Origin of the sequence: Collinsella sp. AM33-4BH, assembly GCF_003469205.1 — a bacterium.
Classification (GTDB): domain Bacteria; phylum Actinomycetota; class Coriobacteriia; order Coriobacteriales; family Coriobacteriaceae; genus Collinsella.
On the sequence record NZ_QSIN01000002.1, the window covers coordinates 1 to 115,343 of the forward strand.

Genomic DNA, 115,343 nt, shown 5'->3' on the forward strand with positions numbered 1-115,343 from the left:
GCGCTGCATGAGCATGCCCTTCTGGCGCGAGGACCTCTAAGTCTTTCCGTTTCCGGTGCGGTCTCCCTACAACCGCACCGGTTTCGCCCGTCAAACGGGCACCACTAGTATTTGCGTAATTCATTTCTTCGAAAGGATTCGAACCATGGGTGTTAACCTCTCCGGCCGTAGCTTCCTCAAGCTCCTCGACCTCACCACCGAGGAGATCGAGTACCTGCTCAAGCTCTCCAAGAACTTCAAGGACATGAAGCGCGCTGGCGTTCCGCACCGCTATCTCGAGGGCAAGAACATCGTCCTGCTCTTCCAGAAGACTTCCACCCGTACCCGCTGCGCCTTCGAGGTCGGCGGCATGGATTTGGGCATGGGCGTCACCTACCTCGATCCGGGTTCGTCGCAGATGGGCAAGAAGGAGTCCATCGAGGACACCGCCCGCGTTCTCGGCCGCATGTATGACGGCATCGAGTTCCGTGGCTTTGCCCAGGACGACGTCGAGGAGCTTGCCGCTAAGTCCGGCGTGCCCGTCTGGAACGGTCTGACCACCGAGTGGCACCCCACTCAGATGCTCGCCGACATCCTGACCGTCCAGGAGAACTTCAACTACGACATCAAGGGCAAGACCCTCGTCTTCATGGGCGACTGCAAGAACAACGTCGCTCGCTCCCTCATGGTCGTCTGCTCCAAGCTCGGCATGAACTTCGTGGCCTGCGGCCCCGAGGAGTGCATGCCCGCTGACGACGTCATCGAGGCCTGCAAGCCCATCGCTGAGGCCAACGGCTGCACCATCAAGCTGACCACCGACGTCAAGGACGGCGTCACCGGTGCCGACGTTATCTACACCGACGTGTGGGTCTCCATGGGCGAGCCTGACGAGGTCTGGGCCGAGCGCATCGCTCAGCTCACCCCGTATCGTGTCACCTCCGAGGTCATGGCTATGGCCAACCCGGGTGCCATCTTCCTGCACTGCCTGCCCAGCTTCCACGACACCAACACCACCATTGGCGCCGAGAAGTGCGAGCAGTTCGGCATCACCGAGCAGGAGGTCACCGACGAGGTCTTCGAGAGCCCCGCTTCCAAGGTCTTCGACGAGGCCGAGAACCGCATGCACACCATCAAGGCTGTCATGTACGCCACGCTCAAGTAAGAGCATCTAGCATCTCGCTCGGGGTGCATTCCTGCGCACCCCGAGCGCTTTTGTCTGGTAAAAATCTCGCACCGAGCGACATGCACGGCACGGAAGAGCCGCTTCGGGCGAGATCAGTAAATGATTTATGAAGGGGGGATGAGAACTATGACTGAGACCGCTAAGAAAAAGCGCGGTATGCCTTCATCGTTCACCATTCTTCTTGCTCTGCTGGCAATCGTCGCGGTTGTTACCGTTATCGTCTCCGGTACGTCCGGTGGCGCGGTTACCGCTGCCCGCCTGAGCGATTTCTGCACCGCCCCGGTCAAGGGCTTCGCTGACGCTCTGCCCGTCTGCCTCTTCGTTATGATCCTCGGTGGCTTCCTCGGCATGATGACCGAGACCGGCGCCCTGGACAACGGCATTGCCGTTCTGGTGCAGAAGCTTAAGGGCAATGAGATCATGCTCATTCCCGTGCTAATGTTCATCTTCTCCCTCGGTGGTACCACCTATGGTATGTGCGAGGAGACCGTTCCCTTCTACGCCCTGCTCGCCGCCACCATGATGGCTGCTGGCTTCGACCCTATGGTCGGCGCTGCCACCGTCCTGCTCGGCGCTGGCTGCGGCTGCCTCGGCTCCACGGTTAACCCGTTCGCCGTCGGTGCTGCCGTCGACGCTCTGACCGGCGTTGGCATTGAGGTCAACCAGTCCATCATCATCGGCCTCGGTGCCGTCCTGTGGATTGTTACCACTGTTATGTCCATCCTCTTCGTCATGAGCTATGCCAAGAAGGTCAAGGCTGACAAGGGTTCCACCATCCTTTCGATGCAGGAGCTCAAGGACGCCGAAGAGGCTCACGGCAAGGCTGCTTCCGAGGTTCACAAAGAGGTCAAGCTCACCGGTCGTCAGAAGGGTGTTCTGATCGCCTTTGCCTTCACCTTCGTCGTCATGATCGTCGGCTTCATCCCGCTGGCCGACCTCAACGAGGGCGTCGCCAACTTCTTCGATGCTGGCGCTGTCTATGACGCCGACGGTAACGCCATCGTTCAGGGCTGGTCTGCCCTGATCACCGGCCTGCCCATTGGCCAGTGGTACTTCGACGAGGCTTCCACCTGGTTCTTCCTCATGGCTGTCCTGATCGGTATCATCGGTGGCCTCTCCGAGAAGCAGATCGTCAACACCTTCATCACCGGCGCTGCCGACATGATGTCCGTTGTCCTCGTTATCGCCCTCGCCCGTGGTATTTCCGTCCTCATGGCTAGCACCGGCCTCGACGTCTACGTCCTCGACGCTGCCGCCAATGCTCTGGCTGGCCTGTCCGGCGTGATCTTCGCTCCCATGAGCTTCCTGGTCTACTTCGGCCTGTCCTTCCTGATCCCCTCGACCTCCGGTATGGCTACTGTCTCCATGCCCATCATGGGACCGCTGGCTGTTAAGCTCGGCTTCTCGCCCGAGGTCATGGTTATGATCTTCTCCGCCGCCATCGGCGTCGTGAACCTGTTCACCCCGACCTCTGGCGCCATCATGGGCGGTCTTGCCCTGGCCAAGATCGAGTGGACGACCTGGCTCAAGTTTGCCCTTAAGCTTATCGTCGCTCTCTCCGTCGTCTGCGCCATCATCCTGACCGTCGCTTGCGTGATGCTCTAAGTACCCAACGGGTACCCCACGGAAACCTTGACGATCCTGTAGAGGATCATCTGGTCATCGTCTGTCCGGTGGGGTCAACCCACCGGTAGACTCCTACCTTTAGCCTCCTCCCGTTCCGTGCGCGGGAGGGGGCGCTCTTATGTTGCGCGGTTCTACGAACCGCGCAACCAGTTGACGCTGCGCGCCGCCCAGGACGACAATTTGTCATTCAAAAGGTAAAGCATGACCAAAAGGTCTATGCCTTGCCTTTTTCATGCCAACTTGTACGTCCTGGACGGCGCTCGCTGTCCGTCCTCTGCCTGCGGCGCTTTCCATTGTTGGTGCGGGGGCACCTTGCCTACTCTGGCGGGCTTTCGCTGACTTATGCTCAACCTGCGGCGTTGCCATTGTTGGTGCAGGGGGCTGCTTGCTCGTTCTGGCGGGTGCTCGTTGGGTTTGGCTCTGCCTGCGACGTATTCATCGTTGGTGCCGAGTGACTTCTTTCCCGTCCCAAATGAGCTACCCCGGGTCCCCGGTGGTTGCGGTAGGCGTGTTTGGTTGGTGCCTGTTGATGGTTTGGGTATCGGGGAGGGCGGGCTCCGTTATAATCGCCTAGAACATTAAATGGAAACGGGACGGGAGCCATATATGCGCCAGGGTTTCGACAATGCGAAGTATATCGAGCTGCAGGCTGCTCACATTAAGGAGCGCATCTCGCAGTTTGGCGGCAAGCTGTATTTGGAGTTTGGCGGCAAGCTGTTTGACGACTATCACGCGAGCCGCGTGCTGCCGGGTTTTGAGCCGGATAGCAAGTTTCGCATGCTCAAGAGCATAGCCGACGACGTCGAGGTCATCATCGCCATTAACGCGAACCACATCGAGAAGAACAAGGCTCGCGGTGACCTGGGCATTACCTATGACGAGGACGTTTTGCGCCTGGTTGACCTGTTCCGCGGCAACGGCTTTGCCGTCGCGGCTGTGGTTATCACCCAGTACGCCGGCCAGCCTGCTGCCGATGTGTTCCGCAACCGCCTGAACGCGCTCGGTATTCCCGCCAAGCTGCACTATCCCATCGAGGGGTATCCGCACGATGTCGATCTGATCGTGTCCGACGATGGCTACGGCAAGAACGAGTTCGTCGAGACCACGCGTCCGCTCGTTGTCGTGACGGCACCCGGCCCCGGCTCGGGCAAGCTCGCCACTTGCCTCTCGCAGCTGTATCACGAGCATAAGCACGGTACCGCCGCCGGCTATGCCAAGTTTGAGACCTTCCCGGTCTGGAATCTTCCTCTGACGCATCCGGTCAATATTGCCTACGAGGCCGCCACGGCTGACCTCGACGACGCCAATATCATCGATTCGTTCCACCTTGAGGCCTACAACAAGACCACGGTCAACTACAACCGCGACGTCGAGGCCTTCCCGGTAGTCCGTGCCCTGATGGAAAAGATCCTGGGCAAGAGCCCCTACCAGAGCCCTACGGACATGGGCGTCAATATGGTCGGCTTTGCCATCACCGATGACGATGCCTGCCGCGACGCTTCCAAGATGGAGATCGTCCGCCGCTACTTTACCGCGGTCGAAAATGTGCGCCGTACCGGCGTGGGCGATGAGCAAGTCGACCGTCTCAAGATTATTATGAAGAAAGCCGGCATCGATAAGAACTACTCACCGGCGCGCTCGGCGGCCCTCACCAGGGAGCAGCTGACGGGTGGTCCCGTGGGTGCCATGGTCATGCCGGACGGTTCTGTGGTGACCGGTAAGACCTCAACGCGCCTGGGTGCCGCGAGCTCGCTGATCATGAACGCTCTCAAGCATGTCTCGGGCGTGGACCTAGAGCTCGAAGTCATCAGCGACGAGGCGATTGAGCCCATCAGCAAGCTCAAGACGCATTTCCTGGGTAGCAAAAACCCTCGCCTCCATACCGACGAGACGCTTATGGCGCTGTCGATCACCTCGGCCACGAGTGAGACGGCCGCTCGCGTCCTTTCGGGCCTGGAGCAGCTGCGCGGTTGCGATGCCTTCTTTAGCGTGATTATCTCGCCGACGGACGAGACGGTACTGCGCAAACTGGGTATCAACGTGTGCTGCGAGCCCAAGTTTGAGCGCCGCGGTTTCTTCCACCGCTAAACCTGGATAAATTGGTCTGAAAGGGGCGCATCGGATATACATTCGGTGTGCCCCTTTTATCAACAAAGCCACCGTTTAACCTAAAATTAGCCCGTTTACCTGCCTATAAGCGATTTGCGCGGTATACAATAACGCTAACTGTTTCATCCTTTGCGGGGGATGCCGCATGATGGATGTTGCCGGCCATCGTGGGGTGTGCCGGTCGTGCACGGTGCAGGCGATGCCCGTGCTCGGTTTGAGGAGGCTGCTATGGCGGGCAAGGGTCGTGCGAGTGTCAACGATATGAAGCGTGTCGAGGTGCTGGTGTTGATGGAGATCGACCAGCAAACCGAAGACAATGGCGGGCCGTATGGTTTCTCGCGCAAAACGCTTGCCGAGCGCGTGGGGGTTTCGCCGTATCGTGCCCGCGCCGCAATCGATCGCTTGGATTCCGAAGGCATGATTGTTGTTGTCTCGCGTTATAGTGACGACGGCGGTCAGCTTGCAAATGGCATTTGCCTCACCGAACATGGCAAGTGGTATCTTGAGGGTGTCCGTACCGGCATGCTCGTTCAAGAAATGCTCGAGGGCGAGGTTGCTGATCGATAGCAGCATGTAACCCTTGCCATAGCGACGCCGCTTGGGAAACTGGGCGGCGTTTTGTTTCAAGATTGAGAAATGCAATCGCATGCGAGAAAAATTGCGAACGGTCCGCGGCGCGAGTATTACAATGAAGACCCGTAAGATGTGGATAAACAACTTCTACGGGAAGTGCAGGTAACTCAATATGACCAAGCATGTGTTCGTAACCGGTGGCGTGGTTTCGTCCCTGGGCAAGGGTATCACCGCGGCCTCGCTGGGCCGTCTGCTCAAGTCGCGTGGCTACAAAGTAACGATGCAGAAGGCCGACCCGTATCTGAACGTCGACCCCGGTACCATGAGCCCGTTCCAGCATGGTGAGGTCTTTGTAACCGAGGACGGTTACGAGTCCGACCTGGACCTGGGTCATTACGAGCGCTTTATTGATGAGAACCTGACCCGCGATTCCAACTTTACGACCGGTGCCATCTACAAAAGCCTAATCGCCCGCGAGCGTCGCGGCGACTTTTTGGGCGGTACCGTGCAGGTGATTCCTCACGTCACCAATGCCATTAAGGACAAGTTCCGTCGCATCGAGGAGCAGACCGGCTCCGATGTAGTCATCACCGAGCTGGGCGGCACGATCGGCGACATCGAGTCGCAGCCGTTTGTTGAGGCCATCCGCCAGTACCGCAAGGAGGCCGGCCCCGAGAACGTCTGCTACATCCATGTGTCGCTCGTTCCCTATATCGCCGCCGCCCACGAGGTCAAGACCAAGCCCACGCAGCATTCTGTCAAGGAGCTCCGCAGCTTTGGCATCCAACCCGACATTATCGTGCTGCGCTCCGATCACCATATCGATGACGCTATCCGCGGAAAGATCGCAAGCTTCTGCGATGTCGACACCGATTGCGTCTTTACCAACGAGGACTGCGCGAGCATTTACGATGTTCCGCAGCTGCTTGCCGAGCAGGACTTTGACCTGCGCATTTGCGAGCGCCTGGGTCTGGACCCGCGTGAGCGCGACATGACCGAGTGGAACGAGTTCCTGCGCAAACAGAATCACGCCAACCATCACGCCGACAAGGTGAAGATCGCCGTCGTGGGTAAGTACACGCAGCTGCCCGATGCGTACCTGTCGGTTATCGAGGCCCTGCACCATGCGGGCGTCTTCTACGATCGCCATGTGGACGTCCAGCTCGTCGACGGCGAGAGCCTCGACGAGCAGGATGTCTCCGTGGTTCTGGGCGACGCCTCGGGCATCCTGGTTCCCGGCGGCTTTGGCAAGCGCGCCCTGGAGGGCAAAATCCTCGCGGCCGAGTTTGCCCGTGAGCACAAGATTCCGTATCTGGGCATTTGCCTGGGTATGCAGGTGGCCGTGTGCGAGTTCGCCCGCAATGTCGTTGGCCTTGCCGGTGCCAGCTCCTCCGAGTTTGATCCGGACGGTCCGTATAGCGTCATCGATCTGATGAGCTCGCAGGAGGACGTGACCGAGAAGGGCGGCACCATGCGCCTGGGCGCCTATCCGTGCAAGCTCGCCGCCGATACCCTTGCTCGCGAGGCATATGGCGAGGAACTCGTCTACGAGCGTCACCGTCACCGCTTTGAGTTCAACAACGCTTTCCGTGACCAGCTCGAGGACGCCGGCTTGGTTATCTCGGGTCTGTCGCCCGACGAGCGCCTGGTCGAGATGGTCGAGCTGCCGCGCGACGTGCATCCGTGGTATGTGGCAACCCAGGCTCACCCCGAGTTCAAGAGCCGCCCGACCAACCCGCAGCCGCTGTTCCGAGAGTTCGTGCGTGCCTCGATCGGTCAGCACGAGGGTGTCGATCGCCTGCAGGTGACGCCCATGAACCTCGCTACGGACTAAGGGTGCCGGCGAACAAAGAACATACCGAAGCTACTCCCTCGTCGCTCGCCGTGGCGGCGGGGGAGTATCTCGATTACCTCGCGGTCGAGCGGGGTTTGGCGCGCAACACGATTGCGGCCTATCGTCGTGACCTGACGACGTACTGCGCCTATCTGGAGCGGGCGGGTATTGTGTCTTTTGAAGAGGTGACCCGTCAGGTCGTGGAGGGCTTTGTCGCCGACCGTCGCGATGGGGGCTATTCCGATGCCTCGGTGGAGCGTGCGCTTGCGGCAGTGAAGGGCCTGCATGCCTTTTTGGTGCGCGATGGGGCTGTGGCCCAAAATCCAACGGCGGCGTTGCGCCTGCCTAAAAAGGCTGAGCGTTTGCCGGAGTATCTATCGGTGGAGGATGTCTCGGCGCTGCTCGATCAAGACTTCCCCGAGGGCGAGATGGGCTTGCGCGACCATGCCATCTTGGAAGTGCTCTACGGATGCGGTTTGCGTGTGAGCGAGTTGGTGGGGCTCGATGTGGGCGATATCCATATCGACGATGGCTTTGTGCTCGTTCGCGGTAAGGGCTCAAAGGAACGCCTGTCCCCGCTGGTGGGAAGCGCGGCGCGAGCTCTGACGCTCTATGTAACTGAGGGGCGTTCTCGCTTGGCGGCCCATTCCCGCGGAACCGAGACCTCGGCGGTCTTTTTAAATAAGAACGGCCGCCGTCTGTCGCGCCAGGGCATCCATGCCATCTGTGAGCGCTACGGGCACCAGGTGGGACTGGTGGGACTCCATCCCCATACGCTGCGTCACTCCTTTGCCACCCATATGCTTGCGGGCGGCGCAGACCTCCGTGTGCTGCAGGAGATCTTGGGACATGCCGATATATCGACCACGCAGGTCTACACGCATGTCGATCGTACGCAACTGACCGAGGTCTATCTGGCGGCGCACCCGCTGGCGCATCGTTAACACATCGCTGACCTGCATATTTATAAATACTAAAGGGGACGGGCCCCAGATTGCCGAGACGCACTTTTGCGCGCATGGGCAATCTGGGGCCCGTCCCATTTTTCGTTAGACACCGATGCGGCGGTGGGCCGTGTGTACCGTGGGTGGGGGAGTTTGGGGGCGATGTGAACGGCGTGTAAAGGGACGTAAAAATCGCCTCAAGGTCAACTTGAAGGTTGAGGTTCGCGGGTGTGGTTCTACAGGTGGCATCCCGCCTTTGCTGCAAACACAACATATTGTGTTTTCGAACATATGCTCGGGGGTGTTTTACAACATATTGGGGGTGGAATGGTGGGGAGGGGTGGGGGAAGGGGTGGGGAAAGGTGTTGAAAAATGGGGCGGTTCCCCATATTATTGATGACGTCGACAGGCGGGGTGGTTCCCCGCGTACGTGCCATCTGAGTAACCGAGGGGAGGGCGCACATGGGAATGACTGGTGCATACGAGCGCAATCTCGATGCAAAAGGTCGTCTGTCCCTGCCTGCACCCCTTCGCGAGGAGCTTGGAGAGCACGTTCGCGTGTTCAAAGCCCTGGATGTCGATGCTCTGTACGTGTTCTCTGCCGAGGCCTTCGATAAGTGGGTCGAAGGACTCTTCGCGGGTCGTGAGGGCCACGAGGGTTTTAACCCGCGTGACATTAACGACCAGAAGCTCATGAGGGCGATCAACAAGCGCACCACGTCGATGGATGTGGACAGCGCCGGTCGTATCGGTCTTTCCGAGTCTCTCCGCAAGCAGGCGAACCTCGACCGCGAGGTCACGGTTGTGGGCAACTACGACCACCTTGAGGTTTGGGATCGCGCCGCGGCCGATGAGGACGATGACGATGAGGCCCTGCTGGACCTCTTCTTCTCGTAAGGGCAAGGCACGGGTAACGGATGGAGCGTGGGATCTTGACACAAGAATATCGGCATGAACCTGTCATGCTCGGCGAAGTGCTTGAGTCGCTGCAGCTAAAGAGCGGCTCCGTTGTCTGCGATTGCACCCTTGGCGGTGCCGGCCATTCGGTAAAGATGGCCGCACAGGTGGGGGAGACGGGCCTTTTGCTCGGCGTCGATCAGGACGACATGGCCCTCGAGGCCGCTGGCGCCCGTCTGGACCGCGAGGTTCCCGGCGTTCCGCACCAGCTGCTGAAGGGCAACTTCGGCGACTTGGACGAGCTGCTTTGCTCGGCCGAGGTGCCCGGGGTCGATGGCTTCCTGTTCGATTTGGGCGTTTCGTCACCGCAACTCGATATCCCTGGCAGGGGCTTTTCGTATAACGAGGACGCCCCATTGGACATGCGGATGGATCCGGGCAATAACACCTTAAACGCAGCTGAGGTCATCAACACCTATAACGAACACGACCTCGCCCGGATTCTACGCGTCTACGGCGAAGAGAAGTTCGCCTCGCAGATCGCGCGCGAGATCGTGCGCCGCCGCGAGCAAGAACCGATCGAAACCACCGGCCAATTTGTCGAGATCATCAAGGCGGGTATCCCGGCTGCCGCTCGTCGGCATGGTGGACACCCGGCCAAGAAAAGTTTCCAGGCCATTCGCATCGAGGTCAATCACGAGCTCGATGTGCTCGAACGAGGGCTTGATGCCGCCACCAGGTGGCTCAACCCGGGCGGACGTATCTGCGTCATTTCGTATCACTCGCTCGAGGACCGTATCGTAAAGAACCACTTTAAGGAGATGAGCCAGGGGTGCACGTGTCCGCCGGAGATTCCGGTGTGCGTGTGCGGCAACGTGCCGATACTCAAGGTCATCACCCGCAAACCCCTGGTTGCCCAGCCTGATGAGGTTGAGCGCAACCCTCGGGCGAGATCAGCCAAAATCCGCGTGGCGCAGCGTCTGTAGGCGCGACCGCGCGATATTGGACCTCCCGCTCGCACCATAAACGAAGCTTAAACACACTACCAACGTACTCGGGATGGGAGGCGGCATATCATGGGCTACAACACTTCAAACGCAGCACTCGCCTATGATATGAACGCCATGCCCGCCTATCGTGAGACGCCGCAGGCCCCCGTTGCTCCCCGTGAGCAGCGCACGCCGCGCTTTGATGTCTACACGGGCGCGGGCCGTCAGGCAAACCAGGCGGTAAGCCCGGTTTTCATGAGCGTTCTTAAAACGTTTTGCATCATTGCGGCTATCTTCATGACGATCGGCGTCGCCCGCGTGGCGCTCGCCGGCGTTACGGCCCAGGTGCTCAACAGCAACGCCGAGCTTACCAACACGCTCGAAAAGGCGACCGATGAGAGCTCCGACCTGGAGGTCATGCATTCGGTCTATGGCGCCGACACGCGCATTCGCGACCTTGCGGGCGCTTATGGCATGGTGGAGCCCAGCGAGAGCGTTACACTTGACTTTTCGCAGGATGCAGCCGCGGGCGCCAACGCGACCGCGACCGCTCAGTAGCAAGACGGTAGCTGAGTATGACAAATGACTATCGCCGCGGTTCCGATGGGGGCCGCGGTTCTGGACGTCCCTCGTCGCGGGGACGTTCTGGTTATCAAGGAACGGGTCGGCAATCTTACAACGCCGGGCGGTCCCGTGGCAACGACCCGGCGTCGCGACTTCGCGGCTCGGGTGGCCCTCAAGTGCATAACACCAGGTCGCGCAAGAGTTCGTCGACCGAATGGCTCACGGGCACGCCGCTGCCTCGCCGCAAAGCCGTCATGGGATTCATCGGGCTTGGCTTGGGCTTGGGCGTCTTTCGCCTTGCCGACTATCAAATTGTCGAAGCCGATAAACTGCGCGAGCGTGCCGATGCGCGTCGCCTGCTTGCGCAGACCCTCTATGCCAAACGTGGCACCATCTACGACCGCAACGGTAACGTGCTGGCGTCGTCGGTCGAATGTCGCAACATCGCCGTGAACCCGCAGCTTGTCGAGGACGTTGACAAGACGGTGTCGGCGCTGGTCAAGGCAACTGGAATCGATAAAAAGACCTGCCGCAAGCTCGTCGAGTCCGATGGAACCTGGGTGTATATCAAGCGCCAGGTGGACGAAGACGATGCTGTGGCGCTGGAGAAGAAGAACCTGCCCGGCGTGCTTTTTGAGCAGGCCATGAAGCGCGTATATCCATACGGCAATCTGGCATCGCAGGTGCTGGGTGTAGTGAATGTAGACAACGACGGCTTGACTGGTCTCGAAAAGCAATACAACAAGCTTCTGACCGGCACGAACGGTTCTCTCGTACGCGAGCGCGCGAGGGACGGCAGCTATATCGCGGGCGGTGCCTATAAAAAGGTGGCTGCGGTCGACGGCGTTGATATCGTGACGACGCTCGACGTCAATATCCAGCGTGCGGCCGAGGATGCCCTGGCAGAGGCAGTTGAGAAGACTAAGGCCAAGAACGGCTCGGCGCTGGTCACCGATCCTACGACAGGAGAGATCTTGGCAGCCTGCTCGTATCCGACCTACGACCAGACCGATTTGGAAAACGCCAAGACCGAGGATATGAACCTGCGCCTGGTTACCGACGCCTACGAGCCCGGCTCGGTCTTTAAGACGCTCGTGGCGGGCGCCGGCTTCGACTTGGGCGTCGTGCGATCGAGTACGTCGTTTGAGGTGCCGGCGAGCATCAAGGTGGGCGACGATACCGTCACCGATGTCGACAAGCGCGACTATGCCATGACCATGGATGTGCGCGAGATGATGCGCCGTTCGTCCAACGTGGGCTTTGTCCTGGTGGGGCGCAAGATCGGTGCCGACGACTTTGCCGCCTATGTGGACAAGTGGGGCATCGGTCACAGCTCTGGTGTAGATTTTCCGGGCGAGAGCCTGGGCATCGTCAAGGAGCGTGACCAGTATGACGGCGCCACGCTGGGCTCAATGAGCTTTGGACAGGCGCTGTCTGTCTCGCCGATTGAGATCGCACGTGCCGTGGGCGGCATCGCTAACGGCGGCGTGATGATGACCCCGCACTTCTATAAGTCCAGCAAAGGCGACGAGAAGGACTGGGGCGAAGGCGAGCGTGCGATTTCTGAGGATGCAGCATCCCAGGTGACATCGTGCATGCAGACGGTCGTGTCTGAAGGCACGGGCGTTGGCGGCGCAGTTGACGGCTATGACGTGGCGGGCAAGACCGGCACGGCCGAACGTGCCGACGAGAACGGCGGCTACCTCAAGGAGAACTACATGTCGTCCTTTATGGGCTTTGCGCCGGCACAATCACCCAAGGTGCTGTGCTATATCACGCTCGACGGAACGCCGAGCGGCTCAGATGCCGCTGCGGTGCCGTTCCAGTCCATTATGGCCAACGCGCTCGACGTGCTGGGCATCCCGCGCACGAAGTAGGGGGTTACAATCTTTGGGGCATGGTTTGTTGTCCCATATGAGGGGTGTTCACATGCCCTGCACCACGCATGCGCGGCGCTGGGATACAATACGCCGATAGCATTATTAGGTTTACAGGGGAGCTGCAATGATAGAGATCGCCGTCAACAACCTCGCGGCCGCAACAGGGGCCCGAACCGTGACGGGAGAAGTCGATCGGGTATGCCGCGGGTGCGTTATCGACTCGCGCCAGGTCGAGGAAGGGACGATTTTCGTCGCCTTTCCCGGTGAAAACGTCGACGGCAATGATTTTGCTTCCCGTGCCGTCCAGTCGGGTGCCGGCGCCGTCGTGATGACGCGTGAGCCCGATGCCGAGTTGGTCTCGCTGGCGCAGGACAAGGGATGCGCCATCCTGCTGACCGATGATCCCGAGGAGTTTCTGCTGCGTTTGGCGCACGCGTATCGCCTGGAGCTTGGCTGCCTGGTCGTTGGCATTACCGGTTCCATCGGCAAGACGACGACCAAGGACGTGCTCGCCGCTGTACTCGCCAAGCGCTATCGTGTCTGGGCCACCAAGGGCAATTTCAATAACCTGATCGGCATGCCGCTCACGGTGCTTTCCGCCCCGGCCGGTACCGAGGTCCTGGTGCTCGAGATGGGCATGAACCATTTCCACGAGATCGAGCGCCTGTCCCAGTCCGCCAATCCCAACCTTGCCATCGTGAGCAAGATCGGCACCTCTCACATCGGCATTTTGGGCAGCCGCGAGAACATCGCCCGCGCTAAGGCCGAGATTGTCCAGGGTATGTGCGCCGCCGGCGACTTCTTGCCGCTGCTGGTTTTGGGCGGTGAGGACGACTTTACGCCGTTCATTCGCGATACGTTCGCCCAGCCTGCTGGTATCGATGTGATGCTGGCCGGCGTCTCGGACGATGATGAGGTCCGCGCCCGCGAAGTTCGTGTTGATGACGAGGGCCGTCCGGTCTTTACGCTCGATTTTGGTCAGGGCGAGACAATCGATACCATGCTTGCTATCCCCGGCGTGCAGTCCGTTCCAAATGCCGTTAAGGCCGCCGCGGTTGCCTATCGCCTGGGCGTGACGCCCGAGCAGATCGATGCTGCCTTTAGGGGCCTCACAATCACCGGTCACCGCCAGGAGATCAAGCGCGCCAAGAGCGGTGCACGCATCATCGATGACTCCTATAACGCCAGCGCCGAATCGATGGCAGCCGGTCTCGATCTGCTGTGCTCGCTTTCGTGCACGGGGTCTCGCATGGCGATCCTGGGCGAGATGGGCGAGATGGGCGATGAGGCTCCTCGCATGCATGAGCTCGTGGGCGCCTATGCCGCCGCCAAGAAGCTCGACATGCTGGCGTGCGTGGGTGGTGAGCTGGCCCAGCTTATGGCCGATGCCGCGCGCATGATGGGCATGGACGAGGACCGCATCCAGGTGTTCTCCGATTATCAGCAGGTGCTCGACCGCATGGGCGGCGCGCTTGAAAAACATGATGTTGTACTGGTCAAGGGTTCCCGCTTTGTTGAGCTCGACCGCTTTGTGGAAGGTGTGTGCTAGCCCATGTTCGGCAATCCCTCGTATCCAACGTATCAGGCTTTTTTGGGGCTTGGCATCGCCGCCGCCATTGCGCTGCTGCTCATGCCGTGGTGGATCAAGCTGCTCAAGGTCGAGGGTATCGGCCAGCAGGTTCGTGCCGACGGCCCCAAGCGTCATTTGGTTAAGCAGGGAACGCCCACCATGGGTGGCGTTGTCATCCTCATCGCGATCTCGCTGACCTGCCTGCTGATGGGCAAGCTCACCACCGAGCTCGTGCTCGTGCTGCTCGCCACGCTGGCGACCGGCGTGCTGGGTCTGATCGACGACCTGACCTCCGTTACGCATGGGCGCTCGCTCGGTCTGACGCCTCATGCCAAGATGATCGGCCTAACCATTATCTGTGTCACCTTTACGGTACTTGCCGTCAACTGGTGCGGCGTCGCCCCCGAGATTCGTTTTCCCGGTGGGTTGACGATCGACCTTGGCGTGCTTTCGACCACCATCTGCGGCTATTCGTTCCCGTGGCTCTATATTGTCTTTTGCTGGCTGATGATTGCCGGTCTTTCTAATGCCGTGAACCTGACCGATGGCCTTGACGGTCTTGCTGGCGGCACCTCCATGATCGCCATGCTCGCCATGGCTGCCATGGCGTTTTTGCACGGAGACGTGAACCTGTCCATCTTCTGTACCGCGTGTGCCGGTGCCTGCTTGGGCTTTCTGTGGTTCAACTGCTATCCGGCGAGCATCTTTATGGGCGATACCGGCTCGCTTGCTCTGGGCGCCGCGTTTGCCTGCACGTCCATCATGACCAACACCGAGGTCGTCTCCCTCATCATCGGCGGCCTGTTTATCGTTGAGACCCTGTCGGTCATGATTCAGGTTGTCTACTTCCATTTTACGCACAAGCGCGTCTTCCTTATGGCGCCCATCCATCATCATTTCGAAAAGAAGGGCTGGGCCGAGACCAAGGTCGTCATCCGTTTTTGGATTATCGCTGCGGCCTTTGGTGCCGTTGGCCTTGCTCTGTTCTTCCAGTTGGGATAGTGGTCTTTCATGCCTCTTGCTGATGTCTTTAGCCTGCTCGTTTTGGGTCAGGGCAAATCCGGTCTCGATGTCGCCCGCTGGGCGCTGGCACATCCCGAGCGCGTAAGCGCCGTTACCGTGTATGGCGGCGGCACCTCTGAGCCCAATGACGCCACGCGTGCGCTCGAGGCTGCTGGTGCGTCGTTTGTCTATGGGACCGAACAGGTCGAGGGCGTCTATGACGTATGCGTGACGTGCCCGGGCATCTCGGAGTTCTCGGGCTTCTTTAAGGCCGGGCGCGAACATGCCGCTCAGATTATGGGTGAGCCAGAGTTTGCCTATCGCCTGTCGCCCGATAACTGGATTGCCATCACGGGCACCAACGGTAAGACGACCACCACGTCGCTGACTGATTATCTGCTCAAGGCTGCCGGCGAGGCCAGCGTAGCTGTCGGCAACATCGGCGAGCCGCCGGTCAACGAGATTGACGGCCGAGCCCACAACGAGTGGTTTGTGGCTGAGCTCTCGAGCTATCAGATTGCTACGACCACCGAGCTCCACCCTCGCGTGGCAGTGCTGCTCAACATCACTCCCGACCACTTGGGCTGGCATAAGAGCCATAAGAACTATGCGCTTGCCAAGATCAAGCTGTTTGACAATATGGGCGATGACGATCTGGTGGTTGTCGACGTCGAAGACGCTGGCATTCACGAGTTCGATGAGTACATCTATACGCCGGGTCGCCGCATCTGCAAGGTCGCTTTTGACGAGCCCGAGGGTGCAGACGCCGCCTTTGTGCGCGACGGCAAAATGGTCGTGCGCCTGAAGGGCGTCGAGACCCAGCTTGTCGCCACGTCCGAGCTCAAGATCTCGGGCCATCACAATGTCATCAATGCCTTATGTGCCGCCACGGCTGCTCTGGCCGTCGGTGCCGATGTCGATGGTGTCCGCCGCGGTCTGGCCTCGTTCCAGCCGCTCGAGCATCGCGTGGAGCCGTGCGGCGAGATTGACGGTGTGCGCTACGTCAACGATTCCAAGGCGACCAACACCGACGCGGTCGAGAAGGCGCTGACGGCATTTCCCGATGACGACGTGATCTTGCTGCTCGGCGGCCACGATAAGGGCACGCCGCTCACGGACTTCGCGCGCGTTGTTATGGATAACGTGCGCTCGGTCGTCTGCTTTGGCGATGCGCGCGAGCGCTTCACCGCCGCTATGGACGAGGCCGATGTCGATGGCGATGTGGATATCGCCCAGGCGGATGACCTACGCGATGCCGTGGACGTTGCCCGTTCGCTGTCGAGCCGTGGCGACGTGATCTTACTTTCTCCTGCCTGCTCTTCGTTCGATGAGTTCTCGGGCTATGAGGAGCGCGGCCGCGTGTTTAAGGACTACGTGGCTCAGCTTGCCGCTGCAGCGAAATCGCAAATGGAATAGGGGTTGCCGGTGAGAGAGGAGAGCCCCCGACAAGGTATGAGGAGGCCCGACTCGGACCGTGCTTCCTCGCGGCGCAGCACACCGCGTTCCGGTCGTGGCAGGCAGTCGTTTAGCGAACGCTATATTGCCGGCGTTCCCGCCCGCATCATGCGCCCCCGTCTGATATTTATGGCCTGCCTGTTTACTTTGGTGTGCTTTGGTCTGCTGATGGTGTACTCGGCGTCTTCGGTCGAGGCGCTGCACGAGAATGGCTCGGCGACGTTTTTCCTGGGTCGACAGGCCGCGTTTGCCGTGGTTGGTGTTCTGGCGCTGATTGCCATCGTGCGCGTTTTGCCGGACAGCTGGTTTGGGGAGGATGTGCTTAGGATCTTCCTTATCGGCATGATAGGGCTACTGTTTCTGGTGTTCTTGGTGGGCAGCGGCAGCCGTGGCGCCACGCGCTGGCTCAACATCGCCGGTATTCAGTTCCAGCCTTCCGAGTTTTTAAAGCCATTTGCCATTGCGTATTCGGCCATCATGCTTGATCGCTTCTTTTCGCCCGGTGGCAACATCAACGAATTCCTTCGCAAGATGGGCATCTACCTGGGTATTTCGCTCTTTCTGATCTTTATCCAGCCCGATTTCGGTACTGTCCTGATCATCCTGTTGACCCTCATGTGCATGGCGTTGTTTGCGGGTCTCGACCCCAGATTTATCATCGGCGTGCTAATCTTCGGCATTCTCGTGATCGTGATTGCACTTGTCGCAGAGCCGTACCGTATGGTGCGTATTCAGGTTGCCTTGAACCCTTGGGCTGACGAGTATGGTGACGGCTATCAGGCCACGCTTGCCATCATGGCCTTTGCCTCGGGCGGTCTGTTCGGCCGTGGCATCGGCAACTCAACCATGAAGTACTCGTATCTGCCCGAGGCGCACAATGACTACATCCTGGCCATCATTGGCGAGGAAGTCGGCTTTGTCGGAACCGTGCTGTTCTTCTTGGTGTTTGCGATGCTGATCTACTCGGCGTTTCGCATTGCCGAGCAGGCGACCGATCGTCGGGGCGCGCTTATGGCGTCTGGCTCCGCGGTCATTCTCGCGGTGCAGTTTTTGATTAACGCGCTGGGCATCCTCAACGTGTTTCCCATGACGGGCAAACCGTTGCCGTTTATTAGCTACGGCGGTTCATCGATTATTGTGTCGCTTATGCTTGCCGGTCTGATCCTGCGCGTTTCGTACGAGAGCGCCCGTCGCGATGAGTACGACCGTCGCCGCGAGAGCTTTGCCGTTATGGATGAGAGTACCGCCGGCGTAGCCCATGTGCGCGGTGAACGACCTTCGCGTAGCGGCTTTACCGTTCTGGATGGTTCTACATCCGAGCCGGCAGCTCGTCCACGTCCGCGGACGGCTCCGCAAGGTCGTCCTCAGCGCCCCAGCCCTCGCAGCGCGGGCGGCGGATATAATCGAATCGATTTGAACTCGGACCCGTCGGCTCGTCTACGCACCGACGACCAGGGACCGCGTGTACGAAGGGACTACCATGACCGATAAGATGACCGTTGCTATTGCAGCCGGCGGCACGGCGGGACACATCAACCCCGCGCTCGCCTTGGCCGAAGAGCTGCGTGATCGTGGCCACCACGTTGTGTTCGTGGGCCAGTCACGCAAGCTCGAGGGTCGTCTGGTCCCCGAGGCTGGGTTTGATTTTGTGCCCATTACGGTCACGGGCTTCGACCGCTCCCGTCCTTGGACGGCGCTGACCTCCCTGTGGCGTGTCAACAAGGCCAAGCGTGCGCTCACCAGTCATTTCTCAAAGGTCGGCAAGCCCGATGCCGCCATCGGTTTTGGTGCCTATGTCGAGGTTCCGCTGCTGGGGTGGTGCAAGGGCGCAGGCGTTCCGTATCTGCTACATGAGCAGAACTCTGTTCCGGGCCTGGCCAACAAGATGATGAACTCCCACGCCGCTCGCGTGTGCATCTCGGTGCCGGCAGCGCGCTCGGTCTTTGAGCGCGAAGGTGACCCTGACCACGTGCTCATGACCGGCAACCCCGTACGTCGCTCGGTGATCGAGGGCGATCGCGCTCGTGGCCGCAAGGCACTTGGCGTTCCCGAGGACGCTACGCTGCTGCTCGTCTTTGGCGGTTCACTTGGCGCCCAGCACCTCAACGAGCGCGTGACTTCGCTCAAAAACGAGCTGCTTTCGCGCAAGAACCTCTATGTGTTGCATTCGACGGGTGCCGACGGCTTTGAGGAGACCGAGCGCGCTTTGGCGCTGACGCCCGAGGAGGCGAAGCGTTACCGCGTCCAGCCTTACATCGACAACATGGGCGATATGCTGGCTGCTGCCGATTTGGTGCTCTCGCGTTCGGGTGCATCGAGCGTGGCCGAGATCGCTGCGCTCGCCGTGCCCTCGATACTCGTGCCGTATCCGCATGCGACGGCCGACCACCAAACCACCAATGCCCGTTATCTGGTCGACGCCGGGGCCGGCGTGCTCTGTGCCGATGCCGATATCGACGGTTCTGCCTTTGCCGATGAGCTGCTGCACCTGGTCGATGACGCGGCAGAGCGCGACGTCATGCGTCAGGCGGCGCGTGGTCTGGCTCAGGATAGGGCCGCCGCTCTTCTGGCCGATGCGGTAGAGGGTTTGCGTTAGTTAGACGGGATATCGTCGGTCGCCCTCGCGCTGATGCGGTAGGTGCGGTACAGTTAACGGGTTACAGGCAGTGTTTACGCAAGGAGTACACGAGCACATGGCTGATTCCCAGACTGCAACCTCCGCGCCCGAGTTTAAGAGCGCCCACTTTATCGGTATCGGCGGCGCCGGCATGAGCGGCATCGCCCTCGTTCTGCACGAGCGCGGTTATGCCGTTACCGGCTCCGACCTTAAGACGTCACGTTATATCCGCCAGCTTACACGCGCTGGTGTGAAGGTGCATGTGGGCCATGAGGCAGCCACGATCGACGAGGTCAAGCCCGACGTGGTTGTTGTCTCCACCGCTATTCCGGAGTCCAACCCTGAACTCGTGCGCGCTCGCGAGCTTGGTATTCCCGTGTGGCCCCGTGCCAAGATGCTCTCTGCTTTGGGCCACGGCTACACTACCGTCGCTGTTGCCGGCACGCATGGCAAGACCACCACGTCTTCGATGTGCGCCACCATGCTCGACCGCATGGGTCTGGATCCGAGCTTCTTGATCGGCGGCATCGTCGAGGGCTATGACACGAACGGCAAGAACGGCTCGGGAGACTACTTTGTCGCCGAGGCCGACGAGTCCGACAGCTCCTTCCTGTTCCTGAACCCCAACGTGGTCATTGTGACCAACGTCGAGGCCGACCACCTCGATCACTACTCGGGTATCGAGGAGATCGAGGCAACTTTCGCCAAATTCATGAGCCTGGTGGGCGAGGACGGCACCGTCATCGTCTGCGGCGAGGACCCGCATCTGGTCGAGCTCGCCAAGTCGACGGGCCGTCACGTGCTTTCCTACGGCTTTGCCGAGAGCAACGACATCGTCTGCGTGCACCCGGATGTCAAGGGCATCCAGAGTGACTTTATCGTTCGCTTTGAGGACGGCACTGAGCACGCTGTGGAGATCAAGAGCAATCCCGGTCGCCACAACATGCTCAACGCCACGGCCGTGCTCACCGTCGCCCATGTCCTGGGCCTTGACATCGACGCCGCCGCCAAGGCGCTCTCGAGCTTTGAGGGCGTCCGCCGTCGCTTTACCCACGTGGGCGATATCGATGGCATCACCGTGGTCGATGATTACGGCCATCACCCCACCGAGATCAAGGCGACGCTTGCCGCCGCTTCGTCGCTGGGCTACAAGCACGTCGACGTCGTGTTCCAGCCGCACCGCTATTCGCGTCTGCAGGCCCTGTGCGACGACTTTGCCGATGCATTTGCCAATGCCGATAAACTGCTGCTGATTGATGTGTTCTCGGCTGGCGAGATGCCCATTCCGGGTGTCACCTCTAAGATGCTCGCCGATACCGTGCGCGCCAAGCATCCTGGCAAGGAGGTCGTGTACTGCTCCAGCCGTCTTGAGCTCAATCAGGAGCTCGAGCAGATGGTGGGCGAGGGCGACCTGCTGCTCACCATGGGTGCCGGCGACGTTACGACCGTCGGTCCCGAGTTCATTGAGTATCTGACTGCCAAGAAAGACGCTTAAGTCTAATGGGTCTGTTTAACGCCGTCATGGCGCTCTCGGGCATGATCGACACGGATGTGATCGAGGACGAGCGCCTTGCGCGTCATACGAGCTATCGTATCGGCGGCAAGGCCGACCTCTTTGTGACGTGCCATAGCTATCATGCCCTCCGCCGCGCCGTGGCGGTGCTCGATCGCGAGCAGGTGCCGTGGGTCATCATCGGCAAGGGCTCCAATCTGCTGGTTGCCGATGGCGGTTATCGCGGTGCCGTCATTTCGCTCGGACGTGAGTTTCAGCGCACGGTTGTTGCCGATGACGGTTGTACGCTGACGGTCGGTGCGGGCGTGATGTTTGCGCGCCTGGTCAACGATGCCCTGTCGCGTAGCCTCTCGGGCCTTGAGTTTGCCGTTGGCATTCCTGGTTCGGTCGGCGGTGCGATATCTATGAATGCCGGCACACGGACCGAGTGGATTGGCTCGCTGGTTGAGGATGTCGTAACGTTTGACCCGGCATCCGGTATCAAGCATTATGCGGGGTCCGAGATCACTTGGGGCTACCGCGAATGTAGCCTTCCCCGCAATGAGATCATCCTCGAGTGCGTGTTCAAGCTTAAACCGGCGCCCAAGGCCGACATTCGCGAGCGCATGGAGCGGTACCTGACGAGGCGCAAGCGTACGCAGCCCATGGGTCGCGCATCCTGCGGGTCTGTCTTTCGCAACCCGCCCGATGCGAGTGTGGGCAAGCTTATCGAGGATTGTGGATTAAAGGGTTTTTCGATTGGCGGCGCGGAAGTTTCGCCCGTTCACGCTAATTTTATCGTTAATAACGGAACTGCCTCGGCCGATGACGTTGCCGCGGTTATTAGACATGTGCACGGAAAGGTGAGGGAGGCGTATGGCATCGAGCTCAGACCGGAAGTTAAATTCCTCGGCTTCTAGAGCATCGAAACCCACCTTCCGCCGCGCCGGAGGGCGTTCCGGCGCGCCTGCCAAACCTCAACGCAATACCGTCGCGCACTCTAAGTCTGTCGGGCATGCTCGACAGACCAGTCGTCCGGTCGTCGGCTCGCAGCTCGGTAATCGTCCGGCCGCAAAAAAGTCCTCGCGTCCCTCGACGACGTCAAAGCCTGTTATGGGCGCCAAGCCTGCCCGTCCCATGGCAGCTCCCAAGCCCTCGACGGGAACTAAAGCGGCGCGTCCAGGTCGCACGCTGGGCGCATCGAAACCGCGCTCGCTGACATCGGTGCCGGCTACCGCCAAGAAGCCTTCGAGTAAAAAAGGTTTCAACCCGTTATCTTCACTTGGAGCGATGGCAAATAAAACATCAGACGCCGCTTCTGTCGTTACAGGCAAAGGCAAAATCGTGGGCGGCGTTCTGGCCGTCTTGGCCGTGCTCGTCGTCGTTGCCATCGTGGTGATCAACTCTGGACTGTTTACTGCCACTGATATTCAGATTCAAGGCAGCGAGCATGTGACGAAGCACGATGCTATCCAGCTGATCGACTTGCCCGAGGGAACGTCGCTTTTTAACGTCGATCCCGACCAGATTACCGAGGATCTCAAGCAGAACCCGTGGGTTTCGGGCGTGGATGTCCAACGCCAGTTTCCCCATACGCTTATCATCACGCCGACGGAGCGTAAAGTTATCGCCATTGCGTATATCAGCTCCGACGACCTTGCCTGGGCTATCGGAGACGATGACACCTGGATCGCCCCGCTGTCGACGTCGGTCGAAGTGGACGACCAGGGCAACGTCATCACGACAGGGCAGGGCTCAAATACCTTGACCGGAATCGATGCCGCGCTGGCGCTCGCCAAGCATTATGGCGCGGTGTTGTTGACTGATGTCTCGGCGGATGTCGCTCCGGTTTCCGGCCAGGCGGTGAACTCCAAAGCCGTTAAGGCCGGCCTGGATTATGTGCGTGGTTTTTCGAGCGAGTTCTTGGGACAAGTCAAGGATATTTCCACGCCTTCGGTCGAAGCCATCTCGGCAAACCTCAATAACGGCATTGAGGTGTCGCTGGGCGATTCGGACGATATCGCCAAGAAGGAACGCGTAGTCACCAAGTTGCTTTCGCAGGTAGAGGGCGTAACGTATATCAATGTGCGCTCTCCGGGCAACTACACATTTAGGAATGCTCCGACCTCGTAGCGCTGGTTGATGCTTTGTTGAGGGGCCATACCACGCCGTTTATCTGGTTTGTTTGGTTTTCACGGTCAATTATTTGACTGATACGTTCATAATGTGCAAACATAATACAGTTTACCTTTGCATTTACTTTCAACCTGAAGGTTAATGTGCGCAGGGGTCGACCCATGCTATGGCTATAACCTTTGTTCGGAGGACCGACATGCACGAGACAGAGATCAACAACTACCTTGCCGTCATTAAGGTGGTCGGCGTCGGCGGCGGCGGTACCAACGCGGTCAATCGAATGATCGAAGAGGGCATCCGCGGCGTCGAGTTTGTTGCCATCAACACCGATGCTCAGGCACTCGCGATCTCTGATGCCGATATCAAGGTGCACATCGGCACCGACCTTACCCGCGGCCTGGGCGCCGGCGCCAATCCCGAGGTTGGCCGCAAGGCTGCCGATGAGTCCCGCGACGACATCGCCGAGGCGCTCGCTGGCGCCGACATGGTGTTTATCACCTGCGGCGAGGGCGGCGGCACCGGTACCGGCGCTGCTCCCATCGTTGCCGATATCGCGATGAACGAGGTCGGCGCACTGACCGTCGCCGTCGTGACCAAGCCCTTCACCTTCGAGGGCCGCAAGCGTAAGAAGAGCGCCGAGGAGGGCATCAAGACCCTCTCCGATTGCGTCGACACCATGATCGTCATTCCTAACGATAAGCTGCTCGACATCGCCGAGAAGAAGACCACCATGCTCGAGGCCTTCGCGATTGCCGATGGCGTCCTTTCCCAGGGCACCCAGGGCATCACCGACCTCATCACCGTCCCCGGTATCATCAACCTGGACTTCGCCGATGTTAAGACCATCATGAAGCAGGCCGGTACCGCCATGATGGGTATCGGTACCTCTTCTGGGGATACTCGTGCCGTCGACGCTGCCCAGCAGGCCATCTCCAGCCCGCTGCTCGAGAGCTCCATCGATGGTGCCACGCGCGTGCTGCTCTCCATCGCCGGTTCCAAGGACCTGGGCATCCAGGAGATCAGCGACGCCGCCGACGTTGTCGCCAACGCCGTCGACCCCGAGGCCAACATCATCTTCGGTACCGTTGTCGACGAGTCCCTGGGCGATCAGGTGCGTATCACCGTCATCGCTACGGGCTTCTCCGACTCCAACGTCAACCGTCAGGATGAGCTCTTTGCTGCTCAGCAGTCTCAGAGCAAGGCCGCTGCCTCCGCTGAGCCGCAGCGCACCGCTCCGGCTGCCAGCCCGGCTCAGGCCGCTCCGACCCGCAACGTCGGTGGTACCGAGCTGCCCAACTTTGGCAACGACCAGTTCGAGCTTCCCGACTTCCTGAAGCGCGGTAGCTTCTAGTTCGTTTTTCTCAACGACCTGCACGGGGTGTGTCCATTTGGATGCGCCCCGTTTTGTTTCTCGTTTGTAAACGAAAGCCTCCAATCTCCTTACGTTCCCTTTACGTTTGGTCCCTACCGCTGCGGGTATCCTTTTAAGGAAGTATGACAGCCGTATAAACGCGGACTGCGCGGCGACGCCGCGGTACTTGTGTTATTAGGAGGCTTTAGTATGGCAGCACGTGCGGACAGGGTTTCGCGTGTCGACCATGATGGAGTTACGTTGGTGGAGGGCGCGACATCCGATGTCCGCTTTGCCTTTACCGAGCGCACCGGTGGTGTTTCCGAAGATGCGTACTCCTCGCTCAACCTGGGCTCGCATGTAGGCGATGACCCCTTTGCAGTTCAAGAAAATCGTCGTCGAGCGCTCGAAGCTATGGGCGCCACTGAGTGCGAGCATAATCTGCTCGTGCCCAATCAGGTACATGGTGACCATATCGTTACGGTGACTTCGAACGGCGCCGACGATCTTGAGGCTGTTCGCGAGCAGATTGCCGAGGGCTGCGATGCCATCGTCTGTACGGCGTATAACGTGCCCGTGCTGCTCTGCTTTGCCGACTGCGTTCCCGTGGTGCTGGTGGCCCCCGGCGGATTTGCCGTGGTGCACTCCGGTTGGAAGGGCACGATTGCACGTATTTCTGCCAAGGCGTGCCAGGCGCTTTGCGATGCTGCCGGCTGCGATGCGAGCGACGTTTCCGCCTATATCGGGCCCCATATCCTGGGTGACGAGTACGAGGTTTCCCAGGAGCTCATGGATCGCTTTGCCGCCGAGTTCTCTTGCATCGATGCGAGTACCTCTCGCATGCTCGATCTTTCCGCTGCCATTTGCGAGGCGCTGGTAGATGTCGGTGTCGACGCGGATAATATCGTGGATACCCAGCTTTCGACCGTGCGTCAGAACGACCGCTTTTATTCCTACCGTAACGAGGACGGCACCTGTGGGCGCTATGCCGCGATCGGCGTGATGCTATGAGAAAGATCGTATCGGTCCTGAGCGCCGCTGTGCTTACGCTTACGCTGTGCGCCTGTTCTTCGGGATCTTCTACCTCTTCCATTACCGTGGCCGGCTCCACGACCTGCCTTCCTATCGCCGAAATTGCGGCAGAGGGCTTTAAGGAGGAGACCGGCATCGACGTGCTCGTTTCCGGTTTGGGCTCTTCCGCTGGCATCGAAGCCGTCAGCGCTGGCACGGCCGATATCGCCAGCTCCTCCCGTGGACTCAATGCCGACGAACAGGATCTGGGCCTGACTCCCATCGTCATTGCCCACGACGGTATCGCGGTCATCGTGAACGAAGACAACCCCGTCGATAACCTCTCGACCGAGCAGCTCCGCGATATCTATGCCGGCAAGATCACCAACTGGAAAGAAGTCGGTGGCGAGGACCTGAGGATTCAGGTTATCAACCGAGATGAGGCGTCTGGCACGCGTGAAGCCTTCCGCACCATCGTGATGGACGGCACCCCGTTCGATCGCCGCTCCGCCGTTCTTTCGGGCACGGGCCAGGTGCGCGACGTGGTATCTCGTTCGCGCGGGGCTATCGGCTACATTTCGCTGGGCTTCGTCGATAGCCTCAACGCCAAGACCTCGGTCAAGGCCGTCTCGGTCAATCATGTTGAGGCGTCCGAGAAGACGGTCGCGAGCGGCGGCTATCCCATCTCACGCGACCTTTACTTCTTTGTGAAGGGTGCGCCTTCGCAGCAGGCGCAGGATTACATCGACTATGTGACGTCCGAAAAGATGGACAAGCAGATTCGCGAGGCGGGCTTTATCCCCGTCACCAACGACGAGAAGGGGAGTGAGTAGCATGGAAGCACAGGAAAACTCCCAGACCGAGCAGAATGGTCAGGCGCCCAAGAAGCGCGAGCTGGCGCTCGTATCGCGCAGCACCTATATCAAGGAGAAGGCGCTGCAGTGGATCTTCTTTGCCTGCGCGTTCTTGGCGGTTGTTACCGTCATCCTGATTTTTGTCTTTACCACGTACTCGGCGCTGCCCGTCTTTACCGACATCGGTCTGGCGGACTTCTTTAGCTTTACGTGGGCGCCCTCTGAGGGTCACTACGGCATCGTGTCGCTGCTTGCCGGCTCGGGTCTGGTGACCGTCGGTGCGCTCGCCATGGGCGTGCCCCTAGGCGTGGGCACGGCCGTGTATCTGGTCGAGATCGCCAGCAAGCGCGTGCGCAAGCTCATCAGCCCTGCCGTTGACCTGTTGGCCGGCATCCCTTCTATCATCTATGGCTTCTTTGGCATGATCATCATCCGCCCGTTTATCGCACAACTGACCGGCGGTCTTGGTTTTGGCGCGCTGACGGCGTGGTTCGTGCTCGCCATTATGATCGTGCCCACCATCACGACGCTTACCATCGATGCTCTCAATTCCATTCCCATGGGCATTCGCGAGGCATCGTATGCCATGGGCGCCACCAAGTGGCAGACTATCTATAAGGTCGTGTTACCTGCCGCCAAGCTGGGTATCGTGGATGCCATCGTGCTGGGTATGGGCCGTGCCATCGGCGAGACCATGGCCGTGCTCATGGTCGTGGGTAACGCCCCGGTTATTCCCGACAGCATTGCGAGCCCCATCTCGACGCTCACGAGCCAGATTGCGCTCGACATGAGCTATTCCTCGGGTCTGCATCGCTCGGCGCTGTTCGGCATGGGCGTGGTCCTGTTTATCATTTCCGCCACGCTGGTGGGCATCGTCCGCCTGGTTTCCAAGAAGAAGAGGGGGTAGGCTATGTCCGATTCCGTTGACACGACGGTCGATACGACCTCGTCGCGCGAGCGCATCAAGCGTGCCCTTTCCCACGGCAAGAAGGGCCGCATCAACAAGGACCTGTCCAACAAGATCATGCTTGGCGTGTTCCGTGCCGCGGCATACATCACCACGCTGGTGCTGGTCGCTATCATCGCCTACGTGGTCATCAACGGCCTGCCACACATCTCGCTCGACTTTATCTTCGGTTGGCCCCAGGGCGTCAACGCCGAGGGCGGTATTTGGCCCACGATCGTCTCGACCGTCTATGTGACGGCGCTCGCCATGCTTATCTGCACGCCGATCGCTGTGCTGGCAGCCGTCTATCTGGCCGAGTACGCCAAGCAGGGCAAGGTCGTCGAGCTCATTCGCTACGCTGCTGACGCTTTGGCCTCGGTGCCCTCCATCGTTATGGGCCTGTTTGGCTACGCCTTGTTTGTCGAGGCCATGGGCCTGGGCCTTTCGATGGTCTCGGCCGCTCTGGCGCTCGCGCTCTTGATGCTTCCCATCGTCATGCGCACCACCGAAGAGGCCATTCGCGCCGTCCCGCGCTATATCCGTTGGGGCGCGTACGGCCTGGGCGCCACCAAGTGGCAGGTTGTCTCCAAGATTGTGCTTCCTTCTGCCTTTGGCCGTATTGCCACGGGCATCGTCCTCGCCATCGGCCGCGCCATTGGCGAGACCGCGGTGGTGCTCTACACCATGGGCCAGGCCATCAATCTACCTATTTCGCCGCTCGATTCCGGCCGCCCCATGACGGTTCACCTGTACCTGCTTGCCAACGACGGCATCAACATGAACGCAGCCTACGGCACCGCGCTCTTGCTGATGGTGATCATTCTGGCCTTCAACCTGTTTGCGCGCTTCCTGTCGCGCAAGCGTCGCTAGTTAAGGAGTCCCATGTCCGTTTATCAGTCCGCTCCCACGCTGGAGCAAGCGGCCATTACGGCCAAGGATTTCAACTTTTGGTACGGTGACTTTCATGCGCTGACGGGGCTTGACCTCAACATCGCCAAAAACGCCATCACCGCCTTCATTGGCCCTTCGGGCTGCGGCAAGTCGACGTTTTTGCGCTGCATCAACCGCATGAATGATCTGATCGAGGGTACGCGCGTCGAGGGCACCATGACGCTCGACGGCAATGATATCTATGCCGAGGGCGTCGACCCGGTCGACCTCCGTCGTCGCGTGGGCATGATCTTTCAGCAGCCCAACCCGTTTCCCAAATCCATCTACGAGAATGTCGCCTTTGGCCCTCGTCTGCAGGGCGTGACTAGCAAAAGCGACCTCGATGACATCGTGGAAGAATCGCTCAAGCGCGCCAACCTCTGGAAAGAGGTATCCAATCAGCTCAACAAGGATGGTTTGGCGCTCTCGGGCGGTCAGCAGCAGCGTCTGTGCATCGCGCGCGTGCTTGCGGTGCAACCCGATGTCCTCCTGATGGACGAGCCCTGCTCCGCCATCGATCCCACATCCGTCTCTAAGGTCGAGGATCTGATGGCCGAGCTGGCGCCCGAGATGACGATCATCATCGTCACGCATTCAATGCAGCAGGCAGCTCGTATCAGCGACTGCACCGCATTCTTCTTGCAGGAAGTTGCCGGCGAGCCCGCCACGCTCATCGAGTATGGTCAAACCGACGCAATCTTCACCAGCCCGGTGGACTCGCGGACGGAAGACTATATCACCGGCCGCTTTGGCTAATCGGTGCGACTAGTCCCAAGCCGATCGGACCTGGTCCGGTGCGTATTCACTGTGCGGGCGGCATGACCGCACCCAACTGATTGGAGTGAACCATGCGCAAACTGTTTTCCCGTCAGCTCATCGAGGCCCGTCACGAGATGCTGAGCATCTACGAGGCCGTCGATCTGGCCCTCCACGATGCCGTGAAGGCCTATGTGACCGACGACCGCAAGCTCGCCACCAAGACCAAGAAGCGCACGCTTTCGATTGACGCACGCTGCGCCAACCTGGAGGCCGTCTGCTACAACCTGATCGCCACGCAGTCACCGGTCGCCTCCGACTTCCGCCTGCTTCAGACGATCATCTACGTCGACTTTAACCTGCAGCGCATGACCGATAAAGTCCGTCAGATCTGCCGTGCCACGCGTCATATGATCAAGGCCGACATCTCGCTGCCCAAGGAGCTTGTCGGCACGGTCGAGGCCGAGGCTGAGGCCGTCTACCAGGTGCTGGGCTCTTCGCTTTCTGCGCTCGTCACCAATGACATGTCCATCATCTGCAACCTGGCCGTCGAGGACGAGCCAGTGCACGCCGCCTACGAGAAGTTCTTTCGCACCTTTAACCGTATGGATACGGGCGACTTTATGGACGACGACAGCAACTATGACGACCTGCGCCGCGCCATCATGGTTTCGCGCTACCTCGATCGCATTGCTTCGATTTCCATCGATGCCGCTTGCCGTCTGACTTTCCTGTTGACTGGTCAGCGTATGAACGCCGGCGATATCGCCCGTGTGGACGAGGATGAGCTCGAGAGCATGCGCGTGCCTTCGGGCGAGGGTGTTATCATGAGGCCCGCCGTCGACGCGCGCTACGTTGCCAAGGTGCCCGCCAACGAGGTCAGCGAGGGTCTTCGCTACCTGCTCGATCATCTTGAGGACGAGGACGATGGCGAGGACGACGAGGAGTAAGTAGCCCCGTTCGTCGAAAGATTGTAAATACCTAAGTGAGCGCGGCCTTGCACATGCGGGGCCGCGCTCTTGCGTTAGCATGGGACTACTTGTTTGGCTGTCAGCGGAGGCGATTGGCAATGGATAACTATTTGGATTTGATGCGCGCTCGCCGCGAGCAGATTCTGGAACGTTTTTATGCGGCGCTCGATCGCGCGGGCCGCCCCCACGACGCCGCGCGCCTCATTGCCGTGTCCAAGACCGTTGGTGTCGATGAGACTGTTGCTGCCATCCAGGCGGGGTATCGCCATTTTGCCGAGAACCGCCCGCAGGAGCTGGTTCGCAAGCTCACGGGTCTGGCGGAGCATCCGGAGCTGCCCGAGGTGCGCTTCGATATGATCGGCAACCTGCAGACCAATAAGATCAATGCGGTGCTGGGCTCAGCCGAGCTGATTCACTCGGTGGGTTCGCTGCATCTGGCACAGGCGATCTCGAGCCGTGCTGTCCGCAAGATTGAGGCAGGCGAGCTCGCCGGCCCCCAGCGTGTGCTCATCGAGGTCAATGTGAGTGGTGAGGAGTCGAAGGGAGGCTTTTCGCCCGATGAGATTCGCGCCGCCGCGGGTGAGCTTGCGGAACTTGAGGGAATTTGCGTACAGGGGCTTATGACTATGGCGCCCCGGGGGAATAAGGATGTGGCACGCCGCACCTTTGCGGGGCTTCGTGAGCTGAGGGATGAGCTGGAGGCTGCGCATCCCGATTTGAACCTGCCTGAGCTTTCCTGCGGCATGAGCGAGGACTTTGAGCCTGCCCTTGAGGAGGGCTCTACGCTCGTTCGCCTGGGCAGGGTAGTATTTAGCCCGGAGTTTGCAGTAAAATAAGGCTCTGAAGTGCGCACTGATTATCGGGGCGCCTGCACTAAACCGCGAGAGGACACAACCATGGGCTTCCTTGACGAGATTAAAAATAAGATGCACCTGGGCGGCCAGCAGGGTTACGACCAGGGTTATGGCCAGGACGACGACTACGGCTACGATGACGGCTATGACGATAGTTATCAGGGCAACGGCTACGGCGGTGCTTCGGGCGAGGGCTTCTACACCCAAGACGAGCCGAGCAACGGCCTGCTTGGTCAGACGCGCCGCGGTGAAGCTGAGTCGGTTGCCGTGTATACGCGCTCCGGTCAGCTGGTCGGCGATGACTCCCGCCATGCCACGACGTATAACCCGCCTTCGCGCTCGCAGGACAGTGTTGCGAGCGGTTATCGTCCTGGTGCCTATGACACGCCGTCGAGCTACGCCGAGAACACCCGCGCCCGTGCCGCCGCTGCGCCCGCGCCTGCACCGAGTGATGCCTCGGCCTATGCGAGCAATATCATCAACGCCACGCCGCAGCTGCCGGCCTATGTCCTGCGCCCCGAGAGCTATGACGACGTGGAGACCGTGGTGCGCCGCGTTCGCACCAAGCAGCCTGTCGCACTGATTTTTGTGGGCGTACGCACCGAAGTTGCTAAGCGCGTCTTGGACTTCTCTTACGGCTTTGCCTGCGGTCTGGGTGCCACGGTCAAGGAGGTGGGCGACCGCGTGTTCATGGTGCTGCCCGCCGGTTGCGAGGTCAAAGATTCCGATCTCAAGAAGCTTCGTGCGGACGGCTACCTTAAGTAAAGACAAGACGAGGAGATTCCCATCAACATCTACACTATCGTCCAGCTGGTCAACACGCTGTTCAACTTCTATTCCACGCTTATTGTCGTCTACTGCTTTATGACGTGGATTCCCATGAAGCAGGGTGGTTTGCTTCAGGATATTGCTGCGGTGCTCGATAGCGTGTGCGGTCCGTGGCTCAACCTGTTCCGTCGTTTCATCCCGCCGATGGGCGGTATCGATTTTTCGCCGGTCGTTGCGATTATTGCGTTGCAGTTGGTGCAGAGGCTGGTTCTGCAGCTTCTTATAGGTATACTCGTATAGAACTGACTTAGTAACTTACGTCGGGCGTGTAGCGCCGAGGCGATGAAAAAGGAGACTTGTTATGGCTATTACCCCTGCAGACATCCAGGCTCAGACTTTCTCTGAGGCCAAGCGTGGCTACGATCCTGCTGAGGTCGACGTCTTCTTGGAGACGCTGTCCTCCGAGGTTGACGCTATGCTCGCTAAGATCGTCGACCTTAAGGGTCGTCTGACTGCTACCGAGCAGCAGCTTGCCGATGCACAGGCTCAGCTTGCCCAGGCTCAGGATGCCACCGCCCAGGCCGTTCCTGCCGCCCCTGTGGCTGCTCCCGCCCCTGACTTCTCCGCTCAGGAGCGCCAGATTTCCGCTGCCCTGATCGCTGCCCAGCAGACCGCTGAGACCATCGTCAACGATGCCAACGAGAACGCTGAGCGTATCCGCAACGAGGCTGACGCTAAGGCCCGCGAGGTTATCCGCCAGGCTCTGACCGAAAAGCAGGCCGAGCTCGAGGAAATCGATCGTCTCAAGGCTTCCCGTGAGGAGTTCAAGGCAGAGTATCTCAAGCTCATCCAGCACTTCATGGACGATGCCCAGAACTCCTTCCCGGCCGACCTCATGGCCTCCACGCCGGTCGGTTCTGCCGCTTCTCCTGCAGTGACTGTTCCCGCCGAGCCGCTGCCCGTCGCTGACCCGGTTGTCCCCGTGGCCGATCCCTTTGCCCCGATCGACAACTTTGCTGCCGACGACCTGGACTAACATTCGGCCTACAATTTAGTGCCTAGAAAGGACCCGCAGCTTGCGGGTCCTTTTTTATGACTGTGCCGGGGTGCGTAACATAAAAAAACCGAGCCCTGCACATAGTGGCGCAGAACTCGGCGAACGGGTGAGCGGTCAAGGGTAGATTTTAAGGTATGTCCAAAAACTACTTGAGGAGGAAGTTGGAGAGGGGAATAGTGCGGGCCTCGCGATGCTCGGGATCGGCGATGTGGTCGGCGGGATAGCCACAGACGAGCATGTGATAGGGATAGACGCCCTTGGGCAGATTGAACTGCTCCTGTGCCACCTCAGGCTTAAAATGGCATACCCAGCACGTTCCTAGGCCCTGCTCGGTGGCCTCCATCATCATCTGATCACACACGATGGACGTATCGATTTCACTGGAATTCATCTGGTCATACGGGCGTACCCAAGCATCATCGGTAACGCAGCAAATAAGGAAGATGAGCGGAGCGCCAAAGATAGACCCATCACGAGCAAACCGAGGCTGACAAGCAGCAGCCTTCTCCAACAGCTCAGGCGTATCCAGCACCATCACACGGGCTGGATGATTATTACAAGCAGAAGGAGCAATACGCCCAGCCTCAACAATGGCATCCACCACAGCCTGCTCAACAGAACGGTCCTCAAAAGAACGACAAGAATACCGACCACGAGCCAGATCCAAATAAGACATACAAGCCCTCCTAAAATTAAAAATCGAACAAACCAAAAGTAACCCAAAGAGTACCCAAAGCAGCAATCAGCCAAACGCTCATCAAGGGCCAAAGTGTCCGAACGGGTACCATAGGTCCCTTCAGCCAAACCCCCATCGCGCTACAACTATCAGCCAAAGTTCCCAATGGTGGTACGTAAGGCGAAGGGCCGGCCACGGTTTACTTTCGAACGACTCTGCAAAGCAGCCGGAGTGAGAAAGCAAACCGTGGCCGGCCCTTCGCCGCCGGGACACGTACCCCCAATTAACTGTTCTTCATGACAATCGAATCCACGACATCGGCCACATTCTCGCAGCAGTCGGCGCAGTACTCCAGGAAGGCGTACACGTCACGCCAAGCGATGACCTCGAGCGGGTCCTTGCCGTTAACGTGCAGGTTACGCATGGCGTTGATATAGAGCTCGTCGGCCTCGGACTCGATGGTGTTGATCTGGATGACGAGCTCGCGCAGCGTCTTGGACTTGCGGTAGTTAGGCAGCTCGACCATCAGGTCCTTCATGGCGCGGCAGGCGTCGGTCACCTTGTGGGCGATGACGATGGCGTCGGGATGGATGCTCTGGATGTTGGTGAAGTAGACGCGCTGCACGACGCCCTCGATACGGTCGAGCACGGTGTCGAGCGAGCAGCTCATCAGATCCAGGTCCTCGCGCTCAAGCGGGGTGATAAAGGCCGTGAGCAGGGCGTCCTCAAGCTCATGGTGCTTCTTGTCGGCCGCATGCTCGATCGCGTGCATCTTGTCGAGCATATCGTGAATCTTCGCGGGATCGAAGTTCTCGAAAATCTTGGTAAGCAGCTCGGCGGCCTGGACGGCAAGATCGGCGCAGGCGACGTAGTTGTCAAAGTAGAACGAATCGGGTTTCTTTGCCATGAGTGGGTCCTTTCGAGGCGAAGACGGGTGGGCGAAGTTTTGCGGTCCGGATGGACGCTCGGTGTGGCTAGAGGAACATCATGAACAGCTTGGCCATGACAAAGCTGATGAGTCCGCAGGCGGGGAAGGTGAAGAACCAGGTGAACATCATGTCCTTGACGACGCCGAAGTTGATGGCCGAGAGGCGTTTGACGGCACCGACGCCCATGATGGCGCAGGTCTTGATGTGCGTGGAGGACACGGGGATGCCGGTAAGGGTGGCAAGCAGCAGGTTCGCGGCGCCCGCCAGGTCGGCGGAGAAGCCCTGGTACTTTTCGAGCTTGACCATGCTCTGGCCAACGGACTTGATGATGCGCTCGCCGCCCACGCTGGTGCCGATGCCCATGGTGGCCGAGCATAGCAGCATAATCCAGATGGGGATGCCGGCATCGCCGACGCTCGTCTGGCCGCTGGCAAAGGCCACGCCTAAAAAGAGCACGCCGATGAACTTCTGTCCATCCTGCGCGCCGTGCATAAAGCTCATGGCCGCAGCGCTCGCGATCTGAGCGTATTTAAAGAAGACATTGGCACGTCGCCTGTTGGCGGCGGCGAAAAGAATCGAGACGAGCTTGCACAGGACCCAGCCCATGACAAAGCCCAGGCCGATGGAGAGCGCCAGGCCGTAGATGACCTTCATCCACTCGTGGACGTTGACGCTGCTCGCACCGCCGAGGGCGATGGCGGCACCGGTCAGGCCGGCGATAAGGCTGTGGCTTTGCGAGGTGGGGATGCCAAAACGCGACGCTGTGGCGCCGTAGACGACGATGGAGAACAGCGCCGCGCACAGGCAGGCGAGCGCCATGGTACTGTTTCCGCCAAAGTCGACAATATGGGAGATGGTGTTGGCGACGCTCGCGTTAAAGTGCGTCATGATGAGCACGCCGAGGAAGTTGAATGCGGCACTCATGAGAATGGCGGCGCGGGCGGGCATGCAACGCGTAGTGACGCAGGTCGCGATGGCGTTGGGTGCGTCGGTCCATCCATTGACGAAGATGGCGCCGAGCGCGAGGATCACGGTGACGGCAAGGACTGGGTTCGACACAAGTTGGCCGAGGAAGGTTGAGAACGTTACGTCCATATATGGGCTTTCTCGAAGTTTGCAGGCACGTTACAGAAACATGATAAATCGTATCACCTCCTGCGGGTTTCTTTACCGAGTTCTGATGGGAGCAGTGAATTTTTTGGCACTAAAATTGAATATTATCCCTGTTGACCGCGGGTGTTCTTTTTGCTAACACGCCATGCGGACACATGCGATCGCTCCGGCACCCCAAAACCACAGCCTGTTCGCTTTACAACATGCAAACATGCGTTCGATAATAGGAGGCATGGAATATCGACAGACAGACGGCAAAACTCGGCGCGTGCACAAGCAGTATGTGGACGTCGTGGCTCGCATTCTCGCGGGCGGACAGGTTGTGCCGGTTACCGTCTGCTGGGTTGACGGTCGCTGCTTTACGATTGACGAGATTGTCTCGTCCACCGGTTTTGGCCTGACGGTTCACGGCATTCGTACGGCGACTTATAAGGTTCGTTTTGGCGGACATGCGACCGAACTGTATCTGGAAGAACAGGCACGCGAGCGACCGGATGGCTCGCAGACTCATCTGATGCGTTGGTGGGTGTGGGCGTTCGACCGAACACTCGAGAGCGAGCGCCGCAGGTAAGAACGCGTGGCGTTCGGGTACAATGGCAGGAAACTTGTCAGCTACGGCGCCGTCGCGGTGCTTTTTGAAAGGACGAAATTATGAACGATATCCAGGGCTATCAGAATGGCCCCATCGAGACCGGCGCAAGCCGTGCCAAGGAGATGTCGCCGCGCGCGTACAACCTTGTCATGTCTGCTCTGATCTTTTTGGGCTTTTGCGCCATGGGCGCCGGTGCTTACTTTACGAGCACCATGTCGTTTGCGCGCATGATGATGAGCGGCGCCGCTTTGCCGCTGGTCTTTGGCTCATTTATTTTGACCATCGTCGGCATGGTCATGATGTCGGCTGCTGCCAGCAAACAGTCCGTGGGCCTGTCACTCGTGGGCTACGTGGTCTTTGCGAGCACCTTTGGCCTGACGGCGTCGTTTGGTCTTGCCAACTACGACCTGCCTACCATTAACACCGCCTTTATCGCCACGGCCGCCATTACCTTTGTCTTTGGTGCGCTGGGCGTGACCTTCCCCAAGTTCTTCCAGCGTGTGTATGGCATTGGTTTTGGCATCCTGCTTGCCACGATTCTGGTCGAGATCGTGCTGATGTTCATGGGCGTTTCGCAGTCCATCACCGACCTGATCGTGATCGTGGTGTTCGCCGGCTTCATCGGCTACGACACCTATGTGGCAACGACGGTGCCGCCCACGCTGCCCAACGCCGTGCTCATGGCATCCAACCTGTTCGTGGACATCATCAACGTGTTCCTGCGCATTCTGAACATCCTCGGCCGTCGCGATTAAAGCGCGGCATTGCGATGCTTCCTGCCGGACACGGTAAAACGATGCGAAAGGCGGTCCTTCGGGGCCGTCTTTTTTGTGCGCGGCGGGGTATCATGGATGGGAAAAGCCGATAGCGGCAGCGACAGGAAAGGTGACCACGTATGGCAGACGTCGACAACAGGAACCGTAACCGCAGGTCCAACCGAGCGGGTCAGCCCAATCCCAAGCGCGAGGCTCGTGCCAAGGCCGCCGAGCGCCATGTGATGACTGTGTCCGAGGCCTGCGCCAAGGATATCGAGCGTTCGCTTGCTGGTGCTCGCGAGTTTGACGGCATGCCTGCCGGCTTTGTCGCGGCGATGAAGGCCAAGGCCCAAGCGGCTGCGGCTGCCGAGGAGCCGGTTGCCGAGGAGTCTGAGTCCGCCGAGGTCGAGGCCGCTGAGGTTGCGTCCGTCGAGACCGAGGTCACGGACGAGTCTGCGCCTGCCGAGGAACCCGCAGAGACCGAGTCCGCGCCTGCCGAGGAGCCCGCTCCGACCCTGCCCGAGGTCACCGTGCTTGATGCCTCCGCCACGCAGGCCATTCTGGACAACGGCCGTGGCTATGCGCAGTTCTGCGACATGGCAGTGCTCGCCTTTGCCTCGTTTACCAATCCGGGCGGTGGATATATTCAGGGTTATCTGGGCCAGGAGGCCACGCTGTGCGCCGATTCGTATCTGTACAACGTTCTCGATAAGCAGCGTAAGTGGTACGGCGAGAACCGTCGCCGCAACATCAACTGCGAGCTCTATCGTAACCGCGCCCTGGTGGTGCCTGCGGTGCGCTTCGACCGCAACCACGTGCATGCATACGCCGACGTGATCGTGGCCGCCGCGCCCAACGTTAGGCGCGCCCGCCAGGAGTATCGCGTGAGCGACGATGCTCTGCTGGATGCCCTGCGCGACCGCATTCGCTTTGTGCTCGCCATCTGCGATGAGCTTGGTCGCGAGAAGCTCGTGCTGGGTGCTTGGGGCTGCGACAACAACGGCTTTGATGCCGAGGCCGTGGCCGAGCTCTTCCGCAAGGAGCTCGCGTCGGGCGACTTCAAGGTCAAGCAGGTCTTCTTTGCCGTGCCCTCTACGCGCTGGGACGAGGACTTCGCCAAGTTCGAGCACGTGCTGGCAAACTTCCCCGAGCGCAACGAGGAGTCCTATGCTCAGGTTGCCGCCCGCACCGCAGCCGCCCGTGCCGCCGAGCAGGCTCAGGCCGCTGCCGAGGATGACGAGGATGACGACGACTGGCGCAAGTACCTGTAAACGGTGCGCGTGATGCGATATACCGAGCCGACGGGGGCTGCTCCCGTCGGCTTTTTATTGAGTGGGGAGCTTACGATGAAAAACGTTCTATGCTTTGGTGACAGCAACACCTATGGTTACGATCCGGCGGGCATGCGCGACGGTACCGCGGTGCGCTATGCGCAGGATGTGCGCTGGTGTGGCGTGGTCCAACGTGACTTAGGCGAGGGCTGGCATGTAATTGAAGAAGGCCTCAACGGCCGCACGACGGTACGCGACGACATGTGCCATCTGGACACTAACCTCAACGGTATTCGCGCGCTTCCGATGCTGCTCGAGGCCCATAAGCCGCTGGACGCCATTGTGATCATGCTGGGCACCAACGACTGTAAGACGGTCTTTAACGTGACAGCTTCCGATATCGCCCGTGGCGCCATGGCGCTGATTCGCGCCGTCCGCGCGTTTCCGTGGACCGACGCTGCGCCTTGCCCGCGCATCCTGCTGATGGCTCCTATCAAGATCAAGCCGCAGATCGCCGATGTGTATATGACCGACTTTGACGAGCATTCCGTTGAGGCATCTGAGCTTTTTGGCGAGTACTATGCGCACGTGGCCGAGCAGTTTGGCTGCGACTTTTTGAATGCCGCCGAGTTTGCCGAGCCGGGCGATATCGACTATCTGCATATGATGCCCGAAAGCCACGAGAGCTTGGGACATGCCGTGGCAGCCAAGCTCCAAGAGATGCTCGGTGAGTAGCGCGACCCCAAGCCACCGCAAAGGGGACAGGCACCTTTGCGGTGGTTTTGCCCGGGTAAACGAACGGATTGGCTGCCATATGGGCATGGACGAGCTCATCGACCTCTTTGCCGAGGGCGATGAGCTCGTCTCCAATACCGCTTTTGAGGATTTGGATCTTGCCTACGACGTGGCGAACGGCGCGACCTTCGATGGCGTTGTGTTCCGATCTTGCGAGTTCGATAGCGTTGACTGGAGCGGCTCGACGTTTCGCGACGTGGTGTTTCGCGGTTGCCGCTTTATCCGCTGCAACATGGAAGGCTGCTGGCTCAGCCGCTGCGACTTCGTTGACTGCTCGGCACCGGGACTCAACTTGCTCAAGGCGCGCCTGTCGAGCGTGTCGTTTGGATCGTGCGATTTGAGCTATGCGAACCTTTCGGAGGGACGCATTGGCCCTATGACAGCATGCGATACACGTCTGAGAGAGGCTGCGTTTCAGGGTGCCAAGCTGGGTCAGATACGCCTGGATGGCTGTGACCTGACGCGTGTTGATGTGTTCAAGACGTCGCTTTCCGGCGTTGATGTGTCGCGCTGTACATTTGCAGCGCCCGTTGTTTCGGGCGATTACCATGAGTTGCGTGGCTTGACGGTCAATGCCGAGCAGGCGCTGGCACTCTCGGGTTTGTTGGGAATTCAACTCGCCGACGAATAGGCGCTCTGGTCCTTTGCTCGACCGCTATCTAAAATCAAACCGTCGCAACATTTAATGATTTTTCGCGTTTGCACGATTTTCATCGAATGTTGCGACGGTTTTTGGTGCAAGGTAGCCTGTCTCTTTTTGGCAGGTTACTGGCTATTTAGTACTGCCACATGTGGTTGACAGGGCCGGAGCCTTTGCCCATGTTCAGGCCGGCGGCGAGAGCGCCGGTCAGGTAGGCCTTGCCGGCGTTGATGGCGTCGGCAAGTTCCATGCCCTGGGCCAGCGCGCAAGCGATGGCGGATGAGAGCGTACAGCCGGTGCCGTGCGTGTTGCTGGTCTCAATGCGCTTGTGGCGAAACCACGTAGTGAGCGGATCGCCCAGGTGGTTGCCCTCGTCATCGAGGGGCGCAGGCTCGGCCAGTACGTCGTTGGCCTCGTTGACAAAATGACCGCCCTTAACCAAGGCTGCGCAGCCAAAGCGGCGGGTGAGGAGCATAGCGGCATTTTGTTGCGTGCGCTCGGAATCGACCTCGTAGTCGAGCAGCGTCATGGCCTCGGGAATGTTGGGCGTGATGACCGTTGCCAACGGGAACAGGCGGCGGGTGAGTGCCTCGGAGGCATCCTCGGCAATCAAGCGCGCGCCCGAGGTGGCGACCATGACGGGGTCGACGACCACGTTGGTTGCGTTCCAAGCGCTCAAGCGGTCTGCGATGACTTCGATAATCTCGGCAGAGGAGACCATGCCAATCTTGACGGAACTCGGGCGGATATCGTCAAAGACAGCGTCAATTTGCGCGGCTACGATATCTGGCGAGATATCCTGCACGGCGGTGACGCCCAGTGTGTTTTGCGCTGTGATGGCGGTGATGGCCGTCTCGGCATACAGGCGGTGCGCCGTGATGGTCTTGATGTCGGCCTGAATGCCGGCACCGCCGCTGGAATCGGATCCCGCGATGGATAGAACGGCGGGTACCTTGCTGCGATCCATGTTCGCTCCCTCGTTCGGTCGGATTCAAATGGGTCTTCAATCCGCATTATAAAGATGCCCGGGCCGGCTGTATGCCGATCCCGGGCGGGCGGTGCAATCTTTACGTAAATATAAACAAATGTTCACATGTCAACAATTGACGAGCACCTTGTTGCCGATTGTGGCTCCAATGACGCGTTAATCCTCCATGCCAAGATCGATCGTCGTGCCCTCGAACACCTTGTTGACGGTACGGACGGCGCACATCTTGCCACACATGGTGCAGGTGCCCTCGGTGGCGGCGGGGGATTCCTCGTAGCGCTTCTTACCGGTGACCGGATCGAGAGCACACTTCCACATGGCATCCCAGTCGAGCTTGCGACGTGCCTGGCCCATCTTGTCATCCATGTCGCGGGCGTGCGGCACCTTCTTGGCGATATCGGCGGCGTGCGCGGCAATCTTGGTGGCCATGAGGCCATCGAGCACGTCCTGGGCGTTGGGCAGGCACAGGTGCTCGGCCGGCGTCACGTAGCACAGGAAGTCGGCACCGGAGCTGGCGGAGATGGCGCCGCCGATGGCAGCGGTGATGTGGTCGTAACCCACGCCGATATCGGTCACCAGCGGCCCGAGCACATAGAACGGGGCATTGTGGCACAGGCGCTTCTGCAGTTTCATGTTGGCGGCGATCTCGTCGAGCGCCATGTGACCCGGACCCTCGACCATGACCTGGACGCCGGCAGCCCAAGCGCGCTTGCACAGCTTGCCCAGCTCGATCATCTCAGCGGTCTCGGTGGCGTCGTTGGAGTCGTAGAGGCAGCCCGGGCGGCAGGAGTCGCCGAGCGAAATCGTCACGTCGTACTCGTGGCAGATCTCGAGCAGCTCGTCAAAGTACTCGTAGAAGGGGTTTTCGTTGCCGGTGACCTCCATCCAGCCAAACAGCAGCGAGCCGCCGCGGCTCACGATGTTCATCAAGCGGCCGGTCTCCTTAAAGGTCTTGGTGACCGACTTGTTGATGCCGCAGTGGATGGTCATAAAGTCCACGCCGTCCTCGGCGTGCGCGCGCACGACCTCGAACAGGTCATCCTTGGTAAGCTTGACCAGCGGCTTTTCCATGTAGCCGATGGCGTCGTACATGGGGACGGTGCCCACCATGAGCGGCGTCTCGTCGATGAGCTGCTGGCGGAACTGGCGCGTCTTGCCCGAGTTGGAAAGGTCCATGATGGCGTCGGCGCCAAAGTCCTCGGCGATCTTGACCTTCTTCCATTCCTCGGCGGCATCGGCTTTATCGCCCGAGATGCCCAGGTTGACGTTGACCTTAGTAGACAGGCCCTCGCCGACACCAAAGGCGCGCATGCCTTTTTTGATGTGCACGATGTTGGCGGGAATGGCGATGCGGCCGTCGGCCACGCGCTCGCGGATGTACTCGGGGTCGCGATGCTCTCGCTCGGCGACTTCCTTCATCTGCGGCGTGATCTGCCCGGCGCGGGCGAAGTCGATTTGCGTGACGAGCTTGGGCTCGGTCTGTGTGCTCATTGGCACGGCTCCCTTCGTTGGCATTACCCATATCAGGTTTGCGGGTCAGGGCGGGCGCGCCCAGTCTCAGCCTGCCGTCTTGTCCTGCAAGCTCCCCGTTTATGTAATGGGCTCAAGTATAGCTCGAATGGGTACGATTGGCCTAACGAGCGTGCCTGTGGGGAGGCGAACATGGAAGACAAGCATCTATATCGAGAGACGCAATGGGATGTATCGGCCGAGGAAAGCCGTGCGCACCATGGCCTTGTCGCGATTGGTTTTGCGGTGCTTGCCGTGCTGGTGATTGCCTTTTGTATCTGGACGTTTGGCGGTCACGGCGGCGCTGCATGGGAGTTCGAGGCCGACGATGCCCTGCCGATCATGACAGTGAAGGTTACGGGCGGCAATACCGTTGCCGCGCCGGGCGACTATTGGTATCCGCGCGACGAGTTTGTGCAGCTGCAGTTGAGCGGCGGGTCTATTCCGGGCGAAGAAATCGAACGCGTGACGTATGATGCGGCGCTCAAAACGCTGACGGTGAAGCTCAAGAATCAGGGCGACGTGCCTACGACTATGGATATCGCGCTGACGGAATGGCGCTTGGAGCCCCCATCGGGTGTTGCGGTGTCCGAGGTAGAGCACGTTAAGATTACCTACCAAAATGGCTCGACAAACGAAGTTGCCAAAGCCGACGGCTTGGCGGAATAGACGCCGTGCCTAGGCAGCACATTCAAAAGTAGCGGTGGTCCTACAAGGTCTGTTCGTTCAGGAAGACCAAAGTGTTCTTATTTGAAAGCTCGGGAAAGTGACGATAACCAACGTCAAACGCGGTGAGCCCGCTTACATCCTCGAGCTTGTTTTCTGCCATCCAGCGCACCATGGAACCACGTGCCTTTTTGCTGGCGGTCGACCGTTGGATGGGCTTCCCGTTGCGGATACCCTCGCCAAAGAGGCATGTGACGGCCGTGGCGTCGCCCGCGAGGTGGGGCAGAACGGTTTTGGCATACTCTACGCTGGCGAGGTTGACGATCGTAGCGTTGGAGCCCGCCGGAGCGATGGCCCGCGCGAGCTTGTCGTTCCAAAACGCGTAGAGGTCTCGGGCATCGTCAACGGCGAGCTTCGCGCCCATCTCCAGCCGATACGGTTCGACGGCATGAAAGGGACGAACGCACCCGTAGAGGCCGGAGAGGATCCACAGATGGTCTTGCAGCCAGGCAAGCTGCGCGGAATCCATCACCTCGGGTGCCATGCTCTGGTATTGAATCCCGTGATAGGACATGACGGCAGGGGAGAGGTGACGGGCGAGTACGGGATTGTCGAGATCGCCGCTTTTCAGGATGGGCCCGAACTCATGCAGGGTGTTGAGGCAAGGTCCCAGCAGTTTGTCACTCACGTTCCACAGCGCCTGCAGGCCGCCGCTGCCTTCATTCCGCTCGATATCTAGCAGTGCGCGGTGGAGGCGAGCCGTCTCGCGCACAAAGGGTGGGATGCCCAGGACTTCAAAAGCATCTTGGGCCGCGCGCATCTGCTTGGCGGGCGAAATGATGACCTGCAGCATGGACTCTCCTCTGCCAAAAAGGAAGTTGCGGTGGAATACGGTCTGTTTTGGCCGTTTATGGGCCAGTTTAGTCCGTATTTCACCGCAACTGACGAAGGGTTGGTTAGGCGCGCTCGATGAAGGCCTTGTAGCCGCGATAGGCCTCGTAGATGTCGGCCTTGTTGGCGACCTCCCACAGGGCGTGCATGGACAGGACGGCAACACCGGAGTCGATGACGTTCATGCCGTACTTGGCCATGATGTAGGCGATGGTGCCACCGCCGCCCGCGTTGACGCGGCCGAGCTCACAGGTCTGGAAGTCCACGCCGGCCTCGTCCATGATGTCGCGGATGAGGGCCACATACTCGGCGTCGGCGTCGTTAGAGCCGCCCTTGCCGCGGCTGCCCGTGTACTTGTTAAAGCACAGGCCGCGACCCATAAAGGCTGCGTTCTTGGTTTCGAACTTGCCGGCGTAGCCCGGGTCGAAGCCGGCGGACACGTCAGAGGAGAGCATACGGCTGTGGGCGAGTGCGCGGCGCAGGGCCAGCGGGCTGCTCTCGCCGGCGAGCGTCATGATCTCGGCGACGGTGTTCTCGAAGAAACGGCTCGTCATGCCGGTGGCGCCCACGGAGCCGATCTCCTCCTTGTCGACGATGAGCGTGATACTCGTACGCTCGACGTCTGCCACGTTGATCTGGGCGAGCATGGAGGGGTAAGCGCAGACGCGGTCGTCGTGGCCATAGCCCAAAATCATGGAGCGGTCGAGACCCATGTCGCGGGCGGGGCCGGCGGGCACGACCTCGATCTCGGCGGAGAGGAAGTCCTCCTCCTCGACATCGTACTGTTCCTTGAGGATATCCAAGAACATCTGCTTGACGGGCTCCTTGGGGGCGTCCTTGTCGTCCTCATCGAACTTGACGGGGCGGCCGCCCACGATCACGTCGAGGATCTCGGCGTCGACGGCGTCCTTGGCCGGCTTGGACATCTGCTCGCTCGAGAGGTGGATCAGCAGGTCGGAGATGGTAAAGACCGGGTCGTCAGCCTTGTCGCCGATGTTGATGTCGACGGTGGTGCCGTCCTTTTTGCAGATGACGCCCACAAGCGCGAGCGGGGAGGCCACCCAGTGGTAGCTCTTGACGCCGCCGTAGTAGTGCGTGTCGAGGTAGGCCATGTCGCCGGCCTCGAAGGCGGGATTTTGCTTGAGGTCCAGGCGAGGCGAGTCCACGTGGGCGCCCAGGATGTTAAAGCCCTGCTCGAGCGGGGCGGTTCCAAGGTTGACGAGCATAAGGTCCTTGCCGTGGTTGGCGGCGTACACCTTGTCGCCTGCCTTGAGCTCGCGGCCTTCGGCGATCACGGTCTCCAGGTCGACGTAGCCCGCCTCCTCGGCCATCTTGATGCCGGCCTTGACACACAGGCGCTCGGTCTTGTTCTCACTCAAAAACTGCTTATAGCCGCGGCAAAGCTCCTCGAGCTCCTCGATCTGCTGTGGCGTGTACTTTTTCCATGCGCAGGGACGCTCCATGACGCAGGCTCCTTTCGGATCGATCGTGCTGGTTAATGTACCGTGAGCCATCGTATCACGCGCGGGCGCGCGGTGGCGGAGGAGCTTGATGTGCGGTGGCCGCGAGGCGGGGAGCGTGTAAACTGGTGGGAGCAAATCGTGCCCAGCCCAAAGCGAGGTATTCAATATGTCTGACAAGCGCCGCACCTTTGCCGTTATCGACGGCAACTCGCTCATGCACCGCGCCTTCCACGCCGTGCCGCCCACCATGAACGCGCCGGACGGTCGCCCCACCAACGCGATCTTTGGCTTTTTAAACATGTTTCTCAAGATGATCGACGCCTTTAACCCCGACGGTGTGGTCGTGGCGTTTGATAAGGGCAAGCCGCGCGTGCGCATGGAGATGCTGCCGCAGTATAAGGCGCAGCGCCCGCCCATGGACCCCGACCTGCACGCGCAGTTCCCCATGATTAAGGAGCTGCTCGCTGCGCTCAATGTGCCGATTTTGCAGTCCGAGGGCTGGGAAGGTGACGATATCCTGGGCACCATGGCGCGCCTGGGCGAGGAAGCCGGCTGCGACATGCTGCTGGTGACCGGCGACCGCGACATGTATCAGCTCGTGACCGAGCACGTCAACGTGGTCTCGACCCGCAAAGGCCTGTCCGACGTGGCGATTATGACGCCCGAGAGCGTGGACGACCTGTATCACGGCATCACGCCGGCGCTCGTGCCCGATTTTTACGGTCTGAAGGGCGATACGTCGGACAACATTCCCGGCGTACCGGGCATCGGCCCCAAAAAGGCGAGCGCGCTCATCGCGCAGTACGGCAGCCTTGACGAGGTCATCGCACATGCCGACGAGGTCAAGGGCAAGATGGGCGAGAACCTGCGCGCGCATATCGACGACGCGCTGCTGAGCCGCAAGGTCGCAACCATTCGTACCGATGCGCCTGTCGAGCTCGACTTTGATGCGACGTCCTTCCCGGCGTTTTCTGCCGACGAGGTGTCCGCTACGCTGGGCACGCTCGGCATTACGGCCATGCAGAACCGTTTTCTCTCGCTGATTGGCGGCGAGGGTGGGGCTGCGGCCGCTGCCAGCACGTTTGAGCTGCCTGCCGTTTCGCGCGCCACTGCCGGCGATGCCGAGGCGCTTGCTGCCGCTGTCGCCGAGATCGCTCGCGCGATTGATGCGGGCGAGTGGATTGCCGCCGTGGTGGACGATGACAAGGAGGAGGGCGCGCTTTTTGGCCTGACGCGTACGCTGTGGCTGGCGACGTCCAAGGGGCTGTTTGCGCTCGAGGAGGGCGACGGCGCATCGCCTGGCGAGGTCGATGGCTTTAACGTTGCCCACGGCGTGATCGCCGGTGTGCTCGCGCGCCTGTTTATGGAGGGCCGCGTTGCGAGCCCGGATATGAAGGCGCTGCTGCATGAGCTTTCGCCCATCGATTCTTCTGAGCCCGAGCTCATGGATCCGCTGGCCGCCGATTCCACGCGCATCTTCGATACCGTGGTCGCCGCCTACCTGCTGGATTCCGACCGCTCCGAGTTTGATGAGGCGTATCTGGCCGATACCTATCTGCAGATGACGCTGCCTGCGGCGCGCGGCGCGGAGGGTGCCGGTGAGGACGCTCCTGCCCCTGCTGCCCGCACTGCGGCCCTGACGCTGGCGCTCGTGGCGCCGCTGCGCGACCGCATGGCCCGCGAGAACGCCGCCAACGTGTTCGATGGCATCGAGATGCCGCTCGTGCCGGTGCTTGCCAAGATGGAGCGCGCGGGCATGCTCGTGGACCCCGACCGCCTGCATAGTCTGTCCGAGGGTCTGGCGACCCAGATTGCCGAGGTCGAGCGGAGCATTCGCGATCTGGCCGGCGACGAGACCTTTAACATCGGCAGTCCCATGCAGCTCTCGCACGTGCTCTTTGACGTGATTGGCCTTCCGACCAAGGGCCTCAAAAAGACCAAGCGCGGCTATTATTCGACCAACGCCAAGGTTCTGAGCGACCTTGCCCGTGACCACGAAATCGTGCGTCTGATCTTGGACTGGCGTGAGAAGTCCAAGATCAAGTCCACCTATCTGGACACGCTGGGCCCGTTGCGTCGTGGTGACGGTCGCGTGCACACCACGTACAACCAGACCATCACGGCGACGGGTCGTCTGTCCTCGAGTGACCCGAACCTTCAGAACATCCCGACGCGCTCGGAGCTGGGCCGTACTGTCAAGACGGCGTTTTCGGCAGGCGAGGGAAGCGTCTTTTTGGCGGTGGACTACTCGCAGATCGAGCTGCGTCTGCTGGCGCATCTCTCGGGTGACGAGCATCTGGTGCGCGCCTTTAACGAGGGCGAGGACTTCCATGCCGAGACGGCCGCGCGCGTGTTTGGCGTGCCGGTGTCCGAGGTGACGCCCGACCTGCGCAGCCGCGCCAAGACCGTGAACTTTGGCATCGTGTATGGTCAGCAGGCTTACGGCCTATCGCAGTCGCTGCATATCTCGATGGCCGAGGCACGCGACATGATCGACCGCTACTACGAGGCCTACCCGGGCGTGCGTACGTTCCTCGACAACGTGGTGGCGCGTGCCAAGCAGACGGGCTATGCCGAGACCATGTACGGCCGCCGTCGCCATATTCCTGAGCTCAAGGCCAAAAACCCGCAGCTCCGCGGCTTTGGTGAGCGCACGGCCATGAACCACCCCATGCAGGGCACCGCCGCCGACATCATCAAGATCGCCATGGCCCGCGTAAGCCGCCGCCTGGAAGAAGAGGGCTTTGCTGCCCACATGATTCTGCAGGTACACGACGAACTGGACTTTGAGTGCCCCGTCGACGAAGTCGAGCGCCTCACCGCCATGGTCCGCGACGTCATGGAACACGTAGTAGACCTCCGCGTCCCCCTAATCGCCGAAGCCAGCACCGGCATAACCTGGGCCGACGCCAAGTAGCGAGCGACGAGCTTGCGGGCGATGACCATGGGTGCGACGCTTCTGGCCGCCCGATGGTCGCAGGTCGCCAATGCCGACGCCGCGGAACGTTTTCAGGCTTGGATGCGTCCCGCGGCGTCTTTCTGTGCGGTTAGCAGCTCCTGCGGCGCACGAGCTCTACGGGGGCCACGGTCTCCATGGCGGGGGTGCGGCCTGCGATGAGGTCGAGGAGCGCCTTGCAACCCTCTTGTGCCATGAGCTCGGGGTGGCGCTGAACCGTGGTGATCTGCGGCGTGGTGAGCTTGGAGTAGATGGAGTCATCGTAGCCTACGATCTTGATGTCTCCGGGCACGTTGAGACCTGCTGCCTGCACGGCGCGCAGCGCTCCTGCGGCCGAATGGTCGCTTGTGGCAAAGATGCCGTCGAGCGGCATGCCCGCATCGATCATTCCGGCAACGATATCCTGAGCCTCGTCCATGCTAGGACGCTGGCCGGTGACGTAGGCCATGTACTCGCGGCGAAGCGGCAGGCCATGATCGGCGAGCGCATGCATATAGCCCGTGAGGCGGTCGTTGCGGTCGTAGTCTGCGGTAAAGCTCGAGATGGTGAGGATGTTTTTGCAGTCGCGGTCAATGAGTGCGCTCGTTGCCAGGTAGGCGCCGCGTTCGTCATCGGTCCCCACGTGGGGGATGGCGAGGTCCGACTGCGGCATGCGGTCGATGCAGACCACGGGGATACCGCGCGTGACGATGTCGTCCGTGAGCTCACGCAGGCCCGAGATGCATATGATGCCGTCGGCCTGCTTGCTGGCAAGGCTATGGAAGTAATCGCGCTCGCGCTGCGGATCGTTGCCGCTGTTGCAGACAAAGACAGAGTACCCCTGCGCCGCAAGCGTGCGCTCTACGTGGTAGGCGATCTTGGAAAAGAAGTCGTTGGATATATCGGGCACGATCATGCCTATGGAGCGCGACTGCGCTTGGCGAAGCGTCTTGGCGGACTGGTTGGTAACGTAACCGTACTGGTCGATAACATCCTGCACGCGTTTGCGCGTGTCCTCGGAGAAACGGCCAACGTTGTTGACCACATGGCTCACGGTGGCTACGGAGACCCCGGCAAGTTGGGCGATTTCTTTCATTGAGAGCTGTTTTTGCGCCATGGGACCTCCAGCTTGGTTAACGCCTGCTGGTTAACAATTATAACGTCCTATTTGGTTAACACTTGATTATACGATTAACCATGAATTAGGTACCGTTCACGGAGTGAATAACTACCGCTTACCGATTCATACACTGGAATTTGGTAGATTCGCAGCTGGTTATACGATTAACCAAATGACGCTCTTGGACGAATTTGTGAGGGATCATCTATGCTTCTCTGCCCCAGTATGATGTGCGCCGATTACGGCGAGCTTGCCAACACGGTGCGCGAGCTCGACTCCGCGGGTGCCGATGTCTTTCACTGCGATGTGATGGACGGTAGCTTTGTACCTAACTTTGCGATGGGCCTCGAGGACATCAAGGCCGTGCGCGCTGCCACGCAAAAGCTCGTCGACGTGCATCTGATGATCGAGAACCCGGCGGCCAAGATCGACCTCTTTGCCGATGCGGGCGCTGATATCATCTACATTCATCCCGAGTCCGAGCGCTATGTGGTCAAGACGCTCGCCGCCATCAAAGCGCTCGGTTGCGCTGCGGGCATCGCCGTCAACCCTGATACCGCGGTGACCCTGCTCGAGGAGATTCTCAACCTATGCGACTACGTGATGGTCATGACGGTCAATCCCGGTTTTGCCGGGCAGGCGTTTATCGAATTCACTAAAAAGAAGATTGAACAGCTTGCGGCTCTCAAGGATGAGTACGGCTTCAAGATCATGATCGACGGCGCCTGCTCGCCCGCGCGTGTCAAGGAACTCTCGGCCATCGGTGCCGACGGCTTCATCTTGGGCACGAGCGCATTGTTTGGCAAGGACATGACCTATGCGGAAGCGCTTGAGAAGCTGCGTCAGGGAGAGGAGTACTAACCGCGGCAGGCCAGAGGATGTCAGTTAATAGCAAAGAGCCATGTGGCTCGATCGAAAGGAACCTGTAAATGAAGATCGCAATCGGTAACGACCACGTGGCCGTCGAGCTCAAGAACATCATCAAGGAGCACCTGGAGGAGCGCGGCTACGAGGTCGTGGACTTTGGCACCAACTCCACCGAGCGTTTTGACTATCCCATCAGCGGCTACAAGGTCGGCTGCGCCGTGGCGGCAGGGGAGTGCGATCTGGGCGTTCTTATCTGTGGCACAGGCGTGGGCATCAGTCTGGCAGCCAACGCGGTTGAGGGCGTGCGCGCCGTGGTATGCTCCGAGCCCTATTCGGCCAAACTCAGCCGCGAGCACAACAACACCAACATCGTGGCCTTTGGTGCCCGCGTGGTGGGCTCCGAGCTCGCAAAGATGATCGTGGACGAATGGCTCGACGCCAAGTTCGAAGGCGGCCGCCACCAGCGCCGCATCGACATGATCGCCGAGATCAAAGAGACGCAGCATCTTGAAGCGGCTGAAGCCTAGCCATATAGACCACACAGAAAAAGGGCCCGTATCAACAACGAGCCCTTTTCAATTCAAATAAATTCAGCCAAGTATCTAGACGCCAAGACGCCATCTAGGCGGCAAGCAAGTAACCCATGCGCCCGGCCAGGTCCGACGAGCAGCGTTAACGAGCCGCCACGATAGCGTCGATGAGCGTCAGTACGCCCCCGTCGTTGTTGCTCGGAATGCGCCGCTCAGCATGCGCGTTCATATGCTCCTCGGCATTGTCCACGATAAAGCTGTGACCGACGCGCTCAAGCATGGGGATGTCGTTGTAGGTATCGCCCACGGCGGCGGCATCGGCGATATCGATGCCCAGGCACTCGCAAAGATGCGCCACGCCCGAACCCTTGTCGACGCCCAGGTTCATAAAGTCGATCCACTCGCGGCCCGCATTGGTGACGTAGAGCCGATCCGAGAACGTGGGGCTATAGGTCTCGCGGAATGCAGGCTCGGCATCGTAGCCGGGGAAGAAGATCGAAATCTTGTTAGACTCGACGTCAAGGCCCTCAAAGGTATCGACGTAGTTGATCGTGTTGTAGTAAACGCTGAGCTCGTCGTGGTATTGATGGTCGCGAGCAAGCACGTAAAACTCGTCGAAGCAGCATAGCACGGGGACGGCGCGCGAATCCTCCGAGGCGCGCGCAAGCACCTGCTGATACAGCGCCACATCGATAGTGCTCTTATAGATATAGTTGCCGCGATAGATTACGCACGCGCCGTTATCGGGGCAAAAAGCGATGCGGCCCTTAATGTCCTCGAACATCTCCTCGAGCTTGGGAGCGGGACGTCCGCTGGCGGGGCAGAACACGATGCCGGCCTCGGCGAGCTTTTCCAAGCGCTCATCGAGGCCCTGGGGTAGCACGCGCTCGTCGGTCAGCAACGTCTTGTCCATATCGACGGCGAGAAGCTTAATGTTGCCGATAGCGGCGTCAGATTCAAAAGTTTGCATAAAACGCGCCTTTCCGTTTCTAATTTGTTTCGGGCGGAATAACCCTCCAGTTGCTAATCTGGCGTATTTTCGCAGGATTGGCGCGTATTTGCACCACACTTCACAAAGTAATGAAAAAAAATTTCAGAAATTTGAATTTGTCGCTTGCGCTGTAGGCACTTTAGCGTAATATAGCGACCATCGAAAACGGAGACGGAAAAACAACCGCTTACCGAGGAAAAGGTACCGTTTACGATATTAGAATTGCGCCCGGCGGTAGGTGAAAGGAGAGGCAGATGCAGTTCGTAAAGATCATCACTACTGCAGACAATGCCATCCGACGCCAGCGCGCAATTTCCCGACGACGATAACAATCGTCTCTGTCCGTATGGGGCTAAATGCCCCAACAGAGTCATTTTGAGGTCGTTGGGTTTTAGCACGACATAGACGCATGTTTCTAGGGCATGTTGTGCTGCTTTTTGCTATTTAACCTGATATTGCACGGTTTTTGACCTCGAAATGACTTGCAACTGACCGATGTTCTAACTAGCTACCAAGGGCGAAAGGAAACAGCCATGAGCAAGGAAAAAGTCGTTCTCGCATATTCCGGTGGTCTTGATACATCCGTATGTGTCAAGTGGCTTCAGGACGAGAAGAATCTTGATGTCGTTTGCGTCTGCGGTAACGTGGGCCAGGAGGAGACCGGCCTGGATGCCAAGAAGCAGAAGGCGCTCGACCTGGGCGTTCTGGATTGTCAGGTGCTCGACTTGCGCGACGAGTTCTCCGATGAGTTCCTGACCAAGGCCATCGCGGCCAACTCCATGTACGAGAACAAGTACCCGCTGCTCTCCGCCCTGTCCCGCCCGCTGCTCGCCAAGAAGCTCGTCGAGGTTGCTCACGAGTTTGGCGCGACCTACGTCGCCCACGGCTGCACCGGCAAAGGTAACGACCAGGTCCGTTTTGAGGCTGCCGTCAAGGCGCTCGACCCCGAGCTCAAGGTTATCGCCCCGGTTCGCGAGTGGGATCTGAAGTGCCGTCCGGACGAGGTCGCCTACGCCCACGCCCACAACGTGCCGGTTCCCGAGGGTGCCAACGACAACCCCTATTCCATCGACGACAACCTGTGGGGTCGCGCCATTGAGTGCGGTCACCTGGAGGATCCCTGGAACGAGCCGCTCGACGACGCCTGGGTTATGACCAAGAACCCCGAGGATACGCCCGACGCCCCGACCTACACCGAGATTGAGTTTGAGGCGGGCAAGCCCGTCGCCGTCGACGGCAAGAAGATGAAGCTCTCCGAGATCGTCATCGCTCTCAACAAGATTTCCGGCGACAATGGCTTTGGTCGCCTGGACCTGGTCGAGGACCGTCTGGTGGGCCTCAAGAGCCGCGAGTGCTATGAGGTCCCCGGCGCCCTGACGCTTATCACCGCCCACAAGGCGCTCGAGGACATTTGCGTTGAGGGCGACCTGCTCAAGGAGAAGATTAAGCTTGAGCAGGATTGGGCCACCGCCGTGTATAACGGCCAGTGGTACAGCCCGCTCAAAAACGCGCTCGATGCCTTTATGGCCGACACCCAGAAGTTCGTGACCGGCACCGTCCGTCTGAAGTTCTTTAAGGGCAACTGCCATGTCGTCGGCCGCAAGAGCCCCTTCAGCCTCTACGATTACGGCCTGGCCACCTACGACCGCGACACCACGTTTGATGAGAAGGCCAGCGCCGGCTTTATCGAGATCGATACGCTGTCGCTCAAGACGTGGGCTAAGGTCCAGGGTCCCAGCTCCGCTGCAGCCCAGGCCTAAGGCTTCTCTTCCTTGGTATCCGCGCGGCCCATCCGCGTGATACATAACGGGCGCACGGGGTCCCTACCTTTCGTTATGCTTGCTGACACTTCTTAACATCGGTGGCCCCTACGTTCCGCCCGCATATATGATGCCGCATCTGCGGCTGAGTCCGAGCCCCGCCGGGGTTGTCCGGCGGGGCTCTTTCTATCAATTTGGCGGCTCTGTGCCTATATATATGAGGAGTATCCATTATGCTCAATGCTATCGCGCATGCTTTACTTGCCCTTGCGCCCGAGTTCGATGCTGCAAAGGTCGAGGACGTTCCCATGAGCCTGAAGGCCTGGATCGATGGTTCGCAGGGCAACATCCGGAGGGAGACGTTGGGCGCCAAGTGCATGGCGCGTCACTTCTTTGCAAATTAGCTACATGGCCCCGCGCACGGTGGGGAATGTGTAAAACTAGCGGTTGATAAATCGCTTTAGCGACAGGGCGCATTGCTTTGGGCGCTTGTTTTGGTATTTGGAGAAAGGGGACGGTTCCATGGCTCTTTGGGGCGGTCGTTTTGAGGCGGGCGTGGCCGAGGTCACGCAGGAGTTTGGCGCGTCGCTGCCGGTCGACAAACATCTCTATAAGCAGGATATCGCCGGCTCTAAGGCGCATGCCAAGATGCTGGCGGCTCAGGGCATCATCAGTGCCGAGGATGAGCAGGCGATTGCCAAGGGCCTGACCGGAATCGAACAGGATATCGATGCCGGTAACTTCACCTTCGATATCAACGACGAGGACATTCATATGTCCATCGAGAGCGAGCTGACGCGTCGCATCGGCGAGGCCGGTAAGCGCTTGCATACCGGGCGTTCGCGCAACGACCAGGTGGCGACCGACACACGCCTGGGCGTCAAGGCGCTGGCCAAGGAGCTCATGGAGGCCAATCTTGAGCTGCGTCATGTGCTGGTGGATGCGGCCAAGAAGTACGACAAGGTGATTCTGCCGGGCTACACGCACATGCAGCACGCTCAGCCCGTGCTGCTGTCGCATCATCTGCTGGCGTATTCCTGGATGTTCGCGCGCGACTTTACGCGCCTGAAGGCCGCCTTTGATGCCGCCGACAACTGCCCGTTGGGTGCTGCCGCGCTTGCCGGTACGAGCTATCCGCTCGATCGTCAGATGACGGCTGCCGAGCTTGGCTTTGCGGGTGTGATTCCCAACTCGCTCGATGCGGTTTCCGACCGTGATTTCCTGCTCGATCTGCATTACGCCGGCTCCGTCATGGCCATGCACCTGTCGCGTCTTTCCGAGGAGATCGTGCTGTGGTCGAGCTCCGAATTCGGCTTTATCACGCTTTCCGACTCGTATTCCACCGGCTCGTCTATCATGCCGCAGAAGAAGAACCCCGACTTTGCTGAGCTTATCCGCGGCAAGAGCGGTCGCGTGTACGGCAACCTGGTGCAGCTGCTCGTGACCATGAAGGGCCTGCCGCTTGCTTATAACAAGGACTTGCAGGAGGACAAGGAGGGTGCGCTCGATACCGCCCATACGCTCATGCAGTGCCTGTCGGTTATGGCCGGCATGATCTCGACCTGGACTGTCAACGAGGACGCCATGGCGCGCGAGTGTGGTGTGGGCCACTTGGCAGCCACTGATGTTGCCGATTACCTGGCAAAGCGCGGCCTGCCGTTCCGCGAGGCACATGCCGTGGTGGGTCATCTTGTCCTGATGTGTGAGAAGCGCGGCTGCAATCTTGAGGACCTGCCGTTTGAGGTGTTTCAGGAGGCAAGTCCGCTCTTTGAGCGCGACATTACCGAGGCACTCGACATCCCGTCGATTGTCGCCGCGCGCACGACCGAGGGTGGTACCGCCCCTGCTGCCGTTGCCGTGCAGTTGGGAAGCGCCGAGGCGCAGCTCGCGGCCGATGAGGGTGTGTTTGGCTCGTTATCCAAGGTCGTCGAGATGGGCCACGGAGCTAATTAGCTTATTGGATGCGTCTGTCTGGTGTGTTCATCATATTTTGCCTTTACGGGTGCCCGCTACGGTGGGCACCCGTTTTGTTATAGAGAAGAAAGGAGCTTGTCGAGAACTTCTGTAGGACATTTGCGCAGGTTGTGAAGGGGGTGCGTTCACGGGCGACAATCGACCGCCCGTTCTGTTCGTTGCAGTTGAAAGTGGGACGGATGGTACTCTAGTCGGGCTTCGAAACAGAAGTGACACATATGGAGCGCTTTAATAAATAATAACGCTTCAATAAACGGCTTTTTGTTTAACTGCAGCTAGAACTCTGTTACGATGCAGTCCAGGCGGGTGCCGGAATGGGACTTGGGCACGCGCGAACCTACTTGAAAGGCTACCTTATGGCTATCGAGAAGACCTTCATCATGATTAAGCCCGACGCCGTGCGCGATCGCAAGATCGGCGAGATCGTTGCTCGCATTGAGCGCAGCGGCCTTGTTATCGAGCGCATGGAGATGACCACGCTCGAGCGCGCTACCGTCGAGGAGCACTACGCCCATCTGGCCGACAAGCCCTTCTTTGGCGGTCTCTGCGACTTTATGACGAGCGGTCCGGTCGTCAAGATGGTCGTTTCCGGCCTCTCCGCTGTCTCCAAGATGCGCACCCTTATGGGCGCCACCAACCCGCTTGATGCTGCCCCCGGCACCATTCGCGGCGACTTTGCTGTCGATGTCAACGCCAACGTGATCCACGGCTCCGACTGCCTGGAGAACGCCGAGATCGAGATCAAGCGCTTTTTTGGCTAAACCAGCTTTGACTCCTTAAAGCTGTTAGCGTGTGGCTTGGGCGCCGCGGAACTTCATCCGCGGCGCCCTTTTTATTCCAGTAGACTTTTGGTAAACCCCCACAAATCTACTAAAGAGCCCCCGTCCGGATGTTTCTTCCGGGCGGGGGCTGGCGTTAGCGTCGTATGGCTTTGTGAATCTTTAGGCCTCGTCGACGATCTTAAGGCCGCGCGTGTGGTCGATCTCGTTGAGGAGGTTAACGCGACGCTCGTGACGGCCGCCCTCAAACTCGGCGTCGAGCCACTCGTCGACGATCATCTTGGCGAGCTCGGAGCCCACGACGCGGGCGCCAAAGGCGAGCACGTTGGTGTTGTTGTGCATGCGCGAGAGCTTGGCGCTGAAGGGCTCGGAGCACACGACGGCACGAACGCCCTCGACCTTGTTGGCGGCCAGGCTGATTCCGACGCCGGTGCCGCAGATCAGGATGCCCAGGTCGACGTCGCCGTTGGCAACTGCCTTGCCCACCTTGTAGCCGGCGATGGGGTAATCAAAGCTCTCGGAGGTGTCGGTGCCAAAGTTCACGACCTCGCATCCGCGCTCCTTCAGGTGCTCGGAAATGATGTTCTTGAGCTCGACGGCGGCGTGGTCGTTACCGATACCAATCTTCATGAGTGGTTCCTCTCTGGTCCGTGCGGCGGAATTGCTAAAGGTTTTACCGCGTTCGACTGCATGATAGCGCGACTTTTGTGTAAACGCTCGGGCGTTTTTTGATCAAACGCTTTAGCAGGCAACAAGACCCGCATTTCATGAATGAATGCCGCCAGTTTGTGCTTGAGCGCCGTCCGCCGGAACCATGGTTGCGGTTTTTGATGCATTGTTATCAAATAAAGGAGCCAACTTTTTTGAGAGTCCAGCCCGTTATGCAAGCAGGAGATACCTATGCCTACCGATTCCATCCGTGATGCCGCGTTTTGCGATGTTTTGAACCGCGAGCTTGTCTGTGCACTCGGCTGCACCGAGCCCATTGCCGTTGCCTATGCAGCGGCGCTGGCGAGCCAGACGCTCGGTTGCGAACCCGATCATATGGATGTTGCCTGCTCGGGCAACATTATCAAGAACGTTAAGAGCGTGACCGTGCCCAACTCGGGCGGTATGCACGGTATTGAAGCCGCGGCCGTGCTGGGTGCCGTGGGCGGCGACGCTAAGAGCGCGCTCGAGGTGCTCGAGAGCGTTAACGATGAAGACCGCGCTCGCGTGGCCGAGCTCCTCGCCGACGCTGGCTACTGCGATGTGTCGCTTGTCGAGGGTGTGCCCAACCTCTACATCAAGGTGACTGCGACGGCCGGGGGCCATACCGCGGTCGTCGAGATTACCGATCACCACACTAATGTCACGTGCCATACGCTCGATGGTATTCCGGTATGCGGCAAGTCGGCGGGGGAGTGCGCCGCCTGCGCCGAGCGCGTGGTGGCCGAGCGTGCGGCAGATAACGCCGATACGCCCATGTCCATTGATTCCATCATCGACTTTATCGAGGACGGTGACATTGAGGGCGCCCGCGCTGCCGTTGAGCGTCAGATTGAGCTGAATGGCGCAATCAGTGCCGAGGGCCTTGCGCACGCTTGGGGCGCCGAGGTGGGTCGTACGCTGCTGGGTGCTCGTGCCGATGACGTCGCCTGCCGTGCCCGTGCCCGTGCGGCCGCCGGGTCCGACGCCCGCATGAACGGTTGCGCGCTGCCGGTCGCCATTGTGTGCGGCTCGGGCAATCAGGGCATTACCTGCGCACTGCCCGTCATGGAGTATGCCGAGTACCTGCGCTGCGACCACGAGCGTCTGGTGCGCGCCGTGATGCTGTCCGATCTTATCGCCGTGCATATCAAGAGCTATATTGGTGCGCTTTCGGCGTTTTGCGGTGCTATTTGCGCCGCGTGCGGCGCCGGCGCTGCGATTACCTGGCTGTGCGGTGGCACGCGCGAGCAGATTGGCGCGACGGTCTCGAATACGCTCGGTAACGTGGGCGGCATCGTGTGCGACGGCGCCAAGGCGAGCTGTGCCGCCAAGATCTCGGCTGCCGTCGATGCAGCGATTCTGGGCCATGATATGGCCATGCAGGGTCGCGGCTTCCGCGCCGGCGAGGGCCTGATCCAAGATACCGTTGAGCAGACAATCGCCAGTATGGGCTACGTAGGCCGTGTGGGCATGAAAGATACCGACGTCGAGATCCTCAACATCATGATCGGCAAGACTCGAGTGTGCTAGTTCGTTAGTTACGCGGGTTTACCAACCCGCGTAACGGCTCGACGCTGCAAACCCGCCAGAGCGGCAATCTGCCTTTCAACTTCGGCGGCATGATCAAAAGATCAATGCCGCTTCGTTTCAAGGCACCTTGCTCGCTCTGGCGGGTTTTCGCTGACTTTGCCTAAACATCGGGGTAGTCATTGGGGACGTTCTTAAATGACTAGTCGTTGGGGACGTTCTTGTTTGACTAGTCATTTAAGAACGTCCCCAACGACTATTAAGTCTGAACGTTAGCTCAGTTCGTCGGCTACTTGGTGTTCGTAGAAGGCTTCGATTACGGCGTTGAAGTCGCGGGCGAAGTCTTCCATGGTTCCACGCCAGGTGGCTCGGCCGGGCTTTCCTTGGCCCACATAGGCGGTTTGAATACCGCAGTCGGGGCTGGGGAAATCGCGCTTGGGGTCGTTGCCCACCATGAGGACCTCATGTGGCTCGAGCCCCATGACCTGCAGCTGCTCTAGATAATATGTGGCATCGGGCTTGCAGCGCGTGGCGTTGCCCATGTGCGTTACGAGCTCGAAGGGCGCGTCTGTCAGCTCGCCCCAGCCCATGCGGCATTCGATGGCCCCCTGCGGAAAGCTGGGGTTGGTAAAGAGCGCGCAGCGCAGTCCTGCATCCTGTACGGCCTGGAGCGCGGCATGTGCGCCTGGCATGGCTCTCGCATTGATCATGTCATCGTTCTTGTGTGGCAGGACTTCGCGGTCGTAGTAGGTAGACGCCTCGTAGATGAGGGGGTCGGAGAGGCAGATTCCACACCGGCGCTCAACCTCTTTCTGGTAGAACTCAAGATTGGTGCGATTGTCCGTGCTGCTGCGGCGATTGGCGTTGAGATCGACCAGAATTGTGCCTAGGCGTGCCATCGTGCCGCCTCGGCTGCGTCGCCCGATATCCGCGAGCATCGACGAGACATCCTTAAAATAGCGAAGGATGAATGCGTTGAGGTTGATGCTAAGAAGCGTCTCGTCCATATCGAAAACGACTGCTTTGAGCACGCGGGCACCTTTCTCGTAAATTTGATCTAGAGTCGTTGGCTCCGGATACTTTACCCCAAAGCCAAATGCCTGGCTGGTTATCGTCAAGTTGTGGAGACGTGTGTTCATAAGATTGCGAAAAAGTCTCCATACGAGTAAAAAATCGCAGTTCACGCTTGAAATCGAAGTGATTTCCCCGTAATCTATACGGACGTGATTGCATAAGCGTCACATCAGTATCTGTCGGCTCCCGAGTGTTCCTAAACGTTGTGTGCTTGTCGCACCCTTCTGTAGGTCCTAGCAATCGGGGCCCCGTAGTTCGAAAGGGGTCCACCTTTGAGTGAGATTCAGAACTCGTCCATTTTCTCTCTTGACGATGTCAACGAGGAGGAGATGAACAACCTCATCGACGGTACGATTACCGACTTTGATGAGGGCGATCTCGTTAACGGCACTGTCGTTAAGATCGAGCATGACGAGGTGCTCGTTGACATCGGATTTAAGTCCGAGGGCGTTATCCCGGTCCGCGAGCTGTCCATCCGCAAGGACGCTAACCCTGCAGACATCGTTGCACTCGGTGATCCCATCGAGGCCCTCGTTCTCCAGAAGGAGGACAAGGACGGTCGTCTGGTCCTGTCCAAGAAGCGTGCCGAGTACGAGCGTGCTTGGAACCGCATCGAGGAGAAGTTCAACTCCGGCGAGAACGTCGAGGGCGAGGTTATCGAGGTTGTCAAGGGCGGCCTGATCCTCGACATCGGCCTGCGTGGCTTCCTGCCCGCTTCCCTCGTCGACCTCCGTCGCGTCAAGGACCTCACCTCCTACATGGGCACCCGCATCGAGGCTCGCGTCATCGAGATGGACCGCAACCGCAACAACGTCGTCCTCTCCCGTCGCGTCGTGCTCGAGGAGTCCCGTAAGGCCGAGCGTTCCGAGATCCTGTCCAAGCTCAAGTCTGGCATGCGTCTCCAGGGCACCGTTTCCTCCATCGTCGACTTCGGCGCCTTCGTCGACCTCGGCGGTATCGACGGCCTCATCCACATCTCCGAGCTCTCCTGGAACCACGTCAACCATCCTTCCGAGGTTGTCAAGGTCGGCCAGGAGGTCGAGGTCGAGGTTCTCGACGTCGATCTCAACCGCGAGCGCATCTCCCTGGGTCTCAAGCAGACCACCGAGGATCCGTGGCGCGCACTGGTCAAGAAGTATCCCGTCGGCGCTATCGTCGAGGGCACTGTGACCAAGCTTGTCCCGTTCGGCGCTTTCGTCGATCTGGGCGAGGGCATCGAGGGCCTGGTGCACATCTCCGAGATGGCCAACAAGCACGTCGATCAGCCTTCTCAGGTCACCCACGTGGGCGACAAGGTTCAGGTCAAGGTCATGGAGATCGACCTCGACCGTCGTCGTATCTCCCTGTCCATGAAGTCCGCTGCTGAGACTCTGGGCGTCGAGATCGAGGTTACCCCGCTGCCTTCCGAGAAGAAGGACGAGGAGACTGACGCCGAGTAAATCGGTTTGACGATCACTTGTTTTAAGGGATCCGTCCGTAATGGACGGGTCCCTTTTTGCATTTGGCACCGAGATGCGCAATGCTGCCGGGCTGTCCACAGGCTATTGAATTGTCGGTGCATGAAAAAAGCCGACATCCCGCCTCGGGGAGGAGGCGGGAACGCACCGAGTAGACGGAGGGGTGCGGAGCGCGGTCGCGTCTCGACTGACAACGTTGCCCATCGACGGGATTATTGTAGCGCATGGGCGCTTCTTGGTTTATCGTGTCGAGCGCTTGTGTTGTGCCGTTGCCTGTGGCGGCGGTGTGCTACACTCTTGCACTGCTGAGTGGGCCAGACGGTCGCGCGATGTACTGCTTGCGGTACGCGTGAGGAAAGTCCGGGCTCCAGAGGGCGGGATGCCGGCTAACGGCCGGGCGGAGTGATCCGACGGAAAGCGCCGCAGAAAAGAAGACTCCCACCTGCGTCGCAAGGCGTAAAGGGAAAAGCTGAAACGGTGGTGTAAGAGACCACCAGCGTCGTGGCAACACGGCGGCTTGGCAAGCCCCATCCGGAGCAAGCGCGAATAGGAACGCTATGGGCCGGCCCGGTCCGCGTTCGGGTAGCGTGCGTGGAGCTGCACGGTAACGTGCAGACAAGATAAATGACCGTTCACGACAGAACCCGGCTTACAGGCCCACTTGGCATTTTTGTTACCCTGACAATCGGTACGGCCTTTGCCGTATTATTGAGGCTGTTTGTTGCTGCGCTTTATTTTGTTGAGGGGCTTTGTTGGACAGCTATTTTACTCTGCAATCGAATATTGAGGTTTCGGGCGAGTTTGTGGACCGCAAGAGCCGGTTTATTGCCCAGCTGGTCCATATTGAGTCCGAGGACGAGGCGAATGCCTTTATCGAGATGGTTCGCAAGCGTCATTATGACGCTCGACACAATGTTCCCGCGTGGATTTTGGTCGATGGACGCGAGCGCCAGAGCGATGATGGTGAACCGAGCCGCACGAGTGGTATGCCGACGCTCGAGGTGCTGCGCGGTGCGGGGCTCAAAAATGTTTGCTGCGTAGTGACACGCTATTTTGGTGGTACGTTGTTGGGACCTGGTGGCTTGGTACGCGCCTATACCGCGGCGACGCAGACGGCGGTGGCTGCGGCTCAGGAAGCCGGGCAGATCGTTGAGATGACGAGCGTCGTGCCGGTTGATGTGCGTGTGGCCTATCCGCAGTATGAGCAAGTGCTTCGTTTGGCCCAGGATTCGGATGCCAAGGTTTCGGATACCGATTACGCGGATGCCGTGACGATTCATTTGGTGTTTAAGGCGGGGGAGCAGGAGCCGTTTTGCGTTAAGATGCGCGAGCTTATGGCGGGGCGTGAGGAGATTGAGGTCAGCGCTCCCGAGTTTGCTGAGTTCTAACGACGACGGCCGGCGTGCTTTTGGATGAATCCCAAGCGCGCCGGCCGTCGTTTTATGTTGTCGCCGTTTACTCGGCGAGCTGCTTTAGCACATCGCAGGCGATGTCGACGGCGTCGTCGATGCAGCCGGGGCAGCTGCGGAGCGGACCCTGGTCCGATCCGACGCCTTTGAGCGTGCCGCAGACGGTCGTGGTGTTCTTCTCGCCAAAGCGCTTGGCAATCTCGCGCGACAGCTTGTAGGTCTGGCCCTTGGTCTTGGGGTTCTCCATACCATCGCTCATCACAAAGCCCATGATGGCCACGGCGCCCGAGATGGCGCCGCAGGTCTCGGTCATGCCGCCCATGCCGGCGCCAAAGCCCTCGGTGAGGGTAAAGGCGATCTGGGGGTCGAGCCCCACAGCGGGCGCGAGCGTGCAAGCGACAGCCTGGGCGCAGTTAAAGCCGCGGGCGTGGTACTCGGCAGCCTGAGCCTGGCAGGCGGCAGTGTTGAGCTGGGTGGTATCGATCTGCTTCATCGTTGTCTCCTTGTTCATGGTGTACCCGCCTATGGTACCCTTGCCGGCGCATTCGCTTATCGAGACCGCAGTGCATATCTCATTGTTTTTCGCCATCGAACACTTTCTTAAGATTTGGGACAAATAAACCTGATTAATTTGTCCCATAACCTATCGGCGGGGTGGGTTGAGAGGGGTGCGGGGTAGCGGTATCGTGAACCGAATAAAAACAAAACCCAAGTAAGGGAGTTGGATATGAGCGAGCAGACCATCGGTACTACATGTGTTCAGGGCGGCTATCACCCGGGCGACGCGGAGCCGCGCCAGGTGCCCATCTACCAGTCCACCACGTGGAAGTACGACACGTCCGAGCACATGGGCAAGCTGTTTGACCTGGAGGAGTCTGGTTACTTCTACAGTCGTCTGCAGAACCCCACATGCGATCTCGTTGCCGCCAAGATCTGTGAGATGGAGGGCGGCACCGCTGCGATGCTCACGAGTTCGGGCATGGCCGCGAACTTCCTCGCGATCTTTAACGTGGCCGGTGCCGGCGATCATGTGGTCGCTAGCTCTGCTATTTATGGCGGTACGTATAACCTGCTCGCCCACACCATGGGCCGCATGGGCGTGACTTGCACGTTTGTCGCCCCCGACTGCACCGATGAGGAGCTGGAGGCAGCCTTCCGGCCCAACACCAAGCTCGTCTTTGGCGAGACGATCGCCAACCCCGCCCTTGCCGTGCTCGATATTGAGCGCTTTGCCAAGGCCGCACATGACCACGGCGTGCCGCTGATGGTCGACAACACCTTCCCGACGCCCGTGATGTGCCGTCCCTTTGAGTGGGGCGCCGACATCGTTACGCACTCCACCACCAAGTACATGGATGGACATGCTGCCTACCTGGGTGGCGTGATCGTCGACCACGGCCAGTTTGACTGGATGGCCCATGCAGACAAGTTCCCGGGTCTCACCACGCCCGACGAGAGCTATCACGGCGTGACCTATGCCGAGAAGTTCGGTCGCGAGGGTGCCTTCATTACCAAGGCAACCGCTCAGCTCATGCGCGACCTCGGCCCCATGCAGAACCCGCAGGCGGCGTTTTTCCTGAATAGCTCGCTCGAGAGCCTGCATGTGCGTATGCCGCGTCATTGTGAGAACGGCCTGGCCGTTGCTAAGTTCCTGCAGAGCCATCCCAAGGTGCGCTTTGTAAGCTATCCGGGCCTGGAGGGCGATAAGTACTATGACATCGCTCAGAAGTACATGCCTAACGGTACCTGCGGCGTGGTGAGCTTTGGCTTTAACGGTGGTCGCGCGGCGGCCGAGACCTTTATGAAGAGCCTTAAACTTGCCCAGATCGCCACGCATGTGGCTGACGCCCGCACCTGCTGCCTGCATCCCGCTAATGCCACACACCGCCAGATGAACGATGAGGAGCTCATCGCCTGTGGCATCTCCGCCGACATGGTGCGCCTGTCGTGCGGCCTCGAGGATACGGCCGATCTGATTGCCGACCTTGAGCAGGCGCTCGAGCAGTGCTAGGCTAGCTTCTCGTATGAAGCGACGGAGCCTCTTGGGGTTCCGGTGACATATAGTTCCGATTCCGTAGGCGGGACCCCAATCGCGACTGTTCGCAGGCGATTGGGGCCCCGTTTTTGCGTTGCACCACTCGAAAGGATGGATATGGAGAAAACTGCAGAGCAGCTGCGCCGCGAGCACATTGCCCTTGAGGGCGATACCCATGGCAAGAACAAATGGGCGATTCTGTTTACCGTGCTCATCATGACGTTTATGTCGTGTCTGGATTCGACCGTCGTGACCGTGGCGTTGCCCGTGATGCAAAAGGAGCTGGGCGTGGGCCTCGACCGCATCCAGCTGGTGAGCTCGGTGTACCTGCTTGCGACATGCGTGGCTATGCTGCCGTTTGGCCGCTTGGGCGACGTGCGCGGCAAGGTGGGCGTATTCCAGCTGGGCGTAATCGTTTTTACGGTCGGCTCGCTGCTTTGCGGCCTTTCGAGTTCGCTAGAAGTTCTTATTCTGGCACGCATTGTGCAGGGCGTCGGCTGCGCGGCGGCCATGGCTAACAACATGGGTATCATCACCGAGTCGTTTCCGGCGCGCGAGCGCGGTCGTGCCATGGGTATTCTCGCGACCTTCGTGGCCCTCGGCATGATGTGTGGCCCCGTGCTGGGCGGCATGCTGGTGGCAAGCTTTCCCTGGGAGAGCATCTTCCTCATCAACCTGCCCATTGGCGTCATCTCGTTTATCGTGGGACTCTATACACTACCGCATGTTAAGCCGGAGGCCGGCGAGCGCCCCATGTCCCTGATTGAGGCTGCTCGTCGCTGCTTTGCAAATTCGGCCTTCACCATCAACCTTGCTTGCATGCTCATCGTGTTCGTTGGTATTGGCGCATCCGAGTTTATCCTGCCGTTCTATTTTCAGGACGCTCACGGCTTTGGTTCCGATATCTCTGGACTACTCTTTTTGGCGCTGCCGATGGTGAATGCCTTTATCGGCCCGCTTTCGGGTACGGTTTCGGACCGCGTTGGCTGCGAGGGACCCACGGCGGTCGGTCTAGGCGTGTACGTGTGCGGTCTCTTTGCGGTAAGCACGCTTGACGAGCGCTCTTCTATCCCTGTGATCGTGTGTTGCGTCGCGTTTATGTCGTGCGGTACGTCGATTTTCCAGAGCCCCAATAACTCGCTGTATATGGGCTCAGCTCCTCGCGAAGCACTCGGTTTTGCGGGCAGCTTGGGCAGTTTGGCGCGATACGCCGGCATGGCACTCGGCATTACGGCGGCGTCGCATATCCTGTATGGGCAGATGAGCGTGGCGATGGGCGAGGCCGTGACCAGTTTTGTTGCGGGCCGTCCGGATGTGTTCCTGTTTGGTTTTCGTTCGGTGTTCTATGTGTTGATGGCCGTGGCAGCCGTGGGCTTTGCGCTCGCCATGGTGCGTTTGGTGAAGATGCGCGCCCGCCATTAGCGTGTTGGGAGGCTGTCTGCCACGATTCGCGCCGTCCCAAAAAGACTGGTTTGTGGTGCGATGTGGCTTGTGGGACGGGCGGGGGTCGGTCCGTGGTAGACTATCGAACAACGTTTATTAATCGCGCGGTATCGTTGCCGCGAGAAGGGGTTGCGCCATGCAGGAGCTTGAGGATCGTATTCGCCATGACGGCATCGTAAAGGCCGGTAACGTCCTTAAGGTTGATGCCTTCCTCAACCACCAGTGCGACGTTGAGCTGTTCGACCACATGGGTGCCGAGTGGGCCCGTCTGTTCGAGGGTGCCGAGATCAACAAGATCCTGACGATTGAGGCTTCGGGCATTGGCATGGCTTGCATCGCAGCCCAGCATTTTGGCGGCGTGCCGGTGGTCTTTGCCAAGAAGGCACAGTCCATCAACCTCGACGGCGAGCAGTATGCCACGACCATCTACTCCTTTACTAAGCAGAAGGAGTACCCGGTCATCGTTGGTAAGCGTTTTCTGTCCGAGGGCGACAAGGTCCTGATCATCGACGACTTCTTGGCCAACGGCTGCGCGCTCGAGGGTCTTATCAAGATCTGCGAGGCTGCGGGTGCCGAGGTATCCGGTATTGGCATTGCGGTGGAGAAGGGCTTCCAGGGCGGTGGCGATAAGCTCCGCGAGCGCGGCTTCCGCGTTGAGAGCCTGGCCCGTATCGCCGATATGGACTGCGAGACCGGCGAGATCACCTTCGCCTAAGCGCGCAACACAAGCGATTGGTATGCGATGTGACAAAGGGACTGTCCCTTTGTCACATTTTTTGTATGAGGGGAGGTGTTGATATGGATGAGAACAAGATGGGGTGGCGCGAGTATGCGCGCTATGCCGAGATGTCGGCCGAGGAGTTGGCGCGCGATTGCGAGGTGCAGGTGTTTCGCGCGACGGGTCCGGGCGGACAAGGCGTCAACACGACGGACTCTGCTGTGCGCATGAAACATGGGCCCACGGGGATTGTCGTGACGGCGCGCGAGAGCCGTAGTCAGTTTCAGAATCGCGCGAGCTGCCTGCGTAAGCTGCGCGCAGAGCTTGAGCGTCGTGGCCGTCCGCCGCGCCGTCGCGTCAAGACCAAAGTGCCCCAGCGATCGCGCCAGCGCAGGCTCAACGACAAGCACTTCAATGCGATTAAAAAGGCTAACCGTCGCAAGCCGGGGAGCGACGAGTAGCCGATTGTTTCGCTGGTCTTGCTAGCGGGTGGGGTGCCAGACTTGGAGGGCGCCGGGTAGGATGTCGACTTCGATGCGCGAGGCGACGATGGGCTCGCCGTCGGCCTGGATGGGGTAGTCGGGCTCCTCAAAAGTTAGCTCGGCATGGCGGCAGCGGCGCATGCGAACCGGTGGCAACTTGGTATGGTGGCCGTCCTTGGCCGAAAGGAACATAGGCAGGGCTACCGCGCGAGGGACGGGGCCGCAGGCGTAGCAGACGTCGAGCATGCCGTCGCAGGGGTCGGCATCGGGGCAGATGCGATAGCCCGAGCCATACGTGGGGCCCAGCTGTATCGCCATAATGATCGCCCTCACGCGCTCTGTGGGCGCGCCGTCAAAGCTGACTGTCATAGGATAGTTGCGATAGCGTAGGCCAAACTGCTCAAGTCCCGAGAGGGTGTAGAGCGGCGCGCCCGTCAAGCCGGTCTTTTTGCGCAGCTCGGTGGTGCTAAGGCCGATGGCAGCATCGATGCCGACCGAGAGCGTCTGGTCGTAGTACTCAACGGTAGCCTCGCCGCTGCCGCTCGCAGGGCTCCACGAGCGAATGCGCCCGATATCCTGACGCTGCAGCTCGCAGGTGAGCAGCGCGCCAAAATCCTTGCCGGAGAAATCGTCGATGCCGAGCGTCTGGGCAAAATCGTTGCCGGAGCCCACGGGCAGGACGGCAAGAGCGGGGCGGGCGTTCTCCTTTTGCGTCATAAGCCCGTTGACGACCTCGTGAATCACGCCGTCGCCGCCGAGTGCGATAACGGTGCGATAGCCCTGAGCCTGTGCGGCCAGCTCCTTGGCGTGTCCCATACGCTCGGTCAACACCAGGTCAAACTGGGATGCGCGTGCAGTCATGTCCAAAAAGCGTTGCAGGCGTTCGGCAACTTCGCGTGCCGCACCCGACTGGGCGGCTGGGTTGGCGATGATGAGCGTGCGACCAAAATCAGTTGCGTGCATGGGGCGACTCCCGGCGTGTGACATGACGGTGCGGTCGCGCTCAGGTCGAATTAGCCCCGATTGTGGCTGCACGGCGATTATTACATCTACTCTATCAGGTCGTTGTGGCGCTCGATAGCATCCGCTACCGTACCGCCCTCATCCACAATAAGCGAACGGCGCTTGGGTGAGATGATGCGCTGGGCGGGGTACACGCCGCGGTGTCCGCCGGTTAGGTAGCTGATAAAGGCCACGATGACAAAGAACCCGGCGGCCGTGCCGTGGAACAGGTCGATGGCCATCATGCAGGTGGTGATGGGCACGTTGAGGCCGGCGCAGAACACGCCGAGCATGCCGAGAGCCGCCAGAAAACTGGGGTCAAGCCCGGTAAGGCAGCCGATCCAGCCGCCGAGCGCCGCACCGATGCCAAACAGAGGCGTGACCTCGCCGCCTTGGAAGCCGGCGCCCAGGGTAAGCGCTGTGACGACCAACTTGATGGCTGCGTCCGCCAGGGTGGTGTTGCCTGCAAACCCGGCGCCGGAAAGCCACGTGGAAAGGCCGGCGTAGTCCCAGGCGTCGAGGAGGGCGTAGGCGGCCAAAACCACGAGTGCGCCTATGAGTGCGCGAACGAGGTAATTGGTGATAAAGCGGCCGTACAGGCTCTTGACGGTACGAACCGACCAGGCAAAGAGACGTGCGGTGAGACCAAAGATGATGGCGCTGATGACTACGATGACAACCGTCCGTGGTGTCATGTTGGGAACGCTGGCGATGACATTCGCCTCGTACTCGGTTCCCAAGGCAAGCGACGTAAAGTAGCCGGTAAACGAGGCGACCAGGCAGTAGATGCCCGCGGTGTAGTCGATCTTGCCGATAAAGCACATCTCCATGCCAAAGAAAGCTCCAGCAAGGGGTGAACCGAATACGGCGCCAAAGGCCGACGAGATGCCGGCGAGCATGAGGTCGTGGTGGTCATGCTTTTTGAGGTGGGCGAGGCTCGAGATGTTGCTGGCGATGGTGCCGCCAATCTGCACCGCAGCTCCCTCGCGACCGGCCGACCCGCCCGTTAGGTGCGTGAGCGTGGAGCAGACGAAGGTGAGAACGGCCATGCGCATATGGATGAGGCGTGTGCCCAGAGCGGAGTCGATGACCAGGTTGTTACCGCGTTTGGCGGCAAGGCCGTGGTTTTTGTACACCCATGCGGTGGCAACGCCCACAACGGGAAGCAAGGCGTAGACCCATGCATGGTGCTCGCGATAGTCGGTCGCGATATTCAGCGAGGTCAAAAACGCCCAGGCGGCAACGCCCATGGCGAGCGAGACGATGACGACGAGTGTGAGCAACTTGGCGCTCGCGAGTAGGTTGCGGGCGTTGCGGCGCGTGTCGGCGGCCAAGAGATGCTCGGAGCGGGTGAGCTGATGCCTGCCGGCCATGATGACGTCGTTCAGGGAGAAAAAGCCGCCGTCGTCGAGCGACTGAGAATGATCCTGCGCTTCGTTTGCGCTTTCGGGTTTGTCGGTAAAAGTCATACGTTCCTCTTTTGGGTTGCAACACGAGCATTATAAAACGCGGTAAACGCGACGAGCCGGTGGGTTGGTTTTGGTTTTGTTTCGCGGCTTGCGGCCGACAGATGTATTCGCGGCCGCGGGCCAGGTCTTGAGCAGGCGGCGAGGGATTATACTGAGAGAAACATAAAGAATCGGCGCTTTTGTTGCGCGCCGCAGCATGCTAGAGGTGTATATGGCTGAGAAACTCATTCCGTTGGAGGACGCGCAGGCGATCGTCTTGTCGCACGTGAATCGCACCGAAGTCGTCGAGATTCCCGTGTGGCAGGCCGCCGGTCTTCCCTTGGCAGAGGATGCGGTGGCCGATATCGACATCTCGCCGTTTGCCAACAGCGCTATGGACGGATATGCCGTGCGCTCGGCGGACTTGGCGCAGGCATCTGGCGAGGCGCCGGTGACGCTCGACGTTATCGGACACGAGGCTGCGGGCCATGTGTTTGAGGGCACAATCGGCGCGGGCGAGACGGTCCGCATCATGACGGGCGCGCCGGTACCCGAAGGTGCCGATGCCGTGGTGAAGTATGAGATCGTCGATGTGCTCGTCGGTGACGGCAACGAGGGTTCGCGTGTGAGGTTCTCGGCGCCTGCCAAGGTAGGGGAGAACGTTCGCTCTGCCGCCGAGGAGGCCCATGCCGGCGATGTTGTGATGCACGCCGGCGAGGTCGTGGCTCCGGCGGGCGCCGGCTTGTTGGCGAGCGCCGGGTATGCGAGCGTGAAGGTGCATGCCGCGCCGCGTGTGGGCATTATCTCGCTGGGCACGGAGCTGGTCGCGCCGGGTGAGCTGCCGGCGCGCGGGCAGATTCGCGACTCCAACTCGTCGGCGTTGATGGCCGAAGCGCTCGATGCAGGAGCCGAGCCCGTGTTCTACGGCATTGCGCCCGATGATGAGCAGGCGATTGCCGAGCTGGTGCATCGCGCCGTGCTGGAGTGCGATTTTGTCATTACGAGCGGTGGCGCCTCGGCAGGCGACTACGACTACGTGACGGCGCTCGTCCGGCGCGAGGGCGAGGTGCTGTTCGATCGCATCTCGATGCGTCCGGGCAAGGCCATCACGTTTGGCTTGCTTGGGGGTAAGCCCTACCTGGGACTTTCAGGCAATCCGGCCGCGGCGTATGTAGGCTTTGAGATGCTTGCGCGTCCGGCGATCCGCAAGATGCGCGGCTTTGCCGAGGGTACGCGTCCCGTGCAGCAGGCGACGCTCACGCACGGCGTGAAAAAGCGACAGCATCGCCGCTTCTTCGATCGCGCCACGGTTTTGCGCGACCCCGAGACCGGTGAGCTGTTGGTGACCGAGGCCAAGACGCAGAATTCGGCGCTGCTCGGCACGATGCAGCGGGCTAACTGCCTGTTGCGTGTTGACGAAGGACCGTGCGACCTCAAGGTGGGCGATGTCGTGGACGTTGTTCGCGTCGACCTGCCCGAGGGCGCCGTGTTGTAAGAGGAATGCTATGGAGCTGAAGATATCGATCGTGACGTGCTCGGATACGCGCGATCTTGCCCAGGACGAGGCTGGAGCCGCACTCGAGGAACTTATCGAGGCGCAGGGCTGGACGGTCGCCTCGCATGTGGTCGTGCGCGACGACGTCAGCGAGATCGGTGATGCCATTGTGGAAGCCGCCGATGAGTGCCACGCCAATGTCGTGCTCACCTGCGGCGGCACGGGGCTTTCGATGCGCGATGTGACGCCCGAGGCGACGCGTACCGTCTGCGATCGCGATGTGCCGGGTATTGCCGAGGCGATCCGTGCGTACTCCATGACCAAGACGCGCCGCGCCATGCTCTCGCGCGCCGTGTGCATGCAGCGTGGGTATACGCTTGTCATCAACTTTCCGGGATCCACGAAAGCGGCCCGCGAAAGCTGGGAGGCCGTGAGCGACCAGCTGGAGCATGCGGCCCAGATGACGGCGGGCGGCGGGCACACCAAATAAGCGCACTACCTGCGGCGGAGCGACCTTGCGAGTCGCTCCGCCTTTTTATGCATCGACAGCGCGGGCCGTCTCGTGGTTATTGGTAAAAGAAAATTATCAGGCGAGAAATCTTTATCACTGATATTATTCGCACGAAAGTATAATCTAATTACAGAATAAAGCTCGCGGTGGGGTACCCGGGCACAAGGTCCGAAAGGGTTGAACATGTTCGATATGGTTTCTCGCCGCGGATTCGTCTCGCTTTCTGCTGTCGCCGCTGCCGGCCTTGGTCTTGCCGGCTGCTCGGGCAACAATACGTCCGAGCCGGCCGGATCCGATGCCGGTTCTGCTAAGGCATCTTCCAAGAAAGCTGTCGAGCTGCAGGTCTTTGCCGCCAACTCGCTCGAGAAGGCTCTGCCCGAGGTTCAGGAGCTTTATACCGACCAGACCGGCACCGCCTTTGCCGACACGCAGTTCAAGGCCTCCGGCGACCTCGTCGAGCAGATGCGCGCCGGTGCCGCCGTTGACGTGCTCATCACAGCCTCCAAGGGCACCATGGATGACGCCGAGGCCGCCGAGCTCGTCGACGCCGACACCCGTGAGGATATGTTCGTCAACGACCTCGTGATCATTCGCGCTGAGGGCTCCGACACCAAGGTCGAGGCCATCGCCGACGTCGCGAATCTGGACGGCAAGATCGCCATTGGCGACGCCAAGACCGTTCCCGCCGGCAAGTACGCCAACCAGGCCCTGGCCTCCGTGGGCCTCTACACCGGCACCGAGGGCGACGACGGCGAGTACGCCCCCGAGATCGCCGACAAGGTGGCCCTGGCCGACAAGGTCGGCACGGCTGCGTCTTACGTCTCTACAGGCGACTGCGTGGCTGGCTTTGTCTACAGCTCCGACATCTACCGCTACGACGGCATCGAGGAGGCCTTTGTGTGTCCCGAGGACTCGCATAAGCCCATCGTGTATCCGGGCGCTGTCGCCGATGGCTCCGAACATGCCGACGAGGCCAAGGCGTTTATCGACTTTTGCCTGTCCAACAAGAAGGCCCAGAAGATTTGGGCCAAATACGGCTTTGAGCTTTCCGCGTAGTGCGGCTTGGCGCGATAATTCCATCGTTTTGTGTTTAACTCCGTCCTTGTATTCTCTTGGAGCTTTTTGTGCTTAATAGATTCCGCATGCTTGTCGCCTGTGCTTTGACCTTCGCGCTTTGCTGGGTGCCGGGATTTGCGTTTGCTGGGGACGCCGAGGACGGGGCCCAGGTTGCTGCGACCGCTCATGGGCTTTCCTATGGGATCGAGGGTTTTGAGCGGTTGGCCAAGGGGACCGCTCGTGCCATGGAGGGCCAGCCTGAGGGCTACCGGTTTCCCGTTGACGAGGACGTGGACCTTGTAGTGGCGCCTGCTGCCGATCGCGTTGTGGTGTGGATATCGCCCAAGGCGGTCGAGAAGTATGGATTGGATCCGCAGGACAACGAGTGCGTATCGGGCCTCAAGGCCCTCGTCTGTGAGCTCGACAGCGCAAACTGCATGGGAGGTGCGCAGCTGGGGGACGTGGATCTTCCTTGGTATGTCACGGCGGAAACAACGTTTGATGCCGGCGGGTATACCTATGGCTTTGACGAACGCGGTGCGGATGGGGACCGCTATGTGGTGATTGCATCGGCCTCGGGTGATGCCAAGGGCGGCGCGCGTTGGCTTGATAGCGCTCAAATGGTAGAAGCATCGTCAGTCGTGTTGCGGAATGAGCAGGGGCCCTTGACCTCTTTGGCCTCCTTTTTAGGCGGCATCGACTACCGCCCGTTTTGGGTGTCTATCAAAACGAGCGGCCTTGCCCTGCTGATTGCCTTTGCACTGGGCTTGTTTGCCGCGTGGAAGACTATGGGTACCTCGAGTCGCATCAAGGGCCTGCTCGATTCGGTCTTTACGATTCCTATGGTGCTGCCGCCCACGGTCTGCGGCTTTCTGCTCCTCATGCTGTTTGGCCGCTCGACCGGGGTGGGCCAGTGGCTCATCGCGCACGGCATCTCGATCGTCTTTACCTGGCCCGCGGCGGTCATTTCGGCCGTCGTTGTGTCGTTTCCGCTGGTCTACCGCACGGCGCTCGGAGCCTTCGAGAGCCTCGACACGCAGATGCTCGACGCCGCGCGCACGCTCGGGTGGTCCGAACGTCGCATCTTTACCAAGCTTATGATGCCGCTCGGCTGGCCCTCGATTGCCGCCGGTACGGTGCTCGCCTTTGCCCGCGCCATGGGAGAGTTTGGCTGCACGCTGTTCTTTGCGGGCAACTATGCCGGCATTACGCAGACCATTCCCATCGCCATCTACTTTGAGTGGATGGGCGGCAACACGTCGGTAGCTCTCTTTTGGGTCATTGTCGTAATCGTGTTCAGTTTCCTGGTCATCCTGTTCATCAACATGTACACGGCGCATTCGCAAAAGTATCGCGAACGGGGCCTTTCCCGTGCGGAGCGCAGGCAGGCCAAAGATTTCGCCGGACAGGGCGATTCGCTCGACCCGGTCGGCGGCGATGCGCTGCGTATCGATCGCGAGGCGCTGGCCGAGCTCATGCGCGATGACGCCGTCTCGACGGGAGGTCGATAGGCCATGTCGCTCGTTTTGGATATTAAGAAACGTTATCCCGGGTTTGTGCTCGACATGCATCTTGAGGCCGGCGAGGAGCGCGTGGCACTGCTGGGCGCCTCGGGTTGCGGCAAGAGCTGCACGCTGCGCTGCATTGCCGGTGTGGAGACGCCCGACGAGGGCAAGATCGTCGTCAACGGCGTGACCTTTTTTGACTCGGCCGCGGGCATCGACCTGTCGCCCCAGGAGCGAAAATGCGCCCTACTGTTCCAAAACTATCAGTTGTTTCCCAACATGACGGTGGCCGATAACGTGTGCGCCGGTGTAAAGGATGCGGGCGACGCCGCCGCGCGTAAAAAACTTGCCGAGCGCTACTTGGGAATCTTTGGACTGGCCGACTTTGCCGACCGTTATCCCGCGCGCCTCTCGGGCGGCCAGCAGCAGCGCGTGGCGCTCGCGCGCATGGTGGCGGCACACCCGGGCATCTTTATGTTCGACGAGCCCATGAGCGCACTCGATTCCTATCTTAAGAGCGCGCTCGAACAGAACATGCTTGACCTGTTCGATGTATGCAGCCGCACCGTGCTCTATGTGAGCCACGACATCGACGAAGCGTGCCGCCTGTGCGAGCGCATTTGCGTGATGCACGACGGGCATGTGGAGGAGATCGGCTCCGTCGAGGACGTGGTCCGCCGGCCGCAAACCTTGGCTGCGCTGCGCCTGACGGGCTGCAAGAATACGAGCCGCGCGCGCAAGATCGGGCTTCAGGAAGTTGAGGCCCTGGACTGGGGCATGACCTTCAACGTGGGCCGTGAGGTTCCCGATAACGTGGCGTACCTGGGTATTCGTGCGAGCTACTTCCATGTGGACAACCGTGCCGAGCGGGGTCGCAACAGCTATGATTTGCACGTGGCCCGTGTGAGCGATTCGCGCTTTGAGCGCCTGGTGCTGCTGGATGTGCCGCGTGCCGATGCGCCGACGCGCCTGCAGTGGAAGGTCAACAAAGTGGGCATGCCTGTCGACGAGCTGCCGCAAGCAGGCGAGACGCTGCGCATGCATTTTGATGCCAGCAGGATCCATTTGGTTTGTCGATAGCGCCGGGTAATGCCGTCGGGGGATATAAGCCTCGGCGGCTTTGTTTTTGCCGTTCGCCGAATGAGGAATGACAAATTCTAATCAATCAAGATAATTATTTATTAAACGACGGCACACGACGCTGTCGTACGAATGTCAACGGTGTTCGCATGGTCGATGACCGTTGGTATAGTTGACCTCAACTTGTAAAGGAGGGTGCGCACATGCCGCAGACGACATACATTTGCCGCGTTGCCGCGCGTGCCCTGTATATGGCTCGGAGCCGCATATGAGCAGGTATGTTCACGGCTCCGGGAGAGACGACGCACAACTAAATAACCGTCCGCAAGGCAGGTTCCCTAAAATTCCGGGTTTAAGCACGGCCGGGCAATCGCCGTCCGTCGTGCATCGATACCGCCGTTATCAGTTTTTGGTTCGAGAGGGGAACCGTCATGGCTGAAGAATTCGATTTCCATCCGATGTGGGAGAGCCTCGGCATGAATCTTGCCGACCACGACATGCTGCTGGGCGCTGTGGGCCAGATGTACGGGGACATGTTCCTGTCGCAGAACAACCGCCCCAAGTCCACGTCCTACTTGGACTTTGTGGCCACCAACATCCACAGCGGCCGTATTAAGGAGATGCTCGACAAGAAGGAGGCCGGCGAGGCCACCAAAATCGTGGGCTCGTTCTGCGTGTACGTGCCCGAGGAGATCGTGCTTGCCTGTGACGGCATTCCCGTTGGTCTGTGCTCGGGTGCCGATTGGGCAACGGACAAGGTCGAGGAGCACTTGCCGCGCAACACTTGTCCGCTTATCAAGAGCTTTGCCGGCTTTAAGCTGGGTGAGGTCTGCCCCTACATTGAGTCGAGTGACCTAGTGGTAGGCGAGAACACCTGCGATGGCAAGAAGAAGGCCTACGAGTTCTTTGCAACGCAAAAGAACATGTACGTCATGGATATTCCCAACGTACACGACGAGTCGACGCTCGTGACCTGGAAGGCCGAGGTCAAGAAGCTCGCCGCCAAGATCGAGGAAGAGTGCGGCGTCACGATTACGTCTGAGCGTCTGAAGGCCGCCATCCACGCCGTCAATGAGAAGCGTCGCGCCCTGCAGCGCCTCGCTGCCACGCGCGCTGCCGACCCTGCGCCCATCAGCGGTCTTGACAGCCTGCTGACCGTTCAGGCCGCCTTTATGGACGACACGCCACGTCTGACCGGAGCCATTAACGATATGGCGGCTGAGTGCGAGCAGCGTGTCGAGGCCGGCGAGGGCGTGGCGCCCAAGGGGACCAAGCGCATTCTGTACACCGGCACGCCCATGGCCGTGCCCAACTGGAAGCTGTTCAACCTCATCGAGAAAGCCGGCGGCGTTGTGGTAGGCGAGGAGTCCTGCACGGGCTCGCGCTACTACAAGGACCTGGTCGACGAGTCCGGTGAGACGGTGGACGAGATGCTCGATGCCATCGCCGAGCGCTACTTTAAGATCAACTGCGCCGTCTTTACGCCCAACGACCAGCGTATGAAGGACATTGTCCAGATGGCCAAGGACCTGCATGCCGACGGCATCGTCGACGTGGCCCTGCAGTTCTGCACGCTCTATGAGATGGAGTCGTTTGCCGTGGAGAAGGCCGCCGAGGAAGCCGGCATTCCGTTTATGCACATCACGACCGACTACGCCGGTGAGGATGCAGGCCAACTGCAAACCAGGATCGAGGCCTTCTTGGAAACCATTTAGGGCTATCCGTCCCGGCGGCTTTCCCAGGCACCCGATCTTGCCGTTCAAACCGTCGTTTGCGTACCAAAGTACGCGGCGCTTCTCTTTCACGGCAACCTCGGGCACCCGGGAAAGCCGTTCCCCCAGGTCGGTTAAAAGGTTTGTTAAGGAGTTATATGTCGGAAAATATTGAGCAGCCGTTGCCGTCCACGTTTGAGGAGTTCAACGAGCAGCGCAAGGCCGCGTTTATTCGCGTTAAGGATTACAAGCAGGCGGGCAATCGTCTTGTCGGGTATCTGTGCAGCTATACGCCGCTCGAGATTATCGATGCCGCGGGCGCCTCGAGCGTGGCTCTGTGTGGTACGTCCGACGAGGTGATTCCCGAGGCCGAGAAGGTGCTGCCGGCAAACCTGTGCCCGCTCATCAAGTCTACGTATGGTTTTGCCTATTCGCAAAAGTGCCCGTTTACGTACTTTAGCGACATGATCATCGGCGAGACCACCTGCGACGGCAAGAAGAAGATGTACGAGCTACTCAACGAGCTCAAGCGCACACACATTCTGCATCTTCCACAGGGTCGCGATCGCGCCTACGAGCGTGAAGGCTGGTACGAGGAATGCCGCCTGCTCAAGGAGGAGCTCGAGAACTTCTACGGCATTACGATTACTGATGACGACCTGCGCGCCGCCGTCCGACGCCGCAACCGTCTGCGTGCGGCACAGCTCGATATGTTCGCGCTGCAGGCCAACCAGCCGGCGGCCATGAGCGGCGTCGACCTGATGAGCACCATGTTCGCCGGCACGTTCAGCTTTGATATCGAGACCTATACGGAGCAGCTGGAGCAAAAGGTCGCCAAGCTGCGCGAGGCCTACGACGCGGGCGAGCGCCCGGTTGCGGCGGATGCCAAGCGCATTCTGATCACCGGTTGCCCGGTGGGCGGCGTGATCAACAAAATCGGCCGCACTATCGAGTCCAACGGCGGCGTGGTCGTGTGCATGGACGACTGCTCGGGCGAGCGCACGGCGGCGATGATGATCGACCCGGATGCGCCCGACATCCTGCGCGCCATCGCCGACCGCTACCTGGACATCAACTGCTCGGTCATGACGCCCAACGACGGTCGTATGGAAAACACGCTGGCCATGTGCGAGAAGTATCATGTCGATGGCGTGGTGGAGAGCGTGCTGCAGGCCTGCCACACCTTTAACGTGGAGAGTGCGCGCATGCAGGAGGCTGTCGAGGGTGCGGGTATTCCGTATATGAAGATCGAGACCGACTACAGCAACGGTGACATGGGCCAGATTGAGACCCGTATCGCCGCCTTTATCGAGACGCTCTAGCTTCCTCAGGCACCGGATCTTGCCCCTCAAACCGTCGCTTGCGTACCAAAGTACGCTACGCTCCTCTTTCGGGGCAACCTCCGGCACCTGAGAAACCTAGAGCTAAGGCGCCTGAACTCGCCACTGTCTTTGATGTTTTGATGAGGAGAGAGCCATGATAGGGATCGGGATTGATATCGGGTCTACGGCGGCTAAGGCTGCTGTGGTCGACGGGGAGGGTTCATTGGCGTGGACGTGCGTGCAGCCAACCGGGTTCTCCTCGGTCGATGCTTCCGAGCGGCTGCGCGAGGCACTGGCAGCGGCCGGCTATGGCGTGACAGCCGACGACGTGCGCGTGATCGCGACCGGCTACGGTCGTGTCGCCGTGCCCTATGCGCACAAGGTCGTGACCGAGATCACCTGCCACGGTACCGGTGCCGTGCGTCTGTTTGGTGACCATGGCACCGTGATCGATGTGGGCGGCCAGGATACCAAGGTCATTCAGCTTAAAAGTGGCCGCGTGGCCAAGTTTGCCATGAACGACAAGTGCGCCGCCGGCACGGGGCGCTTTTTGGAGATCATGGCCGACCGCCTGGGCATTTCCCAGCAGCAGATGGCCGACCTGGCGCGTTCCGGCGAGCCTACCAAGATCAGCAGCATGTGCACGGTGTTTGCCGAAAGCGAGGTCATCAGCCTGATCGGTCGCGGTGAGCCGCGCGAGAACATCGCCCGTGGTGTGATCGACAGCGTGGTCTCGCGCGTGGCGACCATGGCCGGGCAGGCGGCGGGTGCTCCGTACTACCTGACGGGAGACCTGTGCGAGAACGCCTACGTTGTGGAGCGGTTGGGCGAGCTACTGGGGTCGCCGGTGACCACCTCGCCCCAGGCTCGCTTTGCCGGTGCCATCGGCGCGGCGATTCGCGCACAGGCGCTCAATTAATGCATCCGCCTTGGGCTCGCATTCATGCGTATACTGAGAGAAAATGATTGACCGATGAGGGGAGGTATCGATGCCTGACGATCAGATTAAGCTCACGTCTATGACTGCCGCGAGCGGTTGAGCCGCTAAGTTGGCTCCTGGAGCCCTCGCCCAGGTCCTGGGCGACTTACCCAATGTGCATAACGACAACCTGCTCGTGGGGTTCGATACCTCCGACGATGCGAGCGTCTTCCGCGTAGGGGAGAACCTGGGGCTCGTGCAGTCCATCGACTTCTTCCCGCCGATGGTCGACGACCCGTTCCTGTTTGGCCAGATCGCCGCGGCCAACTCGCTGTCGGACATCTACGCCATGGGCGGGCGGCCGAGCCATGCCATGAACTTGCTGTGCATCCCGAGCTGCCTGGGCGTTGAGGTTGCCGGCAAGATTTTGGCAGGCGGTGCCGATAAGTGCGTCGAGGCCGGTTGCTCTATCGCGGGCGGCCATACCATCAACGACGACGAGCCCAAGTACGGCCTGTCCGTGAGCGGCTTTGTCTCGCTCGACCGCATGCTCGCCAACAGCGGCGCGCGCGCTGGCGATGTCCTGTTGCTGACCAAGGCGATCGGCTCTGGCATCATCACCACGGCCATTAAGGGCGAGCTCATCGAGCAGGACGAGGCCGCAGCCATGTTTGACTCGATGCGCACCCTCAACGAGGCGCCGATTCGTCTGGCCGAGGGACTTGAGCTTCACGGCTGCACCGATGTCACGGGCTTTGGCCTGATCGGGCACGCGTGCGAGATGGCCGAGGGCTCGGGCGTGCAGGTTGAGCTTGCGTCGGGGGCGGTGCCGCTCTTTGATCAGGTGCTCGACATGGCACGTCTGGGCATTATCCCAGCGGGCTCCTACCGCAACCAGGACTTTTTTGGCCCGCGTGTGGCTGCCGACGAGGACCTGGAGCCGGGCATGCTCGACGCGCTGTACGATCCGCAGACGTCTGGTGGCCTGCTTATCGCGGCGCCCGCGGCGGATGTGGATGAGCTTGCGCGTCGCCTGGATGCCGAGGGGTGCATCGCCGCCGTTATCGGGCGCGTGTGCGAGGCGATGCCGAGCGGTCCTGCTGTTCGCGTTGTGCATTAAAGAAAACCGTTTATGCGACCGCCTACTGTTCTGGGCGGTCCCTTTTGAAAGGATGTAGCTATGTCTATCAAGATTGAAGTCAATGCCATGGGCGATGCCTGCCCGCTGCCCGTCGTCAAGACGCTTAAGGCACTCAAACAGCTTGATGGCGAGGGTGCCGTGGTGACCTCGGTCGACAACGAGACCGCCGTCAAGAACATCTCCAAGATGGCGCAGGAGAAGGGCTGCACGGCTTCGGTCGAGAAGATCTCGAACGCCGAGTGGCACGTGAGTGTCGCGACCGCCGGTGCCGTGGCCGTTGCGGACCCCGAGCAGGACGGTGCCGCTTTCTGCGACGCCAGCGCCGGCAAGGGCAAGCTCGTCATTTCCGTCTACACCGACTGCATGGGCCGTGGCGACGACGTGCTGGGCCACAAGCTCATGAAGGCCTTCATCTTTGCCGTGACGCAGCAGGAGGAGCTGCCCGCGACTATGCTGTTCTACAACGGCGGTGCCAAGCTGACCGTCGAGGGATCTCCAGTGCTCGACGACCTGAAGGGCCTGGCCGAGCAGGGTGTCGAGATTCTCACCTGCGGTACCTGTCTCGACCACTATGGCATTAAAGACCAGCTTGCGGTGGGCGAGGTCACCAACATGTATGTGATCGTGGAGAAGATGGAGCAGGCCGTGCGCGTCGTGCGCCCGTAGCGTATTGGTTGGAGTTGCCATGAGGGAGAAGCGCCCGGCGCTTGTCATCACGTTTCCCACCACGGCGGCCGCCATGGGTTGCGAGTCCCTGTGCATCGAGCGCGGCCTTCCCGGGCGAACGATTCCCGTGCCCGGGGAGGTCGCTGCCGGCTGCGGTCTGGCGTGGAAGGCGTTGCCTGCCGATGAGGAGCTGCTGCGCAGCGAACTTGCCGCGGCGGGCGTTCCCACCGAGGGCTATACCGTGATTGATATGTGGGAGGTCGTGCGATGATCTACCTGGATAACGCGGCGACGACCATGCACAAGCCGCAGGCGGTCATCGATGCCGTGACGCAGGCGATGTGCTCGCTCGGCAATGCCGGGCGCGGCGCCACGTCGGGTGCCCTCGACGCGGCGCGTGCCATCCACGGCTGTCGCGCCAAGCTTGCGCGCTTGCTGGGCTGCCCGCGTGCTGACCATGTTTGTTTTACGCCCAACTCCACCACGGCGCTCAACACCGTCATCAATGGCGTGGTGCGCCCCGGCGACCGCGTGGTCACAACGGTGCTCGAGCACAACTCCGTGCTGCGTCCGCTCAACCGCCTGGCGGCAGAGCAGGGCGTGACCGTTGAGCACGCGGGCTGCGACGCGAACGGCGTGCTCGACTACGATGAGCTCGAGCGGTTGGTCACGCCGGGCACGCGTGCTGTGGTGGTGACGCACGCCTCCAATGTGACCGGCAACGCGGTCGACATTGCACGCGTGGCCGCTATGGCCCATGCTGCCGGTGCGCTGGTGATCGTCGATGCCTCGCAGTCTGCCGGCACGGCGCATATCGATATGCGGGCCATGGGGCTCGACGTGGTGTGCTTTACCGGCCACAAGGGGCTCATGGGACCTCAAGGCACGGGTGGCCTGGCCGTGGCGGAGGGCATTGACGTGGCTCCTTGGGCCATGGGCGGCACGGGCGTGCACAGCTTCGATGCGCTGCAGCCGCGGGAGTGGCCCACGCGCCTTGAGGCGGGCACGCTCAACGGTCACGGTATCGCCGGCCTTTCTGCCGGCCTCGACTTTATCGAGGCCCAGGGTGGGGTCGAGGCGATTGCTTCCCACGAGCGTGCGCTCGCTGATCGCTTCCTTGCCGGTGTACGCGAGATTCCAGGGATTAAGCTCTACGGTGCGTTTGACCTGCCCACACGCTCGGCGATCGTCTCGCTCAACGTGGGCGATATCGATTCTGCCGAGATTTCGGATGCGCTCATGCAAGGGTGGGGGATTGCGACGCGCCCCGGTGCTCACTGCGCTCCGCTCATGCACCGCGCGTTGGGGACCGAGCGCCAGGGTGTCGTTCGCTTCTCGTTTGGGTATTTCAACACGGACGAGGAAGTTGACGCCGCGATTGAAGCTTTGCGCGATTTAGCTTACTAAAGCGTATATACTTGCGGGATGGGCCTTTTGCCCGTCCCGTTTTTGTTTCGACCCGAAAGGTGGTCCCATGGCCTCATCCGCGCCGCGCGGCCTGCGCTCCGACCATGTCGTTACCGTCGGTATCGCCCTGTTCTCGATGCTCTTTGGCGCCGGCAACCTCATTATTCCGCCGCTGCTGGCGCTGCAGGCAGGTTCTGCCACGCCGGTCGCCATGCTTGGCTTTCTCATCGCCGCCATCGGCTTGCCCGTTATGGGCTTTATCGCCGTGGCACTTGCCGGAACGGCGCGCGAGCTTGCCGGCCGCGTGCGCCCCAAATTTGGCGAGTTCTTTGTCGCGGCGGTGTATCTGGCTATCGGCCCGTGCCTGGCCATTCCGCGCACGAGCTCCACGGCCTTCGAGATGCTGGTGCCGCTGCTGCCCGAGGGCGTCTCGCTCGCCACGGCTCGCCTGGTGTTTGCCGTCGGGTTCTTTATCGTCGCATTTGCGCTCACGCTGCGTCCCGGCGTCATCACGCGCGTACTCGGCCGCATTACGGGCCCCGCGCTCATCGCCCTTATCGTATTGGTCGTGGGCGCTGCCGTGGTCTCGCCGCTGGGTCCCGCTGCCGCGCCACAGGCTCCCTATAATGCCGGTGCTGCCGTGCAGGGCTTTTTGACCGGCTATCAGACCATGGACCTGCTCGCGTCGCTCGCCTTTGGCATCATCATCGCCGAGACCATTCATGAGCTGGGTGTTACCGATGACAAGCGTGTGGCCTTCGAGATTTCGCGCTCTGGTGTTATCGCCGGCGTGCTCATGGCCATCATCTACTGCGGCTTGGGCCTTGCCGGTATGCAGCTCGGCACCGTGATGCCCGACGCTACCAACGGCGCCGCTATCCTTGCGCGTTCGGCCTCTATGCATTTTGGTCTTGCCGGCACGGTCGTGGTCTTTGCGATCTTTTTCCTCGCCTGCATGAACGTGTGCATCGGCCTTATCAGCTGCTGCTCGCGTTACTTCTGCGAGACGTATGTGGTCGAAGGGGGAGCGGAGGCTTCCGAGGAGGCCATGCGCCGTCCTTTTGCGGTTCTCGCCTTTGTGTTCGCCGCATTTTCGTGCGTGCTTTCCAACGTGGGCCTCGACGTGATCCTTATGTTCTCGGTGCCCATGCTCAACGCCTTGTATCCCGTTGCCATTGTGCTGGTGCTGATGGGCCTGGTGCACGGCTTTTGCGACGCACATCCGCAGGTTTGGGTCTGGGTCGGCGGCGTTGTCGCGGTGCAGAGCGTAATCACTTCGGTCCGCGATGCGTTCTTTGCGGGCGCGTGGCTACCGTTCGATGCGTTGCCGCTGGCAGATATCGGCGCTGCGTGGGCACCGGTTGCCGTGGTTGCCTTTGTGATCGGTCTGCTCCATAGCCGGTTTGTCGCACATTCGAGGAGCTAGGGTATCGTCGCTTGCACAGGCGGGGAGTCTCACCTATAATTTCCTTCGCTTTGGGACACGCAAGGTTTAGACCTTAGCTGCTCAACACCTTCGGGACGTGGCGCAGTTTGGTAGCGCGCCTGCTTTGGGAGCAGGATGTCGCAGGTTCAAATCCTGTCGTCCCGACCATATCTTGCGGGCGTAGTTCAATGGTAGAACCCCAGCCTTCCAAGCTGATGACGCGGGTTCGATTCCCGTCGCCCGCTCCACAAGATTGGTTAACGGCTTTGATTCTTTTTGGGATCAAGGCCGTTTTTGTGAGAGTACCGGGTGACGAACCCGTCGCTCCAAGTAATTTGCAGGTCAGAGGTACGTTTACTTCTGGCCTGTTTTGTTTTGACCGTCCGGCGCGGGACATGTGCTTTGGCAATGCTTGTCCCACAACGTAAGAAAGAAGTGATCGACATGGCAGATTCCAAGGCAGAATATTCCACCCCCGATTGCCTGGCGCCCGCCGCGATCGAGGCCAAGACCGAGGCTGCCGGTGTTACCAAGGCCAATCTACCGACCTCGAAGGCCTTTATGCTTGCCATGTTCGCCGGCGCGTTCATCGCCTTTGGCGGCCTGTTCTTCACGGTCTTTTTGAGCGATCCCACGCTTGGCTGGGGCGCCCAGCGCTTTGTGGGTGGCCTTGCTTTTTGCCTGGGTCTGGTGCTCGTGCTCATTTGCGGCGCGGAGCTGTTTACCGGCAACTCGCTTATGGTCTGCGCGCTCAAGAGCAAAAAGATCACGCTCGCCCAGATGCTCAAGGCTTGGGTCGCTGTGTGGATCGGCAACTTTGCCGGCGCGCTGTTCGTCGTCTTTTTGGTTTACATGGCAGCTATTTACAAGCTCAACGGCGAGGCCGTCGCCAACACCATGGTGAGCGTCGCCGCCGGTAAGGTTTCGATTGACGCCGTCACCATCTTCTTCCGCGGCATTCTGTGCAACATCTTTGTGTGCCTGGCTGTATGGATCGGTACCGCTGGCAGGACCGTGATCGACAAGGTCGTGGGCATTCTGCTGCCCATTGCCGCGTTTGTGGCCTGCGGTTTTGAGCACTGCGTTGCCAACATGTACTTTTTGCCCATGGGTATTTTGATGCACTCCTGCGGCTATGGAGTTGATGTCGCCGGCGCCGACGCCCTCAACGCGGCGGGCCTGGCGCTCAATCTTTCCGTCGCCACGCTCGGCAATATCGTGGGCGGCGCCCTGATCGTTGCGCTGGGCTACTGGTTTATCTACGCCAACAGGGAGGCCTAAAGGCCCCATGGCATAACCGACCAAAGAGGGACAGGTTTATTTTGGCGGGTTTGGACGAGGCGCTGCGCCGTCTTGCCATGAGCTGCCATAATGGACCTGTCCCTTTTGCATGCGCGTCGCCATTTGGTGGCCGACGATGATCGTGGGGGACCTGCTTTTTATTGAATATGTCGAAAGGCTTTCCATGAGCGACTGCGAATCCATGCCCGCCGAGGTGCGCGACCGCCTGCGCTCCATTCCCGCTGTCCACGAGCTGCTGGCGGAGTGGCCGGTCATGAAGGCTGCCGGCGATGCGGGCGATACGATCGTGCGCGAGGCGATCGATGTTGAGCTCGATGCCGAGCGCGCGGCGATTCGCTCCGGCGTCCCCGCGAGGAACAAGCGCGAGCTCGCCTTGGCCATTGAGCGGCGGTGCCACCGTCTGTCGCTGCCGACCCTGCGTCCCGCCGTCAACGCGACAGGCGTTGTGATTCACACCAATCTGGGCCGTGCTCCGCTCGCTCCCGCAGCGGTGCAGGCGGTGACCGACGTCGCCCGCAGCTACAGCACGCTCGAGTACGACGTCGCGACCTGTGCTCGCGGGGGCCGCAAGGAGCATGCCGCGCGCCTGCTGCGCACACTCACGGGGGCGCAGGACGCCTTGGTTGTCAACAATAACGCCGCGGCGGTGCTGTTGGTGCTTGCCGCGCATGCATGCGGCAAAGAGGTAATCGTGAGCCGCGGCGAGCTTGTCGAGGTGGGAGGCAGTTTCCGTATCCCCGACATCATGGCGGCTTCGGGTGCCAAGCTTGTCGAGGTGGGCTCCACCAACCGCACGCATCTGGACGATTATCAAAGCGCCATTACGCCCAACACGGCGATGATCCTGAAAGTTCATCCTTCCAACTACCGTATCGAGGGCTTCCACGAGGAGGTTTCCGCGGCGGAGCTTTCTGCACTGGCGCACGAGCACGGGCTTTTGCTTTACGAGGACCAAGGCTCGGGCGCTTTGCTGGCAGACGGGGTGCTTGCCGATGCGGGGGAGAAGCCCACGTCCGCTTCGCTTTGCGCTGGCGTCGACGTTGTCTCGTGTTCGGGCGACAAGTTGCTTGGTGCTTCGCAGGCGGGCATTATCCTCGGCAGTACCCAGGTTATCGCTGCCTGCGCCTCTCATCCGCTTATGCGCGCGCTTCGCCCCGGCAAGCTCACGCTCGCGGCGCTCGAGGCTACCCTGCGTCTGTATGTGACCGGTCCCGATACAGCGCATCGGGAGATCCCGGTGCTCAACATGCTTTCCGGCGCGCCGGCTCCGCTCGAGCGTCAGGCCAAGCGCCTGCATGACCGCATGCTGCGCAAGCTTCGTGACTCTCAGTGCGAGGAGGCGGTGGAGCTGCAGGTTGTCGAAGGCGCTTCTGCCCCGGGCGGTGGCTCGCTGCCGACCGTCGAGCTCCCAACCTTTTGCGTTGCCGTCTGCCCCGTCGATGGGCGCCTGTCCGTCGATGGCCTGAAGCGCGCTATGGTTCAGGAGCCCGATACGCCGGTTGTGACGCGCGTACAGCACGACCAGGTGCTGTTTGACGTTCGCACGCTTGTGCACGATACCGACCTTGATTTGTGTGCGTCTGCGTTGGCCGACGCCGTGCGGGCGGGTTTGCGCCGATGACTGCGCGCGAGCTTGTCGAATGTCCCGTTGTCGTTGGAACGGCGGGGCACGTCGACCACGGAAAGTCAGCCCTTATCGAGGCGCTGACCGGAAAAAATCCCGACCGTCTGGAGGTCGAGCGGCGCCGCGGTATGACCACGGAGCTCGGTTTTGGCGAGCTGGTGCTGCCGAGCGGCAAGCTTGTCGGCCTGGTCGATGTACCCGGTCATGCGCACTACCTACGCGCCATGGTGCAGGGTGCTACCGGCGTGGATGTTGCGTTGCTGGTGGTTTCTGCCGTTGAGGGCGTGATGCCGCAGACCCGCGAGCATGTTCGCGTACTGGAGCTGTTGGGTGTGACGCACATGGTCGTTGCGCTTACGATGCGCGATCTGGCCGATGACGAGACGGCGGAGCTCGCCGAGCTCGACTTGATGGATTTCCTCGGCGATACCGTCTTTGCCAATGCGCCCGTGGTGCCCGTTTCCTCTCGCACGGGTGCGGGTATCGAGGACGTTCGCCTTGCCCTCGATACCGCTATCGACTCTTTCCTGGCCGATGCCGCATCCCGCCCGGTGCGCCCCTGTCTGGCCCCGCGCCTGCCCATCGACCGCTGCTTCACCATCAAGGGATCCGGGACGGTCGTCACGGGCACGCTTCACGATGCCCCCGTGGCGGTGGGCGATGAGCTCGTTTCGAGTCCCGCGGGCGTGCGCTGCCGCGTTCGCGCGATTCAGGTGCATGGCGATACTCCTCGGGCGTTGCCCGGACAGCGCGTGGCGCTCAACATCGTGGGCGACGGCGCGGGCGACCTTCCGCGCGGCGAGGTCCTCTGCGGGTCTGGTGCCGAGGGCTCGACGCTCAGGCTTATCGCGCGCTTCACCTATCTGGGGCGCGAGGGCGCCAAGCCCGTGCCCTTCGAGTCCGGCACGCGCGTCCACGTGATGGTGGGCACGGCAGAGGTCCTCGGCCGTATCATGCTCATGGAGGGCGCGGGGCCGATTGCCCCGGGCGAGACGCGTACCGTGCAAATCCGCCTGAAGGAGCGCCTTCCCGTGCGCTCGGGCGACGGTCTCATCGTGCTTGCGTTCTCCCCGGTGGTACTTATCGGCGGCGGTTGCGTTCTTCTTTCGCGGTGCCGCCGCTCGCGCGACCTCTCCGCGGAAGAGGTCTCGCTGCTCAGGGCTCTGGATGCCGGCGACCGCGCCGCCGCCATTGCCGCATGGCTGGGGCTGCAGCGCCTGCCCGTGCCGGCGGCCGTTGCCGCCCGTGCGCTCGACCTTTCCGGTGTCGAAGTCGCGAGGCTCCTGCACGCCGCGGTGGCGTCGGGCGATGCGGTCGCCCTCCATCCGGAGCGCTCGACCGAGGAGCTCTATGCCGCCCCCGCTGTGCTCGATGCCGCCCTTGCCGCCCTCGCCGACACGCTTGTCGCCATGCATAAGGCCGCGCCCAAGCAAACGGGCTTCACCCCGGGCGAGGTTGCGCATGTCGCCTGGCCGAAAGCGGGCGAAGACGTCGCGTCTGCGCTCATCCTCGAGGGCTGTGCGCGCGGCATCTGCGCCCAGGAGGGGTCTGAGGTCTACGACCCACATTCCGCCGCTGCGGCGATACGTGTGGTGCGCGAGGCAGGCCGGCGCATCGCGGCCCTGCTGGACGAGGCGGGCCTCGATGCACCGACGCTTCCCGAGGTGGGGCAGCAGTTGCAACTCGATCGCGACACCATGACGCGTGCCCTGCGCGAGCTTTCGCTCAACCGCTCGATCGTTAAGGTCGAGCGCGACGTTGCCTTGTCCGCCGCCGCCGAGGCTCAGGCGCGCGAGGTCGTTGCGGCGGCTATCGAGGCTGCCGGCGGCGCTGTCACCACGAGTGTGCTGCGCGAGGCCCTGGGCGTGTCGCGCAAGCGAGCCATTAGCATCTTGGAGCACCTGGATGCGGTGCGTTTTACGACGCTCGACAAAGGAGCCGGCGGCCTAAGATCGCTTCGTTAGGGGCTGCCGTATCGCTGTTCGCCACGACGCCCTGCTAGTTTGGTAAAATACCGCCACGTTTGGGAGCGGATGGGCTCCGGTGGGCCCCGCGGTCCTCAAAACCGTTGTGAGGCGTGCAAAACGTCTTGGATGTGTTCGATTCACATACGTTCCCGCCAACGCATCTCGCCAAAACCACCACATTGGGGACAGGCACCTTTGTGGTGGTTTCGAAACGTGCGGGAAACAGCTTCGAAACACGCGATTTGCTCGTCAGGCGGTCAAAAAGCTATCTACCTGCATCGTAATCAAAATGAAACATCCGCTCGTTGCCTTATTCGTAACTTTGTAGCAACAGTGCGATATTATCCATACTCGATAAAGCTCACGGCGCATGGGGCGCCGCGAACGACACCTTTCTTTTCCATCAATTGGAGGAAGCATGAGCTACACGCAGAAAGTTCTCGACGAGCTCAAGGCCCGCTATCCCGAGCAGCCTGAGTTCATCCAGGCCGCGACCGAGATCCTCGGCACCATCCAGCCGGCGCTCGACGCCCACCCCGAGTACGAGGAGGCCGCCCTACTGGAGCGCCTTGTCGAGCCCGAGCGCATCGTCATGTTCCGTGTTCCCTGGGTCGACGACCAGGGCAAGGTCCAGGTCAACCGCGGTTACCGCGTCGAGTTCAACTCTGCCATTGGACCCTACAAGGGCGGCCTGCGCTTTAACCCGACGGTCACCCTGGGCATGCTCAAGTTCCTGGGCCTGGAGCAGATCCTCAAGAACAGCCTGACCACCCTTCCCATGGGCGGCGGCAAGGGCGGTTCCGACTTTGACCCCAAGGGCAAGTCCAACAACGAGATCATGCACTTCTGCCAGTCCTTCATGACCGAGCTCTATCGTCACATCGGCCCCAACACCGACGTTCCCGCCGGCGACCTGGGCGTTGGCGGCCGCGAGGTTGCCTACATGTTCGGTCAGTACAAGCGCCTGACCAACGAGTGGACCGGCGTCCTCACCGGCAAGGGCCTCTCCTTTGGCGGCTCGCTCGCCCGCACCGAGGCCACTGGCTACGGCCTGGTCTACTTTGTGGACGAGTACCTCAAGAGCCGCGGCGACTCCTTCGAGGGCAAGAACGTCGTCGTTCACGGCTCCGGTAACGTTGCCATCTACGCCGTCCAGAAGGTTTCCCAGCTCGGCGGCAAGGTGCTGGCCTGCTCCGATACCCACGGCTGGGTCGAGGATCCCGACGGCATCGACTACTCCGTGCTCGAGCACGTCTACAACCAGAAGCGCTCTGGCCACGACAAGGGCGTCACGCTCGCCATGTACGTTGACGAGAAGCCCGGTGCCGTGTGGCACGAGGGCGACGGCCGCGGCGTTTGGCAGCTGCCCTGCGACATCGCGCTGCCCTGCGCTCGCGAGAACACGCTGCTGCTCGAGGACGCCCAGGCGCTCGTCGCCAACGGCTGCAAGGTGGTCGGCGAGGGCGCAAACATGCCCACGACCATCGAGGCCACGAACTACTTCCAGGAGAACGGCGTCGCCTTTATGCCCGGCAAGGCTGCCAACGCCGGCGGCGTGCTCGTGTCCGGCCTGGAGATGAGCCAGAACGCCGAGCACCTGTCCTGGACCTTTGAGGAGGTCGACGGCAAGCTCGAGCAGCTCATGCGCGGCATGTTCCACAATGTGGACGACACCGCCAAGGAGTATGGCCAGGAGGGCAACTTTGTCATGGGCGCCAACATCGCCGGCTTCCTGAAGGTCGCCGACGCCATGCTCGCCCAGGGCGTCTGCTAAGCCCAGCTCGACATAGCACCTGATGAGGCTCCCAGCATTTGTGCTGGGAGCCTTTTTCTATGGTGGTGAGGGCCGTGCACCCTCGTTTGGTACACTTAGGGGTACTGGACAAGTAAAGAGATGGGGGAGAACGTGCTCAAGTTCGGTACCTACGTCCGTGTTGGAAACGCGGCCGAAGCCTATGAGCTCTTACAGAAGAACCGCAACAACAAGATTGTGGGCGGCGGCATCTGGATGCGCCTGGGTTCGCGTCGCGTGGCGACGGCGATTGACCTTTCGGCCTGCGGACTCGATCAGATCGAGGAGACCGAGACCGAGTTTCGCATCGGTGCCATGTGCACCCTACGCCAGCTCGAGCGCCATGCCGAGCTCAACGCGCTCGTCAACAATGTCTTTGAGTTTGCCGTCCACGATATCGTGGGCGTGCAGCTGCGCAATACCGCCACGGTGGGCGGCAGCATCTACGGCCGCTTTGGCTTCTCGGACGTGCTTTCGGCTTTTTTGGCACTCGATTCATACGTTAAGCTGACAGGTGCCGGCCGCGTGCCGCTCGCCGAGTTTGTGAACATGGGCTACGTGCGCGACGTGATCGAGCATGTTGTGGTCGTTAAACACGACTACCGCGCAAGCTACGAGGCCGTGCGCAAGGCCGCGACCGACTTCCCCTCGCTGAACGTCACCGCCGCCTGGTGGGACGGCTCCTGGCACGTCACCGTGGGTGCCCGCCCGCTGCGCGCGACCCTGCTGCGGGGCGAGGCATGCGGCCTGGTGAACGAGCAGCCTTCCGAGGACGAGCTGTGCGCCCTTGCCGCATCCGTGCGTACCCTGAGCTACGGCACCAACCTGTGGGGCTCGGCCGACTACCGCCGCCGCATCTCGGCCCCGCTGGCGATTCAGGCCGTGCGCCGCGCCGCCGGCATTGAGCTTTCGGCCGCGCTTGCCCGCGAGCTCGAGGGCGTGCAGATTCCCAAGCACGCCACGGACGAGTATTCCTGCCGCCGCGTGCCCGGCGTCGATTCTAGCGAGGTGCGCTAATGGCTGCCAAACTCATCGATCTTTCTTTTACGCTCAACGGTCGCAAGGTCAAGGTTCAGATTGCCCCCGACACCATGCTCTTTGCGCTGCTGCGCGAGCAGGGCTGCGCGTCGGTACGCTGCGCCTGCGAAACCACCAACTGCGGCCTGTGCACGGTGTGGCTCGACGGCGACCCGGTGCTGAGCTGCTCGGTTCCCGCCGCGCGCGTCGAGGGCCGCTCCGTCACCACGCTCGAGGGCCTCAAGGCCGAGTCCGAGGCGCTCGCCCGCGCGATGGCTGCCGAAGGCGCCGAGCAGTGCGGTTTTTGCGCCCCCGGCCTCATCATGAACGTGCTGGCGCTCGCCCGCGCCGCCAAGGAGGACCCGACGCTCGTCGCCACGCGCGAGGAGCTCTCGCGCCAGCTCGCCGGCAATCTTTGCCGCTGCAGCGGCTACGAGAGCCAGCTGCGCGCCATCGTGCGCTTTCTCAACGAGTCCGGCGTGCAGGTGGGCTTTGAGATGCCCGAGCTGCCGGTCAACGACACCAGCTGCGACGGCGTCTCCTACAAGCAGATCACCCACAAGCAGCCCAAGAAGGACTCGAAGGCCCTGCTCGAGGGCCGTCCGGTCTACACGGGCGACCTGGTGCCCGCCGGGGCCCTGATCGTCAAACTCAAGCGCAGCCCCTATGCCCGCGCCAAGATCCGCTCCATCGACACGTCGCGCGCCCTGAAGGTGCCCGGCGTGGTTGGCGTCTACACCTACGAGGACGTGCCCAAGCGCCGCTTTACCATCGCCGGCCAGAGCTATCCGCAGCCGAGTCCCTACGACCGCCTGATCCTCGAGAACCTCGTGCGCTACCAAAACGAGGAGGTGGCGATCGTCGCCGCCGAGACCGAGGAGGCCGCCGACAAGGCGCTCAAGCTCATCAAGGTCGACTACGAGGTGCTCGAGCCCCTGCTCGACTTTACCCAGGCACTCGATAACGACATCGTGGTCCACCCCGAGGGCGACGTGAGCTTTATGTTCCCGCAGGGCGGCGATGTTCCGCGCAACCTGGTGTGCAGCGGTACCAGCGATTATGGCGATCTGGACGAGGCCTTCGCCCAGAGCGACATCGTCTTTGAGCGCACTTACACCAGCCAGGCCACGCAGACCGCGCCCATGGAAACCTTCCGCGCCTTTGCGACGACCGACGCGTTCGGGCGTATCTCGGTGACCACCTCTACACAGGTGCCCTTCCACGTGCGCCGCATGGTCGCGCAGTCGCTCGACATTCCGCAGTCGCAGGTGCAGGTCATTAAGCCGCGCATCGGCGGCGGCTTTGGCTCCAAGCAGACGGGCTGCTGCGAGATCTTCGTTGCGTTCGTGACCCAGCAGACTGGCCGTCCGAGCTACTGCTGCTACACCCGCGAGGAGACTATCACCGCGGGTAACTCGCGCCACCAGATGCAGATGACCGTTAAGCTGGGCGCCATGAACGACGGCACCATCACGGCCATCGACTTGCACACGCTGTCCAACGCCGGCGCGTACGGCGAGCACGCCACCACGACGATCGGCCTTTCGGGCCACAAGAGCCTGCCGATTTACAACCATGTGAAGGCGAGCCGCTTTAGGTGGGACGCCGTCTACACCAACACCAACCGCGGCGGCGCGTATCGCGGCTACGGTGCCACCCAGGGCCAGTTTGCCGTGGAGAGCGCCGTCAACGAGCTCGCCGACATGCTGCACATGGACCCCGCCGACCTGCGCCTTAAGAACATGGTGCGCGAGGGCGAGATCATGCCGCAGTACTACAACGAGAAGCTCAACGCCTGCGCGCTCGACCGCTGCCTGCTGCGAGCGATGGACATGATCGGTTGGCGCGACAAGCCGCTGGCCGTCGACCTGGGCGACCGCGTGCGTGCTCTGGGCTGTGCGCTCACCATGCAGGGCTCGGGCATTTCCAACGTGGATATCGCCGGCATCGACATGCGCCTGGAAGAGGACGGCTTCATTACCATCGGCACCGGCGCCACCGATAACGGCATGGGCGTCGACACGATCCTGGCGCAGATTGCCGCCGAGGAGCTGGGCGTGGAGAGCTCGCTCATTGTGGTGCGCGGCGTGGACACCGATGTGTCGCCGTTCGACGCCGGCTCGTACGCGAGCTCCGGTACCTACGTGACGGGCCTTGCCGCCAAGAACGCCGCGACCGAGCTGCGCCAGAAGATTTGCGCCAAGGCCGCCCAGATGTGGGACGTTGACGCCGCCGACGTGGTCTTCGACGGCCAGTACGTGCGCCTGTCCGACGAGCGTGCTGCGCGCGAGCACGGTCGCTACCTTACGCTGCGAGACTTTGCCAACCTGTGCGTCAAGAACATCGCGGGCGGTGACGCGCTGACTTCGCACGCCTCTGCCTGCCTGCCCGTTTCGCCCCCGCCGTTTATGGCCGGCATTGCCGAGGTCGAGGTTGACAAGGCCACCGGCAAGGTGACCGTGGTGGATTACGCCGCTGCCGTCGATTGCGGCACCGTGATCAACGAGGCGCTCGCGCGCGTCCAGGCCGAGGGCGGCATTGCCCAGGGCATCGGTCACGCGCTCTACGAGATCGTCGAGCATGACGACCGCGGTCGCCTGCGCACCGGCAACTTTATGAGCTACAAGCTGCCTACGCGCCTGGATATCGGCAGCATTCGCGTGGCCTTTGAGCCGAGCTACGAGCCGACGGGCCCGTTTGGCGCCAAGTCGATCGGCGAGGTCGTCATCAACACGCCGCTCGCCGCCGTGGCCTCGGCCGTCGCACACGCCACGGGCCACCAGGTCCGCTCGCTGCCCATCACGCCGGAGAAAGCGCTGCTGGGGGAGTAGCGGGTCGGCGAACAAGTCGTAATTGGCGGGGCGGGGCAACTCGACCCGCCTTTTGCACTCGTGGTGAGGTCGTGAGCCTGTAAAACGTGTGCGTGCGCTTGTCGCTCGTATCTGCTATCATTCCTAATCTGTGCGCTCATGCGGGCGTGGCGGAATTGGTAGACGCGCCAGATTTAGGTTCTGGTGGGATTCCCGTGAAGGTTCGAGTCCTTTCGCCCGCACCAACGCATCTGCGTCGGCCCTGGCCGTCGCGACTCTTTGTTGCATAAAGGTACCAGCACCTCAGATAAGCTGGGCAGTATGAGGAGGAACGTGTTGAACATCACCGCTTCTGACGTCAAGGACGCCAAGCTCACCGCTACGGTCACCATCCCGGCCGCCGACGTCGACGCCGCGATCAAGAAGGCTTACAAGGACACCGCCAAGAAGTACCGCTTCCCGGGCTTCCGCGCCGGTAAGGCTCCCCGTCCGGTTATCGACTCTGCTCTTGGCGCCGAGGCTACCCTCGCTCAGGCCACCAACGACCTGATCGCCGCCAACGAGCCCGCCGTCCTCAACGAGCTGGACATCGTCCCCACCAAGAACGGTGACTACAAGGACCTCGACCTCGCTAAGGATCACGAGGACTACACCTACACCGTCGAGTTCTCCCTGCGTCCCGCCGCTGAGCTCTCCTCCTTCGACGCTGTCGAGATCGAGATGCCCCCTGCGGAGGTCACCGAGTCCGAGATCAACAACCAGGTCGAGATGCTCCTCAACTACCGTGCCACCTTCGAGGATGTCGAGGGCCGCGCTGTCGAGTCCGAGGACTACGTTACCGTCGACCTCAAGGCCGTCGAGAACGCCGACAACTTTGCCGCCGAGGGCCGTATGCTCATCGCCGGTAGCGACAGCAACCCCGCCGAGTTCAACGAGGCTCTGATCGGCGCCAACGTTGACGACGTCAAGTCCGTCACCTGGACCGACGAGGCCGAGGAGGGCGAGGAGGCCGAGACCCACACCGTCGAGGTCACCGTCAAGGGCATCAAGGTCCGCAACACCCCCGAGCTCACCGACGAGCTCGTCAAGTCCGACTTTGGCTTCGACAGCATCGACGCCATGCGCGACGCCATCAAGATTGAGATTCAGCAGGACAAGGCTTCCCGCCTGCCGGCCGAGAAGGAGAACCGTTGCGTCTCCGCTCTCGCCGAGCGTCTGCAGCTCGACGAGATGGACGCCGACTACGAGCAGTCCGTCTTTGAGGAGCTTGGCCAGAACTTCCTGTCCAACCTCGCTGCCCGCGGCATGACGCTCGACACCTGGCTGCCCGCTTCCGGTCTGACCATGGAGCAGTTCATCGGCGACCTGCATAAGCAGGCCAACGACGTTGCCCGTGAGTCCCTGGCTCTGGACGCCCTCGCGCGTGAGCTCAAGATTGAGGTCACCGAGGACGACATCAACGCCGAGTTCGAGAAGGCCGGCGTCAAGGACGTCGAGGCTTCCAAGGCCGAGTTCATCGCCGATGGCCGCATGCCTGCCGTCCGCGAGTCCATCCGTCGCTCCAAGGCCGTCGACCACCTGGTCGAGAACGCCAAGGTGACCGAGGTCGACGAGACCGCCAAGGACGCCGAGTAATTCTCGCCACCTTGCCCGCGAGCGCATGTATGTGCCCGTGATGGGGTAAAGTTAATAGCCGGTTATCCGGTTGCTTCGTACGGTGCCAGCCAATGCATAGCATGCGGGCACCGTACGTTTATCTAGAACCAATTTGGTCCGCAAGAGAGAAATGGAGATGCGTATGATCGCTAAGTTCGATTCCGCCCTCGTGCCATACGTTATCGAGCAGACGCCGCGCGGCGAGCGCAGCTACGATATCTATTCGCGCCTGCTCAACGACCGCATCATCTTCTTGGGCGAGGAGATCAACTCCGTCAGCGCCAACCTGGTCGTTGCCCAGCTGCTGCATCTTGAGAGCCAGGATGCCGAGAAGGATATCTCGCTCTACATCAATTCGCCCGGTGGCGAGGTTTACTCCGGCCTGGCGATTCTTGACACCATGAACTTCATCAAGCCGCAGGTCTCCACCATCTGCGTCGGTATGGCCGCGTCCATGGCCGCCGTGCTGCTTTCGGCCGGCGCTAAGGGCAAGCGCTTCTGCCTGCCGCACTCCAAAGTCATGATTCACCAGCCCAGCGGCGGTGCCCAGGGTCAGCAGACCGAGATTGAGATTGTGGCCGAGGAGATCAAGAAGACCCGCCGCGAGCTCAACCAGATCTTGTCCGATGCCTCGGGCCAGCCCATCGAGAAGGTCCAGGCCGATACCGAGCGCGACAACTACCTGACCGCCGCCGAGGCCCTCGACTACGGCCTGATTGACCGTATCGTCACCTCGCGAGATCTCGCCGCGAAGGATGCCTAGGATGGCAGGTAACATGCAGGACAACTTTGACGAGAACGGCAACCCCATCCGCTGCTCCTTTTGCGGAAAAGAGCAGGGCCAGGTCCGTCGCCTCGTAAAGGGCCCGACCAACATCTTTATCTGTGACGAGTGCGTCGCCGCCTGTTCCGAGATCCTTGAGGAGTCGCTGGCTTCGGACTTTATGGACGCTGCCCGCAACGGCAAGCTGCCGGGCTTCCTCAACGACCACGGCCAGGCTGCATCCCAGCCCGCCGTGGACCCCGAGGCCGAGGGCTTTGAGCTCGAGGACGACCGCCAGGTCATCACGCACGTGCCGACGCCGCACGAGATCTATGACGAGCTTTCGGCCTATGTCATGGGGCAGGAGGACGCCAAGCGCGCCATGTCGGTGGCCGTGTACAACCACTATCGCCGCGTGATCGAGGGCGGCGCCGCGGTGTCCGCTTTTGACGACAGCATGGGCTCGCAGTTCGACACCGATATGGACGAGGTGGAGCTCGCCAAGTCCAATATTTTGCTGCTCGGTCCCACCGGTACCGGTAAGACCCTGCTCGCCCAGACGCTCGCCCGCATTCTCGAGGTGCCGTTTGCCATCGCCGACGCCACCGCGCTTACCGAGGCCGGTTACGTGGGCGAGGATGTGGAGAACATCCTGCTCAAGCTCATCAACGCCGCTGATGGCGACATTGAGCGCGCTCAGGTGGGCATTATCTACGTGGACGAGATTGACAAGATTGCCCGCAAGGCCGAGAACCTCTCCATTACCCGCGATGTCTCGGGCGAGGGTGTGCAGCAGGCGCTGCTTAAGATTCTTGAGGGCACGGTGGCCAGCGTTCCGCCTACCGGTGGCCGCAAGCATCCCCAGCAGGAGCTGCTGCAGATCGACACGACTAACATCCTGTTTATCTGCGGCGGTGCCTTTGTGGGTCTGGACAAGATCATCGCCGACCGCGTGGGCAACAAGGGCGTGGGCTTTAACTCCGAGATCGCCGGCCCCACCTCGGTCGACGAGAACGACCTGCTGCGTCAGGTGCTCCCGCAGGACCTCAACGCCTTTGGCATGATCCCCGAGTTCGTGGGCCGTACGCCCGTTGTCACCCAGACGCAGGCGCTCGACGAGGACGACCTGGTGTCGATTCTGACCGAGCCCAAGAACGCCGTGGTGCGTCAGTACCGCAAGATGTTCCAGCTCGAGGACGTTGAGCTTGAGTTTGAGGACGCGGCGCTGCACGAGATCGCCCGCATGGCACTCGCCCGCAAGACCGGCGCCCGCGGCCTGCGCTCCATCTGCGAGGACGTGCTGCAGCAGACGATGTTCGACCTCCCCAGCGAGGAAGGCGTCGCCAAGGTCATCGTGACCGAAGCCTCCGTAAAGGGCGAAGAACAGCCCCAGCGCATCTATGGGTAAATAGCGCCCGTTTAGGTCCCGCGGCAACCACTGCGGGACCTGCCTTTTAGGGACAGGTTTATTTTGGTCGGTTTTATATGGGCAAACGTCATTCTGCCTGATAAAACCTGCCAAAATAAACCTGTCCCTTTTTGGTAGGTATGCCTGTGCTATTCTGTTAGATTGTTTAGCTAGTATCTTCAGACTGAAGTAATCGATACCTAAGGCGTGTCCGCCTGCTTGGTTTTCGTAGATTCCGCACGAGCCGAAGGCCACTTAATGTGGCCTTCGTGCGAGCCAGGACTTGACCGAGCGAAAACCAAGCAGGCGGACACGCCGGCGGGACAGGGAGAGATATATGGAAGAAATGCCCAAGAACTACGATCCGTCGACCAACGAGCCGGCGATCCTGCAGAAGTGGCTCGACGGCGGCTACTACAAGCGCCGTGAGGGCGTGGGCGACTGCACCGTCACCATTCCGCCTCCCAACGTGACCGGCAAGCTCCATATGGGTCACGCTTCTGACGACTCCATCCAGGACGCCATCATCCGTATGGCCCGCATGCGCGGCAAGTCCACGCGCTGGGTGCTGGGCACCGATCACGCCGGTATCGCCACGCAGACCAAGGTCGACAAGAAGCTCAAGAGCGAGGGCATCAGCCGCCTGGAGATCGGTCGCGATAAGTTTGTCGACGCCTGCTGGGACTGGACCCACGAGTACGGCGGCATCATCGTCGAGCAGATCAAGCGCATGGGCTGCTCCGTCGACTTTGATAACGAGCGCTTTACCATGGACGAGGACTACGCGCAGGCCGTGCGCAAGGTCTTTTGCGACTGGTACCACGACGGTCTGATCTACCGCGGCAAGCGCATCGTCAACTGGTGCCCCAACTGCACCACCGCCATTTCGGACGATGAGGCCGAGTATAAGGACGAGAAGGGTCACCTGTGGCACCTGCGCTACCCGCTGACCGAGCCGGTTAACGGCCAGGACTACATCGTCGTCGCCACCACGCGCCCCGAGACCATGCTCGGCGACACGGGCGTCGCCGTCTCCCCGAAGGATCCCGAGAAGGCCGCCTTCGTGGGTAAGACCGTCAAGCTCCCCATCGTCGACCGCGAGATTCCCATCTTTGAGGATTGGCACGTCGATGCCAACTTTGGCTCCGGCTTCGTCAAGGTCACCCCGGCCCACGACCCCAACGACTACGCCATGGGTCAGGCCCACGACCTGCCGCAGATCAATATCTTCGACGAGCACGCGGTGGTCGTCGAGGGTTACGGCGAGTTCACCGGCATGAACCGCGAGGAGTGCCGCGAGGCCGTCATCAAGTGGTTTGAGGAGCACGGCCTGCTCGATCACGTCGAGGACCTCGACCACTCCGTCATGCACTGCTACCGTTGCGACTCCGCGCTGGAGCCGTGGCTGTCCGAGCAGTGGTTTGTGGCCGTCGACAAGCTCAAGGGACCGGCGCTCGACGCCGTCAACTCCGGCAAGGTCACTTTCCACCCCGCGCGCTGGACGCAGACCTACACCACCTGGATGGAAAACCTCAAGGACTGGTGCATCTCGCGCCAGCTGTGGTGGGGCCATCGCATTCCCGTGTTCTACTGCGAGGACTGCGGCTGGGAGGACGCCCTCACCGAGGACACCGATGTGTGTCCCAAGTGCGGCGGCCATCACGTGCATCAGGACGAGAACGTGCTGGACACCTGGTTCAGCTCGCAGCTGTGGACCTTCGCCACGCAGGGCTGGCCGCAAAAGCCGGAGCTGCTCGAGGGCCATCACCCCACGACGGCGCTCGTCACCGCACGCGACATCATCGCGCTGTGGGTCGCCCGCATGGTCATGAGTTCGCTGTATTTCTTGGACGAGGTGCCGTTTAAGGACGTCGTCATATACCCGACGATCTTGGCCAAGGACGGCAGCCGCATGTCCAAGTCCAAGGGCAACGGCGTTGACCCCATGGACCTCATTGGCATGTACGGCGCCGACGCCATGCGCTTCAACTTGCTCACGCTGTGCACCAACAACCAGGACGTCAAGTTTGACGCGAACATCGACAAGAAGACCAAGAAGCTCATCGACAGCCCGCGTACCGACCAGGCCAAGAGCTTTGTGACCAAGATCTGGAACGCCAGCCGCTTCCTGCTCATGAACATGGAGGGCTACACGCCCGGCGAGCCTGTCGTGGAGACGCCGGCCGACGCTTGGATGTTCAGCCGCCTGGCCAAGGCCGTGAAGATGGTCACCGAGGGTATTGAGAACTACACCTTTGGCGACATGGCCCGCGGCGTGCAGCAGTTCTTCTGGAACGAGGTCTGCGACTGGTACGTCGAGGTCACCAAGGCCCGTCTGAAGGGCGAGGGCCGTCTACAGGCGCAGCGCAACCTGATCTTTGTGCTCGACACCTCCATTCGCCTGATGCACCCGCTTATGCCGTTTGTCACCGAGGAGATCTGGGACAACATGCCGGCGAGCGTGCTCGACCTGGACGCCGAGGGCAACGTGAACCGCGCCGAGGCGCTCATGATCGCCAAGTGGCCCGAGCCCGCCGACTACGCCAAGTACGTCGACGAGCCCGCCGAGCGCGCGTTTGAGCTGTGCCGTGCCGTCGTTTCCGCCGCCCGTGCCACCCGTTCGCGTTATCGCTTAAGCCCCAAGGCGGAGCTCGACGTGGTCGTGCGCGCCGGTGCCGAGGACATCGAGAAGCTCGAGAGCCTGCGCTCCACGATTGAGCCGCTGGCGAACACCGCTTCGCTGGTCATGGGCACCGATGTTGAGAAGCCGGCTGCGAGCATTGCCGTGGTCGATAGCGGTGTCGAGGTCTTTGTGGTGCTCGAGGGCAAGGTTGACCTTTCGGCCGAGAAGGCACGCCTGGAGAAGGAGATCGCCGCGGCCCAGAAGGAGCTTGCTGGCTGCGAGAAGACCCTTGCCAACGAGGGCTTTGTGGCCAAGGCCGCGCCTGCGGTGGTCCAGAAGAAGAGGGACCGTGCAGCTGAGCTCAAGGAGATCCTGGTGGCGCTGACTGCTCAGGTTGCTGACTTCTCGTAGGTGTTACTGGGGGACGCGTCCCGATGCTTTGCTCTCCGCTGCGGACACCTATTCCGCCGTTCTAACGAACGGCGGCTGACTCGACGCTGCAAACGCCTCTGATGGCCAATCTGCCGTTCAACTTCGGGCGCATGGGCATAAGCCCTATGCGCCCTTGTTTCACGGCACCTTGGCTCATCAGAGGCGTTTTCGCTGACTATCCTCAACCTATACTGTTTTATTTTTCTATGAATGGCGGTTCTAAAAATGCCTAAGCGTTCCGGCTTGTATACCGTTCCTTTTGAGTTTGATTTGCTTTCGTTTGATGAGGCTGTTGGGCTGGCTGCTGATACGGGGCGGATTTCTGGGGATGCTGGGCCTCTGCTTGAGACGGTTGTCGATATGCTCGATGAGTTGGGGCGTCCGGATGAGTATTTCGATTGCATCCAGGTTGCCGGTACCAATGGCAAGACTTCGACTACGCGTTTTTCGGCTGCCATTCTTCGTGGTGAGGGGCTCAAGACCGCGCTGTATACGTCGCCACAGCTGGTACGCTATCCCGAGCGCATGGAAGTCGATGGATGCGTCGTGAGCGATGAGGCATTCGCCCGTGGCGTTTCGGCCGCTGTTGAGGCGGGGCATCGAGTGAATGCCCGTCGTGTGGCGGCGGGGGAGCGCGCCTATACCATCACGCCGTTTGACCTTTTGACGGCTGCTGCACTTGTGGTGTTTGCCGAGGCTCGCGTGGATGTTGCCGTGCTTGAGGTTGGCATGGGCGGACGCTGGGATGCTACGAGTGCGACTGATCCCGTGGCCGTCGCCATTACGGGTATTGGGCTCGATCACACACGTATTTTGGGCGATACGCTCGAGGCCATTGCGGGGGAGAAGGCTGCGGTTATTAAGCCTGGGCGATTGGTTGTTTTGGGCGAGGGCACGCATGAGCCGAGCGTTCAGCGCGTGATGGATGCCCGTTGTCGCGAGTGCGGCGTTGTGCCGCTCGTGGTGAGCCATACGACGACCAAACTTCCGGCACACGTGGGCGATACGGTGGAGTTTAGCTGCACCACGCCGCGTGCGATTTATACGTCGAGCATGGTTAAGCCGGCCTATCAGCCGCAGAATGCTGCGTGCGCGATTATGCTGTGCGAGGGGTATTTGGGTCGCGAGCTCGACCATGAGGCGCTCGACGCTTCGCTTATGGGCTGCCCCACGCCGGGCCGATTTGACGTGCTGGGGACCGATCCGCTCAAGCTGATTGATGCCTGTCATAACCCCCAGAGCTGCGAGAACTTTGTGAGCGCACTGGACGAGATCGATTCGTGCGTGGAGAATCGCCCCACGCTGCTGTGCGCCGCGCTGGCCGATAAGGACGTGGCGGGTATCGTTGACGTTCTGGTTCCGGCGTTCCCCCGCGTGGTCGTAACCCAGACCGATTCCGATCGCGCCTTGCCCGCACAGGAGCTTGCCTCCCTGGTGGACGCCGACAAGCTCGCGGGCGTGTACCCCAGCGTATCCGAGGCCCTCGCGGCTTTCGATGCCGCGGGCGAGCCTTTCGTAGCAGCCGGTACCATCACCCTAGCCGGCGAAGTAGCGGGGCTGCTCCGTTAACCCATCCCCTCATCAGTTGCGGTGAAATACGGACTGTTTTACAAGCCAGAAGCCTCAAACGGTCCGTATATCACCGCAACTCAAAAGCAGTCAATTTGGGACGGGGCTTTTTTGGCTGCCCTGCGCCTCGAGTTGACTTGCTCGCCACGAAATGGGCCTATTTACTACGTTTGACCGGTAACCCTCGACCATACCGAGAATTGCGAAATCAAAACCGCAGGTAAAGGGCTTGCCAGTTTTGCGAAAACACGGGTATGGTCGACCCACGCGGGCTAAACGTAGTAGATAGGCCGTTTTTGTGGCGGCATTCATGTGATGCGGCAAAGGGACAGCCCCTTTGCCGCATTGCCTAGTCTAAGCGGACCGGATCGTGGGGGTAGGCGTTGAGAATCTCGACGCCGTTCTCGGTCACCAGGGCTAGGTCCTCGATGCGGACGCCGGTGTGACCGGGGAGGTATATACCCGGTTCGATAGAGAACGTCATGCCCGGCTCTACGACCTGCTCGTTGGCGAGCGAGACATCGCCCGGCTCGTGGTCTTGCAGACCGATTGAGTGACCCAGGCGGTGCGTAAAGTACTGCCCATAGCCCGCATCCTCAATCACGTCGCGTGCGGCGCGGTCCAAGTCGCACATACGAACGCCCGGCGTGATGAGCGCCTCGGCGGCCTCGTTGGCGCGGCGCACGATGTCGTAGACGTGCGCGGTCTCCTCGTCCGGCTGGCCCCAAAAGAACGTGCGTGTCATGTCCGAGCAGTAGTTGCGACGGCGTCCGCCAATGTCGAACAGCACCACGTCGCCATGCTTGAGCACGGTATCGTCGGGTTCGTGATGCGGGTCGCCGGCGTTGGCGCCAAAGCTCACGATGGGCGGAAAGCTAAAGCCCTCGCAGCCGTGCTTGCGGTACAGGCCGAGCATCTGGTCGGCAATTTCGCGCTCCGTCACGCCCTCGTGGACGAGTTTGATGGCATCGGCCATCACGGCGTCGTTGGCGGCCGAGGACACGCGCATAAGCTCCTGCTCGGTGGCATCCTTGTAGGTGCGCGCGGCGGTGACGGCAAAGTCACCCAGGAAAAACTCGCTTGCGGCGTGGCGCTCCATGAGCGGCATCAAATAGCCGGAACGCATGACGGTGTCGATGCCAAGCGGCTTGGCTGGGTCGATCTCACTCGCGATGGCGTCGGTCACGATATCGGTATCGGTGTGGTAGGCGACGCGGGCATTGTCGTACTCGGGCAGCTGATGTAGGGCGTTGACCATGATCACGGGCTCGCAATCGCGCGCGAGCAGCACGCCGCAAAAACGCTCGAACATATCGGCATAAAAGCCGGTCAGGTAATAGATCGACCACGGGTCGTTTACGAGCAGCTGTGCGCCGGGGTGCTGAGCCTCGAGCGCATCGAGCACGCGTGCCACACGCTGGTCATCGACATGTGCCATGAAACATCCTTTCGCTAGGCTGCCACCATGGTATCCCAAGCCCGGCACATAGGGACGTTCCTTTTATGCCGGCACCTCGGGACATTCCTTTGCATCCCATGCGCACCCTCATAAGTTGCGGTGAAATACGGACTGTTTAGCGGCCTGAAGCCATAAAACAGTCCGTATTTCACCGCAACTGCGGAGGAGGACCGGGCGGATGGTGGAGTAGCTAAAAGAGCTCCGTCCCTAATTAGCTACTTGGGCTCGGTCGATGTTCATGCTGGCGACTAGGTCAATGTTGGTGCCGAGAAGATCTTCCAGCACGACGTCGCCCATGCGGATGGGGGCCTCGACGACCACGCCGCGGATGAGGTCCATGGCTTGGGCGTGGAGTGCCAGCGGGATGGCTTCGGCCGTGCGCACGGGCAGCAGCGCCTCGTCGCCGCCGGATACGGCCACGGTCGTGGTAAGCACGCGCATGGGGCAGGTGAGCTCCTGATGTGCAAACTTATCGCCACGCGGGCAGCTGTTGCCGGTTACGGAGCGCACCTCTACCACGGCGCCGTCTGCGCTGCGCTCGACCTCCACGGTCAGGAGACACTCGGAGGGGCAGGTGGTGCAGTTGAACTGCAATGTCTCGGTCACATTCGTGCTCATGACTCTACGCCTCCTCAACGGGATCGACGGAAAGGACAATCTCGCTGGCACCCAGGTCGAGCGCTTGTTTGATGACCTTTGCCGGCAGTGGGAAGCTTTCCATAACGCTCGGCTTAAACGCGCGGACCTTGCCGGCGAACAGTTTCTCGCCGTCGGCCAAGATCCTCACGCAGGCGGCATCGACTGGCCGGCGCACGCGGAAGTTCAGCTTGGTGAGCGCCGCAGCCGTAATGCGTCCCGGCAGTGCGTATCCCGCAATGCCAGCAGGGGAGACGGTGAGCTCGCAGTCCGGAACGGCGCCCGCGCCGGTTCCCAGCGCGTACGCCGCCGCAGCTGCGCCAGCTCTCTCGGACTCACACGTTACGTTGTCGGCCAGGTCGTGCACGTGCAGCACGTTGCCGCAGGCAAAGATGCCCGGCACGCCCGTCTGCAAGCTCTGGTCCACCACGGCGCCGCGCGTACGTGGGTCCAGCTCCACGCCTGCGGCAACCGAAAGCTCGTTCTCGGGAATCAGCCCCACCGAAAGCAGCAGTGTGTCGCACGGAACGATGCGCTCGGTCCCGGGAATGGGTGCAAGATGCTCGTCGACTTGGCTCACCTCGACAGCCTCCACGCGATCGTGTCCAATCACGCGCGTGACCGTGGTCGACAGATGCAGCGGAATGCCAAAGTCGTCCAGGCAGTTCTTGACGTTACGGCGCAGGCCGTTGGCGTACGGCATGAGCTCGTACACGCCCTCGACCGAAATCCCCTCGAGCGTGCAACGGCGCGCCATGATCAGCCCGATGTCACCCGAGCCCAAAATGACGGCGCGCGAGCCGGGTTTAAGGTTTTCGATATTGATGTATCGCTGCGCCAGGCCCGCCGTAAACACACCGGCGGGACGACTGCCGGGGATCTTGATCTCGCTGCGGGTGCGCTCACGGCAACCCATGGCAAGGACGACCGCGCGCCCGGTGAGCTGCAACATGCCGGCAGGGTTCATGAGCGTGACGGTATGGACCTCGGTGTCTTCTGCAGGCTCGCCTGAATCAATCCCAAGCACCATGCTGCCCAAGAACAGCGCAATGTCGGTTGCGTGCACCTGGTCGATAAAGCGCTGCGCGTACTCGGGACCGGTGAGCTCCTGTTTAAAGTGCGACAGGCCAAAGCCGGGGTGGATGCACTGGCGGAGGATTCCGCCCAGGTGCTGTTCGCGCTCCACGATGGCCACGCGTGCTCCGGCCTTATGCGCGGCCAGCGCTGCAGCCATGCCGGCGGGGCCTCCTCCGATGACGACCACGTCGAAGGCCTGCGTTGCTACCGACGCTATGGTTCCGGCCTCTGCGCGTTTGTTGCGCATATCAAACGTCGCCATTCTAGCGCACCCCCTTCAGTGGTCCCTCGACCAGCCATGATCCAGCATCTTCCAACAGCACTTCGCTGGGGTCGCAGGCCAACTCGCGCGCCAGGATCGCCACCACGCGGCTTTGGCAAAAGCCACTTTGACACCGACCCATGCCGGCGCGGCAGCGGCGCTTGACGCCCTCGACCGAAACCGCGCCCGGACGGCGTCGAATCGAGGCTACAATCTCGGCCTCGGGCACCGTCTCGCAGCGGCAGACGATCTGCCCCCACGCGGGATCGGACTCAATGAGTTCTTCCTTGCGCGCAAGCGGCGCGAGGTCAAAGTTGTCCTGCGCGCGGCGAATCGGGTCCCAATCGGCACGTTCGCGCAGGGCTACGCCGGAATTGCGCAGTACCTGCTCCATGCGCTCGGCAATGGCCGGTGCGCTCGCCACGCCCGGCGACTGGATGCCCGCCGCCTGGAATAGCCCCGGCACCACGGCCGACTGCCCAATAAAAAAGTCGTTTGTACCCTGAATGACCGGGCGCCCGCCGGCGAACGCGCGCACCACGCGGCGCGTGTCCAGATCGGGCACCAGCTTGCGCGCACCGGTCAGGAGCGCGTTGATATCGGTCGCGTAGGTCTGTGTATCGCCCGGCTCGCGCACGGCGGCGGTCGCGGTAATCACGGTGTTGCCGTGTACGGTACCCGTGACGATAACGCCCTTGGACACCGGCGTGGGAACGGGGTAGAGTGGCATCAGCGCGCGCGGTTCTTTGTCCAGCACCACGATGTTGCCCTGGCGCCAGACCATCTGGAACTCCTCGGCGCCCGCCATATGCGAGATGTCCGCGGCGCCGTTGCCCGCGGCGTTGATCATGTAGCGGCAGCGCACGTCTCCGGCGGGCGTCGCCAACGTAAAGCGCACGTCGTCGCCCGAGCCCGCGATTTCAATCGCCTCCACCGGTGCGGAGCGCATAAACGTCACCCCGTTGGCCACGGCGTTCTCCAGCGCGGCGATGGCAACCTCAAACGGGTCGACAAACCCAGTCGATGGGCACCACAACGCGCACGTTGCATCGGCACTGGCGCGCGGCTCCAGCTCGTGGATGCGCTCGGGTCCGATGATCGACAGCTCGGGCACGCCGTTGGCATGGCCGTTGCACCGTAGCTGCTCCAGGCGCGCGCGGTCCTCGTCGTTAAAACCCAGCACCATCGACCCGGTGCGGCAGAACAGAAAGCCCAGCTCCTGCGCCCACGCACCGTACAACTCGCAGCCACGGGCGTTGACCTGCGCCTTAACCGTGCCCGGTGTCGGATCGTAGCCGGCGTGCACCAGGCCGCCGTTGGCTTTCGATGCTCCCAGCGCGATATCGTTGGCTGCCTCGACCACGCATATGGACAGGTCAAACCGCGCGAGCTGCCGCGCGATGGCGCATCCGGTGATGCCCGCGCCGACAATCGCGATATCAAACGTTTCGCTCACAGTGCCTCCCAGACGAGTTGACAGGCTGTCAATAAGACTATCCTACGGTCTATACATCCACAGCGCGGCGGCAATGCGGCGAACAGCCCCGCAACACCCGCCAACGGCAGACGAGGACCGCCCAGCACGGATGCCGGCCACGTTAGACCACGAGATCTTCCCACCCAACCTCGCGGTCGTCGCCGTTACATGTTACAGATTGAGATGTTGAGACCACAGGCGCACGTTCGTCTCGATCTGTAACAGTAGGAGGGGAATTGCGGTCCTACGTGTTACAGATCAAGACGTTAGCCCGTCGGGTTATTCGTATGTCTCGTTCTGTAACAGTTAGCTGATGATTTGGGTTCTAGATGTTACAGATCGAGACAAACTTTCAGGCGGATTTTGAATGTCTCGATCTGTAACAGTAAGAGGGGCTTTGGGGCCCAAGATGTTACAGATCGAGATTGAAGTCGGGGAGGGACCCCTGTGTCTAAATCTGTAACATCTAGACCCAGATTCCGCTCCTAACTGTTACAGATTGAGATGTTTGTGTCCGCGCCAGCCCCGCCCCTAGCCGTGGTCCCATATAAACAAACCCCGTGGTAAACTTGACTGGACTGTAAATAATCCGAAAGGTACCCGTAATGTCCAAGTACATCTCCGAGCTCATGTCGCCGCAGCTTATGGGCGTCGTCTATGCCTTCGTTGGCTTTATCATCGCCCTGTATGTGCTGTCGGTCGTCTATGTGTTCATCGACGCTCGCCGCCGCGGCGCCAGCGCCTACGTGGCATGGGGCATCATTGCCCTCATCCCGTTTGTAGGCCTCATCGCCTACCTGATCCTGCGCCCGCACTCCTACGCGTCCGACCGCGAGGAGCAGGAGCTGGATATGGCCCTGCGCGAGCGCCAGCTTGCCCAGTACGGCACCTGCCCGCAGTGCGGCGCCCCCATCGAGAAGGACTTTGTCGTCTGCCCGGTGTGCGACACTCAGGTTCGCAACGTCTGCCCCAGCTGCCATCGTCCGCTCGATGCGCACTGGAAGGTCTGCCCCTACTGCCGAACTCGCATCCAGTAACGCATCCATCGCCGGGCCGGCCGCAAGCCACGGGCACCGCGCGTCCCGCGCAAGCCACGCGCGCCCCACGCCCCGCCCCACACGATGAAGCATGCGTAGAAAATCGCCCGCCGTGCCATTAAGGTGCGGCGGGCGCTTGTATACCAAGGCAACCTGCCTATAATGATGCAAGTCAAAACGCCGAGCGCATCGCACGCACTTGCATCAGGCATCCGAGAGGAGAAAACATACCCATGAAGGCACTCTACAATGACGGTTCGGTGGCCGAGCTTCCGCAGGACGAGGTCACGCACGTCATCCGCCACTCCGCCGCGCACATCATGGCGCAGGCCATCAAGCGCCTGTACCCCGAGGCCGACTTTGCCTACGGTCCCGCGACCGACAACGGCTTCTACTACGACGTCGACCTGCCCGAGGGCGTCAAGATCAGCGAGGACGACTTCCCCGCGATCGAGGCCGAGATGAAGAAAATCGTCAAGGAGAACCTCAAGTTCTCCGTGTACGAGAAGCCCCGCGCCGAGGCCATCGCCCTTATGGAAGAGCGCGGCGAGAAGTACAAGGTCGAACACATCGGTGATCTGGACGACGACGCCCGCATCACCTTCTACCAGCAGGGCGACTACATCGACATGTGCGTCGGCCCCCACATCTGCTACACCAAGGCGCTCAAGGCCTTTAAGCTCACCGGCGTCTCGGGCGCTTACTGGAAGGGCGACAAGGACAACAAGATGCTCACCCGCATCAACGGCGTCGCCTTTGCCACCAAGGAAGAGCTCGACGAGCACATGCACATGCTGGAGGAGGCCAAGAAGCGCGACCACCGCAAGATCGGCCGCGAGATGGACCTCTTTATGATGCGCGACGAGGCCCCCGGCTTCCCGTTCTTCCTGCCCAACGGCATGATCCTTAAAAACACGCTGCTGGACTACTGGCGCGAGATCCACCACAAGGCCGGCTACGTGGAGATCTCCACGCCGCTCATCATGAACAAGCAGCTGTGGAAGACCTCGGGCCACTGGGACCACTACAAGGACAACATGTACTCCACCGTCATTGACGACGAAGAGTACTGCATTAAGCCCATGAACTGCCCGGGCGGGGTGCTGGTGTACGCCTCCAAGCCGCACTCCTATCGCGAGCTGCCCATTCGCGCCGGCGAGATTGGCCTGGTGCACCGCCACGAGCTGCGCGGCGCCCTGCACGGCCTGTTCCGCGTGCGCTGCTTTAACCAGGACGACGCCCACCTGTTTGTGCGTCCCGACCAGCTGACCGACGAGATCGTGGGCGTGGTCAACCTCATCGACTCCGTGTACCAGAAGTTTGGCTTTAAATACCACGTTGAGCTTTCCACCCGCCCCGACGACTCTATGGGTTCGGACGAGGATTGGGCTCGCGCCGAGGAGGGCCTGCGCACCGCTCTGGAGAAGCTGGGCATGGACTACGAGGTCAACGAGGGCGACGGCGCCTTCTACGGCCCCAAGATCGACTTCCACCTGGAGGACTCGCTCGGCCGTACCTGGCAGTGCGGTACCGTGCAGCTCGACTTCCAGATGCCGCTCAACTTTGACCTGGAGTACGTGGACGCCGACGGCACCAAGAAGCGCCCCATCATGCTGCACCGCGTGTGCTTTGGCTCCATCGAGCGCTTTATTGGTATTCTGATTGAGCACTTTGCGGGCAAGTTCCCCACCTGGCTGGCTCCCGTGCAGGTCAAGGCACTTCCCGTCTCCGAGAAGAGCCGCGACTACGCGCACGAGGTGTGCGCCAAGCTGGAGGAGGCCGGCATTCGCGTGGTCTGCGACGACCGCGATGAGAAGATTGGCTACAAGATCCGCGAGGCTCGCAGCATTGACCGCGTACCCTACATGCTTATCCTGGGCGAGAAGGAGGTCGAGGCCGGCAACATCTCCGTCCGCGATCGCTCCAACGAGACCGTTCAGATGAGCGTTGATGAGTTTGTTGCGAAGGTGACCGAGGAGATCAAGACCCGCGCCTAAGGCAAACTTCACAACAATTAACAAAGGCGACCGTCCACAGAGGGCGGTCGCCTTTTTCTTAACAAAATAAGAAAAGCCGCTGGTTGAGCGGCTTTTTTTGTTGCACAAAAAGGTACAGGTTTTTGTAGAGGGGTATGGAGATGTACCTACTAGCAGTACATTTTGCGTAATCTGGGCAAACGCTGATTAATTGCTCGTATAATGTCGTCTGTCGAAAGATACAAAAACCTGTACTTTTGCGACTGCGCCTAGCTGCGAGCGAGAAGCCTGTTCTAAACGCCCCTGCATTTGCGTGCATCGCAAAGCCAAAAGAGGGGGCGAGAACATGGAACAGACGGCACGGCGCCAAGAACAGCTGCTGGGGGCATTTAACGGCGCCACCACCAACAGCCATAACGGCCGCGTCCGCTGGTATCTGGTCCACACCCCCCATGGAAAAGAGCGCGAGACCTGCGAAAAGGTCCGCCGCATTATCCCGCACGAGCTGATGCAGAACGCTTTTGTGATGCAAAAGGAGTTCTGGTTTAAGCGGGGCGGCGCTTGGTCGCTCCAAACCAAACCCATGTACAAGGAATATTTCTTCGTTGCCACGCACGATGCCGCCGCGCTCGATAGGGCCTTGGCCCAGTTGAGCTTTGGCTGCCGCATCGCCGGCAGTAGGGAGCGGGCATACATGCCCATGCCGGACGATGCGCAGGATTGGTACCGCAGCGTGCTGGACGACGACGGCGTGGTGCGCAACAGCGTCGCCCGTATAGAAGGCGGCGTGTTGCACATAGAGCAGGGTCCCTTGGTGGGGCAAGAGTCCCGCGTTAAAAAGATCGACCGTCATAAACGCTGGTGCCTAGTGGATGTGGGCGAAGGCGACTCCGCATTTAGGGAGCTGCTTCCGATCGACGTGCCCAGCAAAACGTAAGGGAGACGTTGTACCAGCGATTTATTTGGATTTTGGATTCATAGATGGGGGGGGGGGTTCCTGGGGACAGGAACGTGAGTTTTATTGTGGCTGCTAAAGAAGTAACAGAGAGTTGTGCATCAACGGTTGGTGCGCTGGCTTTCAATCAGATAAAGCCGAGTGGCACGCTTGGGTATCGCATCGTCAAGAGGCTGTTTGACCTTGTATTTAGTCTTTTGATGAGTGTTCTGCTATTGATTCCTATTGCTGTTGTTTGCGCGCTTATTTGCCTTGAATCGCCCGGCAGCCCTATGTACACCCAGGATCGCGTTGGCAAGGGCGGAAAGACAATCAAGATTTTTAAGCTCCGCAGTATGGTCGCTGATGCAAACGACGTGCGCAAGTACCTGAGCCCTGAGCAGCTACATCAGTGGGAAGTCGAGCGCAAGGTCGATGATGACCCTCGTATTACCAAGATTGGTCAGTTCATTCGTAAATGCTCTATCGACGAGATGCCTCAGTTTCTCAATGTGCTGAACGGTGACCTTTCTGTCATTGGTCCTCGCCCCATTACAAGAGATGAGCTTGAGCAGCACTTTTCCGACGAGGAGAAGGCTGAGTTGCTTTCTGTTCAACCCGGCATCACGGGTCTGTGGCAGGCAACCGACCGTAACGAGGCGACATTTGAGAGTGGCTTGCGTCAGAAGATCGAACTTTGTTATGTGCAGAATCGATGCTTCCGTATGGATTGCAAGTGCTTCGCAGGCACCTTTGGGGCCATGTTCGGCAAAGAGAGAACGGGGCGCTAGATGGATATTTCTGTCATCATCCCGACTCTTAATGCTGAACATGAAATTGAGACGCTCTTAATCGCCCTTGATCGCCAGTCAATTCAGCCGAATGAGATTCTGGTCGTCGATTCCGCATCGGATGATAAAACTATCGAGTTGGTTCAGAAACACAAAGGCGTTCGCTTGCTGCAGATCGATCGTCAGGATTTCAACCACGGCACCACAAGAGACAAGGCGCTGCGGGAGTCGAGCGGCGACTTTGTATGTTTTCTCACCCAAGATGCCGTGCCCGTTTCCGATGATTATCTGAAGCGGCTTGTTGCTCCCATGGTTGATGATTCCGACATCGCCCTTGTAAGTGGCAGGCAACTGCCCAAGGCGGATGCTCGGCGCTTTGAGCAGCTGGTGCGTGGTTTCAACTATCCTGATTCGCCATCCGTTCGTTCGAAATGCGATCTCGAGAAACTCGGTATTAAGACGTTTTTTGCATCTGACGCCTGTTCTGCCTATCGACGGATCGCATATCTCGAATGCGGTGGATTCGATCATGTTAACACCAACGAGGACATGCTCATGGCCGCCAAGTTTATCGCCTCGGGTATGAAGGTTGCTTACGAGCCGCATGCCGAGGTCTTTCACTCGCACAACTTGACGCCAGCCCAGCAGTTTGCCCGCAACCGCGCCGTCGGTTTCTTTCTCGAAACGCATGCGGACGATCTCATGCATGCAAGTGAGATCGGTGAAGGGGGCCGGCTCGTCAAAGCGGTCTCCTCCCAGCTCCTTCGGGAGGGCAATCTGGTCGAGTTCATCGCCTTCGGCGTCGACTGCTGCGCCCGCCTTCTGGGAAACCGCGCCGGCCGCAGGGCCGCTAGAAAAGAAAGGCCATAGCCAGTGAAAGGCATCATCCTCGCCGGCGGGTCCGGCACCCGCCTGTACCCGCTCACGCTCGTGACCTCAAAGCAGCTGCTGCCGGTCTACGACAAGCCCATGATCTACTACCCGCTGTCCACCCTCATGCTGGCGGGCATCCGGGACATCCTGGTCATCTCCACGCCGACGGACCTCCCCAACTTCGAGCGCCTGCTCGGGGACGGCTCGCGCTACGGCGTGAACCTGTCCTACGCCGAGCAGCCGAGCCCCGACGGCCTGGCCCAGGCCTTCACCATCGGCGAGGACTTCATCGCCGGCGAGCCGTGCGCCCTGGTGCTCGGCGACAACATCTTCTACGGCAACGGCCTGTCGCGCCACCTGACGCGCGCCGTACAGAACGCCGAGTCGGGGAGGGCCACGGTCTTCGGCTACCACGTGGACGACCCCGAGCGCTTCGGCGTCGTGGAGTTCGACGGCGAGGGCAGGGCCGTCTCCATCGAGGAGAAGCCAGCCGAGCCCAAGAGCTCCTACGCCGTCACCGGCCTGTACTTTTACCCGGGCGACGTCGCCGCCAAGGCCCATGAGGTCAGGCCCTCGGCCCGCGGCGAGCTGGAGATCACCGACCTCAACCGGATGTACCTGGAGGAGGGGACGCTGTCCGTGGTCACCCTCGGCCGCGGCTACGCGTGGCTGGACACCGGCACCATGGAGAGCCTGCACGAGGCCGCCGAGTTCGTCCGCGCCGTGGAGCACTCCCAGGACCTGCCCGTGTCCGTGCCCGAGGAGATCGCCTGGGAGAACGGCTGGATCACGACCGCCGGGCTGGAGGAGGCCGCGGAGGCCTACGGCAAGTCGGTCTACGGGCGGCACCTCAAGAAGGTCGCCGCCGGCGAGATTGTCAACAGCCCGCACGAGTACTAGGAGAACTCCCCATGTCTGAGATTTTTGAACCCAAGAACATCATCGTCACGGGCGGCTGCGGCTTCATCGGCAGCAACTTCGTGCACTACGTGGTCAACAACCACCCCGACGTGCACGTGACCGTCCTGGACAAGCTGACCTACGCCGGCAACCCCGAGAACATCGCGGGCCTGCCCGAGGATAGGGTCGAGCTCGTCGTGGGCGACATCTGCGACGCCGAGCTGCTCGACAGGCTCGTCCCCGGCCACGACGCGATCGTGCACTACGCCGCCGAGAGCCACAACGACAACTCCATCGCCGATCCGGAGCCGTTCCTGCGCACCAACGTGGAGGGCACCTTCCGCCTGCTGGAGGCCGTCCGCAAATACGGCATCCGCTACCACCACGTCTCCACCGACGAGGTCTACGGCGACCTGGCGCTCGACGACCCAGCCAAGTTCACCGAGGAGACGCCGTACCACCCGTCCTCGCCGTACTCGAGCACCAAGGCCAGCTCCGACATGCTCGTGCGCGCCTGGACCCGCACCTACGGCCTGCGCACCACGATCTCCAACTGCTCCAACAACTACGGCCCCTACCAGCACGTGGAGAAGTTCATCCCCAGGCAGATTACCAACATCGTCGACGGCGTGCGCCCCAAGCTCTACGGCCGCGGCGAGAACGTCCGCGACTGGATCCACACCGAGGACCACTCCTCGGCCGTCTGGGACATCCTGACCAAGGGCCGCATGGGGGAGACCTACCTCATCGGCGCCGACGGCGAGAGGAACAACATCACGGTCCTGCGCATGATCCTCGAGGCGATGGGGAAGGACCCCGAGGACTTCGACTGGGTCGCCGACCGCCCCGGCCACGACCGCCGCTACGCCATCGACTCGACCAAGCTCCAGCGCGAGCTCGGCTGGAGGCCGGCCCACACCGACTTCGCCGGGGGCCTCAAGGCCACCATCGACTGGTACGTCGCCAACGAGCCCTGGTGGCGCCCGGCCAAGGAGGCCACCGAGGCCCGCTACCGCGCGCAGGGGCAGTAAGACCGCGTCCCGGCGAACCGCACCGCGGGGCGCCCGCGCGGGGCCGCAGGGCATGGGGATGATCCTGCGTCCCCGCGCGGGCGCCCCCGGTTATCCAACCTCTTCGATAGGAGCTTTTCCCATATGGCAGACATCGCATTCGAGAAGGACCTCTCCGTCGCCGAGACCGGCATAGAGGGCCTGATGGTCGTCGACCTCGCCGTCCACGGCGACTCGCGCGGCTGGTTCAAGGAGAACTGGCAGCGCGCCAAGATGTGCGCCCTGGGCATCCCGGACCTCCGCGTCGTCCAGAACAACGTCTCCTACAACGAGAAGAGGGGCGTCACCCGCGGCATCCACGCCGAGCCCTGGGACAAGTTCATCTCCGTGGCCCGCGGCTCGGTCTTCGGCGCCTGGGTGGACCTGCGCGAGGGCAGTGAGACCTTCGGCAAGGTGTTCACGACCGTCCTGGACCCCTCCAAGGCCATCTACGTCCCGCGCGGCGTTGGCAACTCCTTCCAGGCCCTGGAGGACGGCACCGCCTACACCTACCTGGTGGACGCCCACTGGTCGCTCGAGCTCAAGAGGACCTACACGTTCGTGAACCTCGCCGATCCCGAGCTCGCCATCGAGTGGCCCATCCCGCTGGAGGAGGCCACCGTATCCGAGGCCGACCTCAACCACCCGATGCTCAGGGACGTCGTCCCGATGGCGCCGAAACGCACGCTCGTCACCGGCTGCAACGGCCAGCTGGGCCATGCGGTGCGCGCGCTCGCCGAGGGGCGCGGCGTGGCGAAGGACTTCGACTTCTGCGACATCGACACCTTCGAC

The 115,343-nt window shown here is 60.8% G+C and carries 98 protein-coding genes, 4 tRNA genes, 1 other RNA gene, 1 pseudogene and 1 riboswitch (1 of these 105 running past the window's edge); of the genes and pseudogenes, 86 read left to right on the forward strand and 18 right to left on the reverse strand.

The window, feature by feature from the left end:
• The first annotated feature begins 145 nt into the window (after positions 1-145).
• The 29 genes from argF (at position 146) to DW821_RS01640 (ending at position 32,327) form a co-directional block, all read left to right on the forward strand.
• Entirely contained in the window at positions 146-1,141 is a 996-nt protein-coding gene (gene argF, locus DW821_RS01500) for an ornithine carbamoyltransferase (RefSeq protein WP_006234279.1), read from the forward strand.
• Between the two features lie 138 nt (positions 1,142-1,279).
• Positions 1,280-2,767, forward strand: coding sequence for a YfcC family protein (locus tag DW821_RS01505; RefSeq protein ID WP_369831459.1), 1,488 nt, complete (start codon positions 1,280-1,282; stop codon positions 2,765-2,767).
• A 627-nt stretch (positions 2,768-3,394) separates the two neighbouring features.
• On the forward strand, positions 3,395-4,876 hold the full coding sequence (locus DW821_RS01510; RefSeq protein WP_006234276.1) for a DUF1846 domain-containing protein: 1,482 nt from the start codon (positions 3,395-3,397) through the stop codon (positions 4,874-4,876).
• 249 nt (positions 4,877-5,125) lie between these two features.
• Positions 5,126-5,464, forward strand: a complete 339-nt coding sequence (locus DW821_RS01515) for a hypothetical protein (RefSeq protein ID WP_118065189.1) — start codon at positions 5,126-5,128, stop codon at positions 5,462-5,464.
• A gap of 178 nt (positions 5,465-5,642) precedes the next feature.
• Positions 5,643-7,304: a CTP synthase gene (locus DW821_RS01520; protein WP_118065191.1), complete on the forward strand. Its 1,662-nt coding sequence runs from the start codon at positions 5,643-5,645 to the stop codon at positions 7,302-7,304.
• Between the two features lie 2 nt (positions 7,305-7,306).
• Positions 7,307-8,248 carry a site-specific tyrosine recombinase XerD gene (xerD, locus tag DW821_RS01525; protein ID WP_118065193.1) on the forward strand — a complete coding sequence of 314 codons (942 nt, stop codon included), beginning with the start codon at positions 7,307-7,309 and terminating at the stop codon, positions 8,246-8,248.
• Positions 8,249-8,710: 462 nt separating this feature from the next.
• Entirely contained in the window at positions 8,711-9,145 is a 435-nt protein-coding gene (locus DW821_RS01530) for a division/cell wall cluster transcriptional repressor MraZ (protein ID WP_006234269.1), read from the forward strand.
• Between the two features lie 20 nt (positions 9,146-9,165).
• The gene (gene rsmH, locus DW821_RS01535; RefSeq protein ID WP_117584231.1) at positions 9,166-10,131 is read left to right on the forward strand and encodes a 16S rRNA (cytosine(1402)-N(4))-methyltransferase RsmH; all 966 of its coding nucleotides are present in this window, start codon (positions 9,166-9,168) and stop codon (positions 10,129-10,131) included.
• A 90-nt stretch (positions 10,132-10,221) separates the two neighbouring features.
• Entirely contained in the window at positions 10,222-10,692 is a 471-nt protein-coding gene (locus DW821_RS01540) for a hypothetical protein (protein WP_117584230.1), read from the forward strand.
• A 182-nt stretch (positions 10,693-10,874) separates the two neighbouring features.
• Positions 10,875-12,575: a peptidoglycan D,D-transpeptidase FtsI family protein gene (locus DW821_RS01545; RefSeq protein WP_370221154.1), complete on the forward strand. Its 1,701-nt coding sequence runs from the start codon at positions 10,875-10,877 to the stop codon at positions 12,573-12,575.
• 127 nt (positions 12,576-12,702) lie between these two features.
• Positions 12,703-14,127 (forward strand): UDP-N-acetylmuramoyl-tripeptide--D-alanyl-D-alanine ligase, encoded by a 1,425-nt coding sequence (gene murF, locus DW821_RS01550; RefSeq protein ID WP_117806416.1) that lies wholly within the window; start codon positions 12,703-12,705, stop codon positions 14,125-14,127.
• A 3-nt stretch (positions 14,128-14,130) separates the two neighbouring features.
• On the forward strand, positions 14,131-15,150 hold the full coding sequence (gene mraY / locus DW821_RS01555; protein WP_117637516.1) for a phospho-N-acetylmuramoyl-pentapeptide-transferase: 1,020 nt from the start codon (positions 14,131-14,133) through the stop codon (positions 15,148-15,150).
• 9 nt (positions 15,151-15,159) lie between these two features.
• Positions 15,160-16,566: a UDP-N-acetylmuramoyl-L-alanine--D-glutamate ligase gene (murD, locus tag DW821_RS01560; RefSeq protein WP_118065195.1), complete on the forward strand. Its 1,407-nt coding sequence runs from the start codon at positions 15,160-15,162 to the stop codon at positions 16,564-16,566.
• A gap of 9 nt (positions 16,567-16,575) precedes the next feature.
• Positions 16,576-18,096, forward strand: coding sequence for a putative lipid II flippase FtsW (ftsW, locus tag DW821_RS01565; RefSeq protein WP_158567523.1), 1,521 nt, complete (start codon positions 16,576-16,578; stop codon positions 18,094-18,096).
• Positions 18,086-19,201, forward strand: coding sequence for an undecaprenyldiphospho-muramoylpentapeptide beta-N-acetylglucosaminyltransferase (murG, locus tag DW821_RS01570; RefSeq protein ID WP_118065199.1), 1,116 nt, complete (start codon positions 18,086-18,088; stop codon positions 19,199-19,201). Before ftsW ends, murG begins: the two co-directional genes overlap by 11 nt.
• A gap of 97 nt (positions 19,202-19,298) precedes the next feature.
• Complete coding sequence (murC, locus tag DW821_RS01575; protein WP_099431529.1) at positions 19,299-20,717, forward strand: UDP-N-acetylmuramate--L-alanine ligase; 1,419 nt, start codon at positions 19,299-19,301, stop codon at positions 20,715-20,717.
• A 5-nt stretch (positions 20,718-20,722) separates the two neighbouring features.
• Positions 20,723-21,634 (forward strand): UDP-N-acetylmuramate dehydrogenase, encoded by a 912-nt coding sequence (murB, locus tag DW821_RS01580; RefSeq protein ID WP_117564655.1) that lies wholly within the window; start codon positions 20,723-20,725, stop codon positions 21,632-21,634.
• A gap of 424 nt (positions 21,635-22,058) precedes the next feature.
• Positions 22,059-22,847 carry a cell division protein FtsQ/DivIB gene (locus tag DW821_RS01585; RefSeq protein WP_231501570.1) on the forward strand — a complete coding sequence of 263 codons (789 nt, stop codon included), beginning with the start codon at positions 22,059-22,061 and terminating at the stop codon, positions 22,845-22,847.
• Between the two features lie 199 nt (positions 22,848-23,046).
• Positions 23,047-24,201, forward strand: coding sequence for a cell division protein FtsZ (gene ftsZ / locus DW821_RS01590; protein ID WP_055251674.1), 1,155 nt, complete (start codon positions 23,047-23,049; stop codon positions 24,199-24,201).
• 210 nt (positions 24,202-24,411) lie between these two features.
• On the forward strand, positions 24,412-25,212 hold the full coding sequence (locus DW821_RS01595) for a polyphenol oxidase family protein (protein WP_118065201.1): 801 nt from the start codon (positions 24,412-24,414) through the stop codon (positions 25,210-25,212).
• Positions 25,209-26,045, forward strand: a complete 837-nt coding sequence (locus tag DW821_RS01600) for a phosphate ABC transporter substrate-binding protein (protein ID WP_117803367.1) — start codon at positions 25,209-25,211, stop codon at positions 26,043-26,045. Before DW821_RS01595 ends, DW821_RS01600 begins: the two co-directional genes overlap by 4 nt.
• 1 nt (position 26,046) lies before the next feature.
• Positions 26,047-26,973, forward strand: coding sequence for a phosphate ABC transporter permease subunit PstC (pstC, locus tag DW821_RS01605; RefSeq protein ID WP_117564650.1), 927 nt, complete (start codon positions 26,047-26,049; stop codon positions 26,971-26,973).
• A 3-nt stretch (positions 26,974-26,976) separates the two neighbouring features.
• Positions 26,977-27,882, forward strand: coding sequence for a phosphate ABC transporter permease PstA (gene pstA / locus DW821_RS01610; RefSeq protein ID WP_006234250.1), 906 nt, complete (start codon positions 26,977-26,979; stop codon positions 27,880-27,882).
• A gap of 12 nt (positions 27,883-27,894) precedes the next feature.
• On the forward strand, positions 27,895-28,698 hold the full coding sequence (pstB, locus tag DW821_RS01615; protein WP_118065203.1) for a phosphate ABC transporter ATP-binding protein PstB: 804 nt from the start codon (positions 27,895-27,897) through the stop codon (positions 28,696-28,698).
• Between the two features lie 92 nt (positions 28,699-28,790).
• Complete coding sequence (locus tag DW821_RS01620; protein ID WP_118065205.1) at positions 28,791-29,648, forward strand: PhoU domain-containing protein; 858 nt, start codon at positions 28,791-28,793, stop codon at positions 29,646-29,648.
• A 119-nt stretch (positions 29,649-29,767) separates the two neighbouring features.
• On the forward strand, positions 29,768-30,505 hold the full coding sequence (locus tag DW821_RS01625) for a YggS family pyridoxal phosphate-dependent enzyme (RefSeq protein ID WP_089571590.1): 738 nt from the start codon (positions 29,768-29,770) through the stop codon (positions 30,503-30,505).
• A 60-nt stretch (positions 30,506-30,565) separates the two neighbouring features.
• A complete protein-coding gene (locus DW821_RS01630) occupies positions 30,566-31,288 on the forward strand; it encodes a cell division protein SepF (protein WP_089571591.1) in 723 nt (240 codons plus the stop codon).
• 57 nt (positions 31,289-31,345) lie between these two features.
• A complete protein-coding gene (locus tag DW821_RS01635; protein WP_227790178.1) occupies positions 31,346-31,591 on the forward strand; it encodes a YggT family protein in 246 nt (81 codons plus the stop codon).
• A 61-nt stretch (positions 31,592-31,652) separates the two neighbouring features.
• Entirely contained in the window at positions 31,653-32,327 is a 675-nt protein-coding gene (locus DW821_RS01640; protein WP_006234242.1) for a DivIVA domain-containing protein, read from the forward strand.
• A 166-nt stretch (positions 32,328-32,493) separates the two neighbouring features.
• On the opposite strand, the gene DW821_RS01645 is transcribed toward DW821_RS01640, so the two are convergent.
• From DW821_RS01645 to DW821_RS01655, 3 genes are all read right to left on the reverse strand, one after another.
• Entirely contained in the window at positions 32,494-33,024 is a 531-nt protein-coding gene (locus DW821_RS01645) for a nitroreductase family protein (RefSeq protein WP_118065206.1), read from the reverse strand.
• Between the two features lie 283 nt (positions 33,025-33,307).
• The gene (locus DW821_RS01650) at positions 33,308-33,931 is read right to left on the reverse strand and encodes a DUF47 domain-containing protein (RefSeq protein WP_055251695.1); all 624 of its coding nucleotides are present in this window, start codon (positions 33,929-33,931) and stop codon (positions 33,308-33,310) included.
• A gap of 67 nt (positions 33,932-33,998) precedes the next feature.
• Positions 33,999-35,048, reverse strand: coding sequence for an inorganic phosphate transporter (locus tag DW821_RS01655; RefSeq protein ID WP_117584218.1), 1,050 nt, complete (start codon positions 35,046-35,048; stop codon positions 33,999-34,001).
• 250 nt (positions 35,049-35,298) lie between these two features.
• Between DW821_RS01655 and DW821_RS01660 the strand changes: the two genes are divergently transcribed.
• From DW821_RS01660 to DW821_RS01680, 5 genes are all read left to right on the forward strand, one after another.
• Positions 35,299-35,637, forward strand: a complete 339-nt coding sequence (locus tag DW821_RS01660; protein ID WP_118377353.1) for a hypothetical protein — start codon at positions 35,299-35,301, stop codon at positions 35,635-35,637.
• Between the two features lie 80 nt (positions 35,638-35,717).
• A complete protein-coding gene (locus DW821_RS01665; RefSeq protein ID WP_117757011.1) occupies positions 35,718-36,413 on the forward strand; it encodes a Bax inhibitor-1 family protein in 696 nt (231 codons plus the stop codon).
• Positions 36,414-36,553: 140 nt separating this feature from the next.
• Positions 36,554-37,684 (forward strand): TIGR02452 family protein, encoded by a 1,131-nt coding sequence (locus tag DW821_RS01670; protein WP_118065210.1) that lies wholly within the window; start codon positions 36,554-36,556, stop codon positions 37,682-37,684.
• Positions 37,685-37,759: 75 nt separating this feature from the next.
• Positions 37,760-38,419, forward strand: coding sequence for an SGNH/GDSL hydrolase family protein (locus tag DW821_RS01675; protein ID WP_158563834.1), 660 nt, complete (start codon positions 37,760-37,762; stop codon positions 38,417-38,419).
• Positions 38,420-38,498: 79 nt separating this feature from the next.
• Positions 38,499-39,110 (forward strand): pentapeptide repeat-containing protein, encoded by a 612-nt coding sequence (locus DW821_RS01680; protein WP_082435543.1) that lies wholly within the window; start codon positions 38,499-38,501, stop codon positions 39,108-39,110.
• A gap of 145 nt (positions 39,111-39,255) precedes the next feature.
• Here the strand turns inward: DW821_RS01680 and thiD are convergent, their stop codons facing one another.
• Together thiD and thiC are read right to left on the reverse strand one after the other, a co-directional pair.
• The gene (thiD, locus tag DW821_RS01685; protein WP_118065214.1) at positions 39,256-40,086 is read right to left on the reverse strand and encodes a bifunctional hydroxymethylpyrimidine kinase/phosphomethylpyrimidine kinase; all 831 of its coding nucleotides are present in this window, start codon (positions 40,084-40,086) and stop codon (positions 39,256-39,258) included.
• Positions 40,087-40,263: 177 nt separating this feature from the next.
• Complete coding sequence (gene thiC, locus DW821_RS01690) at positions 40,264-41,598, reverse strand: phosphomethylpyrimidine synthase ThiC (protein WP_099431544.1); 1,335 nt, start codon at positions 41,596-41,598, stop codon at positions 40,264-40,266.
• Positions 41,591-41,706, reverse strand: a riboswitch (TPP riboswitch). Its footprint overlaps the gene before it by 8 nt.
• A 63-nt stretch (positions 41,707-41,769) precedes the next feature.
• On the opposite strand from thiC, the gene DW821_RS01695 reads away from it, so the two are divergent.
• Complete coding sequence (locus DW821_RS01695) at positions 41,770-42,285, forward strand: hypothetical protein (protein ID WP_118065216.1); 516 nt, start codon at positions 41,770-41,772, stop codon at positions 42,283-42,285.
• A 40-nt stretch (positions 42,286-42,325) separates the two neighbouring features.
• On the opposite strand, the gene DW821_RS01700 is transcribed toward DW821_RS01695, so the two are convergent.
• A complete protein-coding gene (locus tag DW821_RS01700) occupies positions 42,326-43,135 on the reverse strand; it encodes a YaaA family protein (RefSeq protein WP_118065218.1) in 810 nt (269 codons plus the stop codon).
• A 103-nt stretch (positions 43,136-43,238) separates the two neighbouring features.
• Complete coding sequence (locus DW821_RS01705; protein ID WP_118065220.1) at positions 43,239-44,636, reverse strand: aminopeptidase; 1,398 nt, start codon at positions 44,634-44,636, stop codon at positions 43,239-43,241.
• Between the two features lie 166 nt (positions 44,637-44,802).
• Here DW821_RS01705 and polA point away from each other — a divergent pair, with 166 nt between their 5' ends.
• Positions 44,803-47,553: a DNA polymerase I gene (gene polA, locus DW821_RS01710; protein WP_118065222.1), complete on the forward strand. Its 2,751-nt coding sequence runs from the start codon at positions 44,803-44,805 to the stop codon at positions 47,551-47,553.
• Positions 47,554-47,683: 130 nt separating this feature from the next.
• Here polA and DW821_RS01715 read toward each other — a convergent pair whose 3' ends face one another.
• On the reverse strand, positions 47,684-48,688 hold the full coding sequence (locus DW821_RS01715) for a LacI family DNA-binding transcriptional regulator (protein ID WP_117640307.1): 1,005 nt from the start codon (positions 48,686-48,688) through the stop codon (positions 47,684-47,686).
• Between the two features lie 210 nt (positions 48,689-48,898).
• Between DW821_RS01715 and rpe the strand changes: the two genes are divergently transcribed.
• Both rpe and rpiB (DW821_RS01725) read left to right on the forward strand, forming a co-directional pair.
• Complete coding sequence (rpe, locus tag DW821_RS01720; RefSeq protein WP_117640306.1) at positions 48,899-49,552, forward strand: ribulose-phosphate 3-epimerase; 654 nt, start codon at positions 48,899-48,901, stop codon at positions 49,550-49,552.
• Between the two features lie 68 nt (positions 49,553-49,620).
• A complete protein-coding gene (gene rpiB, locus DW821_RS01725; protein WP_118065224.1) occupies positions 49,621-50,085 on the forward strand; it encodes a ribose 5-phosphate isomerase B in 465 nt (154 codons plus the stop codon).
• 145 nt (positions 50,086-50,230) lie between these two features.
• Here the strand turns inward: rpiB (DW821_RS01725) and DW821_RS01730 are convergent, their stop codons facing one another.
• Positions 50,231-51,058 (reverse strand): Cof-type HAD-IIB family hydrolase, encoded by an 828-nt coding sequence (locus DW821_RS01730; RefSeq protein ID WP_117640302.1) that lies wholly within the window; start codon positions 51,056-51,058, stop codon positions 50,231-50,233.
• 554 nt (positions 51,059-51,612) lie between these two features.
• Between DW821_RS01730 and DW821_RS01735 the strand changes: the two genes are divergently transcribed.
• The 4 genes from DW821_RS01735 (at position 51,613) to ndk (ending at position 55,574) form a co-directional block, all read left to right on the forward strand.
• Positions 51,613-52,839, forward strand: a complete 1,227-nt coding sequence (locus tag DW821_RS01735) for an argininosuccinate synthase (RefSeq protein WP_117640300.1) — start codon at positions 51,613-51,615, stop codon at positions 52,837-52,839.
• A gap of 233 nt (positions 52,840-53,072) precedes the next feature.
• Complete coding sequence (locus DW821_RS10150) at positions 53,073-53,243, forward strand: hypothetical protein (RefSeq protein WP_158549324.1); 171 nt, start codon at positions 53,073-53,075, stop codon at positions 53,241-53,243.
• 118 nt (positions 53,244-53,361) lie between these two features.
• Positions 53,362-54,792: an argininosuccinate lyase gene (gene argH, locus DW821_RS01740; protein WP_117640298.1), complete on the forward strand. Its 1,431-nt coding sequence runs from the start codon at positions 53,362-53,364 to the stop codon at positions 54,790-54,792.
• A gap of 377 nt (positions 54,793-55,169) precedes the next feature.
• Positions 55,170-55,574, forward strand: a complete 405-nt coding sequence (gene ndk, locus DW821_RS01745; RefSeq protein ID WP_055251725.1) for a nucleoside-diphosphate kinase — start codon at positions 55,170-55,172, stop codon at positions 55,572-55,574.
• A 180-nt stretch (positions 55,575-55,754) separates the two neighbouring features.
• On the opposite strand, the gene rpiB (DW821_RS01750) is transcribed toward ndk, so the two are convergent.
• Positions 55,755-56,222: a ribose 5-phosphate isomerase B gene (gene rpiB, locus DW821_RS01750; protein WP_035138007.1), complete on the reverse strand. Its 468-nt coding sequence runs from the start codon at positions 56,220-56,222 to the stop codon at positions 55,755-55,757.
• A gap of 270 nt (positions 56,223-56,492) precedes the next feature.
• Here rpiB (DW821_RS01750) and DW821_RS01755 point away from each other — a divergent pair, with 270 nt between their 5' ends.
• On the forward strand, positions 56,493-57,812 hold the full coding sequence (locus tag DW821_RS01755) for a serine dehydratase subunit alpha family protein (RefSeq protein WP_118065226.1): 1,320 nt from the start codon (positions 56,493-56,495) through the stop codon (positions 57,810-57,812).
• 269 nt (positions 57,813-58,081) lie between these two features.
• On the opposite strand, the gene DW821_RS01760 is transcribed toward DW821_RS01755, so the two are convergent.
• Positions 58,082-58,840: an HAD family hydrolase gene (locus DW821_RS01760; RefSeq protein WP_118065228.1), complete on the reverse strand. Its 759-nt coding sequence runs from the start codon at positions 58,838-58,840 to the stop codon at positions 58,082-58,084.
• A gap of 315 nt (positions 58,841-59,155) precedes the next feature.
• On the opposite strand from DW821_RS01760, the gene rpsA reads away from it, so the two are divergent.
• The 3 genes from rpsA (at position 59,156) to DW821_RS01775 (ending at position 61,728) form a co-directional block, all read left to right on the forward strand.
• Entirely contained in the window at positions 59,156-60,322 is a 1,167-nt protein-coding gene (gene rpsA / locus DW821_RS01765; RefSeq protein ID WP_022095232.1) for a 30S ribosomal protein S1, read from the forward strand.
• A 324-nt stretch (positions 60,323-60,646) separates the two neighbouring features.
• Positions 60,647-61,008, forward strand: an RNA gene (gene rnpB, locus DW821_RS01770) — RNase P RNA component class A.
• Between the two features lie 81 nt (positions 61,009-61,089).
• Positions 61,090-61,728 carry a YigZ family protein gene (locus DW821_RS01775; RefSeq protein WP_199576928.1) on the forward strand — a complete coding sequence of 213 codons (639 nt, stop codon included), beginning with the start codon at positions 61,090-61,092 and terminating at the stop codon, positions 61,726-61,728.
• A gap of 67 nt (positions 61,729-61,795) precedes the next feature.
• Here DW821_RS01775 and DW821_RS01780 read toward each other — a convergent pair whose 3' ends face one another.
• Positions 61,796-62,242: a C-GCAxxG-C-C family protein gene (locus tag DW821_RS01780; protein ID WP_089571609.1), complete on the reverse strand. Its 447-nt coding sequence runs from the start codon at positions 62,240-62,242 to the stop codon at positions 61,796-61,798.
• A 234-nt stretch (positions 62,243-62,476) separates the two neighbouring features.
• On the opposite strand from DW821_RS01780, the gene DW821_RS01785 reads away from it, so the two are divergent.
• The 4 genes and pseudogenes from DW821_RS01785 to DW821_RS01800 form a co-directional block, all read left to right on the forward strand.
• Entirely contained in the window at positions 62,477-63,760 is a 1,284-nt protein-coding gene (locus tag DW821_RS01785; RefSeq protein WP_118065232.1) for an O-acetylhomoserine aminocarboxypropyltransferase/cysteine synthase family protein, read from the forward strand.
• A gap of 141 nt (positions 63,761-63,901) precedes the next feature.
• Complete coding sequence (locus tag DW821_RS01790) at positions 63,902-65,206, forward strand: MFS transporter (RefSeq protein ID WP_118065234.1); 1,305 nt, start codon at positions 63,902-63,904, stop codon at positions 65,204-65,206.
• Positions 65,207-65,363: 157 nt separating this feature from the next.
• Positions 65,364-65,942, forward strand: coding sequence for a xanthine phosphoribosyltransferase (locus tag DW821_RS01795; RefSeq protein WP_118065236.1), 579 nt, complete (start codon positions 65,364-65,366; stop codon positions 65,940-65,942).
• 155 nt (positions 65,943-66,097) lie between these two features.
• A pseudogene (locus DW821_RS01800) lies at positions 66,098-66,406 on the forward strand (peptide chain release factor-like protein); the annotation flags it as partial.
• A gap of 21 nt (positions 66,407-66,427) precedes the next feature.
• Here DW821_RS01800 and DW821_RS01805 read toward each other — a convergent pair.
• Both DW821_RS01805 and DW821_RS01810 read right to left on the reverse strand, forming a co-directional pair.
• Positions 66,428-67,390 (reverse strand): diacylglycerol kinase family protein, encoded by a 963-nt coding sequence (locus tag DW821_RS01805; RefSeq protein ID WP_118065238.1) that lies wholly within the window; start codon positions 67,388-67,390, stop codon positions 66,428-66,430.
• An 86-nt stretch (positions 67,391-67,476) separates the two neighbouring features.
• Positions 67,477-68,898 carry a chloride channel protein gene (locus tag DW821_RS01810; protein ID WP_192934557.1) on the reverse strand — a complete coding sequence of 474 codons (1,422 nt, stop codon included), beginning with the start codon at positions 68,896-68,898 and terminating at the stop codon, positions 67,477-67,479.
• A gap of 211 nt (positions 68,899-69,109) precedes the next feature.
• Here DW821_RS01810 and glp point away from each other — a divergent pair, with 211 nt between their 5' ends.
• From glp to DW821_RS01945, 28 genes are all read left to right on the forward strand, one after another.
• Positions 69,110-70,372 carry a gephyrin-like molybdotransferase Glp gene (gene glp / locus DW821_RS01815; protein WP_118065486.1) on the forward strand — a complete coding sequence of 421 codons (1,263 nt, stop codon included), beginning with the start codon at positions 69,110-69,112 and terminating at the stop codon, positions 70,370-70,372.
• Between the two features lie 10 nt (positions 70,373-70,382).
• Positions 70,383-70,862 carry a molybdenum cofactor biosynthesis protein B gene (locus tag DW821_RS01820; protein WP_117786467.1) on the forward strand — a complete coding sequence of 160 codons (480 nt, stop codon included), beginning with the start codon at positions 70,383-70,385 and terminating at the stop codon, positions 70,860-70,862.
• Between the two features lie 204 nt (positions 70,863-71,066).
• Positions 71,067-71,939 carry a molybdate ABC transporter substrate-binding protein gene (gene modA / locus DW821_RS01825; protein ID WP_117773612.1) on the forward strand — a complete coding sequence of 291 codons (873 nt, stop codon included), beginning with the start codon at positions 71,067-71,069 and terminating at the stop codon, positions 71,937-71,939.
• A 68-nt stretch (positions 71,940-72,007) separates the two neighbouring features.
• On the forward strand, positions 72,008-73,450 hold the full coding sequence (gene modB, locus DW821_RS01830; protein WP_233552974.1) for a molybdate ABC transporter permease subunit: 1,443 nt from the start codon (positions 72,008-72,010) through the stop codon (positions 73,448-73,450).
• A 3-nt stretch (positions 73,451-73,453) separates the two neighbouring features.
• On the forward strand, positions 73,454-74,524 hold the full coding sequence (locus tag DW821_RS01835; protein ID WP_118065242.1) for a sulfate/molybdate ABC transporter ATP-binding protein: 1,071 nt from the start codon (positions 73,454-73,456) through the stop codon (positions 74,522-74,524).
• Between the two features lie 431 nt (positions 74,525-74,955).
• Complete coding sequence (locus DW821_RS01840; protein ID WP_118065244.1) at positions 74,956-76,239, forward strand: double-cubane-cluster-containing anaerobic reductase; 1,284 nt, start codon at positions 74,956-74,958, stop codon at positions 76,237-76,239.
• 155 nt (positions 76,240-76,394) lie between these two features.
• The gene (locus DW821_RS01845) at positions 76,395-77,558 is read left to right on the forward strand and encodes a double-cubane-cluster-containing anaerobic reductase (RefSeq protein WP_118065246.1); all 1,164 of its coding nucleotides are present in this window, start codon (positions 76,395-76,397) and stop codon (positions 77,556-77,558) included.
• A 154-nt stretch (positions 77,559-77,712) separates the two neighbouring features.
• On the forward strand, positions 77,713-78,477 hold the full coding sequence (locus DW821_RS01850) for an acyl-CoA dehydratase activase (RefSeq protein ID WP_118065248.1): 765 nt from the start codon (positions 77,713-77,715) through the stop codon (positions 78,475-78,477).
• 70 nt (positions 78,478-78,547) lie between these two features.
• On the forward strand, positions 78,548-79,597 hold the full coding sequence (gene selD / locus DW821_RS01855; RefSeq protein ID WP_117769980.1) for a selenide, water dikinase SelD: 1,050 nt from the start codon (positions 78,548-78,550) through the stop codon (positions 79,595-79,597).
• A 60-nt stretch (positions 79,598-79,657) separates the two neighbouring features.
• On the forward strand, positions 79,658-80,284 hold the full coding sequence (gene yedF, locus DW821_RS01860) for a sulfurtransferase-like selenium metabolism protein YedF (RefSeq protein WP_117765839.1): 627 nt from the start codon (positions 79,658-79,660) through the stop codon (positions 80,282-80,284).
• A gap of 19 nt (positions 80,285-80,303) precedes the next feature.
• Positions 80,304-80,555 carry a DUF3343 domain-containing protein gene (locus DW821_RS01865; RefSeq protein ID WP_117765837.1) on the forward strand — a complete coding sequence of 84 codons (252 nt, stop codon included), beginning with the start codon at positions 80,304-80,306 and terminating at the stop codon, positions 80,553-80,555.
• Complete coding sequence (locus DW821_RS01870; protein ID WP_117765835.1) at positions 80,552-81,691, forward strand: aminotransferase class V-fold PLP-dependent enzyme; 1,140 nt, start codon at positions 80,552-80,554, stop codon at positions 81,689-81,691. The genes DW821_RS01865 and DW821_RS01870 overlap by 4 nt, the downstream gene beginning before the upstream one ends.
• Positions 81,692-81,758: 67 nt before the next feature.
• Entirely contained in the window at positions 81,759-83,117 is a 1,359-nt protein-coding gene (gene brnQ, locus DW821_RS01875; protein WP_118065250.1) for a branched-chain amino acid transport system II carrier protein, read from the forward strand.
• 91 nt (positions 83,118-83,208) lie between these two features.
• Positions 83,209-83,285, forward strand: a tRNA-Pro gene (locus DW821_RS01880).
• A 6-nt stretch (positions 83,286-83,291) separates the two neighbouring features.
• Positions 83,292-83,365, forward strand: a tRNA-Gly gene (locus DW821_RS01885).
• A 196-nt stretch (positions 83,366-83,561) separates the two neighbouring features.
• The gene (locus DW821_RS01890) at positions 83,562-84,398 is read left to right on the forward strand and encodes a formate/nitrite transporter family protein (RefSeq protein WP_117769978.1); all 837 of its coding nucleotides are present in this window, start codon (positions 83,562-83,564) and stop codon (positions 84,396-84,398) included.
• Between the two features lie 184 nt (positions 84,399-84,582).
• Complete coding sequence (gene selA / locus DW821_RS01895) at positions 84,583-86,040, forward strand: L-seryl-tRNA(Sec) selenium transferase (RefSeq protein WP_158566222.1); 1,458 nt, start codon at positions 84,583-84,585, stop codon at positions 86,038-86,040.
• On the forward strand, positions 86,037-88,007 hold the full coding sequence (gene selB / locus DW821_RS01900; RefSeq protein WP_117798178.1) for a selenocysteine-specific translation elongation factor: 1,971 nt from the start codon (positions 86,037-86,039) through the stop codon (positions 88,005-88,007). Before selA ends, selB begins: the two co-directional genes overlap by 4 nt.
• Positions 88,008-88,068: 61 nt before the next feature.
• Positions 88,069-88,165: transfer RNA gene (locus DW821_RS10155), tRNA-Sec, on the forward strand.
• A 263-nt stretch (positions 88,166-88,428) separates the two neighbouring features.
• A complete protein-coding gene (gene gdhA, locus DW821_RS01905; RefSeq protein WP_117769975.1) occupies positions 88,429-89,784 on the forward strand; it encodes an NADP-specific glutamate dehydrogenase in 1,356 nt (451 codons plus the stop codon).
• 120 nt (positions 89,785-89,904) lie between these two features.
• The gene (locus DW821_RS01910) at positions 89,905-90,819 is read left to right on the forward strand and encodes a xanthine dehydrogenase family protein subunit M (protein WP_117769974.1); all 915 of its coding nucleotides are present in this window, start codon (positions 89,905-89,907) and stop codon (positions 90,817-90,819) included.
• The gene (locus tag DW821_RS01915) at positions 90,819-93,650 is read left to right on the forward strand and encodes a molybdopterin cofactor-binding domain-containing protein (protein ID WP_118065252.1); all 2,832 of its coding nucleotides are present in this window, start codon (positions 90,819-90,821) and stop codon (positions 93,648-93,650) included. Before DW821_RS01910 ends, DW821_RS01915 begins: the two co-directional genes overlap by 1 nt.
• A 140-nt stretch (positions 93,651-93,790) precedes the next feature.
• Positions 93,791-93,874, forward strand: a tRNA-Leu gene (locus DW821_RS01920).
• 88 nt (positions 93,875-93,962) lie between these two features.
• Positions 93,963-95,264, forward strand: a complete 1,302-nt coding sequence (gene tig, locus DW821_RS01925) for a trigger factor (protein WP_233552975.1) — start codon at positions 93,963-93,965, stop codon at positions 95,262-95,264.
• Between the two features lie 163 nt (positions 95,265-95,427).
• A complete protein-coding gene (locus DW821_RS01930; protein ID WP_022095182.1) occupies positions 95,428-96,048 on the forward strand; it encodes an ATP-dependent Clp protease proteolytic subunit in 621 nt (206 codons plus the stop codon).
• Between the two features lies 1 nt (position 96,049).
• Entirely contained in the window at positions 96,050-97,456 is a 1,407-nt protein-coding gene (clpX, locus tag DW821_RS01935; RefSeq protein ID WP_117637569.1) for an ATP-dependent Clp protease ATP-binding subunit ClpX, read from the forward strand.
• A 337-nt stretch (positions 97,457-97,793) separates the two neighbouring features.
• Positions 97,794-100,490 (forward strand): valine--tRNA ligase, encoded by a 2,697-nt coding sequence (locus DW821_RS01940; protein WP_118065256.1) that lies wholly within the window; start codon positions 97,794-97,796, stop codon positions 100,488-100,490.
• 246 nt (positions 100,491-100,736) lie between these two features.
• Positions 100,737-102,080: a folylpolyglutamate synthase/dihydrofolate synthase family protein gene (locus tag DW821_RS01945; protein ID WP_118065258.1), complete on the forward strand. Its 1,344-nt coding sequence runs from the start codon at positions 100,737-100,739 to the stop codon at positions 102,078-102,080.
• A 349-nt stretch (positions 102,081-102,429) separates the two neighbouring features.
• On the opposite strand, the gene DW821_RS01950 is transcribed toward DW821_RS01945, so the two are convergent.
• The 4 genes from DW821_RS01950 to DW821_RS01965 all read right to left on the reverse strand — a co-directional run bounded on the left by DW821_RS01950 (position 102,430) and on the right by DW821_RS01965 (position 106,970).
• Positions 102,430-103,518 carry a Xaa-Pro peptidase family protein gene (locus DW821_RS01950; RefSeq protein WP_118065260.1) on the reverse strand — a complete coding sequence of 363 codons (1,089 nt, stop codon included), beginning with the start codon at positions 103,516-103,518 and terminating at the stop codon, positions 102,430-102,432.
• Positions 103,519-103,746: 228 nt separating this feature from the next.
• Positions 103,747-104,157: a DUF1667 domain-containing protein gene (locus tag DW821_RS01955; RefSeq protein WP_118065262.1), complete on the reverse strand. Its 411-nt coding sequence runs from the start codon at positions 104,155-104,157 to the stop codon at positions 103,747-103,749.
• A 4-nt stretch (positions 104,158-104,161) separates the two neighbouring features.
• The gene (locus DW821_RS01960) at positions 104,162-105,499 is read right to left on the reverse strand and encodes an NAD(P)/FAD-dependent oxidoreductase (RefSeq protein ID WP_370221171.1); all 1,338 of its coding nucleotides are present in this window, start codon (positions 105,497-105,499) and stop codon (positions 104,162-104,164) included.
• A gap of 16 nt (positions 105,500-105,515) precedes the next feature.
• Positions 105,516-106,970 carry an NAD(P)/FAD-dependent oxidoreductase gene (locus DW821_RS01965; protein WP_118065266.1) on the reverse strand — a complete coding sequence of 485 codons (1,455 nt, stop codon included), beginning with the start codon at positions 106,968-106,970 and terminating at the stop codon, positions 105,516-105,518.
• 626 nt (positions 106,971-107,596) lie between these two features.
• Between DW821_RS01965 and DW821_RS01970 the strand changes: the two genes are divergently transcribed.
• The 8 genes from DW821_RS01970 to DW821_RS02005 all read left to right on the forward strand — a co-directional run.
• Entirely contained in the window at positions 107,597-108,028 is a 432-nt protein-coding gene (locus DW821_RS01970) for a zinc ribbon domain-containing protein (RefSeq protein WP_118065268.1), read from the forward strand.
• A gap of 233 nt (positions 108,029-108,261) precedes the next feature.
• On the forward strand, positions 108,262-110,025 hold the full coding sequence (gene thrS / locus DW821_RS01975) for a threonine--tRNA ligase (protein WP_118065270.1): 1,764 nt from the start codon (positions 108,262-108,264) through the stop codon (positions 110,023-110,025).
• 325 nt (positions 110,026-110,350) lie between these two features.
• Positions 110,351-110,941, forward strand: coding sequence for a hypothetical protein (locus DW821_RS01980; RefSeq protein ID WP_118065272.1), 591 nt, complete (start codon positions 110,351-110,353; stop codon positions 110,939-110,941).
• A gap of 74 nt (positions 110,942-111,015) precedes the next feature.
• Positions 111,016-111,729 (forward strand): sugar transferase, encoded by a 714-nt coding sequence (locus tag DW821_RS01985; protein ID WP_199584249.1) that lies wholly within the window; start codon positions 111,016-111,018, stop codon positions 111,727-111,729.
• A complete protein-coding gene (locus DW821_RS01990; RefSeq protein ID WP_118065276.1) occupies positions 111,730-112,599 on the forward strand; it encodes a glycosyltransferase family 2 protein in 870 nt (289 codons plus the stop codon). It begins immediately after the preceding gene.
• 3 nt (positions 112,600-112,602) lie between these two features.
• Complete coding sequence (gene rfbA, locus DW821_RS01995) at positions 112,603-113,502, forward strand: glucose-1-phosphate thymidylyltransferase RfbA (protein ID WP_118065278.1); 900 nt, start codon at positions 112,603-112,605, stop codon at positions 113,500-113,502.
• 11 nt (positions 113,503-113,513) lie between these two features.
• Entirely contained in the window at positions 113,514-114,533 is a 1,020-nt protein-coding gene (rfbB, locus tag DW821_RS02000; protein WP_118065280.1) for a dTDP-glucose 4,6-dehydratase, read from the forward strand.
• 123 nt (positions 114,534-114,656) lie between these two features.
• Positions 114,657-115,343 carry the 5' portion of a sugar nucleotide-binding protein gene (locus DW821_RS02005; RefSeq protein ID WP_118065282.1) on the forward strand. Its footprint extends 789 nt past the window's final position, so only the first 687 of its 1,476 coding nucleotides appear in the window; its start codon is at positions 114,657-114,659; the stop codon falls past the right edge of the window.

Bases quoted from the DNA above. Each gene is read 5' to 3' on its own strand.
- murD (WP_118065195.1), top strand. From the start codon at position 15,160: ATGCCTCTTGCTGATGTCTTTAGCCTGCTCGTTTTGGGTCAGGGCAAA.
- DW821_RS01640 (WP_006234242.1), top strand. From the start codon at position 31,653: ATGGCTATTACCCCTGCAGACATCCAGGCTCAGACTTTCTCTGAGGCC.
- DW821_RS01790 (WP_118065234.1), top strand. From the start codon at position 63,902: ATGGAGAAAACTGCAGAGCAGCTGCGCCGCGAGCACATTGCCCTTGAG.
- argF (WP_006234279.1), top strand. From the start codon at position 146: ATGGGTGTTAACCTCTCCGGCCGTAGCTTCCTCAAGCTCCTCGACCTC.
- DW821_RS01890 (WP_117769978.1), top strand. From the start codon at position 83,562: ATGGCAGATTCCAAGGCAGAATATTCCACCCCCGATTGCCTGGCGCCC.
- pstB (WP_118065203.1), top strand. From the start codon at position 27,895: ATGTCCGTTTATCAGTCCGCTCCCACGCTGGAGCAAGCGGCCATTACG.
- DW821_RS01805 (WP_118065238.1), bottom strand. From the start codon at position 67,390: ATGCACGCAACTGATTTTGGTCGCACGCTCATCATCGCCAACCCAGCC.
- ftsZ (WP_055251674.1), top strand. From the start codon at position 23,047: ATGCACGAGACAGAGATCAACAACTACCTTGCCGTCATTAAGGTGGTC.
- DW821_RS01845 (WP_118065246.1), top strand. From the start codon at position 76,395: ATGTCGGAAAATATTGAGCAGCCGTTGCCGTCCACGTTTGAGGAGTTC.
- DW821_RS01715 (WP_117640307.1), bottom strand. From the start codon at position 48,688: ATGGCGCAAAAACAGCTCTCAATGAAAGAAATCGCCCAACTTGCCGGG.
- DW821_RS10150 (WP_158549324.1), top strand. From the start codon at position 53,073: ATGCTCAATGCTATCGCGCATGCTTTACTTGCCCTTGCGCCCGAGTTC.
- DW821_RS01510 (WP_006234276.1), top strand. From the start codon at position 3,395: ATGCGCCAGGGTTTCGACAATGCGAAGTATATCGAGCTGCAGGCTGCT.
- DW821_RS01705 (WP_118065220.1), bottom strand. From the start codon at position 44,636: ATGGAGCGTCCCTGCGCATGGAAAAAGTACACGCCACAGCAGATCGAG.
- DW821_RS01870 (WP_117765835.1), top strand. From the start codon at position 80,552: ATGATCTACCTGGATAACGCGGCGACGACCATGCACAAGCCGCAGGCG.
- DW821_RS01655 (WP_117584218.1), bottom strand. From the start codon at position 35,048: ATGGACGTAACGTTCTCAACCTTCCTCGGCCAACTTGTGTCGAACCCA.
- DW821_RS01515 (WP_118065189.1), top strand. From the start codon at position 5,126: ATGGCGGGCAAGGGTCGTGCGAGTGTCAACGATATGAAGCGTGTCGAG.
- murG (WP_118065199.1), top strand. From the start codon at position 18,086: ATGACCGATAAGATGACCGTTGCTATTGCAGCCGGCGGCACGGCGGGA.
- glp (WP_118065486.1), top strand. From the start codon at position 69,110: ATGGCTGAGAAACTCATTCCGTTGGAGGACGCGCAGGCGATCGTCTTG.
- gdhA (WP_117769975.1), top strand. From the start codon at position 88,429: ATGAGCTACACGCAGAAAGTTCTCGACGAGCTCAAGGCCCGCTATCCC.
- DW821_RS01945 (WP_118065258.1), top strand. From the start codon at position 100,737: ATGCCTAAGCGTTCCGGCTTGTATACCGTTCCTTTTGAGTTTGATTTG.
- DW821_RS01700 (WP_118065218.1), bottom strand. From the start codon at position 43,135: ATGCTGCAGGTCATCATTTCGCCCGCCAAGCAGATGCGCGCGGCCCAA.
- thiD (WP_118065214.1), bottom strand. From the start codon at position 40,086: ATGGATCGCAGCAAGGTACCCGCCGTTCTATCCATCGCGGGATCCGAT.
- thrS (WP_118065270.1), top strand. From the start codon at position 108,262: ATGAAGGCACTCTACAATGACGGTTCGGTGGCCGAGCTTCCGCAGGAC.
- DW821_RS01595 (WP_118065201.1), top strand. From the start codon at position 24,412: ATGGCAGCACGTGCGGACAGGGTTTCGCGTGTCGACCATGATGGAGTT.
- DW821_RS01600 (WP_117803367.1), top strand. From the start codon at position 25,209: ATGAGAAAGATCGTATCGGTCCTGAGCGCCGCTGTGCTTACGCTTACG.
- DW821_RS01650 (WP_055251695.1), bottom strand. From the start codon at position 33,931: ATGGCAAAGAAACCCGATTCGTTCTACTTTGACAACTACGTCGCCTGC.
- DW821_RS01990 (WP_118065276.1), top strand. From the start codon at position 111,730: ATGGATATTTCTGTCATCATCCCGACTCTTAATGCTGAACATGAAATT.
- DW821_RS01940 (WP_118065256.1), top strand. From the start codon at position 97,794: ATGGAAGAAATGCCCAAGAACTACGATCCGTCGACCAACGAGCCGGCG.
- DW821_RS01680 (WP_082435543.1), top strand. From the start codon at position 38,499: ATGGGCATGGACGAGCTCATCGACCTCTTTGCCGAGGGCGATGAGCTC.
- polA (WP_118065222.1), top strand. From the start codon at position 44,803: ATGTCTGACAAGCGCCGCACCTTTGCCGTTATCGACGGCAACTCGCTC.
- DW821_RS01530 (WP_006234269.1), top strand. From the start codon at position 8,711: ATGGGAATGACTGGTGCATACGAGCGCAATCTCGATGCAAAAGGTCGT.
- murB (WP_117564655.1), top strand. From the start codon at position 20,723: ATGGGTCTGTTTAACGCCGTCATGGCGCTCTCGGGCATGATCGACACG.
- argH (WP_117640298.1), top strand. From the start codon at position 53,362: ATGGCTCTTTGGGGCGGTCGTTTTGAGGCGGGCGTGGCCGAGGTCACG.
- thiC (WP_099431544.1), bottom strand. From the start codon at position 41,598: ATGAGCACACAGACCGAGCCCAAGCTCGTCACGCAAATCGACTTCGCC.
- pstA (WP_006234250.1), top strand. From the start codon at position 26,977: ATGTCCGATTCCGTTGACACGACGGTCGATACGACCTCGTCGCGCGAG.
- DW821_RS01910 (WP_117769974.1), top strand. From the start codon at position 89,905: ATGGGGGAGAACGTGCTCAAGTTCGGTACCTACGTCCGTGTTGGAAAC.
- ndk (WP_055251725.1), top strand. From the start codon at position 55,170: ATGGCTATCGAGAAGACCTTCATCATGATTAAGCCCGACGCCGTGCGC.
- pstC (WP_117564650.1), top strand. From the start codon at position 26,047: ATGGAAGCACAGGAAAACTCCCAGACCGAGCAGAATGGTCAGGCGCCC.
- DW821_RS01795 (WP_118065236.1), top strand. From the start codon at position 65,364: ATGCAGGAGCTTGAGGATCGTATTCGCCATGACGGCATCGTAAAGGCC.
- DW821_RS01670 (WP_118065210.1), top strand. From the start codon at position 36,554: ATGGCAGACGTCGACAACAGGAACCGTAACCGCAGGTCCAACCGAGCG.
- rfbB (WP_118065280.1), top strand. From the start codon at position 113,514: ATGTCTGAGATTTTTGAACCCAAGAACATCATCGTCACGGGCGGCTGC.
- murC (WP_099431529.1), top strand. From the start codon at position 19,299: ATGGCTGATTCCCAGACTGCAACCTCCGCGCCCGAGTTTAAGAGCGCC.
- rsmH (WP_117584231.1), top strand. From the start codon at position 9,166: ATGGAGCGTGGGATCTTGACACAAGAATATCGGCATGAACCTGTCATG.
- mraY (WP_117637516.1), top strand. From the start codon at position 14,131: ATGTTCGGCAATCCCTCGTATCCAACGTATCAGGCTTTTTTGGGGCTT.
- DW821_RS01840 (WP_118065244.1), top strand. From the start codon at position 74,956: ATGGCTGAAGAATTCGATTTCCATCCGATGTGGGAGAGCCTCGGCATG.
- selB (WP_117798178.1), top strand. From the start codon at position 86,037: ATGACTGCGCGCGAGCTTGTCGAATGTCCCGTTGTCGTTGGAACGGCG.
- DW821_RS01850 (WP_118065248.1), top strand. From the start codon at position 77,713: ATGATAGGGATCGGGATTGATATCGGGTCTACGGCGGCTAAGGCTGCT.
- DW821_RS01980 (WP_118065272.1), top strand. From the start codon at position 110,351: ATGGAACAGACGGCACGGCGCCAAGAACAGCTGCTGGGGGCATTTAAC.
- rpiB (WP_035138007.1), bottom strand. From the start codon at position 56,222: ATGAAGATTGGTATCGGTAACGACCACGCCGCCGTCGAGCTCAAGAAC.
- DW821_RS01625 (WP_089571590.1), top strand. From the start codon at position 29,768: ATGGATAACTATTTGGATTTGATGCGCGCTCGCCGCGAGCAGATTCTG.
- selA (WP_158566222.1), top strand. From the start codon at position 84,583: ATGAGCGACTGCGAATCCATGCCCGCCGAGGTGCGCGACCGCCTGCGC.
- DW821_RS01660 (WP_118377353.1), top strand. From the start codon at position 35,299: ATGGAATATCGACAGACAGACGGCAAAACTCGGCGCGTGCACAAGCAG.
- clpX (WP_117637569.1), top strand. From the start codon at position 96,050: ATGGCAGGTAACATGCAGGACAACTTTGACGAGAACGGCAACCCCATC.
- DW821_RS01785 (WP_118065232.1), top strand. From the start codon at position 62,477: ATGAGCGAGCAGACCATCGGTACTACATGTGTTCAGGGCGGCTATCAC.
- DW821_RS01915 (WP_118065252.1), top strand. From the start codon at position 90,819: ATGGCTGCCAAACTCATCGATCTTTCTTTTACGCTCAACGGTCGCAAG.
- DW821_RS01865 (WP_117765837.1), top strand. From the start codon at position 80,304: ATGAGGGAGAAGCGCCCGGCGCTTGTCATCACGTTTCCCACCACGGCG.
- rpe (WP_117640306.1), top strand. From the start codon at position 48,899: ATGCTTCTCTGCCCCAGTATGATGTGCGCCGATTACGGCGAGCTTGCC.
- DW821_RS01695 (WP_118065216.1), top strand. From the start codon at position 41,770: ATGGAAGACAAGCATCTATATCGAGAGACGCAATGGGATGTATCGGCC.
- DW821_RS01970 (WP_118065268.1), top strand. From the start codon at position 107,597: ATGTCCAAGTACATCTCCGAGCTCATGTCGCCGCAGCTTATGGGCGTC.
- DW821_RS01645 (WP_118065206.1), bottom strand. From the start codon at position 33,024: ATGTCTTATTTGGATCTGGCTCGTGGTCGGTATTCTTGTCGTTCTTTT.
- DW821_RS01730 (WP_117640302.1), bottom strand. From the start codon at position 51,058: ATGCAAACTTTTGAATCTGACGCCGCTATCGGCAACATTAAGCTTCTC.
- rpiB (WP_118065224.1), top strand. From the start codon at position 49,621: ATGAAGATCGCAATCGGTAACGACCACGTGGCCGTCGAGCTCAAGAAC.
- DW821_RS01820 (WP_117786467.1), top strand. From the start codon at position 70,383: ATGGAGCTGAAGATATCGATCGTGACGTGCTCGGATACGCGCGATCTT.
- DW821_RS01780 (WP_089571609.1), bottom strand. From the start codon at position 62,242: ATGAAGCAGATCGATACCACCCAGCTCAACACTGCCGCCTGCCAGGCT.
- brnQ (WP_118065250.1), top strand. From the start codon at position 81,759: ATGGCCTCATCCGCGCCGCGCGGCCTGCGCTCCGACCATGTCGTTACC.
- DW821_RS01735 (WP_117640300.1), top strand. From the start codon at position 51,613: ATGAGCAAGGAAAAAGTCGTTCTCGCATATTCCGGTGGTCTTGATACA.
- DW821_RS01665 (WP_117757011.1), top strand. From the start codon at position 35,718: ATGAACGATATCCAGGGCTATCAGAATGGCCCCATCGAGACCGGCGCA.
- DW821_RS01835 (WP_118065242.1), top strand. From the start codon at position 73,454: ATGTCGCTCGTTTTGGATATTAAGAAACGTTATCCCGGGTTTGTGCTC.
- DW821_RS01620 (WP_118065205.1), top strand. From the start codon at position 28,791: ATGCGCAAACTGTTTTCCCGTCAGCTCATCGAGGCCCGTCACGAGATG.
- DW821_RS01955 (WP_118065262.1), bottom strand. From the start codon at position 104,157: ATGAGCACGAATGTGACCGAGACATTGCAGTTCAACTGCACCACCTGC.
- murF (WP_117806416.1), top strand. From the start codon at position 12,703: ATGATAGAGATCGCCGTCAACAACCTCGCGGCCGCAACAGGGGCCCGA.
- DW821_RS01675 (WP_158563834.1), top strand. From the start codon at position 37,760: ATGAAAAACGTTCTATGCTTTGGTGACAGCAACACCTATGGTTACGAT.
- DW821_RS01755 (WP_118065226.1), top strand. From the start codon at position 56,493: ATGCCTACCGATTCCATCCGTGATGCCGCGTTTTGCGATGTTTTGAAC.
- DW821_RS01960 (WP_370221171.1), bottom strand. From the start codon at position 105,499: ATGCGCAACAAACGCGCAGAGGCCGGAACCATAGCGTCGGTAGCAACG.
- DW821_RS01950 (WP_118065260.1), bottom strand. From the start codon at position 103,518: ATGGCACATGTCGATGACCAGCGTGTGGCACGCGTGCTCGATGCGCTC.
- yedF (WP_117765839.1), top strand. From the start codon at position 79,658: ATGTCTATCAAGATTGAAGTCAATGCCATGGGCGATGCCTGCCCGCTG.
- modA (WP_117773612.1), top strand. From the start codon at position 71,067: ATGTTCGATATGGTTTCTCGCCGCGGATTCGTCTCGCTTTCTGCTGTC.
- DW821_RS01810 (WP_192934557.1), bottom strand. From the start codon at position 68,898: ATGACTTTTACCGACAAACCCGAAAGCGCAAACGAAGCGCAGGATCAT.
- DW821_RS01630 (WP_089571591.1), top strand. From the start codon at position 30,566: ATGGGCTTCCTTGACGAGATTAAAAATAAGATGCACCTGGGCGGCCAG.
- DW821_RS01520 (WP_118065191.1), top strand. From the start codon at position 5,643: ATGACCAAGCATGTGTTCGTAACCGGTGGCGTGGTTTCGTCCCTGGGC.
- DW821_RS01540 (WP_117584230.1), top strand. From the start codon at position 10,222: ATGGGCTACAACACTTCAAACGCAGCACTCGCCTATGATATGAACGCC.
- DW821_RS01505 (WP_369831459.1), top strand. From the start codon at position 1,280: ATGAGAACTATGACTGAGACCGCTAAGAAAAAGCGCGGTATGCCTTCA.
- DW821_RS01930 (WP_022095182.1), top strand. From the start codon at position 95,428: ATGATCGCTAAGTTCGATTCCGCCCTCGTGCCATACGTTATCGAGCAG.